Raw genomic sequence first — 84,618 nt, 5'->3', positions numbered from 1 at the left:
GNGGGGCANCCNAAGGAGCACNCCCGCCTCGATCATCGCATCGACAAGATAGAAGAAGTACGCCGGTCCGCTGCCGGACAGGGCCGTCACCGCGTCGAGCTGGGACTCTGCCACCCGCGTCACCCGGCCGACCGGCGTCAGCAGGGCTTCTGCCGTGGCGAGGTGCTTCTCCTCGGCGTAGCGGCCCCCGCAGATCGCCGACATCGCCTCCCCGACGAGCAGCGGGGTGTTCGTCATCACCCGGACCACCGGGGGAAGCGAAGGTAGCCGCTCCTCGAGAAGATCAGTGGTGATGCCCGCCGCCAACGACACCACGAGCGTCCCGTTCGCGACCACCGACCCGATCTCGGCCAGCAGGGTCCCGACGTCCTGGGGCTTCACCCCGATGATCAGAACATCCGCCTTGGCTGCGGCCACCGTCGGCGCCTGCACCTCGACGCCGTGACGCGCCACGATCTCACCAGCCCGGTCGGCATCACGTTCGGCCACGACGATGTCCTGAGCGGCATGCCCGGACCGCAGCAGCCCCGACAGCATCGCCCCGCCGAGCCGTCCCGCCCCCATGACCGCAACGATCATGACCATCCTTCCCTTCCACCCGCTTCTACCCCGGCCTGGAGGTTACGGCGCCCTCGGGCAGCCAGCGGAACGCGGATCCCGGCCCGCCGTCGTGCGCGGGCTACCAGCCGTAGCCCGACTGGCGATCAACTCCATGTCGCCCGTCGTACTCGAGCCGGCGTTCGTGGCCACCCCAGTGGCCGGGCTCGTGACCCGTCCAGGGCTCGTGACCCGTCCAGGGCTCGTGACCCGTCCAGGGCTCGTGACCCGTCCAGGGCTCGTGACGTTCGCCCCGCCGGCCGACGACGGATCGAGGATCGTAGATTATTTCGGCGGTGTATGCCCGGTCCGTGGCCGCCGGCCGCTGCGCCTCCTCGCCGCCGTTTTGCCGGCCTCGCACCGCCCACGACAGGTCGGCGGTCTCGGTGAGTCCGTACCCGTACCCCGGCCAAGGACGGACGTAGCCCTCATCGATCCATTCATCACCCCATTCATCGGCATCGTCCGGGCCACCCGCCGGTTGATCGGACCCGACCTCGTACGACGACCAGCCACCGTCGCCCGACCAGCCACCGTCGCCCGACCAGCCACCGTCGCCCGACCAGCCACCCCGCGACCGGGCCCCGGGCGGATCGCCGGGCCGGTCGTGATCCAGCCGATCAGACCGACCGGTCGTGGCCGACGCGACGCGTGCCGGCCGGTCTGGCTCGCCAGCCGGATACACCTCGTCAAGGGTGTACAGCCCGGCGGCCCGGCGGTCCCCGTCAGGCCGGTAACGCTGTCCGGATTCACCGGTCCGGTCCCAGGACCGGTGGTGCCGGTGGCCCTCGTACCGGCCGGCCCGCGGGACGGCCGGGTGCGAGAACCGTCCGCGGTCGGGCTCCCGGGCCGGTTCGGGAATGCGCGCCCAGGTGGCGGCGCCGGGTCCAATGTCGTCTCCGGGAGCGGGCCGCGCCGCCGGGATCGCGCCCGGCGCGGGCCCACGGGGGGTGTCGGCCCACGGGGGTCGGGCACGCTGCGCAGGCTTCTCCACGAACCGGTTCGAGAAGTACGCGATGAACGTGCTGACCGCCGCCGCCACGACAACCGACGGCCACAGCCCGATCCGGGGCACCAGCTGCCCGTTCGCAACCGAGATCACCGGATAGTGCCAGAGGTAGATACTGAAGGTGATCTTACCGAGGAAGGCCATCCGTGGACTGCCGAGCAGGCGGACCCAGCCGGCGTCGCGGCGCAGGTCGGCGCCCAGGATGACCACGGCACCGAGCAGGGCGCTGGGCAGGTAGGCGGCATGGTCGAGCCAGTTGGCGTCATAACCGTCCTTGTTCGGCCCAAGGAAGGCGAAGAAGATCAATCCGATCCCCGCGACGAAGCCGAGATCGGCGATCCGACGGCCCGCCCGCCAACGCTCGACCGTCGCCGCCGTGACAGGGGTCATCGTGCCGATCTGCTGGGCGTGCCGGCGGCGGCGCGGCGCGGCCAGGTCCGGCTCCTCGGCGACGAGGGCGCGCAGGCGGGTGTCACGCCAGACCGCCAGCAGACAGCCGATCAGCAGCGGTGCGACGTGCGTGTCCAGCGCGAGGTACACCCGCGAGTGCGGGGCGCCGCCGGCGGCCACGGTCCAGGTCCAGACCGCCGCGAAGGCGATCATGGCGAAAAGCATCTTCAGCAGGTGCGCCCGGAACCGGTCCGAGCGGCTGACAATCAGGAACAGCCCCGGCCACAGGAGATAGAACTGCTCCTCCAGGGACAGGGACCACACGTGGGCCAACCATCGCCCACCGGCGGCAGGATGCAGGACCTTGTACCAGTTGTTGACATTGAAAAAGGCGGAGAGCGCACTCCCGACGTAGTCGTCCCGGAAGGGGATGTCGTTCCATTTGAACGCCACCGTCACCGCGAGCCCGACGAGCAGGTACACCCACATCGCGGGCATCAGCCGGTAGGCCCGGCGCACCAGGAATCGACTCACCGAGATCGTCCCGGTCCGGCTGTGTTCGGTCAGCAGGAGCGTGGTGATAAGAAATCCACTCAGCACGAAGAAGACGTCGACGGCGACGTTGCTGGCCTGGATCGCACCCATGTGGCCGGCGAGGATGGTGTAGATACAGACGATCCGCAGCCCGTCCAGCGCCGGGTTGTACGCGAACTTCGCCGCGGCGGCCGCCGCCGGCCCGGCCGGCGGCTCCCAGCCAGCCGGGGTGCCGTCGCGCGTTATCCTCGTTATCCCTGTCGCCTCAGTCTGCTGCGGGGCAAGCCGCATGATGACCGTCGCCTCCTCCATCGGGCGTCGGCAGTCCCGGCACCGACACCCGACACTCAGGGTGACCGTACGGTGCCGCGATAACCCGAGCGTGAGTCGCTCCCAAACCATGCCGCCGGTCGGACCAATGACCCGGATACGGGTACCCGTATCACTCCGCTACGCCAGCGAAGTCAGACATCACTGTGCGAATGACGCAAGACTAACGGATCGGAAAATTCGGGACAAGGCAGGTACCGGTGGCCACAAAACAACGCCACCCCAAAAGCGACGCTGTGCGCACGGTTCATTACGAAGTCACATCGGCCGAACCATGGCGTCACAGCGCGTCAGAGAAAGGGGAAGATCACCGGACGGGAGAGCCTCGGCAGAGGCGCCCACGCTGTCTCTCCCGCGCGCTACTCGGGAACCTGGGCAATCACCAGGAGCGTACGAAACGGCTCGACGACGACACCGTCAGGAAAGGCGCGCAGCATCGTGCGACGCTCCGCGTCAAGGAAATCGTCGAGGCGATCGCCGATGGCCGCGACGTAGGACTTCGACCGCTGCCAGGTGAGGTAGTCATCGATGTTAATCCGGCGCCGCCACCGGCCGGTCAGGGTGACAACCTCCCTGAAGTGGCCGGTCCACCGCAACTCGTCGGCGAACGGTCGCGCACGGTACCCGCGGTGATATCCGGGGTTCATCCGCTCGAGCCGTTCCTGCTGGCACTGCCACCACCGGTACTCCTCGGCGTCGACGTCGTTCCACCACACGGCGAGGGCTCCGCCGGGCCGCAGCACGCGGGCGGCCTCGGCCGCGGCGGTCAGTACCTGTACCCAGTGCCATGCCTGGGCATAGCAGACCAGGTCGACGACCTGGTCCCGGAAGGGCAACGCCTCCCCGTCCCCGCGCACCGCGGGCAGTCCGGGGCTGCGCTGGCGCAACCGCGCCAGCATGGTCGGCCCGGGTTCCACCGGTACCACCCGCGCGCCCCGGCCGATCAGCAGACGCGTGGCGATGCCGGTCCCGGCGCCGACGTCAAGCACGTCCGCGCCGCGCAGCGGCCGCCCGAGGAACCGCTCGACGTCACGGAAGATGTGGTCGGGATAGCTCGGCCTGGCCGCGGCGTAGGCATCCGCCAACGGGTCGAACAGCGAGCCGGTGGGAGTACGACCAGAAGGGACGGACACTGCGTCATGGTGGCACTCGACCATGGCGGCGAGCCACGGGAACGGTGTCAGCCCCGGAGGTGGGTCAGCCGGCGGTGGACCCGGATGCGGATCAGCCGTAGGTGGATCAGCCGTAGGTGGATCAGCCGTAGGTGGATCGGAGTCCTGCGGCGGACGGTGCGGCGAAGTGCAGACGGGTGAACGCCAGCGCCTCGGCGAGCTCGGCCTCGCGCTGGGCACGCGACTCGGCCCGCCTGGTATTGATCTCGACCACCACGGTGCCGTCGAAACCGCCGGCGGCCAGCAGTTCAAGCAGCTCCGCACAGGGCTGCGTGCCACGACCGGGGACGAGATGTTCGTCCTTGGCCGAGCCCAGACCATCGGCCATGTGCACGTGGACCAGCCGCTCGCCGAGAAGCTCGGCCATCTCGAGCGGGTCCGAGCGGGACACACTCGTGTGCGACAGGTCGAGGGTGACATGCGCGTAGTCGTCTTCGACCGGGGACCAGTCCGGGGCATAGGCGGAGACCTCCCGCCCCCGCGCCCGCAGCGGGAACATGTTCTCCACCGCGAAGCGGATGTCGGTCTCGCCGGCCATCCGCTCGATGCCCGTCACGAACTCGCGGGCATAGTCTCGCTGCCAGCGAAACGGCGGGNGGNCGACGACCGTCGACGCGCCGAGCGTCTCGGCTACGGTACGGGCCCGCACCAGCTTCGCCCATGGATCCGTACCCCAGACCCGCTGGGTGAGCAGCAGGCACGGCGCATGAANGGCCAGAATCGGGATGCCGTGATAGTCCATCAGCCGCTTCAGCGCCTGCGGATCCTGGCTAACCGGATCGGTCCAGACCATGATCTCGACCCCGTCATACCCCAGCCGCGCCGCCATCTCGAAGGCCGAGGCGGTGGACTCGGGATAGGTCGAGGCCGTTGAGAGCGCCACGCGGGCACCCGGAGCGGTCGTGGCCAGCTCGGGCGCTCCGCGCGGGACAATGAGCGAGGAGCTACCGCCACCACCGGGCCCCGAACCGCCCGCGACCCCACCGGACGAGATCGGGGCGGGAGCCATCGCGGTCGGCGACACCGACCGCGCGTCGTCACGCCATGCCTGCAATCCGTCTCCCTGCCGCGCGAGCCGGGGGTTGGCCGTCACGACCGACCTCATCTCCCAGGCTAGGCCATCTCCGCGGCCCCGCCCGCACAGACATCCGCGGGATGACGGTCGGAACCTTCATATCGCCCGTGACAACGGCCACATCGGGCAATTACGCGCATCAAGAACACTTTCTGCAAGGTTCATCTCACCCTCTGCCAGGTGAAGGGAGTTCATCGCTCCGGCGTCAGGATGAGGTGAGCCAGTCCAGGCGGCGCAGGATCACCCCTTCGCGCAGGGCCCAGGGGCAAATCTCCACCTCGTCGATGGCGAACAGATCGAGAGCCTCGTCCGCGACGACCGCCCCCGCGACCAACTGGGCCGCCCGGGAGGCGGAGACGCCCGGCAGCGCCGCGCGCTCCTCGACCGACATCCGGCACACCTTGGCCGTCACCTCCACGAGGTCGTCCCGGCGCAGCACCCTGCGGGTATAGGGACCGCGGCTGTAGGACTCCGCACCGGCGATCCGAGCCAGCGACCGGAAGGTCTTCGACGTCGCCACCGCCCTCGTGTGCTCCCCCAGGGGATAGATGGTGCCCACGATCGGCGCGATCTGGGACCGGACGTAACGGCGCAGCTCGCTGAGCTCGGACCGCTTGGGCGGGTCGCTCGGGGCCAGCCAGTCCCGGGTCAGCCGGCTCGCGCCAAGCGGCAGGGATGCGACCACCTCGGGGTCCTCGTGCATGCCGGCGCCGATCTCCAGGGANCCACCGCCGATGTCCAACGCCAGCAACCGGCCGGCGCTCCAGCCGAACCACCGGCGGACGGCGAGGAAGGTCAACCTGGCCTCCTCCTCCCCGGGCAGGACGCCGATGGAGNCCCCGGTGGCCTCGCCCNCCCGGCGCAGGACCGCCTCTCCGTTGGTGGCGTCCCGCAACGCCGACGTGGCGAAGGCCGCCAGATCGTGGACCCCGAGCGCGTCGGCCTGCTGGCGCATGTCCAGGACGCAGGAGGTCAGGGCGCGCTCTCCAGCGGCGTCCAGCGCCCCGTCCGCGTCGAGCAGTTCCACCAGCCGCAACGGCACGCGCACGCTGGCGGCCGGCTGCGGCTGGCCGCCCCGGTGCGCGTCCACGACAAGCAGGTGGACGGTGTTCGAGCCGATGTCGATCACACCGAGACGCATTGGACCGGGATGTGGACCCGCCGGGAGCGGACTCACCACGGCCGCCTGCCGTCCCGGGGCGACGGCGGCGTCGGGCTGCGCCACGATCTTCGGAAACCACGCACCCGGACGCACGCCACCGAGCACCTCTTCACCGTTCCCTCCGGCCGCGACCGCCGGGGTCACGGCTCGAACTTGTATCCCAGTCCCCGGACGGTCACCAGGTGCCGCGGGTTGCCGGGTTCGTGCTCAATCTTTGTCCGCAGTCGTTTGACGTGGACATCCAGGGTCTTGGTGTCGCCGACGTAGTCCGACCCCCAGACCCGGTCGATCAGTTGGCCCCGGGTCAGCACCCGGCCCGCGTTGCGCAGGAACATCTCCAACAGCTCGAACTCCTTGAGCGGCAGGGTGACCGTGGTCCCGTCGACGGTGACGACATGGCGCTCAACGTCCATCCGGACCGGGCCGGCCTCCAACGTCGCGTCCCCCACCTCCTCGTTCTCCGACCGCCGCCGCAGCACCGCGCGGATCCGCGCCACCAGCTCCCGGGCGGAGAACGGCTTCGTGACGTAGTCGTCCGCTCCGAGTTCCAGCCCGAGCACCTTGTCGATCTCGCTGTCCCGAGCGGTCAGCATGATGATCGGCACAGTGGAACGGGTTCGCAAGGTTCGGCACACTTCCGTGCCCGACAGCCCCGGCAGCATGAGGTCCAGCAGGANAAGATCANCCCCCCGCCGATCGAACTCGGCCAACGCGCTGGGGCCGTCGGCGACGACCCCCACCTCGAAGCCCTCCCGTTCCAACATGAACGACAACGCGTCGGAGAAGGACTCCTCGTCCTCGACCACGAGCAGCCGGGTCACCTGTTCGCTCCCCTTGTTACGTTGGACGGACCGGCCGNCCCGGACCGCTTCCTGTTACCGTCGATGGGACGGGTGGACCCGCCGCGTCTACCGGTCATGACCGATACCGTTCACCGTTCACGAACCGCCACCGAGTTCATCATCGCCATGATGTTCACCATCGCCCCGACCGCGGGCGTCGGCATCGGCCCCGACGACGTCGAAGCCATCCACCCCGTCATCCTCGCGGGTTTCGTCCGAGCCGTCCGTCATCGCATCGTCATCGTCGCCGGTGAACAGCGGCAACCGGAGCGTGAAGGTGGAACCCGCGCCCTCGGCGCTCCACACAGAGACCACGCCGCCGTGATTGGTCGCGATGTGCTTGACGATGGCGAGCCCCAGGCCGGTCCCACCGGTCGCGCGGGATCGCGCCGGATCCGCCCGATAGAAGCGTTCGAAGACCCGTTCCAGGTCCTTCTCCGCGATCCCGATGCCCTCGTCGGCGACGGAGATCTCCACGGTCTCACCGCTGCGCCGAACCCCGAGCACAACCCGGGTGCCACGCGGCGAGTAGCTGATCGCATTGTCGAGCAGGTTCGCGACGGCGGTCACGAGCTGGCCCTCATCCCCACACACCGGCAGGTCACCGTCGCCGATCACCGCAACCGAGATCGCCTGGGCCTGCGCTGCCAGCCGGGTGCGGTCGACCGCCTCGGTGAGCACCGCGGACGCCCGCATCGGCCGCAGGTTGGGCAGCGGATCGGCGCCCTGCAGCCGGGAGAGATCGATGATCTCCTGAACAAGACGGGCGAGCCGGGTCGATTCGTGGGTCATCCGGGAGGCGAACCGGCGGACTGCCACCGGGTCCTCGCAGGCCGCGGCGACCGCTTCGGCGAGGACGTGCAACGCACCGACCGGCGTCTTGAGCTCGTGGCTGATGTTCGCCACGAAGTCCCGACGGACGGCCTCGACCCGACGCGACTCGGTAATGTCATCCACGATGACGGCGACATGACCGGACGAGTCCAGCAGCCGGGCCCGGGCACGCACCGCCAGCCCCTCCTGGTCCGGTCGGGGACGGGTGAGGGGGGGCTCGGGGACGGGCGGCAGCTCAAGCTGCCGCTCCTGGTCACTGCCCGCGAGCCGGGTGGCCCGGACGAGATCGGCCAGCTCCGCCACCGCGATCTCGTCGGCGGCGACCACACCCATACGTCGCGCGACCATGTTCACCAGGACCACCCGGTCCGCGGCGTCGAGGACGAGCAGACCGGTCGGCAGGCCGGCGATCACCCGACGCACGAGCCTTGCCGGCAAGGTCATGCCGCCGGTGTCCCCGCCGGACGCCGAACCAGTAGTCAGGTCAGTCGTCGAACCGGCTGTTCCAGGCACCGCTGTCATCGTCCACCATCGTCCGCTCACCCTGTACGGCCTGCCGACCTGCACGAGCCGCGGATGCGGTGTGTACCGGTTGTCATGGCATCCGCCGACCTGTCACCCACTCGCCGCATGCTAGGTGTCCGCATGCCACCTAGGTATTGCTCTGCAAGCCTCCACCGCCGATCGTCGCTAGCTGTTCATCAGACCCATCGTCAATGTTCACCAGAGAGCGAGAGGTCCGCATCATCGTCAGAACCGGAGCGACGCAAGTACCCAGAAGCACCATGATCGAATCAATCCCTCAGGATCTCTGACCCCTCGATCCCCCACCGAATGAGAAGGAGCCGTCCGTGCGGGACGCCTTCACCGACGAACTCGACAGCATCAACCGGTCCCTGATCGAGATGACCAACCTGGTCGCCTCGGCCATGGCCCGGGCCACCACCGCTCTCCTCGACGCCGATCTCCAACTCGCCGAGAACGTCATCAGCGGAGACGAGACGGTCGACCTGCTGCGCAACGAGATCGAGGAGCGGGCCTTCGACGTGATGGCCCGCCAGGCCCCGGTCGCCACCGATCTGAGGATGATGGTGGCCACGCTGCGGATCGTCGCCGACCTGGAGCGGATGGGCGACCTCGCCCTGCACGTGGCGAAGGTCGCCCGCCGGCGCTACCCGGGCCGGGCGGTCCCGCCGGAGCTCCGGGCGACCCTGCTGGAGATGGGGCAGGTCGCGCAGCGCATCGTCGCGAAGGCCGGATCGGTGATCGCCAGCCGGGACACCGACCTCGCCAAGCAGCTGGAGGCCGACGACGACGCGATGGACGGGCTGCACCGCGCCCTGTTCCACATACTGATCGAGAAGCCCTGGCCGCACGGGATGGAGGCGGCGATCGACATCACTCTCTGCGGCCGCTACTACGAGCGGTACGCCGACCATGCGGTCTCGGTCGCCCGCCGGGTGCTCTACCTGGTCACCGGGGATTCCAGCGGCGCGTGAGGGCACCCGGGGAGATCCGCCCCCGGTCTCGCGCGGGCGTGGCCCCCACGCACGGCCCGACGGTTCCCCGCGTGCATCCCGCCGGCGCTACGGCGGCTGCCCGTGATGGCCCGCGATGATGGCACGGGCCGGTCGGGACTATATGACTCAGTCGGGACTATATGATTATAGTCCCGACTATTTTTAGCCTCGACTATCTTCTTGATTGCTTTTCTGACTACTTCTTGGTGCCCTGCGCGGCGACGGCGGCCGCGGCGAGCGCCGCGGCGTCGGGGTCGAGGTACCCCGAGCTCACCACACCCAGCTGGTCGTCCAGCTCGTAGCGCAGCGGGATGCCGGTGGGGATGTTGAGCCCGGCGATGTCAGTGTCGCTGATGTGATCGAGATGCTTCACCAGGGCGCGCAGCGAGTTGCCATGCGCCGCCACCAGGACGGTACGGCCGGTCCGCAGGTCCGGCACGATCGCGTCGTACCAGTAGGGCAGCATCCGGGCAACGACGTCGGCGAGGCACTCGGTCCGCGGGATGACGTCGGGGGCAAGGTCGTCATAGCGCTCGTCCACCCCGCTGACCTGCTCCGGACCGATCTCCGGCGGCGGCGTGTCATAGGAGCGACGCCAGAGCTGGAACTGCTCCGCGCCGAACTTCTCCAGCGTCTCCGCCTTGTTCAGGCCCTGCAGGCCGCCGTAGTGCCGCTCGTTGAGCCGCCAGGTGCGGCGAACCGGAACCCAGGTGCGCCCGGCGGCATCCAGCGCCAGCCAGGCGGTGCGGATCGCCCTGGTCAGCAGGGACGTGTGCACCACGTCCGGCAGGACGCCGGACTCCCGCAGCAGCTCACCCCCGCGAGTGGCCTCCTTGGCACCCTTCTCGGAAAGATCAACGTCCACCCAGCCGGTGAACAGGTTTTCGCGGTTCCAAATGCTCTCACCGTGGCGGAGCAGGACGAGCGTCGGCATACCCGAGATCCTGCCCGCTCGGCGGCCCGCTCGGCCAGCATTGCCGGTTGTTGCCTGTGACTCCCCGGCTCGGGGCCGGTCGTGCCGGCGACCGGTTGTCACCCGGCGGCAGGACAGGAATCCGGCGGCACGACAGGAATTCATCCGGAACTGAACGACCCCCGGGCGCTCCGCCGCCGCGCGAAGCGGAGGCGGGCCGTCGGGACTTGCGACGGCGCCCGGGGGTCGGGTGTCTGCCTGGTTCTCGCCGGTGCCGGTGCCCATGGGCCACCCGGCTAGAGGTGAGGACCACGAGACCGGCTAGCGGACAGCCACCTCACGAGTCCTATGAGCATACAAAGCCTGGACCACCTCCCTTCTCGTGTACCCGTGACGCTACGCGGACCCAGGGGCGCATCGCAACGGCTTTTCCGCGCGCGTTGATGGGACGCTCCTGACACCGGCCGGTCGGAACAGCCAGGCCACCCGCGCGGGCCCGGGGCCACAGCCGAACCGTGCGCGGACCCGGCCGAGGCACGCCACGGGGACCTAGACTGAGTCCCATGACCGCAGGGTCCCTCACGACGCCCGCCTCGCTCTCCCCGTTGCTCGGCCTGCCGGGTGCGGTGGCCGGCACTGCCGAAGACGACGCGGTCGCCGCCCACTACGGCGATCCGCTACGGGAACAGCGCGCGGTGCGCGGCGGTGCCGCCGTCGTCGACAGATCACATCGGGACGTGCTGCGCGTCTCCGGCCCCGACCGGCTCTCCTGGCTGCACAGCATCACCTCTCAGCATCTGTCCGCGCTGGGCGCGCTGCGGGGCACCGAGGCGCTGGTGCTCTCCCCGCACGGCCACGTCGAACACCATCTCGTCCTCGCCGACGACGGCACGTCCACCTGGGTGGACGTCGAGCCCGGCACCGGCGGCATCCTGCTGCGCTACCTGGAGTCGATGCGCTTCATGCTCCGAGTGGAGCCAGCGGACCTCGGCGCGGTGACGGCGGTGCTCAGCGTGCTCGGGCCAAGGGCCGCGCAGGTCGCGGCCGCGGCACTGGGCGGGCCGGGTGACGGCGCGCCCGGCCCGGGCCTGCCCGAACCACAGGCACCCGGCCCGGTCGGGGCGCCGATCACCGGTCCCTACCCGGTCGGCCGTACCGGGACGGGCACGCTGGTCCGGCGGATGCCCCACGGCGTCGACCTCCTCGTCGGCCGGGCCGACCTGACCGGCACCGTCGAGCGGCTGCGCGCCGCCGGGGCGGGTCTGGCCGGGCTGTCCGCCTTCGACGCCATGCGCATCGCCTCCCGACGGCCCCGGCTCAGCCGGGAGACCGACCATCGCACCATTCCGCACGAGGTGGGGTGGCTGGCGAGCGCCGTGCACCTGGACAAGGGCTGCTACCGCGGGCAGGAAACCGTCGCCCGGGTGCACAACCTCGGTCGCCCGCCGCGGCGGCTGGTGCTGCTGCATCTCGACGGCACGGTGGCGGCGCCCCGTTCCACCGTCACGGTCGGCGGGCGCGAGGTCGGGTTTGTCGGCAGCTCCGAGGTCCACGAGGAACTCGGCCCCATCGCCCTGGCGGTGATCAAGCGGTCCGTGCCGACGGATGCCTCCCTCGTCGTCGCCGATCCCGACGGCGCGCCGCTGGCCGCCGCGATCGATCCGGACGACGAGCCAGCCACGACGGCGCCGAAGCGTCCCGCCGGGCGGCTGCGTTCCTGATTCCCGGCCGGCTCGGGTTCCGGCCGGCTCAGACAGTCCGGGCGAGGATCTGATCGAGTTCCCGCACCGCCGGGTCGGTGCCGTGCCGCCGCAGCCGGCGGCGCAGCTCGTCGGCCCGGCGGGCGTTGCGCTTGGATCGCGTCGCCGCCAGCATCGGCAGGGCCTGGCGGGTCAGCTCGCACCCGTGATCGACGTTACCGAGATCCATCTGGACCGCGGCCCACCGAAGCAGGTAGGTGGCCCGGTCCCGGGCCCGGGAGTCTGGCTGGATCGCCAGGGAGCGTTCCAGCCACCGGTCCGCCTGCGCGAGGTGACCGAGATCGATGTAGCAGCTGCCGATCTGCGCCTGGTACTCGGCCTCGTCGAAGTAGGACGACCAGGCGGGCTCCTCAGGCCGCGCGGTGACCATCGCTTCCTCCGAGCAGGCCAGCGCCTGCGCGCAGGCGCTGGCCTCCCCGAGCGCGGCATGGGCACGGGCCCGCCGCATGTGCAGCATGGCGCCGACGCGACCGGACGCCCCCCCGGCGCTGGCCACGGCGGCCTCGGCCAGATCCACCGCCTCCCGTGGGCGGGCGAAGTCCACGCATTGCAGGGACATGTTCTTCAGCACGTTCGCACCGAGCATGCGGTCCCCGCCGGCGTGCGCGGCATGCAGCGCGGTGATCCAGTACCGCTGGGCGGCCGTCTGGAAGCCGGCGTCGAACGAGACCCATCCCGCGAACCGGGCGAGCTCCGCGGCCACCAGATGCAGGTGACGGCCCACGTGCTCGGTATAGGATCCGCGCGCCAGCAGGTCCGCCACCACGCCGAGCTCGGCGTCGACCAGCCGGCGCACGCTCTCCCCACCGAGCCGCTCATCCATGACCCGTAGCCCGGGGATGTTGTGCTCGATCCGGTTCACGATCTGGTCGTCGACCCGTCCCCCGTTCAGGGCCGCCGCCAGCCGGGCCGGTTCCATGCCGAGCCACTGCGTCGCGAGTTCCGCCACCCCGGTCCCAGTGATCGTCAGGAAGCCGCGGCGGTCGGAGAGCGCGTCCTCGACGACGTCCATGATCGAGGTTATGCTGCCACCCGGCGTCCACGGGTACTCGGTGCGCACCGCGTCGCCGGTCGGTAGCCACGCGGGCCAGGGGTGCGACTCCAGGCGATCGTTAGGCACGCCGAGCTCCGCGGCGAGCGCGAGCTGGGACACCCGGTCGGGCACGACCCCACGGTGCTCCCAGCGCCAGACCTTCTGCCGCTCGGCGGCCATGTTCGCCACCCCGAGGTCACGTGCGCGGCGGGCCACGACCCGCGCCAGACGCTGGTAGGACCACCCGCGCTGGGCTCGGATGAACGCAAGCGGATGAGTGCAGGCATGAGCGTTATCCGTCAGCATCGACGATCTCCTCGCAGTCGCATCTCCAGGGGCACTTCCGTGAGTACCTACTAACGCTATGTCGCGACATCTTGGTGCTCCAAGAGACGACTCCGGTGCGATGCGTGCACAGAGGTCACTCCCGGACCACTGGCGGGCCCTGATTGCACGCATGTCCGCCGAGCGTCCGAAAAAAGCGTGTTATATTTTTTTGACCGAATGCGACCACGTCGACCGGTCAGAAATTCTCCCGAGTCGGGCAGCCGGGGACAGGCCCACGGGGAGGGCCCCTCCGCGATTCACGCGGCGCCGATCCGACTGGACGCGCGGGGTGGGAGGGGGGACGGCTGCGGCGGATCGAGGCCGCGCCGCGTCAGATCCGGGCGCCGGCGGCGTCGAAGAAGGTCAGGGTGGACAGCGGTGCGCGCAGGGTGACCCGCATGCCCACGCCGGGCACCTCAGCGGCGTCGACCCTGACGGCGAGCACCCCGGCGGAGGTCCGGACGTACACCGTCCGCTCCGCCCCGAGCCGCTCGCTCACCACGACCTCACCGGTTACCCGCAGCGCGTCCGACGCCAGCGCCACCGGCGCCACCACGGCGTCCGCCGGTACCGATCCCGATCCAGTGGAAGCCGCCGCCACCAGGACCAGGTGCTCGGGCCGGACTCCGAATGCCGTCGCGCCGGCGGGGGCGGGCAGGGCGAATCCGTCCCCGTGCAGTTGGCCGTCATGCCAGCGTCCCTCCCGGACGTTCATCGGCGGGCTGCCGATGAACGCCGCGACGAAGCGCGTGGCGGGCCGGTCGTAGATCTCGTCGGGCGTCCCGATCTGCTGCAGCCGGCCGCCGCTGAGCACCGCGACCCGGTCACCGACCGCCATCGCCTCGGCCTGGTCGTGCGTGACGAACAGGGCGGTGGTGCCGAGCCGGCGCAGCAGGCCCACGATCTCGACCCGCAGATCGACCCGGAGCTGGGCGTCGAGCCCCGACATCGGCTCGTCCAACAGGATCACCCNGGCCCGGGNCGCGAGTGCCCGGCCGATCGCGACCCGCTGGCGCTGGCCCCCGGACATCTTCGCGGGCCGGCGAGCTGCCAGCTCACCGATGCCGAGCATGTCCAGCGTCTCACGGGCCCGGGCCACCGCCGCGGCCTTCGGCAGGCCGCGGCCGTGACGCAACGCCAGAGTGAGGTTCTCCAGCGCCGTCAGATGCGGGTAGAGCGCGAAATGCTGGAAGACCATGGACACGTCCCGGCGGTGGGGTGCGACGCCAAGCTGGCTGACCGCGCCGAAACGCAGATCACCCGACGTCGGCTCCTCGAGCCCGGCGCAGATCCGCAGCAGCGTCGACTTGCCCGAGCCGGACGGTCCGAGCAGCGCGACGATCTCCCCCGGCGCAACCGTCAGCGTGACGTCGCGCAGCGCATGGACCGGGCCGAACGACCGGCCCAGCCCGTCGATCTCGATCGGCACCCCCGCGGTGGCGGCCGTCACCACGGCGGGTCCGTCGGCCGGTTCCGTGATCCGGGTCATCGGTCTCTCCCGCGGCGTCCGCCGGTCAACGGGTGAGTTCCACAGCCTGGCTCTGGGCCGCGGCGAGGGCCCTGACCGGGTCCTCGCCCTTAAGGATGCGCTGCACCTGGTCCGAGATCGCGCTCGGGACCTCCCCGCCGCGGGCCCCGCTCCAAGCCGGCGCCTTCACCAGCGAGGGGATGAGCGCGTTGAACGGCTTGAGCTGCGGATAGGTCTCGTAGAACGACCCGAGCTGGCTGACGGCCTGAGTATCCACCGGGATGTAGCTCAACGCCTCCGTGCTCGCGGCCACGACGTCCGGCGAAAGCAGCGACACGACCAGTTCGGTCGCCATCTCCCGCTGGCAGCGGTCGGTGGACAGGACCGTCAGCGCGTTGCCGCCCGCGACCGGGTGCTGGGTCCCGCCGGGCAGAGTCGGGAACGGGACCGCGCCGGCCCGGAAACCCTTCGTCCCCTGCCCCGCGATGAACTTCAGCCCGCCGGCCACGGAGGCCACCGTCACGGCGGTCATCGCCGTCTGCCGGCGGATGCCGAACCGCAGCAGGCCCTGCTGGGTCGGATCGGCGGAGTGCGTGCCGTAGCTCGCGGCCTTCGCGAGGAACGCGGCGGCCTCGCGGGCCGCCGGGGTGTTCAGGGCGGGCCGACCGTTCGCGTCCTGGATCGGCGTCCCCTTGGAGCTGGCCAGGGTGTTGAGGATCCACTGCCCGAACTGCTGGCCGGTCGGCAGGTCGAGGGGCTGGATATTCTGACCCGAAGCCTTGATCTTGTCGGCGGCGGCGATCACCCCGTCGGTCGTGCCCAGCGTCGCCGGATCGACGCCGGCCTTCTGCAGCACGTCGAGGTTGTAGACCAGGGCCAGAGACGACACCTGCTGGGGAATGCCGATCTGCTTCCCGGCGACCTGCCCGAGGCCGACCAGCCGTTGGTCGTAGGACGCGCGCAGCAGGCGCGGGGAGAGCTCCTGGGCGCCGAGGTCCCGGGCGAAGGTCGGGAGCAGGTCGAAGCCGGCGACCGCCACGTCGACGGAACGGCCGGCCGAGCGGTCGGCGCTGATCTGCTGGACGAGGGAGGTGTAGTCCGGCGCACTCGTGTTGAGGTCCACGGTGAGGCCGGGATGCGCCTTCTCCAGATAGGCCTTGCCGGATTTCGCGACGTCGTTGAGCGTGCCGACGGCGGACATCCGCAGCGTCTTGACCTGGGCCACGCAGGCGGGCGACGCCTTGGCGCCCGCCACGTTGTCGACGCCGGCGTCGGCTGGACGGGCCGTGGGGCGCAGGCTCTCCGCGGGGTCTGCCGGGCTCGCGTCACCACCGCCGCCGCACGCGGTCAGGATGATCATCGCGGCGGCGACGGGCAGCGGCAGCATTCGGCGAATACGGATCACACGTTCTTCCTCTCAGGCACCGGCACCCGTACCGGTAATTCCGGCGGCGAGACGGCGTTGGGCGGCGACGAAGACGACGAGCGACGGCAGGCTGATGATCAGCGCGGCCGCGGCGAGCTCGGTGAAGTCCGGAATGACGGAGGAGGAGTCGGTCATCAGGCGCGCGAGCGCCAGCGGCGGGGNGGCGNTGTCCGGCGACCGCGCGACCAGCAGCGGCCACAGGTACTCGTTGTACGACAACAGGAAGCTGAACACCGATACGGAGGCGATCGCGGGCGCGGCGAGCGGCACGATGATCGTCCACAGCGTCCGCCAGGTACCGAGCCCGTCCATCCGCGCGGCTTCCAGGACCGACCCCGGGATGGTACTCATGTACTGCCGGAGCATGAAGATCATCGCCGCGTGTGTCATGAACGGCAGGACCAGGCCGACCCGGGTGTCAGCGAGTCCGAGCGCGGAAATGGTGACGTAGTTCGGCACGGCGGTGATCTGGGTCGGCACCAGCAGGGNGGCGAGCACCACCGCGAAGGCTGCCGTACGCCCGCGAAAGCGCAGACAGGCGAAGGCGTAGGCGGCCGGGATCGCCGTCACGAGCTGCAACGCGAGGATCGCCAGGCTCACCGCCACCCCCGTGAGCAGGGCAGGTCCGAGATCACCGGCGTACCAGGCGCGGTCGAACGAGCTCAGGTCGATGCTGGACGGGATCGGGTTCGACGTCAGCGCCAGCGCGGTCTGCCGCGGCCCAACGGCGGTCCGCACCATCCAGACGAAGGGCAGGACGGCCGCGACGATGCCGATCGTGAGCAGGACGAGACGCCCGATCGTCGGTCCGGTCGGTGACCGGCGGCGACCGCGCCGCGATGCCGGGATCCGCGCCGGCGCCGATCCCGGTTGCGGGGCCCGCCGACGCGAGGCTCGCCGCACGGCGTGGCCACGGGGCGTCGGCCCGGACGCCGGACTGGAGGTGTCGACGCTCACGCGGCGGCCTCCCGGGTGCGTCGGATGCGGCGCCCGAGCAGCCCACCAGCGGCACCCAGTGCCACGATCACGACAAACAGCATCAGGGCGATCATCGAGGCATATCCGATGCGGAACGATCCAGTGAATCCGACCTCGTAAATGTAGTAAATGATCGTCGTGCTGGAGTCCAGGGGGCCACCTTTCGTGAGCACCGCGACCGTTTCGAAGGTCTGCAGGGTCAGAATGGTGACGAACATCCCCAGGAAGATCGTCGTCGGGGCGAGCAGCGGCAGGGTGATGTGACGCAGCCGGGCGAATCCGTGGATGCCGTCCACGTCCGCCGCCTCGTACACCGATCTCGGGATCGCCGTCAGCCCGGCGAGATAGACGACGAAGACGAAGCTCGTCAGCCGCCAACCACCGACGAGGGCCACCACCGGCAACGCGGTCGAGGTGTCGCCGAGCCAGTCGACCGGAGCCACCCCGAACAGCCCGACGACGGTGTTCGCGAGACCGTCGGGGCTGCTGTCGAACATGTAGGCAAACACGACCGCCATGGCCACAATATTCGCACTGACCGGAAGAAACAGCGCACATCGCACCAGCGCCCGGCCATGGGTCACCCGTTCGGCGGCCAGCGCGAGCGCCAGCCCGATCGCGATCGCGGGTACCACCGTGAGGGCGCAGTACAGCAGCGTGTTGCGCACGGCGCCGGCCAGGTCCGCGTCGGAGAGAGCGGTACGCAGGTTCGCCGTGCCGACCCAGTCGAAACGCGGTCCCGTCAGGGTCTTGTCCGTGCCCGCGATGAACGCCGACACCAATGCGGGCCCGATGACGAAAACACCGAGTCCCACGAACGCCGGCAGCAACAACACCCCGGCTCGCCAGCCCGCCCGGCTATCACCCGCCTCACGCGTCACAGTTATGCATCCTGGCCCCACCTGTGCCGGGATGCCGGTACGGGGGTGGCTCCCGCGGAGGAGCAGCCGGTGCCTGCACGTGCCGTCCGGTCCGTCCACATCCCCCGCGCCACCGCCAACGGCCCAGGCGGCACCGCCAACGACTCGGATCGACCCCCACGGCCCACGCGCCGCACCCGGTCGACGGCGAATCGTGGTGACCGATCCGTGGCGGCTGTCCCCTCAACGGCCAACGCCTGCAAGAATGACAGGAAACGTCAGTCGATCTTCGGGAACACCATGAGCGACCGCAGCGAGCCCGACCACGCCTCCGCCTGGGGGCGTGTCGCCGATGACGGCACGGTCTTCGTTCGCACGGCCAGCGGCGAACGTGCCGTCGGATCATGGCGGGCCGGCAGTCTCCGTGAGGGTCTGGCCCACTTCGAGCGCCGCTTCGACGATCTGTCCGCCGAGGTCGAGCTGCTCGAGCGGCGGCTGACGGTCAGCGGGGTCGATCCGGCCGGGATCGTCGGCAGCGCACGGCGGCTGCTCGATTCCCTCGACGAGGCCGCGGTCGTCGGTGATCTGGATGCGCTGCGCACGCGGCTGGAGGCCGTGGTCGCCGCCACTGAGGAACATCGCTCCGCGCTCGCTGCCGAGCGGGCCGAGCGGGCCGGCCGGATCGCCGCGGCCAAGGAGCAGCTGGTCGCCGAGGCCGAACGGCTCGGCCGCAGCTCGGAGTGGAAGACCGCCGGGGAGCGGTTCCGCGCGCTCGCCGAGGAGTTCCGCGCCGCCGGCTCGTTGGACAAGCGCACCGACTCGGCGCTGTGGCGGCGCATCGCCACGGCCCGGGACGAGTTCACCCGCCGCCGGACCGCGCACTTCGCCGCCCTCGACACGCAGCGGGCCCGTTCGAGGGAACGGAAGGAGGCGATCATCGCCGAGGCGGAGGCGCTGTCCGACTCCACCGACTGGGCCGGCACGGCCGCCCGCTACCGGGCGTTGCTCGCCGACTGGAAGGCCGCCGGTCGCGCGGCAAAGGATATCGACGACGCGTTGTGGAACCGCTTCCGNGCGGCGCAGGACGCNTTCTTCNCCCGCCGCAACGAGGCCAATGCCGAGCGCGACGCCGAGTTGCGCGAAAACCAGGTCAAGAAGGAGAAACTGCTGGCCGAGGCGACGGCGTTGGATCCGGCCGATACCGACCGCTCGCTGCGTCGTCTCCGGGAGATCCAGGACCGCTGGGACGAGATCGGACGGGTCCCCCGGGAGGTCGCGGGCTCCCTGGAGCGGCAGATGGCGGCCATCGGCGACAAGCTGCGCGAGGCCTCCGACGCCCGCTGGGCCCAGCGCTCCCTCGCTTCCTCACCATTCGTGACGAAGCTGCGGGAATCCGTCGCGAAATTGGAGGCGAAGCTGGCCCGGGCCCAGGCCGCCGGACGCACCAAGGAGATCGCCGACACCGAGTCCGCCCTCGCCGCCCAGCGGGCCTGGCTGGCCCAAGCCGAGGGACAGTCCCACAACGACTGAGCCGCGCCGGCAGGCGCGGGCGCTTCGTATGGACCCGAAAACGGGGAACTGCGGCATCCGCCGTGGTCGAAGGGGCGAAGGTCCGCGGAGTACCAGGTGGTGCACCTCGGGGCGGACACGTCCAAAGAGCGCTAACTGACCGCTTGCCAGAGTTAGCAACCCGACGTATCGTCGACTGCGTTGGTGATGTGTTGTGGCGGCGCACTCGTTTCCGTGCCGACCGGAGCTTGCCGAGGCAGCATGGCCTCCCCTGAATCGCAGCGTCCACGGACGGCGGGCTCTCGGCGGACGGTCGTCCGCGGAGTCCGAGGAGTCCGCGGAGTCCTCGGCCGCGGGGTCCAGCCGTATGCCGAGGTTCACGGANGGNGGGGCGCCCGCCATGGGCGCGGCAACCCGCCTCGCCCTCCGGCGAAGGAGGCGTTCGACCCGGTGGCGGCCCTGAATGTGCGCGATCTCGGCGATTTCATCCGCGATCAGCGGCACAGCGCACAGATCTCCCTTCGTCAACTCGCCAAGCAGGCCGGGGTGAGCAACCCTTACCTCAGTCAGATCGAGCGAGGCCTCCGGCGGCCGTCCGCGGAGATTCTTCAGCAGATCGCGAAGGCGCTCCGCATCTCCGCCGAAGTGCTCTACGTGCAGGCCGGAATTCTGGAGGAACGGCAGGGCGAAGAGAACGTCATGGCTGCCGTGCTGGCGGACGAATCCCTGTCCGAACGACAGAAGCAGGTCGTGCTCGACATCTACGAGGCGTTCTGCCGGGAGAACGCCATCGCGGCGCGGGCCGGCCGCGGCCACCCGGACAGCGACGCCGAGGCCGGGCCGCGCGGGTTCGTCCCCGGCGAGCCCGCCGCCCCGACCGCGGGTCCGGCCGCCATCGGTGATTCGGCATCCGCACGGGGTCCGGCCGCCACCGCGGGAGCGACCTTCGCGGAGCCGACGACGAAACGGAGATCCGCCCGACAGGCGTCGGCGACATCCCGGGGCGGCACCACCACCGCGGCGCGGTCGGCCTCGTCGGACGGTACGGGTAAGCCGTCCCCGGGGACCGCCCCGGGCCGCACCAGGCGATCGAAGGCCACGGGAGGCGAACCGGCGGCGGCGACGAGGACCGAGAGCGGTCCGATCACCGGCGCTCCCCCCGCGTCCCTACCCACACCGGCAGCACCGGCAGCACCGGCAGCACCGGCAGCACCGGCAGCACCGGCTCCGCAGCCGACCACCGACAACCCGGTCGATCAGACCTAGATCGACCGGCGGAGACCGCGACGAAAAGGAAAGCGGTACTCCGTTCCTGTACGGCCTATCACCATCCTGACCCTCACATCATTTACCCGACCTTTCACCCGTCGGCGACGAGGCGCTAACAGGAAATCTCTACACGAAATCAACGAATCTTCGAACCGAGGGAGACATCATGGCCACCACGCGCACGACGAACCGCCCCGCCAGCCGTCCCACCGCCCGCGTCAGCGCGCAGGCCCAGGAGGACACGGCCGAGGCGAGGGCCGAAGTCAGGGTTCCGCTGGCGGAGGTGCGCAAGCCGCTCTACGCGTCGGTGGGAGCGGCGGATCTCGCTGTGGCGAAGCTGCTCGCCCTGCCGACGACCACAAGCACCGAGGTTCGGAAGATCTCCGACCGGGTCGGCGCGCTGCCTACCCAGGCGGCGCGGGTTCCGACCCAGGTCGGGACGGCCGTGCGTGCGCTGCCGGCCACCGTCACCTCCCAGATCTCCGACCTGCAGGGACGCGCCACCTACCTCTACAACAGCTTCGCCACCCGGGGCGAGAAGCGGGTGGCGAGCATCCGGCGCAGCCCGGCCACGGAGGAGGCGGTGCAGCGCACCCGGACGGCAGTGAGCCAGACCCGCGCCGCGCGCACCTCGAGTCGCAAGGCGGCCGAGGCGGTCGGCCGGGCCGTGACCGAGGCCGCCCCCGAGAAGTAACGGCCCGCGAACATCGACACACCGGATCACCAACGGACGGTCATTGACCTGTTCCGGTCGACCACGGGTCCGGGGCCTGCTGTCCGGGGCCCGTGGTCCGATGTGTTGTATTAACTTATGCGCTATCGCCCGCTGGGATCCTCCGGACTACTGGTGTCTGTCGTCGGCCTCGGCTGCAACAATTTCGGCTCGCGCGTCGACCTCACCGGCACCCGTGCGGTCGTCGACGCGGCGCTCGACGCCGGGATCACGTTCTTCGACACCGCCGACACCTACGGGAACAAGGGCGGCTCGGAGACGCTTCTCGGGCACGTGCTGCGAGGCCGCCGCGACGATGTCGTCCTCGCCACAAAATTCGGCAACGACATGGGCGGCATGTACGGCCAGGACTTCAGCGCGCGGGCGTCCCGGCGGTACATCCGCAAGGCGGTCGAGGGTTCGCTGAGCCGGCTGCAGACCGACTACATCGACCTCTACCAGCTGCACACCCTGGACGCCTTCACGCCGATCGAGGAGACGCTCGAGGCCCTCGATGAGATCGTCAAGGAGGGCAAGGTCCGTNACATCGGTGCCTGCAACCTCGATGCCTGGCAGGTCGCCGACGCGGAGTGGACCGCCCGGGCATCCGGGACGACCCGCTTCATCTCCGCGCAGAACCACTACAACCTGCTGGAACGGGGCGTGGAGGCAGAGCTCGTGCCGGCCGCCCAGAAGTACGGCATCGGCGTCATCCCGTACTACCCGCTGGCGAACGGCCTGCTCACCGGCAAGTACCAGCGCGACGAGGTGCCGGCACCCGGCACCCGGCTGGCCGGCCGGCAGGACGAGCTGACCGACGAGGTCTTCGACCGGCTGGACGCCCTGGAAACCTTTGCGCGGGAGCGGGACCGGTCACTGCTGGACGTCACGATCGGCGGGCTGGCCGCCCAGCCCGGGGTCGCCTCGGTCATCGCCGGCGCGACCAGCCCGGTCCAGGTGCGCGCCAATGCCGTGGCCGGTCAGTGGCAGCCCCGCGCGGACGACCTCGCGGTGCTCGACAAGATCGCCGTGACCCGCCGTCCCGCCGACTGAACGCGGGACCGACGGATCCACGATCCGGGACGTCCCGTCAGATCTCCGCTGGGGCGTCCCGCACCGCACCGGCAGAACGCCCGAACCGCCCGCCGGGGGCCAGTCGATGGTCAGCTCGCCCAGCCGCCAGCGCCGCCGGTCGCCGCGGACCGGCCAGCCCTGGGCCCGCAGATCCGCCACGGCTGCGATCCACCGCTGGCGTGGGGAGAAGACGGCCCGCGGCGCGGCCCGCTCCCAGGCGCGGTCGAAGGCCGTGAACAGCCGGTGGACGTCATGGCCGGGCACGTTGTGCTCGATGAGCGCCTTGGGGAGCCGCTCGGCGAGCTCGGACGGACGGGCGAGGCTCGCCAGATGCGCGGAGAGGGTCAGCGTGGGCCCGGCCGGGCCCCGCGCGCCGGACGGCAGCCAGGCCGGCGCCGCTCCCGGGGCCGGAAGACCGAACCAGCAGGCGCGCCGACCCGTCTCATCGCAGGTTCCCTCGACGAGCATCCCGCCCGGGGCGAGCCGCGCCAGCATCGTCGCCCACGCGCCGGGGACCGCCGCCTCGGGATACTGCCGTAGCACGTTCAGGGCACGCACCAGCACCGGGCGCTCCCCTGGCGGCGGAAGCTCGAACCCGCCGCGGGTGAACCGCAGCCCGGGAGGTCTCGCGGCCGGAGCGGCCCGGGTGACCCGGTCCTGGTCGAGCTCCAGGCCGACGACGCGCACGCCCGGACGCACCGTTCGCAGCCGCTCGTAGAGCTCCACCGTGGTCACCGGAGACGCGCCGAAGCCGAGATCGACGACCAGGGGATCCGCCGCCCCACGCAGCAGCGCGGCGGCCGCGTCGAGCGTCCAGCGATCGATCCGTCGCAACCGGTTCGGCGCGGTGGTACCCCGGGTGGGCATCCCGAGGGCACGCGCCCGTCCGGCCGCGAGCCGCGGCTCCCGACGGGAGGAGTTCGTCACGGATCCACCCTGGCAGACCGGCAGACCGGCAGACCGGCGGACCAGGGACCGGCCGGGAGCCCGAAGGGGGGAGACCAACAGTTGACCCGACAACCGGCCGGGTAGAACGGTTGGAGACGTGTTCGTCCACAGCAGGGTTGGTCGTGTCGGGCAGGCGCCGGTGGCGTGCGGATGCGGAGGTGCTCGATGCGTCTGATCAGAAGTGGCGCCGCCCAGGTCCGCGGTGAGGCCGAACGGCGCGGGCGGCCCAGCCGGGTCGCGATGCTGTCCATGCACACCTCACCAATGGAACAGCCGGGAACGGGCGATGCCGGGGGGCTCAACGTCTACGTCGTCGAGCTGTCTCGGCAGCTCGCGGCGCTGGGGGTGGAGGTCGAGGTGTTCACCCGCGCGGTGAGCAGCAAGCTGCCGACCTCGGCCGAGCTGTTGCCGGGTGTGACGGTCCGCCACGTTGACGCCGGCCCGTTCGAGGAGATCCACCGGGAGGATCTTCCCGCCTGGCTGTGTGCGTTCACCGCGGCTCTGCTGCGCGCCGAGGCCGGGCACGAACCAGGGTGGTTCGATGTGATCCACTCGCACTACTGGCTGTCGGGCCAGGTCGGTCTCGCGGTGGCACAACGATGGGGTATCCCGCTCGTGCACACCTCCCATACGCTGGCGAAGATCAAGAACGGCGCGCTGGCCGTCGGAGACCGCCCGGAGCCGCCTGGCCGGCTACTCGGCGAACAGGAGGTCATCGGGGGGGCCACCCGGCTGCTCGCCTCCACGCCGGACGAGTACCGGCACCTGATCGATCTGTACGACGCGGCGTCGGACCGGGTCGACGTCGTCGCGCCCGGCGTCGACCTTGAGGTCTTCCGGCCAGGTGACATGGCGCAGTCCCGGGCCCGCGTCGGCGTGGATCCCGCCGACGACCTGCTGTTGTTCGTCGGTCGGATCCAACCGCTCAAGGCGCCCGATCTGCTGCTGCGCGCCGCTGCGGAACTGCTGCGGCGCGATCCCGCCCGCCGCTCGCGGCTCACCGTCNCCGTGGTCGGCGGCCCCAGCGGATCCGGTCTGGAACAACCCGACGCCCTGGTCAAGCTCGCGGCGTATCTCGGGATCTCCGATCGCGTCCGCTTCCAACCGCCGGCCCCGCAGCAGGAACTCGTCCACTGGTACCGCGCGGCCACCGCCGTCGTCGTCCCCAGTCACAGCGAGAGCTTCGGCCTCGTCGCGCTCGAGGCCCAGGCCTGCGGCACCCCGGTGGTCGCCGCGGCGGTCGGGGGCCTGCGCACCGCGGTCGCCGACGGTGTCTCCGGGCTGCTCGTCTCCGGTCGGACCCCCGCCGTCTATGCCGACGCGCTGGACCGGCTGCTGCGCCAACCACGATGGCGGGCCCGGCTCTCCGCCGGAGCGGTGGCCTGGGCCGGTGGGTTCGGCTGGTCGGCCACGGCCCATGGCGTGCTGCGCAGCTACCGGCACGCGCTGAGCCCCACCGCCGTCGCCGTCTGAGAGAGGATCTCCGCCGGAACCAGCATCGTCTACCAGCTACCGGGGAGGCCCCAGCCATGACGGCGCCCATCGACGCAGCGGAACGCAACCGGCTCGACGTGGTGATCGATGACACGCTTAAGGATCTCTGTCTCGCCTACGACCATGTCGACACCGGCTCGTTCCTCGTCACGCTGGAGGGCGAACACAAGCTGCGCACGATGACGTGGCTCGTCGTGCAGGACCACACCCTGCTCGTCGAGGCGTTTTTTATGCGCGCCCCGGCGGAGAACGCGGCGGGCACCTACGGATTCCTACTCGGCCGCAACGCGAAGACCTATGGGGNGCACTTCTCCATCGACCGGGTCGGTGACATCTTCCTCACCGGGCAGGTCCCGCTGCTGGCGGTCACCGCGGAGGAGATCGACCGCATCCTTGGCTGCGTCGGCTCCTACGCCGACGAGAACTTCGACCCGGCGATAGCGCTGGGATTCGCCTCCGCCATCGAGCGGGAGAAGGCGTGGCGGGCCAAGCTGGCCGCCGACGCCGGCTCGGCCACGAAGCCGGGATGAGACCCGGTCCCGAGGAGGACGCGGTGCTTCCCGGCGATTCACGCGTCCCCGTTGCACCCAGGCCGTTGCGTTCAGGCTGTTACATCCAGGCCGTTGCGTCCAGGCCGTTGCGTCCAGGCCGTTGCGTCCAGGCCGTTGCGTCCAGGCCGGGCGCTCCTCAGTAGACGAGGGCCTGCACGCCGTCCGCGAGAACCTCGTCGACGAACGCGGCGGCACCGGCGATGCGGACGCCGGGCAGGACGTCGTCCGGGCCGATGGAGCGCCGGGCCGCACACTGGGTGCACAGGGTGACGCGACCCCCGGCGAGGACGGCGGCGAGCAGATCGGGCAACGGCGCCGCCTCCGGCAGGCTGAACTCCTCCGCCCGGCCGGGCAGCGCGAACCAGGCGGACTCCCCGGTAAGCCAGAGCGAGACGTCTGTACCGGCGGCGACGGCGACCGCCGCGACCGTGAACGCCTGGGAACACCGTTCCGGCGCATCCGTCCCGGCGGTGACCTTGACGACGAGCGGGCGGGCCATCGTGCCAGTCTGCCAAATCGCACCCATCCCGTGCGTCCCGCCGAGGAACGAGTCCGACGACCCGTGCTTCCACTTGGCCAGCGCTCCGCCGCTCCCATCCGTCCTGCCTGCCCGCGGCTATGGAATCGTAATGAAATAAAAAATGCATGTTCGGGAGCATCTTGACAGGTAGGCGCATGGGGCCGGCTGGGTAGACGCCGCGTTCATGGTGATCCGTCTCATTNGCGCCGGACATACCCCCCAGCAGGCCGAGCAGTGGGCNGCGGGGCTGGACTGCTGGGCTGGCGGCACCGACGAGGACNGGACCGCCTTCGCCTGCCACGTGGCGGGACTGTGGAGCATGCGAGCGGCGCGGTCGGACAGCCTTGCCGCTCAGAACCGAGCCGCCCTGGCGCGCAGCTATGCCGCGTGGCGCCTGAGGTGACCAGGACCGGTACGGCCACGAGGAGTCCCGTGATCTCGTCGTCTAGGCTACAGACGTGCTGCACTACTTCTTCACCGGGCTTCTGGTGGCGATGTCCGTCCTGATCGCCTGGTTCTCCGGTTACGTGGTCTACAAGCTGTACGAGGGTCAGCGTTGAGCGCCGGGAAGCGGTCCGCGGCCGGATCGGCGCGGTCCGACACGGCGACGAGCACCGTTGATCTGCACGCCAGCCTGCTACCGCTNGCCTTCCTCGTCGGGACCTGGCGGGGCGAGGGGGTCGGCGGCTACGAGGGCCTGGACGGATTCCACTACGGCCAGGAGATCACCTTCGCCGCGGACGGCCGCCCGGCGCTGGGATACGTGTCGCACACCTGGTGGGCGGACGAGCCCCGGGACGGCCGCGAGCCCGGCAGCCCGCTGGCGACCGAGACCGGGTTCTGGCGGGTCCAGCCCGGAGAGGACGGAAAGCCGGTCGTCGAGGNGATGCTGGCCCACCCGTTCGGCATCGCCGAGATCTACGTCGGCACGGTGACCGGCACCCGTATCGATCTCGATCACAACGTCCTGATCCGCACCGCCACCGCCCGTGACGTCACCCGGTCGGTGCGGCTCTACGGCCTGGTCGAGGGCTGCGATCTCGCCTATGCGATCGACATGGAGGCCGAGGGCAAGCCGATGCAGTCACACCTGTCCGCGCGCCTGCACCGCGTGTCCGACTGAGCCGACTCCGCGGAGGCGTCTCCAGCTGCCCGTCTACCAAGAGGTGCCCGTCCACCAAGAGTCACACTTCATTCACGGTATGACGGAGCCTTTGCGGAAGACATCGCACGCGCAACGACAGACCACGAACGGAACACGCGAAAACGTGTTCGGGCCTTCCCGGGATGCGCTTTCATGATCGCATGATGGCAGAGTCCGACGTACTCTTCGCGGTCGTCCTTTTCGCCGCCGCCGGCCAGCGTGCGGTCGACCGGATCATCGCGCCGTTCCCCGATCGGGGCTCCGCAGTGGCGTTTGCCCGCGACAACGGTCTGCACTGTTTCTCGATCGGCCCGATGGCCTTCGCCGTACCGACCACGGTTCCGCCACCGGCGACCACGGTTCCGCCACCGGCGAGCACCGTTTCGGCCGTCGTGTCACCGGCGGGAAACAACCGCGGNGGCCAGGTCCGGGCATGAGCACGGGGGCAACGTGAGCACGGGGGCAACGTGAGCACGGGGACAGCGGAAGAAACCCGCTGTCCCCGTCCGGCGAAGGAACGCGACGTCAGGCCGCGACCTCGACCTGGGTGTCGACCGGCTCACCCTGACGGGCGACGACCTTGCGCTCGCCGGTCGCGCCGGGGACAAGAGCCCGGACGGTCCACTGCCCCGGCCGCGCGAAGAAACGAAACTGACCCGTCGCGGACAACGGAACCTCGGCGGTGAAATCGCCGCCTTCGTCCAGCAGGCGGGCATAACCGGTCGAAACCGGCTCCCCGCCCTGCACCACGACCCCCTGGATCACGGTTTCCTTGGCCACGTCAATTCCCTCCACAGATGGTCCACCGCTGATGGCGCCGCACATGGCTCACGCGCCCTTCTCGATCGGCACGCCGACGAGCGAGCCGTACTCGGTCCACGAACCGTCGTAGTTTTTCACGTTCGGCAGGTCGAGCAACTCGTGCAGCGCGAACCAGGTGTGCGCCGAACGCTCGCCGATACGGCAGTAGGCGATGATGTCCCTGGACAGGTCGACCCCGGCCTCGGTGTAGAGGCCGGTCAGCTCGTCATTGCTCTTGAACGTGCCGTCCTCGTTCGCGGTCTTCGCCCACGGGATGTTCTTCGCCGTGGGGATGTGCCCGGCCCGCTGGGACTGCTCCTGCGGCAGGTGCGCGGGAGCGAGCAGCCTGCCGGAGAACTCGTCGGGCGACCGGACGTCCACCAGGGCCTTCTCACCGATCGCGGAGATGACCTCCTCACGGAAGGCCCGGATGTCGGTGCGCGGCTCCGGGGCGGTGTAGCTGGTGGGCTGGCGCGGGGTGGCCTCGGTGGTCAGCTCACGGCTGTCGAGCTCCCACTTCTTGCGACCACCGTCGAGCAGGCGGACGTCGGCGTGGCCGTAGAGGCTGAAGTACCAGTATGCGTATGCGGCGAACCANTTNTTNTTCCCGCCGTAGAGCACGACGATGTCGTCGTTCGAGATCCCCTTCTCGGAGAGAAGCTTCTCGAACTGCTCCCTGTTGATGAAGTCACGAATGACCGGGTCCTGAAGCTCGGACTTCCAGTCGAGACGCACCGCCCCCGGGATGTGCCCCTTGTCGTACGCGGAGACGTCCTCGTCGACCTCGACCAGGACGACCTTCGGGTCGTTACGGTTCGCTTCGACCCACGAGGCGTCGACCAGCGCCTTCTCACGACNCATGTGCGTGCTCCTTTCACGGCTATCGAATGGAGAAAAAGATACAGCTGGCACCCGAGACAGAACTCGAACGCCGCATTGAGGAGGGCCGCCACGAAGGCCAGGGCCACCGCGACGTAACCGAGTGCCGGCATCCCCGCGAAGAATCCCACGAGACCCACGACGCCGAAGATCGCGCCGACCAGCTGGGCGAACCGGGGCGGCGCGGCGTCCTCGGTGGCGGCCGGCGGCCCCAGCCTCGGCCGGATCAGGGAACGGAACACCAGCCCGTAGGGCGCGTGCCGGACCCCGGCCACCGCCCCCACCCCGAACACCACGGTCTGCGCGAGCAGCAACCAGCGGCTGCCGGCGAGCAGTATCACGGCGAGCATGATCGTGGTGACGGCAGCGGCGAACCGCATCCCACGAGGATCTACCACGAGAGCCTTCTCCTGACTTCCGGCTTGGACTACCCGCTCGGACGTGGCGATGCACCGGGGCCAGCCGATCACGGCTGAGGAACATCAACCCACGATCAGGAAAGACAACACAGACAGCTGTGTACGCGGCACAGATCGACCGCGCGGCGCTTCACAAGCTGTATCTGGGACATGGTTCGTGTCACGGTAGCAGTGAACGTCACGTCTGTGTTAACCCGCCGACGATGAATCCGAAGGATCACCATCTGCCCGATTGATCCCACCGGAAACGATCTCTTCGAGAGTGGCGAACACCGCCGCACGCGTCGGCGGGGCACCGCTCGCGCGCCGCNCCTCCCTGCCATGACCGTCAACGATCAGTACCGTCGGAGTCCGCCTGATCCCCAGCCGACGGACGAGGTCGAGATGCGCCTCCGCATCAACCTCGACATGGCGTACCCCGGGCACGACCTCGGCAACCCCTGCCAGCACCCGACGGGTGGACCGGCAGGGGGCGCAGAACGCCGTGGAGAACTGCAGCAGCGTCGCCCGCTCCCCCATCGTCTCGCCCAGCGACGCGAACTCGGCCCGCAGCCCGCCGTCTACCGGCCGGAACCGTCCGTCCCGGACCCGCATGAGCACCCCCAGCCCGAGAGCAGCCACGGTCGCCACCGACAACACCCACATTCCGGTCACGGCTTCTACAGCATCCGACAGGCCCCGGCTCTTCCCGTCCAGGCCCCGCCGCGGCCCGACGATCGACTCACGCGGGCAGATGCCGGCCGACGAAATACACCAGTGGCGCCGCGGAGGCCAGCGGCAGGATGGCGGTGAGCAGGACGTCCGCGACCAGCGCCGAGGTGGCGACCGGGCCGACCCGCGGCTCGGCGTCGCGGGCCCGCGCCAGCACCAAATCGATGACGGCGGCCACGGCCGCTCCCGCCGCGGCGATCGCGACGGCGGCCCCCACCGCCAGGCGATCGGGGTCGAGGGCACCGAAGCCGGCCCCCAGCGCCGCGCCGACCAGAACGCCGACCGCCCCGGCCGGCACCACCGGAACGCCCGCCCATCCCACCAGCCGGCCCGCCACGACCGTGCCACCCGCGCCGAGAAGGCCGGCGATGACCAGCAGATCGGCCGGATGGTGCGCGCCGGACCCGACACGCAGCGCAAGGTAACCGGCGAAAAGCGCGCAGAAGATGATTCCACTCAGCGCCGCGGCGAGATCCGCACCGACCCGCACGGCAGGACCGGGCGGCGGACTCGAACCGTTGGCAGACACCGGGCTCGAACCATTGGCAGACACCGAGCCTGCCCCGGATACGGGAGCTGACCGGCGTCGGGCGAGCTGGTAGAGGATCATGACCGCCACGGCGATCCCGACGACGCCGGCCAACGATCCGTAGCTGGGCCGGTCCGAGGCCAACAGGACCACGTCACCGAGGACACCCCAGGCCGCCACGAGCAGGGTGGTACCGGTCGACGCCCGGAGTATCCGGACCCAGGCCCAGGCAAACGCGATCTGTTCGACGATGAGGACCGCCGCGAGGGCTCCCGTGCCGAGGGCTGCGGCCGCCATCACCAGGCCGGTAGCCACCAGGGCCGCCAACGGCAAAGCACCCGGCGCCCATCGGGCTGCGGGGATGGACGCAGCCTCGTCCGGGACGAGGACGCCATGGGGCGTGCCGGGATCGCCTGCGCTCACCGGGCCATGCTGTCATGTCCGGCTCGGGCGGCTCACGTCGCGCCGTCCCAGCCGGGCGCGACCCCGGGCCGGGCGGCGAGGACCTCCGCGTCAACGGTCTCCCCAGCGGCGATAGCCTCCGGACCGACGATCTCCGGACCGACGACGAACAGCGTCATCCCCCGGCGAAGGGTGGGAGGGCCTCGACTACGCAACCGTCACGCAGGATGNCCCCCGCCGGATCCCGCCGGCCCACGGGCTGGTCGTCGACGAGGTAGGAGCACCGTCGCAGCAGCGCCGGCAGGGTCCCGCCGTGGCGGGCCGCGACGACATCGAGCAGAGCGGCCAGCGTATCCGCGCCGATCTCCTCCTGGGACACCCCCGCGGCGTCCCTGGCGGCGGCCCAGTAGCGGACGGTCACCCGCGCGATCGACGCGGGCCGGCCCGCCCCTGCGGTCTCGTCCGTCACCGTCCTTCCGGCCCTTCGTCCGTCCTCGCGGCGGCGGTCCTCGCGGTCCTCGCGGTCCTCGCGGCGGCCAACGCGCGCGGATGTCTCAGCGTGAAATACCCGTCACGACAGCCGTGGACGATGAGCGGCGAGGTCGGTGCGACCGAACCAACTATCTTCACCGGAGAAGCGGGAATTGGTACGAACGCGTGGGGGCCGATACGCACCCGTAACAGGCGCCGTGCCACCATCCGGCCGGTGGGCCGCTCGGCCAGCCGATGGATCCGGCGCATCCGAGCGGTGTCCCGCACGAACCACCGGCTGGCCGCGCTCGCATTGGCTACCGCCTCCGGGGGATGCCGACGGCGATGGCTGTGGGCGGGCTCGCCCACCTGGATCAGCACGCCGTGCCGCGGCACGGCGGCACCGTCCACCGACCATCCCATCGACCATCCCGTGAGGCAGACCCGCTGGTAGCCGAGTCGACGGGCCGCGCCGGCAGCCACGCCGACGGCCGCACCGACATCCAGCACCTCGGGGTCACCGAAAGTGCACAGTCTGGTGGATCGGTCGTACGCTTGCAGATCCATGACCTGGACATCGGGATGTGGACGTAATCCGACCATCACTGTTTGCAGCGCCAGGCGTGACGTCGAACAGGAGAAGCCATGGGTGACCACTACAGCCAGATTGCGTGACGCACCGGGCACCCGACCGCTCCAGCGATCATGACTCGTGGTCGGGATCTCACCATCCGCCGTAGGTAGTGGCCCGTAGACGGTAGGAGCCGAGTAGGACACTCCGCTATCCTCCCCACATACCGGCCTTCGTTTCATGCCCATGACGGTCGTGAGACGCCCAGCGCCGGGCATCGAGTTACTCACCGGGTCGACGCTGCCCCACCACACACCACCTGGAGGAGTCGTCTTGAGCGTCGTCCTTTTGCTCACCAACGCCCCCGGTCCGTCCGCCGAGTCGTTTCCGTCGCTTGGGCTTCTCACCCACACCGTACGGGTCGCCCCGCTCGAGGCGAGCGCGCTGCTGGACGCCCCGCCGGTGGATGTGATCGTGGTGGATGGCCGCCGGGAGCTTGTGATCGCCCGCGGTCTGTGCCGGCTGCTACGCACCACCGGGCTCACCACGCCGCTGCTGGCGCTGGTGACCGAGGGTGGGCTGGCGGCGGTGTCCGCGGACTGGGGGGTTGACGACGTCGTCCTCGATTCCGCGGGTCCCGCCGAGGTCGAGGCCCGGTTGCGGCTGGCCATCGGTCGGGTCGCCGCCGCCGGCGGCACGGCCGAAGCCGGTGTCATCCGGTCCGGCGACCTGTCGGTCGACGAGACCACCTACTCGGCCAAGTTGCGGGGCCGGCCGCTCGAGCTCACCTTCAAGGAGTTCGAGCTGCTGAAGTACCTCGCGCAACACCCGGGCCGGGTCTTCACCCGCGCCCAGCTGTTGCAGGAGGTCTGGGGTTACGACTACTACGGCGGCACCCGCACGGTGGACGTCCACGTCCGGCGGCTGCGAGCGAAGCTCGGCCCCGAGCACGAAGCGATGATCGGTACTGTTCGGCACGTCGGGTACAAGTTCGTCGCGCCGCCCATCGCACCGCTGCCGGAGAACACCCCCGGGGAGGTCGGCCGGATCGGCCGTGACGAGTCCCGGACCCCCGAGCGGGTCTGACGTCNCCGCGGACNCCCGTCCGCCGCGTGGCATCCCGGCATCCCGGCNCCCCGGGCACCGCCAGTAGGACGGCATCGCCGGCGCGAGGCCCAAATCCTGGCTCCAGGAGCCAGGATTCGGCCTCGCGTCCGGGGCCTCGCGACCGGGGCCTCCCGACCGCACCGTCGAGGGCCGCCCAGCGTCATACGGTCGTCCGGTGACCTCGCTGAGCTGGCAGCAGACCCTGAGCGCCATGGACGTGGACGACATCGTGAGCCTCCTCGCCGCCGCGGAGCGGGCGGACGGCACCGGGCCGGTGTCCGAGGACGTCCGGCTGGCCCTCCGGCCCGGACTGCGGATCGGCGCCGGCCGGCACCTGCTGGCCGTGTCGGCCGCCGCGGACACGAGCGGCCCGAATGTCCCGGACACCCCTGGTGACCAGAACGCCGCGGACACGTCGACCATGCCGGGCCGCGTCCCCGCCGGGCGGATCATCGGCTACGCCCATCTGGGCGGCGTGGACCAGGCACGGCAGGCCGAGGTGGTCGTCCATCCCGACCACCGCGGACGCGGCGTCGGCACGGCTCTGGTTGGCGGACTGACCGAGGCCCTCGCGGCGCCGTCGTCCCGCCTCGACATCTGGGCCCACGGCGACCTGCCGGCCGCCGCGGCACTGGCTACCCGGCTCACGTTCACTCGCACGAGGGTGCTGCTCCAGCTTCGGCGACCGCTGGCGGCCGGGACGCCCCTGCCGGACCCCCGGCTGCCGGCCGGTGTGACGGTCCGCACCTTCGTCCCCGACCAGGACGACCGGGCCTGGCTGGCCGTNAATGCGGCCGCCTTCGCTGATCATCCGGAGCAGGGCCGGTGGACCCTGGACGATCTGGCCCGGCGCCGGGCCGAGCCGTGGTTCGACCCGCGTGGCTTCTTCCTCGCGGAGCACGACGGCGCACTCGTCGGCTTCCACTGGACGAAGGTGCACGAGACCGACCAGACGCCGCCACGGAACGCGCAGCCNGGGCCCATCGGCGAGGTCTACGTGGTGGGCGTGCTCCCGGGGGCGGGCGGCGCGGGACTCGGCCGGGCACTTACCCTGATCGGCCTGCGGCATCTGCAGGCCGAGGGGCTCGACTCGGTCCTGCTGTACGTGGACGAGGACAATGTCCGCGCCGTGCGGATGTACACCGGACTCGGCTTCATCACCTACGTCCGCGACGTCTCCTACCACTGGGAGAGGCCGTCCACGGGTTGATCCGGCCAGGGCCGGAAGGCACCCGTGGCTCAGGCGCCCTGACGGGTCGCCAGGCCGCGCGCGGGGGCGGAGTCGCCGTGATCGACGTCTATCACGGCACTCAGGTTCGTGACATGCAGCAGGCGGTAGGCGTCCTCGTTGAGGTTACGCAGCACGAGACGGCCACCGGCCGAGCGCTGACGCTGGTGGGCGAACAGGATGACCGCCAACCCCTGCGAGTCGAGGAAGCTCACCTGCTCCAGATCCACGATGATCTCTTTTACTCCGGCGACCCGTGCGTCGAGCAGTGCCTCGCGCAGGGGATCCAGGGACGAATAGTCGATGTCGCCGGCCGGATGCACGACGATGGCATCACGGTCGGTCACCTCAACCCGCACGCTTGGCTCCATGGCTCCGCTTGCGACCGGACGGCGTGAGCGCCACGAGAAGCCGGCCGGGCTGCCTCCCGTGTCGCGCCGCGCCTTTGGGCAAGCGCGACCATGGCCCCGTACCCCGACCGAGGTACTTCCACACGCGGCCGACCTCGCCAGGGGCGACTTCTCATCGCGCGTCCGTCAGCACGCTTGTCCGCGCCCCGCCCGTCGTCATCCGCCCGTCGTCATCCGCCCGTCCGTCCCGCATGCTCCCCGCCGCGCGGGATGGGATGACGAGCTGCCCGATGAGAGCGTCTACGCATGGACATCGACCCGCCCCGGACCCCGCCCCGGACCCCGCCCCGGACCCCGGATGACACTCCCCCGGACGTCATCACCTTCATCGGCCGGATCGACGGCACGGTCATCACCGTGGGAACGCAGCCCAGCGTCCCGCGGAGAACCCCGGTCGTCGNTCTCCGCACCCAGTCGGCCCTGCTCGACGTTCTCTGCGTCGCGCATCTCGTGCCGGACGAGGCGCACCGGCTCGCCGCTCTGTTGTCCAGCGCCGCGCTCTCCAGCGTGGGGCGCTCCGCGTCCCGGCCCTCCGGCGCTGCACCGCCGCCTGCCGACCTCGCCTGCGGGGTCCGCTCGCGGCACATCATCTCCGCTGAGGAAGGATCGAGCGCCGCGGAGCTCCGTCACGCGCTGGCTCTGCTACCGGCGGGGGCACGGCTCGTCGATTTCGTCTCCGACACCGACGTCGCCCTCATCTTCAGCGTCGACGATCCACCCTGGCCGACGATCAATCTGGGCGGGGGGCCGTCCGGGTGACCGAAGGTCCGAGGCCTGACCATGCGCCGCTTTGATCATCGAAAGGACGGCCAGAGCCGTGCGGGCAGCGGGCCGATCCTACAGGCACCCAGCAGGGGCAGACACCCGACAGGCCACGCCGCCGTCCCGGCCAGGTCCGGAATCCCACGAGGAGGAGCACTAGCTTCACCGAGAGNGATTGATCGTACAAGTCTGTTCGCATCCCCGGCCCAGGACAGCCNGACGACGCCGGTAGCGACACCGATGACGCTCGCCCGCGCCGCCACCGGACTGCGCCCAGTAATCAACGCTACCGGCGTCCTGCTCCACGGAGGGCTCGGCCGAGCTCCCCTGTCCGCGGCCGCCCGCGCGGCCCTCGACCTGGCAGCCGGCACNACCGACCTCGAGCTTGACCTCGGGACCGGACGGCGAGGACGACGAGGACGTACCGCCCTGGCCGCGTTGGCAGCCGCGGTGCCCGCGGCGGCGGGCGTGCACATCGTCAACAACAACGCGGCAGGGCTGATCCTCGCGGTGACGGCGCTGGCCGGGCGGCGGGAGATCGTGGTGAGCCGCGGGGAGCTGGTGGAGACGGCGGACGGGTTCCGGCTGCCCGAACTGCTGGTCTGCACCGGGGCTCGACTGCGGGAAGTCGGCACCACCAACCGCACGACGCTCGGGGACTACGCCGACGCGATCGGGCCGGAGACCGGGCTCGTGCTGCACGTGCATCCGTCCAGCTATCAGGTGGTGGGGCTGACTGACACCCCTGCGATCAACGATCTTGCCGCGCTCTGCGCCGATTTCGAGATCCCCCTCGTCGGTGACTGCGGCTCCGGGCTGCTACNCCCCGAGCCGCTCCTCGCCGATGAACCCGACGTCACGACCTGGCTCGGCTTCGGCGTTAACGTGGTCACGACCAGCGCGGACAAGCTGCTCGGCGGGCCTCAGTGCGGCCTGCTGCTGGGACGCGCCGACCTGATCGACCGGATACGTCGGCATCCGATGGCCCGGGCAATGCGGGTCGGAAAGCTCACACTCGCCGCGCTGGAAGCCACCCTCAGCCATCCCGACTCCCCGGTCAGGCAGGCGTTGCACGCCCGACCGGAACGGCTGACAACGCGGGCCGAGACGCTCGCCGCGTGGCTACGGCGTTCGGGCATCGCAGCCTCGGCTGTGGCGAGTCGTGCGGTCGTTGACGGTGGCGGGGGTGGATCGTCGCCGCTGCCGAACGACGCCGCATTCCGTCGATCGGGCGGCCACCGGCGCGAGGGCGCACGAGACGAAGACGGCATGGCCCCGGCGGGCCCGGAGAGTGGTCTGACGATCAAAGGGTTCGGCGGCTTCGGCCCGGAGCTGCCAAGCGCCGCGGTGGCCCTGGACGCAGTCATCGCCGCCCCCCTGCGCCAGGGCGAGCCGTCCGTGTTGGGCCGGGTGGAGCAGGGATGCTGCCTGCTCGATCTGCGGACCGTTCCGGTGGAACTCGATCCCGTCCTCGCCGCCGCCGTGCTGGCTGCCGCGACCGAAGCCGGCGCGACCACGATCACCGACGCCCCGACCGAGCCGCACATCGCCGAGGATGCCGACGTCATGACGATCGAATCCATGGCCATCCCGCGCGCCACCGTGCCCGGCCGACGGGCGCCGTGAGCCTCGGCCGCCCCTACGACTCCCCGGCGTTCGCCGGCGTTCGCCGGCGCGGTGAGACGGCTGGGTTCGGTCGCCGCCGCGCTGACCCTGCTCTGCTACGGGCTCGTCCACCTGCTCGTCTGGCCCGGCGCACCCACGGGGACCCCGGATGAACGGTACCGGTGGAACGGGGAGTCCACGCTGCTCGACTCGTTCACGATCAGTGGACGGCCGATCCAGACCTCCACCTAACGCTAAAACGACGGAGAAATAAGCGATTCACGGTTCGCTCGGCGACGGCGGGGACCCGCATCGCTTCTTCGCACGTGGCGGGCCCGCTGACGGGCCCAGACATCAGGGCATTATAGAGCAAATGTTTCAAATCCGGCATATAACTCAAACTTCCGATTCAGGAATCTTNATTACCCATCGGCATCGATATACCGCTTACTGGGACCAGGGGCCGTAGAGGTGGTTCAGTACGTCGTTGTGTACTGGTTGTGCTGATTGTGATCCTTTAAGGAGTGCGGCGGATGCAGTCGGCCACCTCGGATAGCGGCGTCCAAGGAGTCACGCAATGAGCGGGTACGACTATTCGGTTGCCATCCTCGGTAGCGGCATCGCCGGCTCGACGCTGGCCAATATCCTCGCCCGACACGGTCACCGCGTGGTTCTGATTGACAGTGGCACGCATCCACGTTTCGCGCTCGGGGAGTCGACCATCGGTGAGACGACCTATCTGCTGAAGTTGCTCGCCCAGCGGTTCGACGTCCCCGAGCTCGGCCATGTGAGCAGCTTCGAGGGCGTCCGCTCCCACGTCACCTCGGCCTGCGGAGTGAAGCGCAACTTCGGATTCGTCTACCACCACGAGGGTGCGCTCCAGAACCCCGAAGAGGTCACTCAGTGCAGCGTTTCGGAGTTTCCGAACGGCCCGGAAATGCACATGCACCGCCAGGACATCGATGCTTACCTCTTCTATACGGCCGTCCGTTACGGAGCCGAACCGCGGCAACGCACGATGGTGGAAAAAGTCGACTTCGCCGACGACGCCGCGACGCTGACGACAGGGGCCGGCGAACGGATCCGCGTTCGCTACGTCGTCGACGCCTCAGGACGCAACTCCGTGTTGGCGAACCAGTTCGCCCTGCGAGAGGATCCCTGCCGGTTCCGGACGAACTCCCGCACCCTGTTCACCCACATGGTGGGGGTCACCCCCTTCGACGAGGTGACCCTCCCGAGCGGGCAGCCGTCGCTGTGGCACCAAGGCACCCTGCACCATCTGTTCGACGGCGGCTGGCTGTGGGTGATCCCGTTCGACAATCACCAGCGGGCCACCAACCCACTGTGCAGCGTCGGGCTCAACCTCGACTCGCGACGCTTCCCCAGGGATCCCTCGGTACCCGCCGAGCAGGAATGGAACGCTTATCTTGAGCGGTTCCCCAGTATCGCGCGCCAGTTCGCCGGTGCCCGGCCCGCCTGGGACTGGATCTCCACCGGTCGCACCCAGTACTCCAGCTCGCGGACGGTNGGTGACCGCTGGGCGATGATGTCCCACGCAGCCGGGGCGATCGACGCGCTGTTCTCCCGTGGCATGGCCAACACCATGCAGGTCATCTACGCCCTCGCACCAACCCTGATAGAGGCCCTCGCCGACGACGACTTCTCGGCGGAACGCTTCGGCCACATCGACACGCTCAACCAGACGATCCTGGACGTCAATGACAAGCTCGTACACGGCTCCTATGTCTCGTTCCGCGACTTCGACCTGTGGCGGGCGTGGTCGAAGGNGTGGTTCCTGGGCTGGAACATGGGCATCTCCCGGATCGTCGGAACCTACTTCGGCTATCTGGAAAAGGGCGATCCGGCGCTGTTCGACCGCCTGCTCGACGCGCCACATCTGGGCACTTTCTGCCCCGATCTGCCGGAATTCCAGCCCTTCTTCGACTCGCTCAGCGCCGTGATGGACGAGGTCGAGGCCGGCCGGCTGGCCCCGGCCGCCGCCGTCGAACGGCTCGCCACTCTGCTGGGCGGCGCCGACTTCCTCCCCGCTCCGCTCCGGCTGGGCGATGTGCTGCGCCGCTGGCACGACGGCTCCTTCGAAGCCCAGCGCCGCATGTACGAGTGGGGGCGCACGAGTTCCCCCGAGCCGCTCCGCCGCTGGTACGAGTACGACCTCGACGACCTGCTCACCCGCACGGGTGGGGTGCCCACTCCGGCAACCCTCTAAAGGTCGGGCCGCTGAGGGTCGGGGCCATCCCGCCTCCATCCGCGACGGGATCGTCCTGATCGACGGCACCCGCGGAACGGCGAGAACAGCCCGCAGAACGGCGAGAGCAGGGAGGACGGAGGACGGAGGACGGCGATACGATCGGCGCCCTCGCCCTCTGCCTGGGCCAGGGGCATGGAGGGAGCCGCGGTGATGGAGACAATCATCCAGAATCGGGAGGACTGGATCCGGACGACGCCGGATCCGGCGTCGTCGTCCGTCCGCACCACGCCCCATTCACCGGCCTGCGCCCTGCTGGCGGCACGGGTCATCGAGGAGATGCTGGGCGAGCTGACGTTCCACCATCTCGGCATCCTCGTCGCGGACCTCGACGCTGCCCGGGAACGGTATGCCGTCTCCCTCGGGGTCGATGCGTGGGAGTCGCGGGTCGTCTCCGGCCCCGCCGTCTGGCGCGATCGACCGATCATGATCGAGGACGTCCGGATCGCGTTCGGCCGCTTCGGCAGCAGCCTGGTCGAGCTGGTGGAACCCGGCGAGCGGCCGTGGACAGGGCGGGAAATTCTCGACCAACGTGGCGAGGGGTTGTTCTCCATCGGCTACGAGGTCGACGACCTGCCGGCGTGCCTGCACCGGGCGGTCGCCGCGGGATGCCTGGTCGAGCAACTCCGGCCGGACGCTCGGAACCCGCGACGGGCCTATCTCGACGCGGGTTCCGGACTACTGATCGAACTCATCCCCGGGGGTGCCGGACAGAACGGTTGGTGATCACTGTCCGAAACCTGCCGTCCTCGCGGGCTTGTCCTGGCGGCCATCCAAATGTCATCATCAATCGAGGCCGCCCGGCACCCCCCGAGCCGGGCGGCCTCCCTGCAGGTACGGGCCTTCCGATGTTCCGCGGGCGCCGCTATGTTGCCGTGCGCATCTCCCCCGTCACTAGCAGCCAGCGTAAAGGCGAGAACCTCCAAACCGCCGGCGTCGAGAGATGAAGCATTAACAACACTCGTTGACAACATCCGTTGACAACACCCGTCACCCGTTCCTCGAACCAGAAAAGGCCAAGCCGTCAGGAGCCGTGAACGGCAATCCCGATGATCACACCGATGAGCGTCGTCGCGATGGCGACGAAGGTTGCAATCTTCCCCCGTCCGCTGCCCTGGTTCGGCCTGGTCACCGGTCCCGACCGGCAAGATGCTCCGNGACAAAGCGTTCCATGCCGGCGACGAAGGCACGCGCGTCCTCGGCGGGCCAGTCGTCGAGCATGCGCTGGAAGACGTCGGCCAGCCGACGCCGAGAGCGATCGATGGCGGCCCGGCCCTCGTCGGTGAGCGTCAGGCGGACCGCGCGGGCGTCATCGGGATCGGCCGAACGGCGCAGCAACCCGAGCGCCTCGAGACGATCACTGTGCCGGCTCACCACCGAACGGTCGATGCCGATCTCCATGCTCAGCTTGCGCGCCGTGGTCGGGCCCGTACGGGCCAGACCGTTGAGCACGGGGTAGACAGCCTCGTCGAGTCCGACGTCCGCCGAGGAGAGCAACTCCCCGAACAGACGCGTCCGGTTCGGCCGGGTCAGGAGAAGTCCGAGCGCTGTCGCGAGCCTCGCGCCGTCGTCTGAACCCACCACACGACCCTACTCTGCGTGCACCATGCACCAATTCGTGCGGGGTGCGGATCCACGCGGGGGCACCGACCCACGCGGGGCGTCGGTGGCGCGCGGGAGCGACGAAGACGCACGGAAGGAGGAAGTGCGATGGCTCACACCCGACCCGGCGGAAGGGTGCGACTGCCGGGCACGGCAGAATTGCCGGGGCGGCCCCGTGCAGAACCACCGCAAGGCACCAGGCAGGCGCCAGCACGCGACCGCGGATCCGGAAGGCACACCGTGACGGGCATGCTCACAGCACAGCGGACGAGTCCGATCGAGCAGATCACCGCCGATCATCGACGGGTCTCGGTGGACCTCGGCTCACGCAGCTATCCGATCGATATCGGTCCCGGGGTCCGCCGAATCCTGCCCGACATCGTCGCGCGGATCGGCGCCCGGCGGGCCGTCATCGTCTCGGCGCGGCCGCAGGACGCGGTTCCCGACCCGGGCGTGCCGGTACTGCGGCTGGCCGCACGGGACGGCGAGGCGGACAAGAACCTGTCGAACGTCGAGGCGCTCTGCGGCCGGTTCGCGGCTTTCGGGCTGACCCGGTCGGACGTCGTCATCTCCTGCGGCGGGGGAACCACCACGGACGTCGTCGGGCTCGCCGCGGCATTGTACCACCGCGGCGTGGCGGTGGTACACCTCCCGACATCCCTGCTCGCCCAGGTGGACGCGAGCGTCGGCGGGAAGACGGCGGTGAACCTGCCCGCCGGCAAGAACCTCCTCGGTGCCTACTGGCAACCCAGCGCCGTCCTCTGCGACACCGACCACCTGCGGACCCTGCCCCGGCGGGAGTGGATCAACGGCTACGGCGAGATCGCGCGGGCCCACTTCATCGGCACCGGGGACCTGCGCGGTCTGCCGGTGACGGAGCAGATCACCGCCAGCGTGGCGCTCAAGGCCGCCGTCGTCGCTCGGGACGAACGGGACTCAAGCCTGCGCCACATCCTCAACTACGGCCACACCCTGGGGCATGCCCTGGAGCGCGTCACCGACTTCGTGCTGCGCCACGGTGAGGCGGTGGCGATCGGCACCGTGTTCGCCGGCCGTCTCGCCGGGGAGCTCGGCCGGATCGGGGACGATCGGGTCCGCGAGCACCTGGACGTGGTCCGCGGCTACGGGCTGCCGACGGCCCTGCCCACCGAGGCGGACGCCGCCGAACTCGTCGCCGTGATGCGTCTGGACAAGAAGTCGACGAACACCGGCCTCACCTTCGTGCTCGACGGTGCGGACGGCCCACAGCTGGTGGGCGACATTCCGGAGGACCTGGTCATGAAGACGCTCGGCGACATGCCGCGCGGGCCGCTGGCCTGACGCCCGTGCCACCGGCCGCGCATGCTGTCACGGGCGCCACCCGTCTGTTCGCCGTCGTCGGGGATCCCGTCGAACAGGTACAGGCGCCGTCGTTACTCAATCCGCTGTTCGACGAACTCGGGCTTGACGCCGTCCTCGTACCGGTGCACGCCCGGCAGGCGGACTTCCCCGCCGTGCTCGATGGACTCCGGCGCATCGAGAACCTGGACGGCATCCTGATCACGATTCCGCACAAGGCCGCCGCCTGCGCCCTTGCCGACGAACGCAGTCCGGCGGCCGCGATCAGCGGGAGCGCCAACGCACTGCGCCGCGGCCCGTCCGGGCGCTGGCAGGCCGACAACTTCGACGGAGCGGGATTCGTCCGGGGACTGACGGCCGCCGGACGTCCGGTGGCCGGAACGCGGGTCTCGCTACTGGGCGCGGGCGGCGCCGGCAGCGCCATCGCGGCCGCGCTGCTCGACGCCGGCAGCACACGGCTGTCGATCTACGATCCGGATCGGGAGAAGCGCGACGGCCTGCTCGCCCGCCTCGACGAGCATTGGCCGGACCGCGCCGTCGGCGTCGCGACACCCCTGCTGCACGATGTCGATCTCGCGGTGAACGCCACGCCGCTCGGCCTGCGTCCGAACGATCCGCTCCCCTTCCCGCCGGATGGGCTCGCGGCGGGCTGCGTCGTGGCGGACATCATCATGAAACCGCCCGACACCCGCCTGCTGCGGGCCGCGGCCGCACTCGGCCTGCCGACCCATCCGGGCATCCACATGCTCGCCCACCAGATCGGCTTCTACCGCTCGTTCTTCGATCTCGTCCCGGCGGCACCCGCCTGACGACCTGCGAGGGCTCATGCGTGCACCATCCCCAACCGGCTGTCTGGGTATCGACGTGGGCGGCACCAAGGTCGCGCTGCGCATCGAGGCCGCACAGGCCGGGACGGCACAGGCCAGGACAGCACAGGCCAGGACAGCACAGGCCGGGGCCGCACAGGCCGGGACGAACCCGATGGGAGGCGACGAGCAGATCGGCCCGAGCAGGCCGAGCGGACCGGAGGGTCCCGTCAGGCCGGTGGAGACAACCTTCCAGTGGTCGCCGTCGGCGACCGCCACCCAGGACATCGACGATCTCGCCGCACACGTTGCCGCGCTGACTGCCCGATGGGGCGGTCGGGTTGACGCCGTCGGCGTGGCGATGCCCGCGACCATCGACGCCGCCGGCCGGGTCACAACATGGCCGGGCCGGCCGGCCTGGACCGGGCTCGACCTCGGCGCCGCGCTGCGGGATCTGCTGCCGGGCAGCACCGTGGTCTGCGGCGACGACGGCGATCTGGCCGCGCTCGCAGAGGCGGACGCGGCCGGCTGTGAGAACGTGGTCTACCTGGGAGTCGGGACGGGCGTCGGCGGCGGGATCGTGCTCGGCGGCCGGTCCTGCCCGGGGCCCGGTCGCGGCTCCAGCGAGATCGGACATCTGATCATCTCGTCCGACGGGCCCAGCTGCGACTGCGGCCGCCGCGGATGTGTGCAGGCAACCGCGTCCGGGCCGGCCACCCTGCGCCGGGCCACCCAGCGGCGTGGTGCGGAGGTGACCTTCGCCGAACTGCGCGCAGCCTGGCTCGCGGCCGACGCCTGGGCGGTGCGGACGGTGGGCGAGAGTGCCGCGGCGATCGCCACGGCCGTCATCGGGCTGACCGAACTGCTGCATCCCGCGATGGCGGTGGTCGGCGGCGGGTTCGCGGCCGGCCTGCCTGGATTTCCGCGGGCGGTCGCCGAGCACGCCCAGACCCTTGCCCGTCCGGGACATCCGCCCGCGCCCGTCCGCCCAGCGTTGCTGGGCGGCCTGTCCTCCCTGTTCGGAGCGCTCCTGGCGGCTCAGTCGCCGGCGAGGATCGGCCGGCTGGCCTGAGCCGCGGGGACACCGGCGGTGCCGGCGGGTTCGACCGGGTGCGGCCGGAGAAGGGACAGCAACTCCGCGGGCCGGCGCAGCACCGCGTCCGGCCCGGCCGCGACCAGCTCGGCGCCGTCCGCCTCGCCCCACAGCGCGGCCACCGCCATCACGCCGGCCGCACGCGCGCTCTCCAGGTCGGCGACCGCGTCCCCGATCATCATCGCCTCATTCGGCGCCACGCCCAACAGCTCAAGTGCCCGGTTCACGATGTCCGGCGCCGGCTTGGGACGGGCGATCTCATCAGAGCCGATGACATAATCGAAGATCGGCAGAATGTCGAGCTCACCCAGCAGGTGCCGGGCCCGTGGACCCGCCTTGCCGGTGGCGACCGCGAGCCCGAGGCCGCGCTCGTGCAGGCTCCGCAGCAGCGCGGCGACCCCTTCGAAGAGCACCACCTGGTGGGCCAGCCGATAGCTCTCGCGGACGAACGGCTCCTCCATCTCCAGCGGCAAATTCATAATCCGCATGATGTCCGGGAAGTAGCGTCCCAGGTGCCGGTTGTACTGCTCGAACGGGGGCTCGCCGGGACCCACGACCTCGGCGTAGGCGATCGTGAACGCCTGCCGCATCACTCCGAAGCTGTCGACCAGCACCCCGTCGAGATCGAAGATGACCGCACGTTTCCGTGTTCCGGACGCCGCACCGGTCCCGATGGTCGTCCCCGCACCGGTCCCGGTGGTGGTCATGGCCGACCAGGGTTTCAGCTCAGTTCCCACGTGCCCCCCCGGGCTCGACGTTGGGTGCCGTTCGATATTCGTGACACAGGTCGTGACACAGGTCGTGGATGCGTGACCTCAGCGAGTCGCGTGCGCGAGCGGCGCGACGGACCGGTGCGAGCGCGCGGAGTCGTAGAACCTCTCGATGGCGGCGATCGTCGGGCGGACCTCCTCGATCGCCCGCCCCCGGGACGCGGGATCCGCCAGCAGCGCGGGCAGTTCATCGAGCTGGCGGCGGTACTCCGTTCCGATCGGTTCGTCGGGCACAGGCACCGCCACGGTCTCGCCGGCCCGGGTGCGGGTCAGAACCGAACGATCCTGCCGGTTTGGACCGAAACCGAACGTGCAGCGCAGCGACGCGGTGCCCGCGGCACCCTCGACGTTGATCAGGGTGACGTCCCGGGCCTCGTGCGAGGCCCAGCTCGCCCGCAACGACACCGAGACCCCGTTCTCGGTGACCAGGAAGCCACGTGCGGTGTCCTCGACGTCACCGCCGACGCCGACAGCCGGCCCGGTGCCATCGTCGTGACGCCAGGAGGCCGCCCAGGAGCCGTCGCTGACGAAGTCGTCCGAGATCGTCCCGACCACCTGCTGGAAACGGACGCTGCCCAGCAGCGGGGTGAGGGTGTCGAGCAGGTGCCAGCCGAGGTCTACCAGGGCTCCGCCGCCGGAGAGGTCCCGCCGGGTGAACCAGCCACCGGCGTCGGGAATGCCCCGGGCCCGGATCCAGGCGAGATCGACGTGCCGGATGGCACCGAGCCCGTCGGCGAGCTCGTAGAGCCGGCTGACATCCGCCCGGTACCGCGCGGCGCTCCCAGCGAGCAGGATGGTGTCGCCCGCGCGCTCGGCCGCCGCGAGCCGGTCGGCCTCGGCCGAGCTCAGGCACACCGGCTTCTCCAGGAAAACCGGAATACCGGCGCTCAGCAGCCGGGCTGCGATCTCGGCGTGCCGGTGGTTGGGCACCGCCACGACCGCGAGGTCGACCTGAGTCCGGTCGATCTCGTCGACGTCGGCGAGCACGGCCAGGCCCGGGTCGGCCCCGGCCGCCGCCCGGCGGGCCCCGGAATCGGAATCGACGGCCGTGACCACGACGAACTCCGGGTGTTCTCGCAGCCGGGGAAGCCAGATCGACCGGCCGGCCCAGCCCAGCCCCACCACGGCGACCCGCAGCGGAGTCCGCGTGGGGTTGCCGGTCTCGCCTCGGCTCACAGCTCGGCCAGGGTCTCGGCCACGATGGCCGCGACCTGGTGCATCTGTTCTTCGGTGCCGAGCAACGTCCGATGGTGCAGCCAGACGCCGTCCGCGCTGATCGCCTCGGTGTTCGGGCAGCGCTTCGCGATCTCGTCCACCGTTTCGTCCGGGGCACCGGTCTCCCAGAAGCCGTTGGACCGGTAGATCGCCCGGAACGCGGCGAAAGCGGGCAGCCCGCGGTCCACAAGGGCGTCGACGAACGCGTTGCGGCGCTCCTCACTGAACCCGGGCAACCGGAACATCGCCATGTAGTGCGGATTGCGGTCACACCGGTCGTCGCGGCCCTGCGGGACGACACCCGGGATGTCGGCAAGCGCGCCCGCCAGCACCGGCCAGCGCTCCTCACGCGTGTCAATCTGGCCGGCCAGGCGGCCGAGCTGGGCACGCAGGACCGCGGCGGAGAACTCGTTGAGCCGGAAATTCGACCCGGAGGTCTGGTGGAGGTACCGGCGGTCCGTGCGTGGCCGCCCGCAACTGTGCCGCAGGAAGCCGAGTTCGTACAGCTCGGCGTCGGGGAAGGTGACGGCGCCGCCCTCGCCGGCGGTCATGAGCTTGCCGTTCTGGAAGCTGAACGCCGCCACCGAGCCCAGCTCGCCGAGCTTCTTACCCTGCCACTGCGCACCGTGCGCGTGCGCCGCGTCCTGGATCAGCGGAACCCCGGCATCCGCGGACAGCTTCGCCAGGGCGTCCATGTCGCAGACCTGGCCCGCCATATGCACCGGCATGATCGCCCGAGTGCGCGGGGTCACCGCGGCCGCCGCGGCGGTGACCCCGATGCAGTACGTGCCCGGGTCGATGTCGACCGGCACGGCCACCGCGCCGAGGCGCTGGGCCGCCTGCGAGGAGGAGATGAAGGTGAACGCCGGCACGATGACCTCACTGCCGGGTCCGACCCCCAGGACCTGCAACGCGAGCTCCAACGCGTGCGTCCCGTTGGTTACGGCGAGGGCGTAGCCGGCCCCGTGGTAGGCAGCGAATTCCCGCTCGAAAGTGTCGACCTCACTGCCGCCCATGCGCCACCACTGGCCCTGTTCCAACGCCCGGATCAGACCACCGCGCTCCTCGTCGGAGTACTGCGGCCAGGCCGGCAACTCCGGCGCTGGCCGTGCTCTACCGATCATGATCCCCACCCTTTTCTTGCCCGTGACCGTATCGTTGTTCTTCGCGCCGGGATCGAGGTTCCGTCGGCGGTTCCATTATCGCGATCGGCGAAGGAATCTACGCGAGAGGNTGCATGACGGACGGTACCTCGGTACCCCCGGGTTCCCCATCGCCCTCCGGACATGACACGCTAATATCAACGGACAGACTACAGATAGACTTGATAAGAACACCCCAGCTGGCCCTTTCTGCTTGCAGGTGTCCAGCAGGTGGCTTTGCTATAAATGTGGGGTTCCGGATCAGAAACGCCGACCATCGAGCCGGCCAGCATGTCTGTGAGGCGCCGTGACCACGCTACTTCTCCTGAATGGCCCCAATCTGGGCATACTCGGCCGACGCCAGCCGGAAGTCTACGGCACGGCGACACTGGCCGATATCGAGGCGGCCGTCGCGGCTCGGATCTCGGACCGCGGATGGAAACTTGTCTCCGTACAACGNGAATCCGAAGGTGAATTGATCCACACCATTCAGGATAATTACGACTCGATCGGTGCGATCGTCAATCCAGGTGCGCTGATGATGTACGGCTGGAGCCTTCGTGACGCTTTGGCCAATTATCCGAACCCGTGGATCGAGGTCCATCTCTCCAATGTCTGGGCTCGGGAGTCCTTCCGGCACGAATCCATTCTCTCGGCGCTCGCCCGGGGAGTGATCGTCGGCCTGGGGGCCCTCGGATACGAGCTTGCCGCTCAGGCACTGCTGGACCTCGTCCCCACGCCGAGCTGAGACGTCCCGCCGGACCGGGAACGACTCTTCGGATGACTGGTCACGCGAAGTGGCGTTCGTATCCCCTTCCCGACGTGACCAGGCCACCCGCGACGTGGAACTCCCCCGCGCCGGGCCGGCCGGCGTCGGACGCACGAGCGCCCTCGGCCCGGTGTCATCTCCTCGGCCGTGTCGGTTCCTCGGCCGTGTCGGTTCCTCGGCCGTGTCGGTTCCTCGGCCGTGTCGGTCCGGCTCGGGCTTCCCGGCAGGCCGAAGAAGCAGGGTGGCGCATTGCTGGAATATGGCCGTATGACCCTTTAGGATATTTTTGAGTGATATGCCGCAAAGATCGGACCGGGGCCGTCGTACTTCCGCATCCGCAATGCCGGCGGGAGAGTGCCGCCCATGACAACGCACCCCGTTCACCCCGTTCATCCCGTTCATGAGGAACGGTCCTCCCAACGGACGATCATCCGCCGGGATTCGCCGATGGGCCTGGCAGTGGACCTGTCGGTGGGCCTGGCAGTGGCGGGCCCCNCCACCCCCNACCAGGNGACCACCTCCAGGCGACCACCTCCGCCGGGAGCGCGGTGAGCTACTCCTGCGCGGTGAGGGCGTGGGTGGCTGCCGCGGCAACGGCGGGGGCTAGCCGTGGNTGGTCGAGGGGAGGCAGCACGCTGCCGGGCGGCGTCTGACCGACGAGGGCGTGCACGGCGGCGAGGCGGGCAGCGGGGGTGACCGGGCGGCGAGTGGTGACGACCGCCCGCAGCAGTCCGGGCAGCGCGTGCAGCGGACGCGGGCCCGAGGTGGCGCGGGCCAGCGGAGGGGGCGTCTCCGGGCGGATCCGCAGGACGGGAACGCCCTTGGGCGGCGCCGCCAAGCCGATCAGGTCGACGATCAGATCGAGTTCGGGGGCAAGCAGGTGCAGCGGCTGGATGCCGTAGTCGACCGGATCGTAGAGGGTGATCTCGTGGAGGCCGACACCGATCAGTAAGCCGGCGAGATCGCCGCCCCGAGCCGGGTCCACGACGGCGACGCGGGCCCGCCCCGGCGCGATGTCACGCGCCCGGAGATGGTTGAGGACCGCGGCCGCGGCGGCGACGGCGAGACCGTCGTTGACGGTGTCGAGCAGCAGATGCGGGGCGGCGGACCGCAGCGCGGCGCGGGCGGCGTCGATGCGGCGGACATGCGTGTGGACCAGGACGGTGGCGGCGAATCCCGGAGCGATCATGCCGATCGCCGCGGCGAGCTCGGCGGCGGTACGGGCTGCGATCGGCATGGGGATGACGTCGAACCCGGTCGCCCGGTGCAGGTGGACCGCCTGGGACTCGACCGCTGGCAGGGCCGCCTCGGCGGCCAGCGGCTCAAAGTCCAAGACGGCGCTGCCGTCGGTGAGCAGCGCCACTCGGCGCGGCCGGCCGGTGAACCGGTCGGTGTGCGTCGGGTGCATGGCCAGGTGGCTGATGACGCGGCGGTCGGCGTCAGCGTCCAACAACGCAAGATCGTGACCGGNCGTGACCGACGCGCGGAGACACTGGGCGAGTTTGCCGGTCGACGCGACGGTGAAGACGGGATCCTCGGTCTGCAACAGGTCGGCACCCAGCCGCTCCCGCAGCGCCCGGACCAGCCAGGTCAATGTGGACCCGCTGTCGGCATCCAACGTGATCCGCCGGCCGCCCCCGGGATCCGGCTCGTCCGCGTAGCACGTCACGGGGCCGGGGGCTGCGGCGACGACNGCCTCGATGATCATCGTGGCCCGGTGCGGAACACGGACCGTGACGCTGTAGGCGGGGTTGACCCCGGCTGAACCGGCCGGACCGGCCGGACCAGGGGGCGTCACGCCGGCTCCACCCGTGCCCGACTCCGTCCGGTGCGCGCCGGTCCCCCAGCCGGCCCCTCGGCGGGGCTCCCCTCCGCGGGAGTCCCACCTGCGGGAGTCCCGGGCATCGGTCCACCACATTTCATGCTCATGAGGAGCTTGTCTCCGCTTCGCGCAACTCGGCCAACAGTCCGGCCTGCCCGGCCGCCATCTCGGTCAGAATCCGCCGGGCCGCGCGCATCAGCTCCGCCACGTCCCCGCCCGCGAGCGCGTACACCACCGTCGGGCCGTCCCGCGTCGCGGTCACGATCCCGGACCGGCGCAGCACCGCGAGCTGTTGGGAAAGGTTCGACGACTCCACCTCGATCGCGGCCAGGAGATCCCGCACCGGCATCGGCCCGTCCTGCAGCAACTCCAGCACCCTAATTCGCACCGGATGGCCAAGCATGCGAAAAAACTCCGCTTTAGCCTGGTACAGCGGAACCCGCCTCGTCACGAGCCACCTCCCGTCGACCCCACGCAGCTCCGGCCGAGGCCTACCGGCCGAGGTACCGGCCTGGCCGGAGTACCGGCGACCGCCCACCCAGAGATCACGCCGGCACGGTGAGTAGCGCCACGACCCGTTCGCGCCCGATGGCGACCTCCCCGCCAGTTACAGAATTTATCAACTGTTCGTTACCACACTTCGGAGTCGGGAAACAGCTCTTTATCGCACGGCACGGCTCTGCGGGGGCCGCTGTGTCCGAGATCTCGCCCACTCCATACTTTTTAGCATGTAAATTGAAGAAACCTTCAATTTTTCATCCCAGTATATGGGAGGATCGGATCCGCNTCGAGATGACGACGGGGCAGGCCGAGGACCCCCGGCCCCACTGCCCCGCCCCCATAAGGACGGCCCCGTCACGCTGGCCCAGGCCACTCGGCCGGCTGGAACTCGGCCGGCTCCTGCCCGGCCGGGCCGATATCGAGAGCATGCGCCGCCAGCCAGGCCGTGACCTGCTCGCGGGGATGACCGTCGCGGTGGTCGCGCTGCCGCTCGCGCTGGGATTCGGGGTCTCCTCCGGCCTCGGCGCGGCCGCCGGACTGGTGACGGCGATCGTGGCGGGTGCTCTCGCGGCGGTCTTCGGCGGGTCGAACCTGCAGGTGTCCGGGCCGACCGGCGCGATGACCGTCGTGCTCGTGCCGATCGTGCACCGGCACGGGCCGGCTGGTGTGCTGACCGTCGGGCTGCTCGCCGGGATGATCCTGCTCGCGCTCGCGGTCCTGCGGGTCGGCCGCTCCGTGCGATATGTGCCGGCGCCCGTGGTGGAGGGATTCACCGTCGGCATCGCCGCGGTGATCTTCCTTCAGCAGGTTCCCTCGGCCCTGGGGGTGCACGCCCGAAACGGTGACCGGGTGACCGGCGTGGCCTGGGCGGCCGTGGCCGACTTCGTCCACCGGCCGCACTGGCTCGCGCTGGCGCTCGCCGTCGGCGTCGCGGCGACGATGCTGGTCGGCGCCCGGCTGCGGCCCACGGTCCCGTTCTCGCTGCTCGCCGTGGCCCTCGCGACGGCCCTCGTCACGGCCCGCGAGTGGGACGTCACGACCCTCGGCGCAATCCCCGCCACCCTGCCCGGTCCCTCGCTCGGCTTCCTCGACATCACCGCGATCCCGACGCTCGCCACGGCCGCCGTCGCCGTGGCCGCGCTCGCAGCCTTGGAGAGCCTGCTCTCGGCCAGTGTGGCCGACGGGATGACCGTCGGCCAGAACCACGACCCCGACCGGGAGCTATTCGGCCAAGGGCTGGCCAACCTCGCCGTCCCGCTGTTCGGCGGGGTGCCCGCCACCGGCGCGATCGCCCGCACCGCGGTCAACGTCCGCTCGGGTGCCTCGTCCCGGCTCGCCGCCCTCGCGCACGCCGTGGTCCTCGCCGGGGTGATGCTCGCAGCCGCTCCCCTGGTCGCGCGCATCCCGCTCGCCGCGCTCGCCGGTGTTCTGCTCGCCACGGCGGTGCGGATGGTCGAGGTCTCCTCGTTGCGCACCCTCGGCCGTGCGTCACACTCCGATGCCCTGGTCATGGCGCTGACCGCCGGGGCGACCCTGGCGCTCGACCTCGTCATCGCCGTCGTCCTCGGCCTCGCGGTCGCCGGCGCCCTCGCCCTGCGCGCAATCGCCCGAACCGCGCGGGTCGAGGAGGTGCCGCTGGACCCCGGCGATCATCACGATTCCGAACACGCGCTACTCGCCGAGCACATCGTCGCCTACCGTATCGACGGCCCCCTGTTCTTCGCCGCCGCCCACCGCTTCCTGCTGGAGCTCACCGAGGTGGCCGACGTCGAGATCCTCATCCTCCGGCTGTCCCGGGTCAGCGCCGTCGACGGCACCGGCGCCCTCGTCCTGCGCGACGTCATCGACCGGCTCGAACACCGCGGCGTCAAGGTGTATGTGTCGGGGCTGCGACCCGAGCATGCCAAAGCGGTGGCCGCCGTCGGTCTGGTGGACCGGCTGCGCGGCCAGGGACGCCTGTTCGACTCCACCCCGTCGGCCATCCAGGCTGCCCGGGACCATCTCCACCACACCGGCGCCCTGGCTGCCGTCCCCACCTGAGCCCACGCGGCGTTAGCCCACGCGGCGTTAGCCCACGCGGCGCTAGCCGCGGTCGCGCGGCTCGCGACGCAGCCCGCCCCACAGGGGACTCTGGTCCCACCAGCCGGAGGCTGGCGATCGACATGACGGATGTGCCCCAGGCAGGAATCGGACCTGCGGCCTACCGCTTAGGAGGCGGTCGCTCTATCCACTGAGCTACTGGGGCCGGCGAGGGACACCGGGTCTGGCTCGTGCAACAGATCATACGGGGCCGCGGAGCAGCCGGCCCGAGGGGACACCATGGATTCCGATCGGCAAGGCATCCGCACACCGTCCACAGCCCGTCGGCACGCTCGATCTACCGCAACGACCGATTATTACCGAAGGCTAATGACCGCCATCGAGGACCGTGGCCGCCCGGCACTGTGTACCGGCACAGCGCGATCAGCCGAACTGCTCGGCCATCTCGACGAGTTCCTTGCATTTCGGACAGATCGGGAAACGCGAGGGGTCCCGCACCGGTTCGAACTTGTAGCCGCACAACGCCGTAACCCGGCCACCCTCGATGGACGCGCGAACGATCTCCTCACGACGAGCGTAGTGAGAGTGATCGTCACCTTCGTCCGTCTGGGTGTTCGATGTCTCGGGCGCGATCTGAGTCGTGCTCATGGCGTCGAGTCTAGTGCCGCGGGCGCCGATGCCGGCCCTGGGTGCAAGCCCGCGCGCGGGACGGGTGCCGCACGAGGACACGCCGCCGGNCCGAGGCCATACCCGCCGAACCGAGGCCATGGAACACGTCGTGGAACACCGACCCCGGTCCGGGGGAAGGGGCCGACGGGACATCGAAACCGGCCAGCCGGCATGGTCTTCGGGGGGCAGATGGCTCTTGTGAGTCCCAGGCTGAGCGTACCCTGGAGAGGACGAAGGAGACCGGTGACTGGATTGATCGACAGTACCGAGATGTACCTCCGAACCCTGTACGAGCTGAGGGAGGAGGGCATCCCCCCGCTGCGCGCGCGTCTGGTGGAGCGCCTGCATGTCAGCGCGCCGGCCGCGAGCGAGTCGACGGCTCGTCTGGCCAACGAGGGGCTGGTGTGCCTCGCCGACGACCGGACCGTGCAGTTCACGGAGAAGGGCCTGCTGCGGGCCACCGCCGTCATGCGCAAGCACCGCTTGGCCGAGCTGCTGCTCACGAAGGTCATCGGGTTGGACTGGGCGCTGGTACACAACGAGGCCTGTCGGTGGGAGCATGTAATCTCCGACGAGGTCGAGGCGCGCCTCACCGTCCTGCTCGGCGATCCGAAGCGCTGCCCGTTCGGTAACGAGATCCCGCCTTCCCAGCAGCACCACACCACGGCACGGCCGGCTTCCGCCCCGGTGAGCCTACTGGCGTCGGCCGACCTCGCCTCGTCCGGCGGTGGCAGGCCGGTCACGGTGAGCTGGATCTCCGAGCGGTTGCAGACNGACGAAAGCATCATGCGCCGGCTTCAGGACGCCGCGATCGTCCCCGGTGCGCAGATCACGCCGGGCTCCCGCGGCAACCTGATCCACATCGTCACTCCCAACGGCCAGACCGACGCGGAGATCAGCCGTAGCACCGCGGCTCTCGTTTACGTCGACCGCTGAGTCGACCGCTGAGTCNTCGCCCACGGCACCGTCGCCGTCGCCATCCTGATCGCTTCCGCCAGCGGCCGATGGTGTCACGCTCCCGGCCGCACACCCCCCCGGAAGCTCGACCACCAGATCTTCTCCACCTTGACCACCTCCCCGGTCCGCGGAGCGTGGATCATCTTCCCGCCCCCGATGTAGATCCCGACATGATCAAGATCGGCATGGAAGAAGACGAGATCGCCGGGAATGAGGCCCGCCCGGTTCACGCGGCGCCCCTCATTCCATTGTGATCCGGTGTAGTGGCTCAGCGAGACCCCGGCCTTCCCCCAGACCCACTGCGTCAGGCCGGAGCAGTCGAAGGACTTCGGCCCCGCCGCAGCCCACACGTAGGGCTTGCCCAGCTGGGCGTATGCCTCCTGCACCGCGCGCGACGCGCCACCGCCGCCCGTCGGCGGGATGGGTGCCGGGGTAGTCGGGGCCGCGGCGAACGCCCGGCCCGCGGCCGCGACCGCGGCCGACTCCTTCCGATAACGGACCCGTTCGGCCGCGGCCTTCCTGGCCGCCGATGCCGCGGCGGCGGCCGCCGCCGCCCTGCGGGCCCGCGCGGCGGCGGCTTGGCGCTCCCTGGCCCGCCGCTCCAGCGATGCGTAGCGGGATTCGAGCCGCTGCAGCAGGCTGCGCTGCTCGGCGGCGGACGCCTCGATGGACCGCTTCCGTGCGGCGAGCCGCATGACGATCTTCCTCTTGCCCGCAAGTGCCACGTCAGCGCTCCGGCGTGCCTCGGTGAGATCCCGACGCGCGAGCCGCAGGCCAGTGTCCGCCACGCGTTGCCGGCGGGCCAGCGCATCGACCGCACCGGCCCGGTCGAGTACCTGTCGGGGGTCGCCGGTCAGCAGCAACGACAGTTGCCCGAATCCCCCGGCCCGATTCGCCGACACCGCCAACCCCCGGTGTTTGTCCGAGGCCTGCCGTACAGCGTCGTCAGCGCGGTCGACCCGCCCGGCCGCGGCAGCCGCGGCCCGCTCGGCCTCGGCCAGCCGAATACGTTCGGCGTTGAACACCTCAGTGGCAATCGCCGTCTGACGAGTGGATTCGTCCAGCCGTACCCGGGTACCGTTGATCTCCGCCTGCAGGCTCTGCAGGCTCTGCAGGCTCTGCAGGCTCTGCGGGCTCTCCGGGCTCTCCGGGCTCTCCGGGCTCTCCGGGGCCGACCCGGAGGCCGGAGTCGTCGGCGCCGCCCAGGCGGATCCGGCAAACCCCCAGACAACCGGAGGTCCGGCGACGAGAATGCCGACCAGTCCGAGAACAATGGGCGCTCCGGCTTTCGGACGCCATCCGGTCGGATCGTTCCCGGTCGGCTGGGGATCGTCGGTCGGGCCGGCGGCGGGAGTCTGCCTTGCGACGTGTTTCGAAGTTCGCCGGCCGAACCCGGATGGCGGGACATCACGGGGACGGCGGGGCCCGGGGCGCGGTTCGCCGGCGCTATGCCAGCCCTCCGTGGGGACACTGCTCACACTGCCGGACGGTAACTCTATGCAGTTATACAGTCACGGAAGCACGCCGCGACGAGCGGAGAGTCTCCAAGCACCCACCGCCAGCCGATGAGATCGGGTCACAGGCCACCCAATTTAGCGATTTCACATGCCAGAAACAGCTAAGACANAGGTCGGGAACAGATCTTGCCGACTCTTCGGACCCGAGGATCCGGGACGAGCGCAGCGTGGCCGGGGACCGGGTGAGCGCAGTCCGCGCATCGCGCGGGGAATGACAGGAGAGACATGGACAAATTGAATTCGGGCGATACCGCGTGGATGCTCATCAGTTCCGCGATCGTGCTGTTCATGACGCCCGGACTGGCGTTCTTCTACGGTGGCATGGTCCGAGCGAAGAACGTGCTCGGAATGATCATGCAGAACTTCTTCTGCATCGGGATCGTCACGCTGATCTGGTCGGTCATCGGGTTCAGCGTCGCGTTCGGCGAGGGTAACGGCTTCTGGGGCGGATTCGACTTCTTCGCTCTCCAGGACCTCTCCGGCAGCGACGGCGCGATCCCGTACGTCGTGTTCGTCGCCTTCCAGCTGATGTTCGCGATCATCACGCCCGCCCTCATCACCGGCGCGATCGCCGATCGCATGAAGTTCAGCGCCTTCGCGATCTTCATCCCGCTCTGGTCGCTGCTGGTCTACTCGCCGATCGCACACTGGGTGTGGGCGAGCAAGGGCTGGTTGTTCGAGCGCGGCGCGATGGACTTCGCGGGCGGCACGGTCGTCCACGCCAACGCCGGTATCGCNGCGATCGTGCTGGCGCTGGTCCTCGGCAAGCGGGCCGGTTGGCCGACCGGCGACTTCCGCCCCCACAACGTCCCGTTCGTTCTCCTGGGCACCGGCATCCTGTGGGTCGGATGGTTCGGGTTCAACGCGGGTTCCGCGCTGGGCGCCAACAAGGTCGCCGGATACGCCCTGCTCAACACCCAGATCGCGACCGGCGTCGCGATCCTCGGATGGCTCGCGGTCGAGCAGCTGCGCGACGGCAAGGCGACCACCCTGGGAGCCGCCTCCGGCGCGGTCGCGGGTCTGGTGGCCATCACCCCGGCCTGTGGTTTCGTCTCTCCGATGGGTTCGATCGCCATCGGCGGCATCGCCGGCGTCGTCTGCGCCCTGGCCACCTCGATCAAGGGCAAGGTCGGCATCGACGACTCGCTCGACGTCGGTGCGGTCCACCTGGTCGGCGGTGTGCTCGGAGCCCTGCTGACCGGCCTCTTCGCCACCGTCGACACGAACGAGGCCGGCAAGGACGGTGTCTTCTACGGCGGCCCGTGGAGCGTCTTCGGGGAACAGGCGCTCGCCGTCGGCGCGACGCTGGGCTACTCGGCCGTCGTGACGGCGATCATCGCTCTCGCCCTGAAGTACACCATCGGTCTCCGGCTGAACGCCGACGACGAGATCGCCGGCATGGACGAGGCGTTGCACGGGGAGACGGCGTACCGCTTCACGTCCATCGGCGGTAGCGGCTCGCTGTCCACGAGCAGCATCAGCCCCGTCAAGGTGCCCGAGGAGGCCCAGGCATGACCAAGCTCGTCACCGCCGTCATCAAGCCGTTCAAGGTCGACGACGTGAAGGCGGCGCTCGAGACCCTGGGCGTGCACGGACTGACGATCTCCGAGGTCCAGGGCTACGGCCGGCAGAAGGGCCACACCGAGGTCTACCGCGGCGCCGAGTACAAGGTCGACTTCGTGCCAAAGATCAAGATCGAGGTGGTCGTCGCGGACGGGGCGGTCGACGATCTGGTCGCGGCGATCACGTCGTCGGCGCAGACCGGCAAGATCGGCGACGGCAAGATCTGGGTCGTTCCGGTCGAGTCGGTGGTACGGGTCCGTACCGGCGAGCGGGGGGCGGACGCGCTGTAGTANTGCCGGGCGTGGCAACGCCACCGCGGCACGGCTCCATCGCACCACCCGACTCCATCCATCACTGTTACCACGCACCCCCGGCACCCGGCACCACGCACCACCCGCGACACCGCACGAGCTGGTNCCACCCGAGACCACAGTTGCGCTGGTGCGCGTTTCTGTGTCCTCGGCTCGGCGCTCCACTGGCCGTGATCGATCCGGACCCGAGATCGATCACGGCCAGACGGCCGAACGGAGGAGGACAGCCATGACGGACCGCCTGGAGATCCTCAAGGGCCGCTCCGAGCACCTGCCCACGGCGACCGGCCCACGGCTGCGCCGCATCCTCACCGACCTCGCCGACGATGCCCTAGTCGACCTGTTCGGCGATCCCGGACCGGGAATTGCCCTGGTGGCCGTCGGCGGCTACGGACGCGCGGAACCCGCGTTCGGCAGCGATCTCGACCTCGTCCTCGTCCACGACGGCAAACGGAACGACATCTCCGCCGTCGCCGACGCGGTCTGGTATCCGCTGTGGGATTCGGGGGTGGGCCTCGATCACAGCGTGCGCACCGTCGACGAGGCCATCATGGTGGCCGACGGTGACCTCAAGGCCGCGCTCGGCCTGCTCGACGCCCGCCACGTCGCGGGTGACGCGACGCTGGCCACGCAGCTCGCCCAGCGGGCTCGCGCCCGGTGGCGGTCCCATGCCCCGAAACGACTACCCGAGCTCGCCGAGGCCGTCGCGGAACGGGCCACCCGACTCGGTGAGGTCGCGTTCCTGCTCGAACCCGACCTGAAGGAATCCCGCGGCGGGCTGCGTGACGTCCATGCCCTGCACGCCCTCGCGGCGGCCTGGGTCGCCGAGTCCCCCCCCGCGCGGGTGATCGCCGCCGGTCAGGTGCTGCTCGATGCCCGCGGCGAGATCCGCCGGCTGAGCCGGGGACGAGCCCACGATCGGCTCCTGCTCCAGGACTCCGAGTCGCTCGCCACCATGCTCGGCTACGCCGACGCGTTCGCGCTCGCGCACGCGGTCGCCGACGCCGGACGCGCCATCTCCTGGACCTGGGACACCACCTGGTACCGGGTCGCGGCCGGCCTGCGGTCGGTGGCGCGGTGGCGCGGTGGCGGCCGGCGGCCGGCCCGCCGCCCCCTCGGCGAAGGGGTGGTCGACCAGGACGGCGAGGTCCAGCTCGCCCGGGACGTCGATCCGGCGAAGGACCCGGTCCTGGTGCTGCGGGCCGCCGCCGCGGCCGCACGAAGCGGGCTCCCGTTGGGCCGCTACGCCGTCGACCGGCTGGCCCGGGAGGCCCCACCGATGCCCGACCCCTGGCCTGACGCCGCCCGTGACGCGCTGGTCGCGCTGCTGGCCACCGGCGACGCGGCCGTGGGGGTGCTGGAATCCCTCGACCAGGTGGGGCTGCTCGTCCGGCTCATCCCGGAGTGGGCGGCGGTGCGCAGCAGACCGCAACGCAATCCCTACCACCGCTATACCGTCGACCGGCATCTGATGGAGGCCGCGGCGCGGGCCGCCGCGCACACCCGCGAGGTGGACCGGCCGGATCTGTTGCTGCTCGGCGCCCTCCTGCACGATATCGGTAAGGGCTTCCCCGGCGACCACACCGACGCGGGCATCGTGCAGATCGAACGGATCGGCCCGCGGCTGGGTCTGCCGCCCGAGGACGTCGACGTGCTTGTCGCCATGGTCCGCCACCACCTGCTTCTCGGCGAGGCCGCGACCAGGCGGGACATCGACGATCCCGGGACAATCGCGAGCGTCGCCGCGTCCGCCGGCAGCGTGCGGATCCTCACCCTGCTGCACCGACTGACCGAGGCCGACTCCCGGGCCACCGGTCCGACCGCGTGGAACGCCTGGAAGGCGCGGCTGATCGGTGACCTCGTCGAGCGGGCCCGAGCCGTCCTCGGCGGCGAGCGGGTCCCGTGTCCCCCGAGCCTCGACGATCGGCAGCGTGGCCTACTCGCGCTGCCCGACGAGCACGTCGTCCAGGTCAATCCGCTGCCGGACGAGGGCATGTTCGAGATCGTGGTGGTCAACGCCGACCACGTCGGGCTGCTGGCGATCATCGCTGGTGTCCTCGCGCTGAACCGATTGGACATCCGGCGGGCCTCGGCCCGGAGGAACGGCGGTCGGGCGCTGCTGCAGGCCGCCGTGGCGGCGCCGCACGAACGGGTACCGGAACCGGCGCGGTTGCTCGCCGACCTGCGGGCCGCGCTCGCCGGCACCCTCGACGTCGCCGGTCGGCTCGCCGCCCGGGAACGCGACTACGCCCGGGCCAGGCGGTGGACCACGCCCGGCGCCCCTCAGGTGATCTTCGATGACGACCTGGGATCGATGACCGTGATCGAGGTGCGCGCCCCAGACCAGGCCGGCGTGCTGTACCGGATCGTACGGGCGCTGTCCGGGTTGCGACTCGATGTCGCCACCGCCATCGTCGCGACCCTCGGACTAGACGTGGTGGACGCCTTCTACGTGCGGGAGGCCGATGGTGGTCCGGTGGCGGACGGCGGACGGCGCCGTGAGATCGCGGACGCGATCCTCGCGGCCCTGGGACCGATGGAACCCATAGACCGCGCGGAACCGGCGGGCCGGACCACACAGACGTGATCCAGCCCGCCGGGATCCGCTCGGACCGAGCGTCAGCACCGTCGTGGGAGACGCTATGATGAGCAGGCACGTTGGGAGGCTTCGCCTAGTCCGGTCTATGGCGCCGCACTGCTAATGCGGTTGGGGGCATACACCCCCTCCGGGGTTCAAATCCCCGAGCCTCCGCGTCGACCAGGCGTTTTGAACATACGTTCGAGACGCCCGGTCTGTCCTTAAGATCAAAATGGCCGGTGGATGGAACGTGGATGGAACAAACGGCGTGGATCTTCATCCGGCGCCTGTTCCCCGGCTCCGCCGGGGGACGAACTCCTCGATCACCACCGCCGCAGCCTCCGCCAACTCCTCGGCCACGACCGCGTAGACATCTCGGGTAAAGTTCGACGAAGCGTGACCGAGCACATCGGCGACCAGCTTCATGTCAACTCCGGCCGCGAGGAGCATCGTTGCCGCCCCGTGTCGAAGGTCGTGAAAACGGATCGGGGGAAGGGGCATCGCCGCGGCGTCTGTACTGCTTCTTCGCCATCGAGGTCGGCTCCCGCTCCGTCCACATCCTCGGGGTCACCGCCCACCCCGACGGACCGTGGAGCACCCAACAAGCCCGGAACCTCCTCCTGGACCTCGGTGACCGGGCGGCCGACTTCCGGTTCCCGGTCCGTGACCGCGCCGGACAGTTCACCGCGTCGTTCGACGCGGTCCTCGCCGACGCCGGCATCACCGCGATCAGGATCCCACCCCGGACCTCGCGGGCGAACGCCTACGCGGAACGGTTCGTCCGAACCGTCCGGACCGAGGTCACCGACCGGATGCTGATCTTCGGTGAACGGCACCTGCGCGTTGTCCTGGCCGAGTACGCACGGCGCTACAACGGACGACGCCCCCACCGCGGCCGCGACCTTCAACGACCACGGCCCGACCACCCCGCCGCGGACCTGAGCCAGGAACGGATCAAACGTCAGCCCGTCCTCGGCGGCCTGATCAACGAATACGAACGAGCCGCCTAAAAGACCAGGCCAACGCCGGTGGCCGAGTTCTCGCACCCCACACGCGGGCCTTCACCCCCGGCCTGAAGACCGGAGCACTGGCCCGCACTCTGGTAGCAAGGAGTGGGAGGGCTCTGTAGCGGTCGGCGGCGACGTGTTCGAGAGTTTCTTTAGGGGCCCCCGTCACAGGTCATCTTCAACGGGGGCTGTCTGGTCTTTGTGGGCGCCGCGCATGGTGGGGAAGAGGACGACGTCGCGGAGGGTCGGGGCGCCGGTGAGCAGGGCAACGAACCGGTCGATGCCGAGCCCGAGGCCGGACATCGGGGGCATCCCGTATTCCATGGCCTCGATGAAGTCCTCTTCGAGCATCATGGTCTCGTCGTCGCCGGCCTCCCGCAGCGCGGCCTGTTCCTCAAGCCGCTGCCGCTGCTCGGCGGGGTCGACGAGTTCGGAGTAAGCCTTGACGATCTCCACGCCGTTCACCACGACCTGGAACATGTCAAGCGCGGTGGGGTCGGTGTCGCTGCGCCGGGCCAGCGGGACCAGTTCCGCCGGGTGGTGCACGAGGAAGCACGGCTGGACGAGATCGGGTCGGACCGTCTTCTTGTAGAGCAGGTCTACCAGGCCGGCGTAGGACGGGGAGGTCCCGACGTCCAAGCCGAGCTCGGCCACTCGGGCACGCAGAGTGGGAAGATCGCGGACAACGGTGAGGTCGATGCCGGTGCGCCGCTCCACCTCGGCCCGGTAGTCGATCTCCGGCCAGTCTGCGCCGAAGTCGAGCTTGACACCCTCGTAGGTAACCGCCCGGGTGCCGAGGACGTCGTCGAGGACCGTGAGGATCAGTTCGCGGACGAAGGCCATGTTGTCGCGATAGTCCCAGTAGGCGGCGTACCACTCCAGCATCGTGAACTCCTGGAGGTGCGAGGAGTCCATGCCTTCGTTGCGGAAGTTGCGGCCAAGTTCGTAGACGCGGTCATAGGCGCCGACGACGATCCGCTTGAGATAGGTCTCGGGGGAGATCCGCAGGTAGAAGTCCTCACCGAGGGCGTTGTGCCTGGTGATGAACGGGCGGGCCGCGGCACCGGACGCTGCCTCTTGCAGAATCGGGGTTTCGACTTCGAGAAAGTCGTTGTCGTCAAGGAGACGGCGAATCCGCCTGATGATGTTCGCTCTGGTCTGGAAGCGTTCCCGGGACTCGGCGTTGACAAGCAGGTCGAGGTAGCGGCGGCGGTAACGAGCCTCGACGTTGGACAGGCCCTGCCACTTGTCCGGAAGGGCACGTACGGTCCGGTTCAGCACCGTCATCTCGGAGATGGCGACGGTCCGTTCGCCGCGGCGGGTGGTGTAGAGGCTGCCGGCGATCCCGACGAAGTCGCCGATCTTNACGGCCCGGGACCATTCCTTGACGACCTCGGCGCCCAGATCGGTCTTGGACAGGGAAACCTGCACCCGGCCGCTACGGTCCTGGAGATGCCCGAAGATCAGCCCGCCCATACGGCGCCACAGGACCACGCGNCCGGCGAGACGGACAGCCGTCCCGTCGGGAGCGGCTGCGGCATCGGCCGCGACCGCGTCGGTCCGGTAGCCGGACCGCGGCCCCGCCGCCTCGGTTACCCCGGACTCCTCGATCGACATCAACACACCCTCTTGCCGCAGAAAGCACCAGCTAGCCACGAGGGTGGCGTTTCGTGAACGCTCCCGGGCGGGCCAGATGACGGATCGCCATCCTGCAGATGACTACTCCAGAGATGACTGCCCCAGCCTACCGACCCTCAGCGAACCGCAGCCGGCGTAGCCNATCCCGACAGTAGTCGATCATGGCTTCCACCAGATGCCGGTCCCGACGCCGGGCCGGTCGAATGGGTCGCCTGCCGCCGGCGCGGCGGCGCGTCCGTCCATGTCGTGCGCGGGGGGACTGGCGCGCACGGGCGGTTGCTGCGCCGGGTACGCCCCGATGTCCTGCACGTCAACCGGTGTGTGCCGTGGGCGTGCGCGCCGATGCTGGCCGCCGGCCTGACGGCCGGAGTGGCCGGTTGCGATCTGCGGGTCGTCGCCGTCGATCAGCTTCCGCAGCAGTGATCGACGGCGCGACCGGGCTGCTCATGCCCGCCGGCGACCCGGCCGCCCTGGCCGCTGCGCTGTGCCGGCTGCGGGATGATCCGGTCCTGCGCCACCGGCTGGGGAATACGGGCACGCCAGGCGGCCGTGAGCACCTTCACTGACCACCAGATGGCCCGCGCCTACCTCACGCTCTGGGAACGGTGCCGCTCGCAGCCGCGGGCCTCTCGCCTGCGGCCCGAACCGCCGCGCCCATGACCTTGAACTGACCGCGCATCTGCGGAGCATGTCGGCGAGACGCTCGCCAGCACAGGCCTGGGCGGGTTCGAGTTCTCACCATGCCGGCAGTCTCGCGCTTTCCAGCAGGCCCGAGAACTTGTCCTGGCAGCCGACCGCCAGACACCTGCGCGTAGCGGACCGCGGGCTCGGCACCGTAGGCTCCGTTCAGGATGGCAGTACGCACCGTGCCGGGCTGCAAGCGCCGCCCGGNCGACACGCATCATGGCCGCGTTCCTGCGGGAGCACGCCGGCTGGGTGAGCACGGTGTTGCTGCCGGCTTACACGCCCGAGCTGAATCCGGCGGAGGGGTGTGGTCCCAGCTCAAGCGCACCGCCCTGGTGAACCTGGCCGCCCGCAGCCTCGACGATGTCCACCAGGCGGCCAAACACGGACTGAAACGGCTGCGGTACCGGCCCGCGTTGCTGTTGGGGTTCCTCGCCGAAACCGGCCTGGGCTGGGAGGAGCTGCGGCCAACATGACTCCAGGCATTGAAGCTCAGTACCTGTGAGTGATGGCTGGCGTTGCGCCACTCGCGTTATCCTGACCCGGCTGAGTAGCGATCAGGTATGGCTGATGGGGACGTTTCGGGTATGACTGACGGGGACGTTCTTGACGGCAACCGGGCAAGGCGGCGTGAGCCGCGCCGTGGTCCGGAGCCTTTCGGCTCAGGCCGGGACCAGCCGCGCGACCCAGACCGGGAGCAGGCGAGCACGGCACACGCCAGGCCAGGGTGGCCGCTTCCGCCGGTTCCTGCCGGGCACCGGTGAGAGGGGTGGGTGTGAGTGCGGCGCCGCGTGCTGCGGAAGGGGGCCATGCCCGGCGAGCCGCCGGCCGCCGGCCACCGTTGATTCATCCGCTGAATCCTCACCCCGGCGGACCTCGATTCCGCTACTTTCCCGGTCGTCGGAATATCTCGTCGATGAATATCGGGGAGAGATCAATCACGGGTCCGGCTCCCCGACGAAACCTCCCGACGCCCGGTCCCGGGGCCTGGCTGAACTGTTGGCTGGCGGAGGAAACAGGAGGCTGGTAGGCACCGTGTTCTATGATGTTCTGCTGATCATTTTTCGGAACATGGAAGGCGCCGTGGTAGTCGTGTCCTCCCGGATGCGCCACCCGGTGCGGACCGTCCGCTGGATGTTCAACGGACTGTTCCAGCCGCCCGCCGGCTGGCGACGCCTATGTCTGCTTGCCGCGGTTTCAGCATTCAGTCTGGGGATGGTCGGGCTCTGGCAGCTGTCCCGAAGCCCCGGCGCCGGCCTCAGCGCCACCGACATCGCCTACGGCAGCCTGGGGCTTTTCTTCGTCCAGCCACCAGACCTACCCAATGATGTCGGTCTCCCGATCTCCTTTGAGATCGCCCGCTTCCTGGCGCCTGCGGCCACTGCTTATGTACTCGCGGATACGCTGGTCAAACCGATGGCCGCCCTCCAGGCCACGCTGTCCCGGGGGCACGCGGTCATCTGTGGCAGCGGACCGACGGCGCTTGCCTTCGCGGAACGCCTGCGGGCCGCGTCCCGCCAGGTTGTACTGATCGATGACGTCGACAGTATCGAAATCGCGGAACACGCCCGCCGTCTTGGTCTGGTCCTGCTACGAGGAGATGCGCGTCGCGGGGATGTGCTACGGCGGGCTGGCGTGGCCCGGGCCGACCAACTGTACGTGTGTGGGACTGCGTCCGGATATAACGCCGCTGTCGTCGCGGCGGCGGAGCAGGTGTCACGCCAGCGCCACCGCCCGCTGACATGCTACGCGGAGGAGTCGGATCCTGACGTGCTCGACGCCCTGTGGACGCTTCTGCTCGGCAGGGAACACATCGGTCGTCTCACGGTCGAGTTCTTCAACACCGCCCGTCTCGGTGCAAGTCTTCTGCTCGACGACGAACGGATCGCGTTCGCGCCCCTTGGTCTGTCCGTCGTGATAGTGGGCATGGGCCCGTTCGGCCGGGAGCTGCTCCTGGAACTCGCGCGGCGCCGCAGAGAGGTAGGTGNGACGTCGCGGATGCAGGTGACCCTCATCGACAAGAATGCCAGCGGTGTACTGAGGCTGCTGCAGACCCGCTATGGCCTCGTCGAGGCGATGGTAGACACCATCTGCCAGGATACGGGTTCCGACGAGGTCGACCTGAACGGTCTTCTGGATGGATACGCCCCGGAAGGAGCCATGCAGTTGGTGTTCATCTGCTACGAAGACGAGGAACTGGCGTTACGCAAGGCTCTTGCGGTGTCCCGGCTGCCCGGACACCGCAAGGTGATCGTTCGGGTGGATCGCATGACTCCCTTCGGGCAGGCCTTCGGTAGCGGTGACGGCGCGCGACCGCTGGACATCCTCTACCGTGGCCTCACCGTTTTTCCACTGCTGGACCGCGTCTGCGATCCCGACCAGCTACAGGATCCCCAGGTCGAACAGCTCGCCAAAGGAATACACCGAGACTACTGCCGGCGGCGGATGGAAGCCGGCGAAAGACCGGAAGAAAANCGCGCGCTCGTCGCCTGGGAAAATCTCTCGGAGGATTTTCGCAACGCCAACTACGAACAAGCCCGCGACATCCGCCGAAAACTCGACATGATCGGCTGTGGAATCGTTGCCGGCGCTGTCCGAGACGATCCTTTTTCTTTCAGTGTGACCGACGCGCAGCACAACGAGGTTGAAATTCTCGCGAAGCGGGAACACGAGCGGTGGATGGTCGAGCGACAGGCTAACGGGTGGCGGTACGGACCCCACCGGGACAACGATCGAAAAACTCATCCCATGCTTGTACCGTGGGACGACCTTGATGCCNCCAGTCGCGAGAAGGACCACGAGACCATCAGGCTGATACCGATGATTCTGGCCGAGGCGGGATTCCATATTGTCCGTCGACGCAGCTGACCTGCCGNCCNTTNNACCCCGACCTTCCGTGACCTGGATGCATTTCGTCGAGTCAATTTCTCCTTCGGCTATCCGATGGGCGATGCCGTTCCGGATGCCGCCGCCCGCCGCTTTTCGAAAATACTCCACCCCGGCGACATTCTCGGGCGCTGGGGCGGGGACGAGTTCGTCATCCTCACCGGACCCGTTACCGCGGCCGAGGCCGCGACCCTGGCCGAGCGGCTCATCTCCTCCCTGGACGGACCGCTGGACGTGCACGGTCATCGGATCAGCATGTCAGTGAGCGCCGGAGTGGCCCTGTCGGCCGGGCCGTCTCCGACCGGCCAGGCACGCTCACCCGAACCTGCGCTCGGTTTACCGATCCCGGCCGACGCTGCCGAGGTGGGTGACGCCATGGTGGAGCTGGCGGGTACGGAGGNGATGCGCACCCGGGCGACGGCACGCACGGTCGGGCGGGAGCATCGTCCTCGCGACTCGCCATGAATCGTCATGGTGGTTTCTGCGCCACCACGTATTTCGACCACAACACCAAGTAGAAGAACTCCCCGTCGGCCGGTCCCGCTTCCCGCTTTTCCACGCCGTATCTTCCATACATGCGTTTCACCCTCACCGTCCGCGATGCCACCCGGAATTCCAGCACGGACGTACTACTGACCGCCGCCCCGGAAACCCCACTCCGTGCGGTGGCCGGGGCGATGGCCGCCGCTGTCCGCCCGCAGCGGCGTACTCCCACACCGGCGCGGGCCGGGCCCTCGATCAACGTCTCCGGTACCGTCCGTCCGCTCGACCCGGAGACGACCCTGGCCTCCTCGCCGCTGCGTGAGGGTGCGGTGGTGAGCCTTGATGCCGCGGTGTCCCGGCGGGTCCGCGGGACGGGCCTGGTCGACCTGATGATCATCGGCGGACCCGGGGCGGGCGACATTCATCACCTGCCGGCGGGTGAGTTCACCGTCGGCTCGGGACCCGGCTGCACTGTCACGCTAGGGGGTCACAGCAGCGACGAGCCCGCGCTGACCATCCGGATCGAGGTCGACGGTCGGTGCACCGTTACAGCCGGTCCGGGTGCGGCCGTCCTCGGCGACCACCCATCGTTGCCTGCCGGCACCATCCTGGCCGCGGTGCGGATCGCCCCGGTGACGTTGCTGCTCGTGCGGCCCGCACCGCTCACGGTGCTGACCCGCCCGTCCGTCTCCGCTCCTGGCATGCTCGACGTCAACCGTCCGCCTCGCCTGCATCCGCCGGAGCGGGAGTCCGTCTTTGTCCTGCCGGCCGCACCCGCCGAACCCCGCCGTGTTCAGGTTCCGGTGCTCACGACGGTGCTGCCGCTTGTCGCCGCCCTGGGCATGGCAGCCCTGCTGCGGACGGTCTACGTTCTGCTCTTCGCGGTGCTGGCGCCGGTGAGCCTGGCCGCCTCCGTGGTGAGCGGCCGACGGCGGGAGGGCCGGGAGTTCCGTGCGGCCATGGCCCGCTACCGGCAGGAGCGGGACGACGTCGAGGCCACGGCTCGTGCCGCGCTTGCGGCGGAATGCGCCGAGCGTCGTCGCAGCCACCCCGATCCGGCAAGTCTGCTCGCCACCGCTCAGGGACCGACTGCGACGCTGTGGGAGCGGCGTCGTCATGACCCCGACCACCTGCACCTGAGGTTCGGCACGGCCGACCTGCCAAGCAGGGTCCGGACCACGGACCCCTCCCCTGCCGCCGTCACGCCCCGGCAGCCCCCGGCCTGGGTCGCTCCCGATGTCCCCGCCGTCATTGCTCTGGCCGAGCGGGGAGTGCTCGGCGTCACCGGTCGGGGCATGTTGCCGCAGCTTCTCGGCAGCTGGCTCGTGATCCAGGCCGCTGTCCTGCACAGCCCTCGCGATCTCCGGATCTGTCTACTGATTGGCTCCACAGGCATCGTCGATGCCTGGCGATGGATCCGCTGGCTGCCGCACTGTCGGCCGTTGGTAGAGGAGAAGGCCATTTTCGTCGGAGCCGACGAGGTCAGCCGCTCCCGCCGGATCGCCGAACTTACATCCTTGATCGAGAGTCGCCGCGCCCATCCGCCCGAGGCACCCAGATCCGCCCCCGACATCCTGGTCGTGCTGGACGGGGCCCGGATGCTGCGCTCCGTTCCCGGGATGACGACCGTGCTACGTGGCGGACCGGCGGTCGGCATCCACATCATCTGCCTGGAGGCCGACGTCCGGGACCTTCCGCCCGAATGCCGGGCCGTTGTCGAACAGGACGGCGACGAGTTGTTGATGCGGCAGGATCGGTCAGCCGTGATCAGACATGTCTGCCCAGACCTTATCGGTCTCACCGGCCTGCCCAGTCTCACCGACCAGGCCGGTCTCACCGGCCAGGCCGGAGCACCGGCCGTCGATGCCGTGGGACTGGCCTCCGCGGCCGGCTGGTGTGAGTCGGTCGCCAGAGCCTTGGCGCCGCTGCGCGACGCCGGTGACGACGACTCCGAGGGCCTTCCCTCCGCCGTCCGGCTCCTGGACATCCTCGGCGCCGACCCACCCACGCCGAAGGTGATCCAAGATTTCTGGTCATCGGTGCCGCAGCCGCCCCGGGGCGCGGCGAGCAGGGCGGTACCAGTCGGGATCGGTGAGGGTGGGAGGTTCACGATCGATCTCTCTCGCGACGGACCGCACGGGCTGGTCGCTGGCACGACCGGGGCCGGAAAGTCCGAACTGCTGCAGACGATCATTGCTGCGCACGCCGTGATGTACCGCCCGGACGAGATNATCTTCGTGCTGGTTGACTACAAGGGAGGCAGCGCGTTCGCCGAGTGCGCCGCTCTCCCCCACACCGTCGGTATGGTCACCGACCTCGATCCGCACCTGGTTCGACGCGCGCTGAGCTCGCTCAGCGCCGAGCTTCGCAGACGGGAACGGATGTTGGCCGCGGCCGGAGCGAAGGACCTCGACGCCTTTCGACGTCTGCTCCCTCACCCCATCGAGCGTCCGACGATTCCCCGCCTACTTCTGGNCGTCGACGAATTCGCCACGCTAGCCCGCGAACTACCCGAATTCGTCGCCGGATTGGTCAACCTGGCCCAACGCGGACGGTCGCTCGGGATCCATCTCCTGCTGGCCACCCAACGCCCCGCGGGGGTGGTGTCACCGGAGATCCGGGCGAATACGAACCTGCGCATCGCGTTGCGGGTCACCGACGCGGCGGAGAGCGAGGATGTCGTCGGCTGCCCGGCCGCTGCCCTGATCAGTCCGGCCACTCCCGGTCGGGCGGTGGTACGCACCGGCCCGGGCATCACGACAGCCGTTCAGACCGGGTGGATCGGTGGACCGGATCCGGTCACCAGACCAGGCAGAGACGGCTCGTCCGGAATTCCTGTGCCCAGGGTCACCCCGCTACCGTGGCCGGAACCGGACGACGCTCCACGTCGGGATGCCGACACGTCCCAGGTGGTGCCGGCGCCGTCGGACGGACCGCCGTCGGAAGACGTGTCCCTGGCAGAGCCGCGCACCGACCTGGCTGCTCTGGTCTCGGCAGTACGGGAGGCCTCGACGAGGCTCGGGATCTCTCCGATACCCAGTCCGTGGCTTCCCCCGCTCCCTGAGCGGATTACCCTCGACTCTCTCGTCGGGGCGACCGCCGGCCGCACCGGCCCGAGCGACCACACCGGCCCGAGCGACCACACCATCGCCGCGGATGGCTACGGCCGCCGTCCGGCGGGCTCCAACCGTCCGGCGGNCTCCAGCGGATCCCCCGGGCTCCACGCGGACGGTCTCGTTCGGCTCCCTCCCGTCGCCATCGGGCTGGCCGATCACTGTGACCGTCAGCTTCAGCTGCCCTTCACGATCGATCTGGAACACGGCGGCCACCTCATGATCGTCGGCTCGCCACGGACCGGGCGCTCGACCGTGTTGCGCACCGCTGCCGGCGCCCTCGCCACCGCCCTGCCCGTCGGCGAGCTCCATCTCTACGGACTGGACTGCGGCGGCAACGCCCTGGCACCCCTCGAGGACCTGCCGCACTCCGGTGCCGTGGTGAGCCGGGACGATCCCGAGCGGGTCGCGAGGCTCCTCGCCCGTCTGGCCAATGAGATCAGCGAACGGCAGACGATCCTCTCCCGGAAAGGCTTCATGGATCTTGCCGAGGCCCGGCGGTCGTGGCGGCCGTCCCCCGGCGATGCGGGCGACGCCATGCGCCCATCGCCGTACCTGGTGCTGCTCGTCGACCGGTTCGAAGGATTTCTGGCCGCGTTTGAGGACGTCGACGGAGGAATACTCGTCGACCAATTTCTGCGGCTGGTGCGCGAAGGTCAGGCGGTGGGCCTGCGAGTGATCATCACTACCGATCGACGAGGGTTGATCGGGCGGCTGGCGTCGCTCGTCGACGAACGACTACTCCTGCGGATGGCCGACCCTTCCGACTACGCACTCGCCGGCCTGTCCCCGTTCGACGTGCCCGGGACGCTGCCCGCCGGACGTGGGGTCGCGGTCGGAGGTCGGTTCCCCAGTCCCGTGGAGACACAGATCGCGCTGCTCGACGCGGACCCCACAGGCCGGGCTCAGGTTGCGGCACTGCGGGCGGTGGGCTCTCGGGCGATGTCCCATGCGGGCCGATCTGTGGAGGTGCCGCGAAGGCTGCCGGAGCGCTTCGATCGTCGTCCTTTCCGGATCGACGCGCTGCCCTCCCTCGTCACATCCGAGCAGATGGAACGCGCGCCCGGGCGGTCGCGGAGATCCGTGGCGGCGGCCATGCGCCCAGAAAATCGATCTTCGCTGCACGTGCCGATCGGAATCGGAGGGGACGAGCTGGAGATCGTCGAGGTGGATCTGGATGCCGACAGTCCCGGTTTCATGATCAGCGGCCCGCCACGATCCGGGCGCAGTTGCGTTCTACTCACGCTGGCGTTGTCACTCCTTACCGAGGGTGCCCGAATCGTCGCGTTGACGCCGNGTCCGTCGCCCCTTCGTTCCCTCGCCCACCGACCCGGTGTCGTCGCCGTTCTGGACGGAACCATGAACCTCGTGGAGGAGGCGGGAAGCAACAGCACCGGCCGTCACGGCGGCCGCGGGCGGGGTGAGTCAGCCGTCACGCCGAAGACCCGTCGGACCGACACCGCCCGGTCGCTGACCGACCTGCCAACCGGCCTGTCAGGGGACGAACCTCTGGTCGTCCTCGTCGACGACGCCGAACTGGTCGGTGAACGGGCCGCGGCCGAACTGGCGGCCTTCTGGCAGGCCGCACGCGACGGCGGCGGCGTGTTGATCGTCGCTGGTACGACCGAGGAGCTGCTGGGCCAGTACCGCGGATTCCTCGTCGACGTCCGCCGCGGTGGGTACGGGCTGCTCCTGGCCCCGGGGCGGCCGGGTGACGGCGAACTGCTCGGAGTCCGGCTGTCCCGCACGATCGGCGGCCCCNCGCCTCCAGGTCGCGGGGNGCTGGTGCGCCGCGGAGCCGTCCTTCCTGTCCAGGTCGCCTGTCCCCCGACACCCAACCTGCTCACGTCCCCCTCTGCTCGAGTCCCGAAAGGAACAATGCCGTGCGAACCGTGACCACACCAGCGGCCCAACAGGCGGCCGGGCGGATGAGCCGACAGCTACCCGATCTGCAGGCGACCACGACAAATCTGATCAATCATGGCAATACGTTGGCGGACCCGCGAAACTGGGAGGGCCCGAAGGCACAGGTTTTTCGTGCTCAGGTCTGGCCGGAGGTGCAGAGCGCGCTGACCGACCTGCGGACGAACCTCGCCGAGCTCGCCCGCGGCATCACCGAGATCAACCGCCGAACCGCCGCGGCCGGAAGCTGACGGATCACCCCCGGGACCGTGCCCTCCCGGGACCACTGTCCACTGCGCCGTTCGCTCTCTTCCATGCCATCGAGGCGCTTTGCCGCCGAGACGGCNGTCCAGATCCCCGTCACCGGAGCACACCATGACCCAGCCGTCCGATGTCNCCGNCCGCAGCACGCCACAAGCCGTGACCGCCATCGCCGATCTCACCACGATCATCAACGGCCCGCTGCTCACCCATTTCGACGAGCTCCGCGCCNCGGCGAAGGTACTGATCGACCCGGAGAGCTGGGACGGCCGTAGCGCGGTCGATTTCCGGACCACCGTCTGGCCGGGATACGACCGGACCCTCACCGAACTGCACACCCAGCTGGATCAGCTACGTGCGCGGCTCGCCGAGATTCAGAACGAGATCCAGAGTGCCGGATGACCAGACCACTCCGGGGTCGGTCCGGCCTCGGTGTGTGGCCAGCGCCGGTGTTCCGCGGATGCGGGAATGGACAAGGTGGTCGATCGAAGATACGCCTGCCCTGGTACGCCGCGACACTGGACACTTTTAGGGATAACTCAACGTAAGAATAAATTTGGACATTTAGCATCGGAACGACATCAGATGCCCACCTTGAGTAATGTATCATAGATCTTTCATCTCAAAATTTCCTCTATGCAACCACGCTGGTACGATTACAGCGGGTTCGTCCTTCTGTCGCCGTCCAGGCACAGCAGCGCGAGGAGGCCGGGTGTCCACTGCACGAGATCGACGTGCGGGCATCCAGGCGGCTCGGCGCCGCTCCCGCAAGTCCCGTCAGCTCGCCCCAGTCCAGAGCCTGGAGCGCCGGCATCCACGGCGGAGACATACCATCGACCGGATCCAGGTAATGGTCACAAGAAGGTCAGGGAACTGCTGCTTCGCCCTGGAAACCGGCTTCCAGCGACCTAGCATGAGCGCCACGCAACCGGGCACGAGGCCGTGCCCGGAGTGCCCATGCGCCCGNCCCTGCGCCTGATCGGGGACGTTCATGTCCACGCCGCTCCCGCCACCATCGACACCACTTCGATCCGCGCGGCCGTCCTCGCCGCCGGCATCGATGACGTCCGCCTCTCCGGCGGCGGCACCGCGGTCACGACGGCGGCTTCCGCGTGCCGGCGACCCTCCCTATCGGATGGTCGATGACAGGGCCGGGAGTGTGCCGGCCCGCCAGCCGGTGCCGGTGGTCTCCGCGGAGCTGCGGTCTCGGGAACGGCTGCGCGCAGCCGGGGCCATCGCTGCGATCGCCGGTGTCGTCCTCGGCGTTCCGGTCGTACTGATCCTGGTACTGGGTCCACCGCTCCAGAGCAGGGACGGAACCGGCGCGGTCGTCCGAGCCATCCTGGCCCTGCTCTTCTGGGCCGCCTGGCTGCACTTCACCGCCTGTCTCATCGCGGAATGCCGAGCCGAGCTGCGCGGTACCGGCCTCGCCCCGCGGATACCGCTGGGCGGCGCCCCCCAGAACCTCGCCCGCCGTCTCGTCGCCACATCCGTGTTGTTCTCCGGGACGACGGTTCTGGTCGCCCCGATGACATACGCCCGGCCCCCCGCCGTTCCGCCTGCGCCCGGCCGGATGGGGACGGCAATGCCGGTATCGACGACCTCGGCGGCCCTGGTCGCTCCGCGGCCGGCTCCGGACGACAGGGCGCCCGCGCTCACGAGGGGTGATCGGGCTCCGGTGACCACGACAACGGATCCCGGCGCCGGCGCACCGACCCAGCAGACCTGGCCGTCACGGCCGGAACCGGGGAGCAGCCCGGCTGGCCCGGCTGGCCGCATGACACCGCGTGTCCGCCACGCCGAGTTGATCAGTCCGATCGCGGATCCGAACGGCCGGCTCATGCCCAACGGGCGCATGATGAAGCTCTACGAGGTGCGACCTGCCGAGGGACGCCACCACGACACCCTCTGGGGCATCGCGGAGCGCTTCCTCGGTGACGGTCTACGGTATCGGGAGATCTTCGACCTCAACGAGGGTCGTGCCCAGCCGGACGGCCGCACGCTGTCCAAGCCATCGCTCATCCATGCCGGCTGGGTGCTGCTGCTGCCCGCCGACGCGCAGGGCGAGGGCCTGCAGACACTGCATGTACCGGACTCCGTCCCGGGATGGCCTGCCGCCGAAACGGGTACCGCGCCCCCCACCCCCGGCGGCTACGAGCTCACTGACCTCGACAACCACGGCCCCGGCGACCCGGGCCTCGATGATCCAGAACCCAGCTATCCCGATTTCGAAGACCCCGGGCCGGGGGACAGCGACGGTCGTCTCGGCGCCTCTCGTGCGCTGGCAGTCCTGGATGACACGGCCCCGGTCGTCTCGGCGCGGAACACCGCGGTGGTCACCGGTGGCCCCACTACACCCGGCCTGCTCACGTCCGACTCCTTCGGACCGTCCTCCCAGGGTCTGCTGGGGATAGCAGCCGCCAGCCTGCTCGCCGCCGGAGTCATGGTGGCGTTGTCCACACGCCGGGCGGGGCCGGCGAGCCCCCCGGAGGACGAGACAGAGCGCGCGCTGCTCCTGGCCGCCGACACGGATGCCGCCCGATTTGTCGACCGCTCACTGCGCGTTCTGTCTGCCGGCCTGACCGATCTGGGACGTCTGCTTCCCCCGGTGTACGCGGCGATCCTCACCGACGACCTGCTGATCCTGCACATGGCACCCGCGGAGGAGGAGCCTCCACCGCCCCCATGGACCGTTGGCGAGGCGCCCGGGTCCTGGCGGATCGAGCGGATGCCCGGTCTGCCCGGTGACCAGCCGGCCCAGATGATCGCCCAGATGACGGCCGGCGTGCCGGCTCCGTTCCCGGCCCTCGTCACCTTCGGCCGGGACGACGCCGGGTCACGCATTCTCGTCGACCTGGAAGGCGCTCCGGGCATCATCAGCCTGATCGGCGACCTGGACGTCGCGACGGAGGTCGCGATCGCCGTGGCGATCGAGCTGGGAACCAACGTGTGGTCGGATGATCTGCGGGTCTGTCTGGTGGGTTTCCCGGCCGACACCGGAGCCGACCTGACGACGATCGCACCCGCTCGGGTCTGGACAGCGGACGACCTGAGCGCCGTCCTCGACGAACTCGCCGGACCACAGGACGACGCCGGTCGCACCGGCGTCGATCCGGCACCGGCAGACCCGCCGACCGTCACCGCGGGCGGCCGCGATCGGGTCACCGGCAATCCACGGGCGCTGGCACCCGATCTACTCATTCTCGCGGCCCCTCCCGCAGCCGCCGACGTCGCCCGGTTGACCAGGATGGCGAACGGGCGGGACGACGCCGTGGGAGTCCTCACCGTCGGCGACACCCCGGCCGCCCGCTGGCGCTTCACGGTCGAGTCGGACCGCCGCGTGTCCCTCGGCGTTCTCGGCGTCCAGGTACGGGCGCAGGCTCTGAGCATGACCGAGTACACCTCGATCACCGCGCTGTTCCATCGGGCCGATGCGGCGGGATCTCCCGCCCNGGCCTCGGGCAGCCTGCCGGACGAGAGTCTGCCGGACGAGGGCCCCCCACCNCCCCCCGTATCACAGCCGCCCGCCGGACCGATCGTCGCCGGACCCACCGCGACCGGGCCGGCAACTACCCGGCCCGACGAGCCGACAAGGCCACCCTCACAACGCGGCTCCATGCCCGGGGCGCTGCCCTGGACGCCGAAACTCTCAGCCCTCACCGGGCCTGCCTTCCCCCAGCCGCTCTCGACCGTCCCCACTCCGGCAGGCCCACTCCCCGACCCCGGCTCTGCCACACCGGAGCCACGCGGAGCGGAACCGCAGGACATGCACGGTCGCGCCGCGGTCCTGCCCGGCACCGGATTCCCACCCACCATTTCCCCATCGGACGACGATCCGACGCGACCGCCCTCGAACGGCCGCCGGCTCCCCACCGAACCCCCGCCGCCCACGCCCAAGCCTCCCAGCCCTCCGCGAAGGACCGCATCGGCCGGTCCCGTCCTACCGACCACCACGGACACCGGCGACGCCCCCGAAGCCGCCGGTCTGCTGGCCCATCCGGGGCGACCGCTCATCCACCCGACGGATATCCCACGGGTACCACCCGTGGTCTACTTCGAGACGCCCCGGATGCGAGCGAACCGGCAGGGCCGCGTCCCGGCCGAATCGATCCAGCCCGGGACGGAGGCACCNCCTGGNCCCCCTGCCCCCCCGCCGCCAACCACCGGGTACCGGACCGCGATCCCNCCCCGGCCGCCGATCCCGCCTCCGAACGAACGGCTGGCGGCGGACGCGCACCGTGCACCGCCTCAGACTGCTCGGGCGCGCTACGCCGACGGAGATACCACCGTCCCGGATGTCGGCGTTTCACGGCCCCCGACGGGGACGTCCGGGGCGGCGCCACAGCGTGTGCCGCTCGAAACCACGCCGCCCGCCGATCCCACCGCGCCCGCCGAGGCGCAGGTCCGGATTCTCGGACTGCCCACCGTCGAGGGTCCCGGGCGACCACCCGCCGAGCGCATCGACCTGTTGACCGAGGTCATCGTCTACCTCGCGCTGCACCGGGAAGGCGTGGACAGTCGGCTCCTCGCCGAGGAGATCTGGCCATCCGACACCACGGAGGAGATCGCCGACGCCGCGTTGACCGAAGCGCGCCAGTGGCTGGGGACCGATGCCAGCGGCTTGCCTCGGATCATGATCGGCCCGGATGGCCGGTGGTGGCTGAGTCCGGATGTGCGCTGCGACTGGGAACTCTTCGTGGCCTACACCCACCGGGCCGGTCTGCCGGGCAGCGACGCCGAGGCGGATCTGACGACAGCCCTGCGGATGGTCAGCGGTCCCCTGTGGACGGATCTGCCTGCCGGGCGGTACCGCTGGGCGACCACCGGGCCAATCGCCCGAAGCACCCGGGCGGGCGTGGTCGACGTGGCGCATCGCCTCGCCCAGCTGACGTTGGACTTCGGTGACACGATGACGGCGATGGCGGCCTGCCGCACCGGGCTACGGGCCGTGCCGACCTCCGAAGTGCTCTGGCGGGACCTGCTGCGCACGGTCGCCGCACGGGGTGATCGCCGGACTCTGCAGGCTGTGGCAACGGAGATGTACCGAACTATCGGTGTCGGCGGGGTGCGTCGCGGCGGGCGGGCCGAGGCCGAGACGGACGCACTGGTGCAGACCCTCCTGCCCGGATTCCGTCGCGGCCGGCGGTAGTGCCCGTTTCCGCTTCCGGGGCAGCCGGCAGAGGACCCGGCCTGATGGCTGGTCGCTGGTCGCCGGTGACGCTAGCCGACCTCGGGGATCTTGGGTACCCCGGAGATCTCCGAGGTACCGGGGTCCGCAGTGAACTCGGCAGCCGCAGCAGGAGAATCGGGACCGCGCAGCGCCGACGCGCAAACCGTGATCGCAACGAGCAGGACGAACACGACGACCATGGCGAACTGCAGGCCCGCCAGCTCGGCGAGCCCACCGATGAGAGCCGGCCCGCACAACCATCCGACATACCCGACCGTGCCGACCACGGCGATGGAGCTGCCCGTCGAAGATCCAAGCCGCCCCGTCGCGGAGAACACCGCGGGCAGCACGCAGGCGGTGCCGACGCCGAGCGTTCCGAATCCGACGATTCCCCCGACCGTGCCGAACGCCGAGGAACCGAGCGCAAGCATGAGCGCGAATCCCACCATCGCGGTCACGGCGAGGCCGCGGACCGTTCGGGTCGGGCCGAACCGTGCCATGGCGCGGTCCCCGAACAGGCGCACGACGAACATGCAGGAGGTGAAGGCCACAAAGCCGATACCCGCGATTCCGACGGCCGCTCCGGCCACATCGGTGAGGTAGACGGCGCTCCAGTCCGCTGCCACACCTTCGCAGAGGAAACTACCGAAGGCGATGACGCACAGTGCGACGAACGGCCGGGTACGGCTGCCGGTGCCGACGGGACCCCGGGGCATCGCTCTGTCGCTGTCCCCGTCCCAGCCATCTCGCCCGTCCCCCGGCGCGACTTCCGGTGCAGCGCCGTCGGGCAGCATCCAGGCCGTGGCGGGTAGGGCGGCAGCGAGACCCAACCCGCCGAGCACCGCGAACTGCACGCCGATCGGGACACTCAGAGCGGCCGCCGCCGAACCGATCCCGGCCCCGGACAGGGCACCCGCCGTCCACGCCGCATGGGCGGAGGTCATGATCGGCCGCTGGTAGCAGCGCTCAATCCCCACGGCCTGGGTGTTCAGGGAGATGTCGAGGCAGCTGCTGGTCGCCCCCCACAGGGCGAGCAGGGCGAACAGAGACCAGGGTCCCTCGACGAGCGGGACCAGAAGACCGGTGGCGCAGTAGGCGGGCAAACCTGCTCGCACCATGGTGATGCTGCCGTAGCGGGTGACCGCCAGACCGATCAGCCACAGTGTCAGAACCGCCCCGATCGGGGCGCCGAGCAGGGTCAGACCGAGCTGCCCGTCGCCGAGTTCGAGCCCCTCCTTGATTTGCGGTATACGCGGCGCCCAGCTCGCAAGCAGCAGAGCCAGCAGGAACAGCGAGCTCATCGTCGCCGCCCGGGCACGGAACAGTACTTGGGCATCGAAGGGCTGGCTCCGAGTCGCGCGGCGCACGCCGCCCGGATCCATCAGGATGATCTCCAGCCGTCGATCTTCATGATGCGCACGCCGCGAGGAGAATTACCCTGCGCCCCGGATCGTTACGCATCATTGCTCCATGCGACGATACCCGATAAGATCGAACAACGCTCTGGCGGCATCCAATTATGCTTCGACAGATCTAATTACGATACATAAAATCTAATTAAGTTACATAAATCCAATTATGATCGACGACACCCGATGACATCCCGATGTCACTATGAGGACCGCTCGACCATGAGGACCTCTCGGCAGCGGGCGCGAACGTGCCCGCCCGATCGGGCACGATGGCGTTCCCGCGGCCGTCGCGTCGGATACTGGCGGGGNGNGTCTGGTCATGCTCTCGGACACGCACCTCCCGGTGCGGGCACGCGAACTGCCCGCCGAGGCGGAGGATCGCCGGCTCAGGGAGGTCGTACTGCGCCGCCNCCCGCCGCGGCGGACGGTCAGCGGTTGACCGTCCGCCGCGCGCCCCACCGGCAACTCCTCCTGCCGGTGCCGCAGCTGCCGATTCGACGATGACCCCACATCTGTCCACACAATAAGCACATGATGAACTACGGAAAGCTACATCCCCCTCGGGGGATCGGTGCCACCCGTCGGGTGCTGTAAGCTGGCACCGCCGGCCACCACGGTGGCAGATCGCGCTCGTAGCTNAACGGACAGAGCATCTGACTACGGATCAGAAGGTTGGGGGTTCGAGTCCCTCCGAGCGCACGCACGGTTGAGACAGGCCAGAGCCCCGCACCCCCATCCAAGGTGCGGGGCTCTGCCGCTTTCAAGACCTCGTGTACTGCAGTTCATACTGCAGTTGGCGAACGGTACTGCGGGACGACTCAGGCGGCACCCTCGTCTGCCTCACTCTCNGTAGCGGTGGTCGGGTTCCGGAGCCGGGTGAGGATGTCGTCCATGCTGCGGGCCGTCCCCCGCCGGACGTCCGCCAGAACGTCAACGTAGATGTCCGCGGTGGTGCCAAGGCGGGTGTGACGCAGAAGCGCGCGAATCTCGTTCAGGTCGACGCCGGCCCGGAACAGCATCGTCGCCGCCGTGTGGCGGAGATCGTGCACGCGGGTGTGCCGCACCTCAGCCCGCTCACACACCGCGTCCCACCACCGGTTGACGTTGCGCGGGTCGACCTTCCGCCCGAGTGCGGTAGTGAACACCAGTCCGGGGTCTTCCCACCGGATGACCTTCAGGTCCGCCGGAGTCCCGGACACCCCCTCGGGGAGGTTCTGCGCGGCCAGCGCCGCCAGGTCCTTTTCCGCCTGGTCCGCTTTGGCGCTGAGGTCGGCTTTCGCGTCGTCCTGCCGCCACCGGTGCTCACGGAGCATCGTGACGACCATGTCGGGCAGTGCGAGAACCGCCTTTGAACCCTTCGTCTTCAGGGCTTCCTCTTCGACGAGTTCCCAGCGCTGCCGGCCGGTCTCCGGATCAATTCCCGCCTTGCGACGCCGCTGCTTGCGCACCACGGCGACCGTGCCCGCATCAAGGTCGAGCGCATCCCAGCGCAGCGCGAGCGCTTCCCCCTTGCGCAGCCCGAGCGCCAGCAGCACCAGCCACAGCGCGGACATCCGGTCCACGAGCGCGACCGCGACAACCCGACGGGCTTCTTCCTCGGTGAGCGCCCGTATCGGCGCATCGGCCTTCCTCGGCGGCTGGACGAGAGCGGCGACGTTCCNGGTCAGCAGTTCCTCCCGGACCGCGTCATTCAACGCCGCGGTGAGGATCACCAGCAGGTAGCGCACCGACCGGGCCGACAGCGGCTTGACGGGCTTGCGTTCGCTCGGTGCCGGAGCCTTCTTCTGTGCTGTCGCGCGTCGAGCCGGGCGAGTCTTCTTCTCTTTCGCGCGTTCTGCCGCCTTGCGGGCCNCCTCAGCCTCCCAGGCCGCGCACTGCGCCAGACCCGCGGACGACGGTTCCGTGAGCTTGCGCGTCATCCAGTGGCGGACGTGCGCNGTGGACAGCTTGCGCAGCTCGTGACGGCCGAGGATCGGCGTGATATGCAGCCGGACCTGATCGGCATACGACTCGGCCGTTGACTCGGCGAGCGTTCCGGCGACCACGCGGGAAGGCAGAACGATGGTCACCCACTGATCGAGATATTCGGCCACCGTCATCCGTGTCGTGACCAGCGGCACCCCGTCCTGCACCGCCCGGAGCGCGGCAATGATCTTCCCTCGGACGTCGTCCTTCGTCTTGCCGTAGAACGTCGGCCGGGTGCCGTCCGGCATACTGATCTGACCGGCCCAACCGTTGCGGTACCGGTAGATCGAGCCTTCGCCGTTGCCGCGTCTGCTGCCCTTACCCTCGGCCATCAGGCCACGTCCAGGGGGTTGCCGTCGGGCCATTCGACGGCGTCGCACCATGGGCAGCCGTAGGGGCTGTCTTCCATGTCGCAGGCGAACTTGGTCTCTCCGTCCGACTGCGGGTAACCGCGTCCCTGGCCGCGGTCGGCGCGGTCGAGGTGGTCATGCAGCGCCTGCATGAGGGTCACCCGCCGTGGGGTGTTGGTGGGCATGGTGGTTCTGGCTCCTTGCCGAAAGAACGGGCGCGGGTCGCGAGTCGCGTGGTCCGGCGCGAGTTGGGGTTTCCGTTCTCTGGCGCTGGGATGGTCTGCCGGGTCGCCGGCCGCGTCCAGGGCGCTATCGCGTCGCTACGCGATCGGCCTATGGCCGACCCTGGACCCGTCCACCGCCCCGACAGATTGAGGCGCCACCAGAGAACGGAAGAAAAATGGGTGGGGCAGAAGAACCGCTACGGGCGGGTTCCGCGTGCCGCCGCCGGTGCCGTCGGGGTGACGCCCCCGGTGGGATCAGGTTCCCTGCCGTCGGGCACTGTCCGGAAGACCATGGTCAGGTCGATGTCGCCGACGTGCTCGGTCAGGAAGGCGTCGACCGGCATGCAGGCGAGGACCTCGGCGATCTCGCGGGCATCAGCACCAGGACGCAGCGTCAGCGCATAGACGCCGGGCCGGACGATGCTGGCCACGATCAGCGGCACGTCTCCGCCGGGGGTTCGGTCGGGATCCGGGGCGTCGGACGGGAAGATGGGCATGGGTCTCTCTCCTGTTCGCGCAGGAAGGGGCCAAGGTTCCGGTNGGGTGTTGCCGCNCTCGGCCGGAACCGCCTCAACGCGACTGGACGACCGTCCAGCGACATCCACGGTACACGTGGCGCTGGACGGTCGTCCAGTAGATTGCGGGGTATGACGCAACCGCTCATGGGAGCGGCGGAGATCGCCCGCCGGTTGGGGGTCGGGCGGACGCGGGTGAACCAGCTTCTGAAGGAAGACCCGTCGTTCCCCGCGCCGTATGCCTCCCTGGCCGCCGGTCACATCTGGCGGACCGTCGATGTGGAGGCATGGATTGCCGAACACCGCCCCGACCTGCCCCCGCCCGACGGCCAGTGAGGGTGATCATGCTGCCTGTCCGTCGTCGAGGCCGCGGAGCCGGTGGACGAAGGCGAGCAGCGAGGCGGAGGGGATCCGGCGGGCACGGCCGATGCGGACGGATTCGAGGTCGCCGCTGTTCAGCAGTTCGTAGACGGTGCTGCGGCTGACGCCGAGCAGGTCAGCGGCTTCCGTCGGGGTGAGCAGGAGCTTGGTCACGCAGGCTCTCCAGGGGCTTGCCGGGGTGGGGTCAGGCTGCGTCCGCCAGCGGCGGCCCTGTTGCCGAATCCCCGCCGGCCCCTTCCTCGGTGCCGATTCCGAGCTGTGCGCGCCAGGCGTGCCGTTGGGCGATGGCATGCAAGATCAGATGTTCGCGGCGGGGTGCGGCCGGGTCCCCGGGGCGTAGCAGCGTCCAGGCGATGCGGGTCGGATCGTCCTCGGGCGCGGCCGGTCCGGTGCCAGTGGCGCCCAGTGCCGCGAGCTGCTGGCGGATAAAGACGACCCGATCACGACGGTGGTCGGTGAGGGTCTTGCCAGACCAGCGGCGGGAGACCAGCACCCGCCGGCCGCCGAAGCCGAGGGTTTCGCGCCGGTGGGCTTTGCCGGTGCACCGTCCGGGGGTGAGGCCGCGCCGGGGGTTGCGGGGTTGGATGCCGTAGCGCAGCCAGTTCGCACAGGTCGGGGAGCAGGGTTCGTAGCGCAGGGCATCGGCGAGCCGCTCCACATGCGCCCGCTGCCGGTCACTGCTGATCTCGTGACAGGTGTCGAGGGTCTTCGTCAGGTACTTGGTGAGATAGCCGATCATCCGGCCGGTGTTCACCGAGTTCGCCGTCACCCCGTCCGCCTGGAGTTGCGGACCGAACCGCACGACGTGCGCGGGTTCGTCGTCCTCACCGATCGCGTCGAGCGCCGCATCCCACGAGGGCAGCGGGTCGCCGGCGTCGGGGTCGAGGTAGGCGCCGATGGTGTCGTCCCAGACGGGCAGATGCTGATCGTCGTAGACCGGCCGGTCCGTCGCTGGCCGCCAGACCTGGTGGTAGGTGGCTGCCGCCACCAGCCGCAGCATGGTCCGCGGGATGGTGCCGCGGATCGCGGCGTGCAGGTGCGGGGCGAGACGCCGTTGGGGTTCCAGCGCGGCGAAGTACTGGACATCCCAGCCGACCGCGCGGCGCAGGTTCTGCCAGAACCGATCCAGCAGCTTCGGGAAGTGGATCGCGTCCCGTGCCGCCTGCCGGTAGTCGTAGGAGGCCGGGTCCACCGGCGTGCCGTCGGAGTGCACCCGCCCGTACGAGGCACAGGTCAGGGTCAGGAACATCGACGGCCGCCACACCGTCCCGTCCGGCGCGGTGAACGTCCGCCCGACCGTGCGCCGCTCAACGGGCAGCCGGGGCAGATCGGGGGCATCCTGGCGACGACGGGTCGAGCGGACGCGGCGCGGCCGGTCCCGGTCGGCCGGCGCGATCCGGCCCCGCACGCCCAGATCTGACAGTTCCCGGTCCACCTGGCCGATCAGTTCGTCGATCTCGCCGACCTGCCCGAGGTCGCCGGCCGCCAGGACCTCACCGCGGGCTTCCTCCAGGTCCGCCCGCAGCACGGCAAGTGCCTTGGCGTCGTCGGACGGCGGATCCGGGTCGGGAAGGGGTTCGTCGTCGAGATGCCATCCGGTCTTGCACTGGGCCATCCGGAGCCGCCGCGAGCGGTCAGGGCTTCCGTCCTGCACCGCCGTAGACTCAGACGGTTTCCGGGTCCGTGGGTGGCGTGTCCGGCTTCCACAGCGGTAGGCGCACCACGCCCGGGTCGAGGACATCCGTCCCGTCGAAGAAGCGGCAGACGTCCGCGAGGCCGCGGAGAACGAGCGGCGCGGCCGTGGTCGCGTAGGTCTCGACGATCGCGCCGACCCCTGGGGGTGCCTGGTCGCCGGTCGCGTGGGACACGACCAGGTAGCTGCCGGACGGCAGACCGTCCAGCAGCCTGCGCACCAGCGCACGCGGTTGGTCGGCGCCGGTCAGGAAGTGCAGGACCGCGACGAGGAACAGCGCAATCGGCCGGTGGAAGTCGAGCACGCCGCGGAGCTCGGCGGCATCGAGGATGAGCCCGGGGTCCCGGAGATCCGCCGCCAGGTAGGCGGTCCGCCCCTGCTCCGACCCGGTCAGCAGCGCACGCGCGTACGCCAGCACAACCGGTACCACCCCTTGGTCACACATGGCAAGTGGTACTCGTGTGTCGGTCGTGAGCGCCGATGGGCGCGCATGGCGGTGTTCTGGGCGCGTAGGCGACGGCGGTTCCTTGCAAGGGAGATTAGAGCGTGTCTCACGTCGAGTGCGGGAGCTTCTTCCAGCAGGTGATCGCGGCAGCCAGGCAGAGGAACCCGAGGAAGTTGTAGCCGTT

General features: G+C 69.9%; 75 protein-coding genes, 3 tRNA genes and 4 pseudogenes (1 of these 82 only partly in view). 39 read left to right on the top strand and 43 right to left on the bottom strand.

Features of this window, described 5'->3' with window-relative positions; all coding sequences use genetic code 11:
- The 7 genes and pseudogenes from proC to CED_RS01885 all read right to left on the bottom strand — a co-directional run.
- Window positions 1-579: pseudogene (gene proC / locus CED_RS01915) on the bottom strand (pyrroline-5-carboxylate reductase); it reaches 219 nt to the left of the window's first position.
- A 100-nt stretch (window positions 580-679) separates the two neighbouring features.
- On the bottom strand, window positions 680-2,842 hold the full coding sequence (locus CED_RS21290; RefSeq protein ID WP_049760823.1) for an acyltransferase: 2,163 nt from the start codon (window positions 2,840-2,842) through the stop codon (window positions 680-682).
- Between the two features lie 377 nt (window positions 2,843-3,219).
- On the bottom strand, window positions 3,220-4,017 hold the full coding sequence (locus tag CED_RS01905; protein WP_011434937.1) for a class I SAM-dependent methyltransferase: 798 nt from the start codon (window positions 4,015-4,017) through the stop codon (window positions 3,220-3,222).
- 97 nt (window positions 4,018-4,114) lie between these two features.
- The gene (locus CED_RS01900; RefSeq protein ID WP_152569681.1) at window positions 4,115-5,041 is read right to left on the bottom strand and encodes a sugar phosphate isomerase/epimerase; all 927 of its coding nucleotides are present in this window, start codon (window positions 5,039-5,041) and stop codon (window positions 4,115-4,117) included.
- Window positions 5,042-5,312: 271 nt separating this feature from the next.
- Window positions 5,313-6,413 (bottom strand): Ppx/GppA phosphatase family protein, encoded by a 1,101-nt coding sequence (locus CED_RS01895; RefSeq protein WP_369807765.1) that lies wholly within the window; start codon window positions 6,411-6,413, stop codon window positions 5,313-5,315.
- Entirely contained in the window at window positions 6,410-7,090 is a 681-nt protein-coding gene (locus CED_RS01890; protein ID WP_035908408.1) for a response regulator transcription factor, read from the bottom strand. Before CED_RS01890 ends, CED_RS01895 begins: the two co-directional genes overlap by 4 nt.
- A gap of 117 nt (window positions 7,091-7,207) precedes the next feature.
- Window positions 7,208-8,467: an ATP-binding protein gene (locus tag CED_RS01885; protein WP_035908407.1), complete on the bottom strand. Its 1,260-nt coding sequence runs from the start codon at window positions 8,465-8,467 to the stop codon at window positions 7,208-7,210.
- 329 nt (window positions 8,468-8,796) lie between these two features.
- Here CED_RS01885 and phoU point away from each other — a divergent pair, with 329 nt between their 5' ends.
- Window positions 8,797-9,444 (top strand): phosphate signaling complex protein PhoU, encoded by a 648-nt coding sequence (phoU, locus tag CED_RS01880; RefSeq protein WP_011434932.1) that lies wholly within the window; start codon window positions 8,797-8,799, stop codon window positions 9,442-9,444.
- A gap of 217 nt (window positions 9,445-9,661) precedes the next feature.
- Here phoU and CED_RS01875 read toward each other — a convergent pair whose 3' ends face one another.
- Window positions 9,662-10,399: a phosphoglyceromutase gene (locus CED_RS01875; RefSeq protein ID WP_023839828.1), complete on the bottom strand. Its 738-nt coding sequence runs from the start codon at window positions 10,397-10,399 to the stop codon at window positions 9,662-9,664.
- 542 nt (window positions 10,400-10,941) lie between these two features.
- Here CED_RS01875 and CED_RS01870 point away from each other — a divergent pair.
- Window positions 10,942-12,099: a folate-binding protein YgfZ gene (locus CED_RS01870; protein ID WP_011434930.1), complete on the top strand. Its 1,158-nt coding sequence runs from the start codon at window positions 10,942-10,944 to the stop codon at window positions 12,097-12,099.
- Between the two features lie 28 nt (window positions 12,100-12,127).
- Here CED_RS01870 and CED_RS01865 read toward each other — a convergent pair whose 3' ends face one another.
- The 5 genes from CED_RS01865 to CED_RS01845 form a co-directional block, all read right to left on the bottom strand.
- Entirely contained in the window at window positions 12,128-13,477 is a 1,350-nt protein-coding gene (locus tag CED_RS01865) for a transcriptional regulator (RefSeq protein WP_011434929.1), read from the bottom strand.
- Between the two features lie 352 nt (window positions 13,478-13,829).
- Window positions 13,830-14,987 carry an ABC transporter ATP-binding protein gene (locus CED_RS01860; RefSeq protein WP_035729491.1) on the bottom strand — a complete coding sequence of 386 codons (1,158 nt, stop codon included), beginning with the start codon at window positions 14,985-14,987 and terminating at the stop codon, window positions 13,830-13,832.
- A gap of 25 nt (window positions 14,988-15,012) precedes the next feature.
- Window positions 15,013-16,371, bottom strand: coding sequence for an extracellular solute-binding protein (locus tag CED_RS01855; RefSeq protein ID WP_035908406.1), 1,359 nt, complete (start codon window positions 16,369-16,371; stop codon window positions 15,013-15,015).
- A 12-nt stretch (window positions 16,372-16,383) separates the two neighbouring features.
- Window positions 16,384-17,349 (bottom strand): carbohydrate ABC transporter permease, encoded by a 966-nt coding sequence (locus CED_RS01850; RefSeq protein WP_035908405.1) that lies wholly within the window; start codon window positions 17,347-17,349, stop codon window positions 16,384-16,386.
- On the bottom strand, window positions 17,346-18,251 hold the full coding sequence (locus CED_RS01845) for a carbohydrate ABC transporter permease (protein WP_011434925.1): 906 nt from the start codon (window positions 18,249-18,251) through the stop codon (window positions 17,346-17,348). The genes CED_RS01850 and CED_RS01845 overlap by 4 nt, the downstream gene beginning before the upstream one ends.
- A gap of 279 nt (window positions 18,252-18,530) precedes the next feature.
- Here CED_RS01845 and CED_RS01840 point away from each other — a divergent pair, with 279 nt between their 5' ends.
- The 4 genes from CED_RS01840 to CED_RS01825 all read left to right on the top strand — a co-directional run bounded on the left by CED_RS01840 (window position 18,531) and on the right by CED_RS01825 (window position 22,773).
- Window positions 18,531-19,760, top strand: coding sequence for a DUF349 domain-containing protein (locus CED_RS01840; RefSeq protein ID WP_235186855.1), 1,230 nt, complete (start codon window positions 18,531-18,533; stop codon window positions 19,758-19,760).
- A 429-nt stretch (window positions 19,761-20,189) separates the two neighbouring features.
- Window positions 20,190-21,005 carry a helix-turn-helix domain-containing protein gene (locus CED_RS21285; protein ID WP_051868629.1) on the top strand — a complete coding sequence of 272 codons (816 nt, stop codon included), beginning with the start codon at window positions 20,190-20,192 and terminating at the stop codon, window positions 21,003-21,005.
- Window positions 21,006-21,174: 169 nt separating this feature from the next.
- Window positions 21,175-21,702: a hypothetical protein gene (locus CED_RS01830; protein ID WP_011434922.1), complete on the top strand. Its 528-nt coding sequence runs from the start codon at window positions 21,175-21,177 to the stop codon at window positions 21,700-21,702.
- A gap of 117 nt (window positions 21,703-21,819) precedes the next feature.
- Window positions 21,820-22,773: an aldo/keto reductase gene (locus tag CED_RS01825; protein ID WP_035908404.1), complete on the top strand. Its 954-nt coding sequence runs from the start codon at window positions 21,820-21,822 to the stop codon at window positions 22,771-22,773.
- 93 nt (window positions 22,774-22,866) lie between these two features.
- Here the strand turns inward: CED_RS01825 and CED_RS22055 are convergent.
- A pseudogene (locus CED_RS22055) lies at window positions 22,867-23,661 on the bottom strand (class I SAM-dependent methyltransferase); the annotation flags it as partial.
- A 246-nt stretch (window positions 23,662-23,907) separates the two neighbouring features.
- Between CED_RS22055 and mshA the strand changes: the two are divergent.
- Window positions 23,908-25,215, top strand: coding sequence for a D-inositol-3-phosphate glycosyltransferase (gene mshA, locus CED_RS01820; RefSeq protein WP_035908403.1), 1,308 nt, complete (start codon window positions 23,908-23,910; stop codon window positions 25,213-25,215).
- 56 nt (window positions 25,216-25,271) lie between these two features.
- On the top strand, window positions 25,272-25,766 hold the full coding sequence (locus CED_RS01815; protein WP_035908402.1) for a YbjN domain-containing protein: 495 nt from the start codon (window positions 25,272-25,274) through the stop codon (window positions 25,764-25,766).
- 157 nt (window positions 25,767-25,923) lie between these two features.
- Here CED_RS01815 and CED_RS01810 read toward each other — a convergent pair whose 3' ends face one another.
- Window positions 25,924-26,286, bottom strand: coding sequence for a DsrE family protein (locus CED_RS01810; RefSeq protein ID WP_035729484.1), 363 nt, complete (start codon window positions 26,284-26,286; stop codon window positions 25,924-25,926).
- Window positions 26,287-26,863: 577 nt separating this feature from the next.
- Here CED_RS01810 and CED_RS01800 point away from each other — a divergent pair.
- Window positions 26,864-27,430: an FABP family protein gene (locus CED_RS01800; RefSeq protein WP_035729478.1), complete on the top strand. Its 567-nt coding sequence runs from the start codon at window positions 26,864-26,866 to the stop codon at window positions 27,428-27,430.
- Window positions 27,431-27,615: 185 nt separating this feature from the next.
- Window positions 27,616-27,888 (top strand): hypothetical protein, encoded by a 273-nt coding sequence (locus CED_RS01795; protein ID WP_330218913.1) that lies wholly within the window; start codon window positions 27,616-27,618, stop codon window positions 27,886-27,888.
- A gap of 88 nt (window positions 27,889-27,976) precedes the next feature.
- On the opposite strand, the gene CED_RS01790 is transcribed toward CED_RS01795, so the two are convergent.
- From CED_RS01790 to CED_RS01760, 9 genes and pseudogenes are all read right to left on the bottom strand, one after another.
- Window positions 27,977-28,276 (bottom strand): DUF1416 domain-containing protein, encoded by a 300-nt coding sequence (locus tag CED_RS01790; protein WP_011434914.1) that lies wholly within the window; start codon window positions 28,274-28,276, stop codon window positions 27,977-27,979.
- A 3-nt stretch (window positions 28,277-28,279) separates the two neighbouring features.
- Window positions 28,280-29,113: a sulfurtransferase gene (locus tag CED_RS01785; RefSeq protein ID WP_035908400.1), complete on the bottom strand. Its 834-nt coding sequence runs from the start codon at window positions 29,111-29,113 to the stop codon at window positions 28,280-28,282.
- Window positions 29,113-29,529, bottom strand: a pseudogene (locus CED_RS22050) (DUF4395 domain-containing protein); the annotation flags it as partial. The pseudogene CED_RS22050 and the gene CED_RS01785, both read right to left, overlap by 1 nt.
- Before the next feature lie 95 nt (window positions 29,530-29,624).
- Window positions 29,625-29,702, bottom strand: coding sequence for an Ms5788A family Cys-rich leader peptide (locus tag CED_RS25970; protein ID WP_369807770.1), 78 nt, complete (start codon window positions 29,700-29,702; stop codon window positions 29,625-29,627).
- Between the two features lie 37 nt (window positions 29,703-29,739).
- Window positions 29,740-30,204, bottom strand: coding sequence for a thioredoxin family protein (locus tag CED_RS01775; RefSeq protein WP_084680662.1), 465 nt, complete (start codon window positions 30,202-30,204; stop codon window positions 29,740-29,742).
- 67 nt (window positions 30,205-30,271) lie between these two features.
- Entirely contained in the window at window positions 30,272-31,213 is a 942-nt protein-coding gene (locus tag CED_RS01770) for a hypothetical protein (protein ID WP_023839836.1), read from the bottom strand.
- Window positions 31,214-31,245: 32 nt separating this feature from the next.
- On the bottom strand, window positions 31,246-31,371 hold the full coding sequence (locus CED_RS25715) for a hypothetical protein (protein WP_023839837.1): 126 nt from the start codon (window positions 31,369-31,371) through the stop codon (window positions 31,246-31,248).
- Window positions 31,368-31,622 (bottom strand): MoaD/ThiS family protein, encoded by a 255-nt coding sequence (locus CED_RS01765; RefSeq protein ID WP_035908524.1) that lies wholly within the window; start codon window positions 31,620-31,622, stop codon window positions 31,368-31,370. The genes CED_RS25715 and CED_RS01765 overlap by 4 nt, the downstream gene beginning before the upstream one ends.
- Window positions 31,623-31,657: 35 nt before the next feature.
- On the bottom strand, window positions 31,658-32,230 hold the full coding sequence (locus CED_RS01760; RefSeq protein WP_051623861.1) for a hypothetical protein: 573 nt from the start codon (window positions 32,228-32,230) through the stop codon (window positions 31,658-31,660).
- Between the two features lie 337 nt (window positions 32,231-32,567).
- On the opposite strand from CED_RS01760, the gene CED_RS01755 reads away from it, so the two are divergent.
- Both CED_RS01755 and mshD read left to right on the top strand, forming a co-directional pair.
- Window positions 32,568-33,320: a response regulator transcription factor gene (locus CED_RS01755; protein ID WP_011434907.1), complete on the top strand. Its 753-nt coding sequence runs from the start codon at window positions 32,568-32,570 to the stop codon at window positions 33,318-33,320.
- Between the two features lie 196 nt (window positions 33,321-33,516).
- On the top strand, window positions 33,517-34,551 hold the full coding sequence (gene mshD, locus CED_RS01750) for a mycothiol synthase (protein ID WP_011434906.1): 1,035 nt from the start codon (window positions 33,517-33,519) through the stop codon (window positions 34,549-34,551).
- 29 nt (window positions 34,552-34,580) lie between these two features.
- Here the strand turns inward: mshD and CED_RS01745 are convergent, their stop codons facing one another.
- Window positions 34,581-34,940: an STAS domain-containing protein gene (locus CED_RS01745; RefSeq protein WP_035729468.1), complete on the bottom strand. Its 360-nt coding sequence runs from the start codon at window positions 34,938-34,940 to the stop codon at window positions 34,581-34,583.
- 285 nt (window positions 34,941-35,225) lie between these two features.
- On the opposite strand from CED_RS01745, the gene CED_RS01740 reads away from it, so the two are divergent.
- The 5 genes from CED_RS01740 (at window position 35,226) to CED_RS01720 (ending at window position 40,338) form a co-directional block, all read left to right on the top strand.
- Complete coding sequence (locus CED_RS01740; protein WP_035908397.1) at window positions 35,226-35,738, top strand: hypothetical protein; 513 nt, start codon at window positions 35,226-35,228, stop codon at window positions 35,736-35,738.
- A 243-nt stretch (window positions 35,739-35,981) separates the two neighbouring features.
- Window positions 35,982-37,367, top strand: a complete 1,386-nt coding sequence (selA, locus tag CED_RS01735; RefSeq protein WP_235186853.1) for an L-seryl-tRNA(Sec) selenium transferase — start codon at window positions 35,982-35,984, stop codon at window positions 37,365-37,367.
- 51 nt (window positions 37,368-37,418) lie between these two features.
- Window positions 37,419-37,598, top strand: a complete 180-nt coding sequence (locus CED_RS01730) for a hypothetical protein (protein ID WP_023839841.1) — start codon at window positions 37,419-37,421, stop codon at window positions 37,596-37,598.
- Between the two features lie 325 nt (window positions 37,599-37,923).
- Complete coding sequence (locus tag CED_RS01725; protein ID WP_035729464.1) at window positions 37,924-39,573, top strand: NAD(P)/FAD-dependent oxidoreductase; 1,650 nt, start codon at window positions 37,924-37,926, stop codon at window positions 39,571-39,573.
- Between the two features lie 192 nt (window positions 39,574-39,765).
- Window positions 39,766-40,338, top strand: coding sequence for a VOC family protein (locus CED_RS01720; protein ID WP_108913486.1), 573 nt, complete (start codon window positions 39,766-39,768; stop codon window positions 40,336-40,338).
- Window positions 40,339-40,740: 402 nt separating this feature from the next.
- On the opposite strand, the gene CED_RS01715 is transcribed toward CED_RS01720, so the two are convergent.
- Window positions 40,741-41,193, bottom strand: coding sequence for a MarR family winged helix-turn-helix transcriptional regulator (locus tag CED_RS01715; RefSeq protein WP_035908521.1), 453 nt, complete (start codon window positions 41,191-41,193; stop codon window positions 40,741-40,743).
- 270 nt (window positions 41,194-41,463) lie between these two features.
- Between CED_RS01715 and CED_RS01710 the strand changes: the two genes are divergently transcribed.
- From CED_RS01710 to CED_RS01700, 3 genes are read left to right on the top strand one after another with little or no spacing between them, the layout of a single operon-like run.
- Window positions 41,464-42,534, top strand: a complete 1,071-nt coding sequence (locus CED_RS01710; protein ID WP_011434899.1) for a 3-dehydroquinate synthase — start codon at window positions 41,464-41,466, stop codon at window positions 42,532-42,534.
- 5 nt (window positions 42,535-42,539) lie between these two features.
- A complete protein-coding gene (locus CED_RS01705) occupies window positions 42,540-43,361 on the top strand; it encodes a shikimate dehydrogenase (RefSeq protein ID WP_011434898.1) in 822 nt (273 codons plus the stop codon).
- Window positions 43,362-43,377: 16 nt separating this feature from the next.
- On the top strand, window positions 43,378-44,430 hold the full coding sequence (locus CED_RS01700; protein ID WP_023839846.1) for an ROK family protein: 1,053 nt from the start codon (window positions 43,378-43,380) through the stop codon (window positions 44,428-44,430).
- On the opposite strand, the gene CED_RS01695 is transcribed toward CED_RS01700, so the two are convergent.
- The 3 genes from CED_RS01695 to CED_RS01685 form a co-directional block, all read right to left on the bottom strand.
- Window positions 44,397-45,158, bottom strand: a complete 762-nt coding sequence (locus CED_RS01695) for an HAD-IA family hydrolase (protein WP_023839847.1) — start codon at window positions 45,156-45,158, stop codon at window positions 44,397-44,399. The genes CED_RS01700 and CED_RS01695 overlap by 34 nt on opposite strands.
- Before the next feature lie 108 nt (window positions 45,159-45,266).
- Entirely contained in the window at window positions 45,267-46,397 is a 1,131-nt protein-coding gene (locus CED_RS01690) for a Gfo/Idh/MocA family protein (RefSeq protein WP_023839848.1), read from the bottom strand.
- Window positions 46,394-47,560, bottom strand: coding sequence for a DegT/DnrJ/EryC1/StrS family aminotransferase (locus CED_RS01685; protein ID WP_023839849.1), 1,167 nt, complete (start codon window positions 47,558-47,560; stop codon window positions 46,394-46,396). Before CED_RS01685 ends, CED_RS01690 begins: the two co-directional genes overlap by 4 nt.
- Window positions 47,561-47,885: 325 nt before the next feature.
- Between CED_RS01685 and CED_RS01680 the strand changes: the two genes are divergently transcribed.
- Window positions 47,886-48,326 carry a type II 3-dehydroquinate dehydratase gene (locus tag CED_RS01680; RefSeq protein WP_023839850.1) on the top strand — a complete coding sequence of 147 codons (441 nt, stop codon included), beginning with the start codon at window positions 47,886-47,888 and terminating at the stop codon, window positions 48,324-48,326.
- Window positions 48,327-48,900: 574 nt separating this feature from the next.
- Here the strand turns inward: CED_RS01680 and CED_RS01675 are convergent.
- Complete coding sequence (locus CED_RS01675) at window positions 48,901-50,145, bottom strand: hypothetical protein (RefSeq protein WP_035908393.1); 1,245 nt, start codon at window positions 50,143-50,145, stop codon at window positions 48,901-48,903.
- 127 nt (window positions 50,146-50,272) lie between these two features.
- Entirely contained in the window at window positions 50,273-50,620 is a 348-nt protein-coding gene (locus CED_RS01670) for a helix-turn-helix transcriptional regulator (protein ID WP_023839852.1), read from the bottom strand.
- A 341-nt stretch (window positions 50,621-50,961) separates the two neighbouring features.
- Here CED_RS01670 and CED_RS01665 point away from each other — a divergent pair, with 341 nt between their 5' ends.
- A complete protein-coding gene (locus CED_RS01665) occupies window positions 50,962-52,710 on the top strand; it encodes a SulP family inorganic anion transporter (RefSeq protein WP_011434890.1) in 1,749 nt (582 codons plus the stop codon).
- A gap of 132 nt (window positions 52,711-52,842) precedes the next feature.
- Here CED_RS01665 and CED_RS01660 read toward each other — a convergent pair.
- Together CED_RS01660 and CED_RS01655 are read right to left on the bottom strand one after the other, a co-directional pair.
- Window positions 52,843-52,915 (bottom strand) — tRNA-Arg (locus CED_RS01660).
- Between the two features lie 218 nt (window positions 52,916-53,133).
- A complete protein-coding gene (locus CED_RS01655; protein ID WP_023839854.1) occupies window positions 53,134-53,358 on the bottom strand; it encodes a DUF3039 domain-containing protein in 225 nt (74 codons plus the stop codon).
- 264 nt (window positions 53,359-53,622) lie between these two features.
- Here CED_RS01655 and CED_RS01650 point away from each other — a divergent pair, with 264 nt between their 5' ends.
- Entirely contained in the window at window positions 53,623-54,315 is a 693-nt protein-coding gene (locus tag CED_RS01650) for a metal-dependent transcriptional regulator (protein WP_023839855.1), read from the top strand.
- Window positions 54,316-54,389: 74 nt separating this feature from the next.
- On the opposite strand, the gene CED_RS01645 is transcribed toward CED_RS01650, so the two are convergent.
- A complete protein-coding gene (locus CED_RS01645) occupies window positions 54,390-55,814 on the bottom strand; it encodes a C40 family peptidase (protein ID WP_051868628.1) in 1,425 nt (474 codons plus the stop codon).
- A gap of 264 nt (window positions 55,815-56,078) precedes the next feature.
- On the opposite strand from CED_RS01645, the gene CED_RS01640 reads away from it, so the two are divergent.
- The 4 genes from CED_RS01640 to CED_RS01625 all read left to right on the top strand — a co-directional run bounded on the left by CED_RS01640 (window position 56,079) and on the right by CED_RS01625 (window position 60,479).
- The gene (locus CED_RS01640) at window positions 56,079-57,368 is read left to right on the top strand and encodes an ammonium transporter (RefSeq protein ID WP_011434887.1); all 1,290 of its coding nucleotides are present in this window, start codon (window positions 56,079-56,081) and stop codon (window positions 57,366-57,368) included.
- A complete protein-coding gene (locus CED_RS01635) occupies window positions 57,365-57,706 on the top strand; it encodes a P-II family nitrogen regulator (RefSeq protein ID WP_011434886.1) in 342 nt (113 codons plus the stop codon). The genes CED_RS01640 and CED_RS01635 overlap by 4 nt, the downstream gene beginning before the upstream one ends.
- A 250-nt stretch (window positions 57,707-57,956) precedes the next feature.
- Window positions 57,957-60,314: a [protein-PII] uridylyltransferase gene (locus CED_RS01630; RefSeq protein ID WP_035908390.1), complete on the top strand. Its 2,358-nt coding sequence runs from the start codon at window positions 57,957-57,959 to the stop codon at window positions 60,312-60,314.
- 74 nt (window positions 60,315-60,388) lie between these two features.
- Window positions 60,389-60,479, top strand: a tRNA-Ser gene (locus CED_RS01625).
- A gap of 102 nt (window positions 60,480-60,581) precedes the next feature.
- Here the strand turns inward: CED_RS01625 and CED_RS22045 are convergent.
- The gene (locus CED_RS22045; RefSeq protein WP_313949951.1) at window positions 60,582-60,806 is read right to left on the bottom strand and encodes a tyrosine-type recombinase/integrase; all 225 of its coding nucleotides are present in this window, start codon (window positions 60,804-60,806) and stop codon (window positions 60,582-60,584) included.
- Here CED_RS22045 and CED_RS01620 point away from each other — a divergent pair.
- The gene (locus CED_RS01620) at window positions 60,758-61,315 is read left to right on the top strand and encodes an integrase core domain-containing protein (protein ID WP_035908388.1); all 558 of its coding nucleotides are present in this window, start codon (window positions 60,758-60,760) and stop codon (window positions 61,313-61,315) included. The genes CED_RS22045 and CED_RS01620 overlap by 49 nt on opposite strands.
- Before the next feature lie 162 nt (window positions 61,316-61,477).
- Here CED_RS01620 and lysS read toward each other — a convergent pair whose 3' ends face one another.
- Window positions 61,478-62,929 (bottom strand): lysine--tRNA ligase, encoded by a 1,452-nt coding sequence (gene lysS / locus CED_RS01615; RefSeq protein ID WP_011434883.1) that lies wholly within the window; start codon window positions 62,927-62,929, stop codon window positions 61,478-61,480.
- Between the two features lie 267 nt (window positions 62,930-63,196).
- On the opposite strand from lysS, the gene CED_RS24160 reads away from it, so the two are divergent.
- The 9 genes from CED_RS24160 (at window position 63,197) to CED_RS01575 (ending at window position 77,428) form a co-directional block, all read left to right on the top strand.
- Window positions 63,197-63,373, top strand: coding sequence for a hypothetical protein (locus CED_RS24160; protein ID WP_157902454.1), 177 nt, complete (start codon window positions 63,197-63,199; stop codon window positions 63,371-63,373).
- Window positions 63,370-63,516 (top strand): hypothetical protein, encoded by a 147-nt coding sequence (locus tag CED_RS23290; protein ID WP_173645823.1) that lies wholly within the window; start codon window positions 63,370-63,372, stop codon window positions 63,514-63,516. The genes CED_RS24160 and CED_RS23290 overlap by 4 nt, the downstream gene beginning before the upstream one ends.
- 423 nt (window positions 63,517-63,939) lie before the next feature.
- Entirely contained in the window at window positions 63,940-64,110 is a 171-nt protein-coding gene (locus tag CED_RS24155) for a hypothetical protein (protein ID WP_023839860.1), read from the top strand.
- Between the two features lie 658 nt (window positions 64,111-64,768).
- Window positions 64,769-66,502, top strand: coding sequence for a RyR domain-containing protein (locus tag CED_RS01605; protein WP_160172356.1), 1,734 nt, complete (start codon window positions 64,769-64,771; stop codon window positions 66,500-66,502).
- Window positions 66,503-66,535: 33 nt separating this feature from the next.
- Window positions 66,536-66,985 carry a diguanylate cyclase domain-containing protein gene (locus CED_RS01600; protein ID WP_084680661.1) on the top strand — a complete coding sequence of 150 codons (450 nt, stop codon included), beginning with the start codon at window positions 66,536-66,538 and terminating at the stop codon, window positions 66,983-66,985.
- Window positions 66,986-67,095: 110 nt separating this feature from the next.
- Window positions 67,096-72,012 (top strand): FtsK/SpoIIIE domain-containing protein, encoded by a 4,917-nt coding sequence (locus CED_RS01595; protein ID WP_235186852.1) that lies wholly within the window; start codon window positions 67,096-67,098, stop codon window positions 72,010-72,012.
- Entirely contained in the window at window positions 72,000-72,269 is a 270-nt protein-coding gene (locus CED_RS01590) for a WXG100 family type VII secretion target (protein ID WP_011434876.1), read from the top strand. The genes CED_RS01595 and CED_RS01590 overlap by 13 nt, the downstream gene beginning before the upstream one ends.
- Before the next feature lie 124 nt (window positions 72,270-72,393).
- Window positions 72,394-72,681: a hypothetical protein gene (locus CED_RS01585; protein ID WP_035908385.1), complete on the top strand. Its 288-nt coding sequence runs from the start codon at window positions 72,394-72,396 to the stop codon at window positions 72,679-72,681.
- 757 nt (window positions 72,682-73,438) lie between these two features.
- On the top strand, window positions 73,439-77,428 hold the full coding sequence (locus tag CED_RS01575) for a LysM peptidoglycan-binding domain-containing protein (RefSeq protein WP_051868626.1): 3,990 nt from the start codon (window positions 73,439-73,441) through the stop codon (window positions 77,426-77,428).
- A gap of 71 nt (window positions 77,429-77,499) precedes the next feature.
- Here CED_RS01575 and CED_RS01570 read toward each other — a convergent pair whose 3' ends face one another.
- On the bottom strand, window positions 77,500-78,750 hold the full coding sequence (locus CED_RS01570; RefSeq protein WP_235186851.1) for an MFS transporter: 1,251 nt from the start codon (window positions 78,748-78,750) through the stop codon (window positions 77,500-77,502).
- 737 nt (window positions 78,751-79,487) lie between these two features.
- On the opposite strand from CED_RS01570, the gene CED_RS01565 reads away from it, so the two are divergent.
- Window positions 79,488-79,560: transfer RNA gene (locus CED_RS01565), tRNA-Arg, on the top strand.
- A 119-nt stretch (window positions 79,561-79,679) separates the two neighbouring features.
- Here the strand turns inward: CED_RS01565 and CED_RS01560 are convergent.
- The 3 genes from CED_RS01560 to CED_RS01550 all read right to left on the bottom strand — a co-directional run bounded on the left by CED_RS01560 (window position 79,680) and on the right by CED_RS01550 (window position 81,897).
- On the bottom strand, window positions 79,680-81,158 hold the full coding sequence (locus CED_RS01560; protein ID WP_235186850.1) for a tyrosine-type recombinase/integrase: 1,479 nt from the start codon (window positions 81,156-81,158) through the stop codon (window positions 79,680-79,682).
- Window positions 81,158-81,361, bottom strand: a complete 204-nt coding sequence (locus CED_RS01555; RefSeq protein ID WP_023839866.1) for a hypothetical protein — start codon at window positions 81,359-81,361, stop codon at window positions 81,158-81,160. The genes CED_RS01560 and CED_RS01555 overlap by 1 nt, the downstream gene beginning before the upstream one ends.
- 236 nt (window positions 81,362-81,597) lie before the next feature.
- Window positions 81,598-81,897, bottom strand: coding sequence for a hypothetical protein (locus CED_RS01550; protein ID WP_023839867.1), 300 nt, complete (start codon window positions 81,895-81,897; stop codon window positions 81,598-81,600).
- A gap of 150 nt (window positions 81,898-82,047) precedes the next feature.
- Between CED_RS01550 and CED_RS01545 the strand changes: the two genes are divergently transcribed.
- A complete protein-coding gene (locus CED_RS01545) occupies window positions 82,048-82,251 on the top strand; it encodes an AlpA family transcriptional regulator (protein ID WP_035908376.1) in 204 nt (67 codons plus the stop codon).
- A gap of 6 nt (window positions 82,252-82,257) precedes the next feature.
- On the opposite strand, the gene CED_RS01540 is transcribed toward CED_RS01545, so the two are convergent.
- The 3 genes and pseudogenes from CED_RS01540 to CED_RS01530 form a co-directional block, all read right to left on the bottom strand.
- Entirely contained in the window at window positions 82,258-82,449 is a 192-nt protein-coding gene (locus CED_RS01540; protein ID WP_011434870.1) for a helix-turn-helix domain-containing protein, read from the bottom strand.
- 31 nt (window positions 82,450-82,480) lie between these two features.
- Window positions 82,481-83,932, bottom strand: a pseudogene (locus CED_RS01535) (replication initiator); the annotation flags it as partial.
- 28 nt (window positions 83,933-83,960) lie between these two features.
- Window positions 83,961-84,434: an SAM-dependent methyltransferase gene (locus CED_RS01530; RefSeq protein ID WP_083282462.1), complete on the bottom strand. Its 474-nt coding sequence runs from the start codon at window positions 84,432-84,434 to the stop codon at window positions 83,961-83,963.
- Window positions 84,435-84,618: the final 184 nt, after the last annotated feature.

Origin of the sequence: Frankia sp. CeD, assembly GCF_000732115.1 — a bacterium.
Lineage (GTDB): Bacteria > Actinomycetota > Actinomycetes > Frankiales > Frankiaceae > Frankia > Frankia casuarinae.
Note: the sequence above shows the minus strand (reverse complement) of the source record. Positions and strands in the feature narration are given on the sequence as shown.

Coding starts and splice junctions, on each gene's coding strand:
- CED_RS21290 (WP_049760823.1), bottom strand. CDS start 2,842: ATGGAGGAGGCGACGGTCATCATGCGGCTTGCCCCGCAGCAGACTGAG.
- CED_RS01905 (WP_011434937.1), bottom strand. CDS start 4,017: ATGGTCGAGTGCCACCATGACGCAGTGTCCGTCCCTTCTGGTCGTACT.
- CED_RS01885 (WP_035908407.1), bottom strand. CDS start 8,467: ATGACAGCGGTGCCTGGAACAGCCGGTTCGACGACTGACCTGACTACT.
- CED_RS01875 (WP_023839828.1), bottom strand. CDS start 10,399: ATGCCGACGCTCGTCCTGCTCCGCCACGGTGAGAGCATTTGGAACCGC.
- CED_RS01870 (WP_011434930.1), top strand. CDS start 10,942: ATGACCGCAGGGTCCCTCACGACGCCCGCCTCGCTCTCCCCGTTGCTC.
- CED_RS01865 (WP_011434929.1), bottom strand. CDS start 13,477: ATGCTGACGGATAACGCTCATGCCTGCACTCATCCGCTTGCGTTCATC.
- CED_RS01830 (WP_011434922.1), top strand. CDS start 21,175: ATGGCCACCACGCGCACGACGAACCGCCCCGCCAGCCGTCCCACCGCC.
- CED_RS01810 (WP_035729484.1), bottom strand. CDS start 26,286: ATGGCCCGCCCGCTCGTCGTCAAGGTCACCGCCGGGACGGATGCGCCG.
- CED_RS01790 (WP_011434914.1), bottom strand. CDS start 28,276: ATGTGCGGCGCCATCAGCGGTGGACCATCTGTGGAGGGAATTGACGTG.
- CED_RS25970 (WP_369807770.1), bottom strand. CDS start 29,702: ATGTCCCAGATACAGCTTGTGAAGCGCCGCGCGGTCGATCTGTGCCGC.
- CED_RS25715 (WP_023839837.1), bottom strand. CDS start 31,371: ATGACGCTGTTCGTCGTCGGTCCGGAGATCGTCGGTCCGGAGGCTATC.
- CED_RS01760 (WP_051623861.1), bottom strand. CDS start 32,230: ATGGATCTGCAAGCGTACGACCGATCCACCAGACTGTGCACTTTCGGT.
- CED_RS01745 (WP_035729468.1), bottom strand. CDS start 34,940: ATGGAGCCAAGCGTGCGGGTTGAGGTGACCGACCGTGATGCCATCGTC.
- CED_RS01720 (WP_108913486.1), top strand. CDS start 39,766: ATGGAGACAATCATCCAGAATCGGGAGGACTGGATCCGGACGACGCCG.
- CED_RS01710 (WP_011434899.1), top strand. CDS start 41,464: ATGCTCACAGCACAGCGGACGAGTCCGATCGAGCAGATCACCGCCGAT.
- CED_RS01700 (WP_023839846.1), top strand. CDS start 43,378: ATGCGTGCACCATCCCCAACCGGCTGTCTGGGTATCGACGTGGGCGGC.
- CED_RS01695 (WP_023839847.1), bottom strand. CDS start 45,158: ATGACCACCACCGGGACCGGTGCGGGGACGACCATCGGGACCGGTGCG.
- CED_RS01685 (WP_023839849.1), bottom strand. CDS start 47,560: ATGATCGGTAGAGCACGGCCAGCGCCGGAGTTGCCGGCCTGGCCGCAG.
- CED_RS01665 (WP_011434890.1), top strand. CDS start 50,962: ATGACGACGGGGCAGGCCGAGGACCCCCGGCCCCACTGCCCCGCCCCC.
- CED_RS01655 (WP_023839854.1), bottom strand. CDS start 53,358: ATGAGCACGACTCAGATCGCGCCCGAGACATCGAACACCCAGACGGAC.
- CED_RS01635 (WP_011434886.1), top strand. CDS start 57,365: ATGACCAAGCTCGTCACCGCCGTCATCAAGCCGTTCAAGGTCGACGAC.
- CED_RS01630 (WP_035908390.1), top strand. CDS start 57,957: ATGACGGACCGCCTGGAGATCCTCAAGGGCCGCTCCGAGCACCTGCCC.
- CED_RS22045 (WP_313949951.1), bottom strand. CDS start 60,806: ATGCCCCTTCCCCCGATCCGTTTTCACGACCTTCGACACGGGGCGGCA.
- CED_RS01570 (WP_235186851.1), bottom strand. CDS start 78,750: ATGAGCTCGCTGTTCCTGCTGGCTCTGCTGCTTGCGAGCTGGGCGCCG.
- CED_RS01555 (WP_023839866.1), bottom strand. CDS start 81,361: ATGCCCACCAACACCCCACGGCGGGTGACCCTCATGCAGGCGCTGCAT.
- CED_RS01550 (WP_023839867.1), bottom strand. CDS start 81,897: ATGCCCATCTTCCCGTCCGACGCCCCGGATCCCGACCGAACCCCCGGC.
- CED_RS01545 (WP_035908376.1), top strand. CDS start 82,048: ATGACGCAACCGCTCATGGGAGCGGCGGAGATCGCCCGCCGGTTGGGG.
- CED_RS01530 (WP_083282462.1), bottom strand. CDS start 84,434: ATGTGTGACCAAGGGGTGGTACCGGTTGTGCTGGCGTACGCGCGTGCG.